Annotated in this window: 47 protein-coding genes and 3 pseudogenes (1 of these 50 running past the window's edge); 21 read left to right on the top strand and 29 right to left on the bottom strand. The window is 57.6% G+C overall.

Annotated features, from left to right (window positions below; translation table 11 throughout):
• From cysC to cysG, 4 genes are all read right to left on the bottom strand, one after another.
• On the bottom strand, positions 1-504 hold a 504-nt coding region (gene cysC, locus ACQZAB_RS00220), incomplete at its 3' end, for an adenylyl-sulfate kinase (protein WP_428386176.1).
• Entirely contained in the window at positions 504-1,931 is a 1,428-nt protein-coding gene (gene cysN, locus ACQZAB_RS00225; protein ID WP_004181094.1) for a sulfate adenylyltransferase subunit CysN, read from the bottom strand. The genes cysC and cysN, both read right to left, overlap by 1 nt.
• A gap of 9 nt (positions 1,932-1,940) precedes the next feature.
• Positions 1,941-2,849: a sulfate adenylyltransferase subunit CysD gene (cysD, locus tag ACQZAB_RS00230; protein ID WP_002915160.1), complete on the bottom strand. Its 909-nt coding sequence runs from the start codon at positions 2,847-2,849 to the stop codon at positions 1,941-1,943.
• A 9-nt stretch (positions 2,850-2,858) separates the two neighbouring features.
• A complete protein-coding gene (cysG, locus tag ACQZAB_RS00235; protein ID WP_004217556.1) occupies positions 2,859-4,265 on the bottom strand; it encodes a siroheme synthase CysG in 1,407 nt (468 codons plus the stop codon).
• 246 nt (positions 4,266-4,511) lie between these two features.
• Between cysG and ACQZAB_RS00240 the strand changes: the two genes are divergently transcribed.
• Positions 4,512-5,558, top strand: a complete 1,047-nt coding sequence (locus tag ACQZAB_RS00240) for an aminopeptidase (protein ID WP_004174643.1) — start codon at positions 4,512-4,514, stop codon at positions 5,556-5,558.
• A 72-nt stretch (positions 5,559-5,630) separates the two neighbouring features.
• Here the strand turns inward: ACQZAB_RS00240 and cysH are convergent, their stop codons facing one another.
• From cysH to cysJ, 3 genes are all read right to left on the bottom strand, one after another.
• A complete protein-coding gene (gene cysH, locus ACQZAB_RS00245; RefSeq protein WP_002915177.1) occupies positions 5,631-6,365 on the bottom strand; it encodes a phosphoadenosine phosphosulfate reductase in 735 nt (244 codons plus the stop codon).
• A 98-nt stretch (positions 6,366-6,463) separates the two neighbouring features.
• Positions 6,464-8,176: an assimilatory sulfite reductase (NADPH) hemoprotein subunit gene (cysI, locus tag ACQZAB_RS00250; protein WP_004900203.1), complete on the bottom strand. Its 1,713-nt coding sequence runs from the start codon at positions 8,174-8,176 to the stop codon at positions 6,464-6,466.
• Positions 8,176-9,975: an NADPH-dependent assimilatory sulfite reductase flavoprotein subunit gene (gene cysJ, locus ACQZAB_RS00255; protein ID WP_004151065.1), complete on the bottom strand. Its 1,800-nt coding sequence runs from the start codon at positions 9,973-9,975 to the stop codon at positions 8,176-8,178. Before cysJ ends, cysI begins: the two co-directional genes overlap by 1 nt.
• 316 nt (positions 9,976-10,291) lie before the next feature.
• On the opposite strand from cysJ, the pseudogene ACQZAB_RS00260 reads away from it, so the two are divergent.
• A pseudogene (locus ACQZAB_RS00260) lies at positions 10,292-10,522 on the top strand (6-carboxytetrahydropterin synthase); the annotation flags it as partial.
• A gap of 252 nt (positions 10,523-10,774) precedes the next feature.
• On the opposite strand, the gene ACQZAB_RS00265 reads toward ACQZAB_RS00260, so the two are convergent.
• A complete protein-coding gene (locus ACQZAB_RS00265) occupies positions 10,775-11,599 on the bottom strand; it encodes a PEP-CTERM sorting domain-containing protein (RefSeq protein ID WP_428386178.1) in 825 nt (274 codons plus the stop codon).
• A 199-nt stretch (positions 11,600-11,798) separates the two neighbouring features.
• A complete protein-coding gene (locus tag ACQZAB_RS00270; protein ID WP_428386179.1) occupies positions 11,799-14,183 on the bottom strand; it encodes a TIM-barrel domain-containing protein in 2,385 nt (794 codons plus the stop codon).
• Positions 14,184-14,373: 190 nt separating this feature from the next.
• Between ACQZAB_RS00270 and ACQZAB_RS00275 the strand changes: the two genes are divergently transcribed.
• Positions 14,374-16,062 (top strand): ribulokinase, encoded by a 1,689-nt coding sequence (locus ACQZAB_RS00275; protein WP_428386180.1) that lies wholly within the window; start codon positions 14,374-14,376, stop codon positions 16,060-16,062.
• A 77-nt stretch (positions 16,063-16,139) separates the two neighbouring features.
• Positions 16,140-17,828, top strand: a pseudogene (locus tag ACQZAB_RS00280) (fucose isomerase).
• 390 nt (positions 17,829-18,218) lie between these two features.
• Here ACQZAB_RS00280 and ACQZAB_RS00285 read toward each other — a convergent pair.
• Positions 18,219-18,404 (bottom strand): hypothetical protein, encoded by a 186-nt coding sequence (locus ACQZAB_RS00285; protein ID WP_428386181.1) that lies wholly within the window; start codon positions 18,402-18,404, stop codon positions 18,219-18,221.
• Positions 18,405-18,453: 49 nt separating this feature from the next.
• Here ACQZAB_RS00285 and ACQZAB_RS00290 point away from each other — a divergent pair, with 49 nt between their 5' ends.
• The 11 genes from ACQZAB_RS00290 (at position 18,454) to ACQZAB_RS00340 (ending at position 32,017) form a co-directional block, all read left to right on the top strand.
• Positions 18,454-18,720, top strand: a complete 267-nt coding sequence (locus ACQZAB_RS00290; protein ID WP_428386182.1) for a hypothetical protein — start codon at positions 18,454-18,456, stop codon at positions 18,718-18,720.
• Between the two features lie 27 nt (positions 18,721-18,747).
• Positions 18,748-19,773 carry a Gfo/Idh/MocA family protein gene (locus tag ACQZAB_RS00295; protein ID WP_428386183.1) on the top strand — a complete coding sequence of 342 codons (1,026 nt, stop codon included), beginning with the start codon at positions 18,748-18,750 and terminating at the stop codon, positions 19,771-19,773.
• Between the two features lie 16 nt (positions 19,774-19,789).
• On the top strand, positions 19,790-19,927 hold the full coding sequence (locus ACQZAB_RS00300) for a hypothetical protein (RefSeq protein WP_428386184.1): 138 nt from the start codon (positions 19,790-19,792) through the stop codon (positions 19,925-19,927).
• A 491-nt stretch (positions 19,928-20,418) separates the two neighbouring features.
• Positions 20,419-21,225 (top strand): polyphosphate kinase 2 family protein, encoded by an 807-nt coding sequence (locus ACQZAB_RS00305; RefSeq protein WP_428386185.1) that lies wholly within the window; start codon positions 20,419-20,421, stop codon positions 21,223-21,225.
• Between the two features lie 22 nt (positions 21,226-21,247).
• On the top strand, positions 21,248-22,291 hold the full coding sequence (locus ACQZAB_RS00310; protein WP_428386186.1) for a calcium/sodium antiporter: 1,044 nt from the start codon (positions 21,248-21,250) through the stop codon (positions 22,289-22,291).
• A complete protein-coding gene (locus ACQZAB_RS00315; RefSeq protein WP_428386187.1) occupies positions 22,288-22,950 on the top strand; it encodes an exopolysaccharide biosynthesis protein in 663 nt (220 codons plus the stop codon). The genes ACQZAB_RS00310 and ACQZAB_RS00315 overlap by 4 nt, the downstream gene beginning before the upstream one ends.
• Positions 22,951-23,120: 170 nt before the next feature.
• A complete protein-coding gene (locus tag ACQZAB_RS00320; protein ID WP_428386188.1) occupies positions 23,121-23,915 on the top strand; it encodes a DUF432 domain-containing protein in 795 nt (264 codons plus the stop codon).
• Positions 23,912-24,805, top strand: a complete 894-nt coding sequence (locus ACQZAB_RS00325; RefSeq protein ID WP_428386189.1) for a mechanosensitive ion channel family protein — start codon at positions 23,912-23,914, stop codon at positions 24,803-24,805. Before ACQZAB_RS00320 ends, ACQZAB_RS00325 begins: the two co-directional genes overlap by 4 nt.
• Positions 24,806-24,935: 130 nt before the next feature.
• Positions 24,936-28,388, top strand: coding sequence for a DUF2126 domain-containing protein (locus ACQZAB_RS00330; RefSeq protein ID WP_428386190.1), 3,453 nt, complete (start codon positions 24,936-24,938; stop codon positions 28,386-28,388).
• 126 nt (positions 28,389-28,514) lie between these two features.
• Positions 28,515-31,139, top strand: a complete 2,625-nt coding sequence (locus tag ACQZAB_RS00335; protein WP_428386191.1) for a circularly permuted type 2 ATP-grasp protein — start codon at positions 28,515-28,517, stop codon at positions 31,137-31,139.
• On the top strand, positions 31,136-32,017 hold the full coding sequence (locus tag ACQZAB_RS00340) for a transglutaminase family protein (protein ID WP_428386192.1): 882 nt from the start codon (positions 31,136-31,138) through the stop codon (positions 32,015-32,017). Before ACQZAB_RS00335 ends, ACQZAB_RS00340 begins: the two co-directional genes overlap by 4 nt.
• A 1,097-nt stretch (positions 32,018-33,114) precedes the next feature.
• Here the strand turns inward: ACQZAB_RS00340 and ACQZAB_RS00345 are convergent.
• The 13 genes and pseudogenes from ACQZAB_RS00345 to ACQZAB_RS00405 form a co-directional block, all read right to left on the bottom strand.
• Complete coding sequence (locus ACQZAB_RS00345; RefSeq protein ID WP_428386193.1) at positions 33,115-35,718, bottom strand: hypothetical protein; 2,604 nt, start codon at positions 35,716-35,718, stop codon at positions 33,115-33,117.
• Positions 35,719-35,828: 110 nt separating this feature from the next.
• Positions 35,829-36,455 (bottom strand): annotated as a pseudogene (locus tag ACQZAB_RS00350) (integrase core domain-containing protein); the annotation flags it as partial.
• A 180-nt stretch (positions 36,456-36,635) separates the two neighbouring features.
• The gene (locus tag ACQZAB_RS00355; protein WP_428386194.1) at positions 36,636-37,934 is read right to left on the bottom strand and encodes a glucuronate isomerase; all 1,299 of its coding nucleotides are present in this window, start codon (positions 37,932-37,934) and stop codon (positions 36,636-36,638) included.
• Between the two features lie 377 nt (positions 37,935-38,311).
• A complete protein-coding gene (locus tag ACQZAB_RS00360; protein ID WP_428386195.1) occupies positions 38,312-41,437 on the bottom strand; it encodes a glycoside hydrolase family 2 protein in 3,126 nt (1,041 codons plus the stop codon).
• A 125-nt stretch (positions 41,438-41,562) separates the two neighbouring features.
• Positions 41,563-43,611 carry an alpha-xylosidase gene (locus ACQZAB_RS00365; RefSeq protein WP_428386196.1) on the bottom strand — a complete coding sequence of 683 codons (2,049 nt, stop codon included), beginning with the start codon at positions 43,609-43,611 and terminating at the stop codon, positions 41,563-41,565.
• A 326-nt stretch (positions 43,612-43,937) separates the two neighbouring features.
• Positions 43,938-44,912: a GRP family sugar transporter gene (locus tag ACQZAB_RS00370; RefSeq protein WP_428386197.1), complete on the bottom strand. Its 975-nt coding sequence runs from the start codon at positions 44,910-44,912 to the stop codon at positions 43,938-43,940.
• Between the two features lie 217 nt (positions 44,913-45,129).
• Positions 45,130-46,359, bottom strand: a complete 1,230-nt coding sequence (locus ACQZAB_RS00375; RefSeq protein ID WP_428386198.1) for a glycosyl hydrolase family 28-related protein — start codon at positions 46,357-46,359, stop codon at positions 45,130-45,132.
• Positions 46,360-46,396: 37 nt separating this feature from the next.
• Positions 46,397-48,700: an FAD-dependent oxidoreductase gene (locus tag ACQZAB_RS00380; protein WP_428386199.1), complete on the bottom strand. Its 2,304-nt coding sequence runs from the start codon at positions 48,698-48,700 to the stop codon at positions 46,397-46,399.
• Positions 48,701-48,958: 258 nt separating this feature from the next.
• Positions 48,959-50,308 carry a sulfatase family protein gene (locus tag ACQZAB_RS00385; RefSeq protein ID WP_428386200.1) on the bottom strand — a complete coding sequence of 450 codons (1,350 nt, stop codon included), beginning with the start codon at positions 50,306-50,308 and terminating at the stop codon, positions 48,959-48,961.
• Positions 50,305-52,989: a glycosyl hydrolase family 28-related protein gene (locus ACQZAB_RS00390; RefSeq protein WP_428386201.1), complete on the bottom strand. Its 2,685-nt coding sequence runs from the start codon at positions 52,987-52,989 to the stop codon at positions 50,305-50,307. The genes ACQZAB_RS00385 and ACQZAB_RS00390 overlap by 4 nt, the downstream gene beginning before the upstream one ends.
• Positions 52,990-53,061: 72 nt before the next feature.
• On the bottom strand, positions 53,062-55,680 hold the full coding sequence (locus ACQZAB_RS00395) for a hypothetical protein (protein WP_428386202.1): 2,619 nt from the start codon (positions 55,678-55,680) through the stop codon (positions 53,062-53,064).
• A 171-nt stretch (positions 55,681-55,851) separates the two neighbouring features.
• Positions 55,852-56,844, bottom strand: coding sequence for a hypothetical protein (locus ACQZAB_RS00400; RefSeq protein ID WP_428386203.1), 993 nt, complete (start codon positions 56,842-56,844; stop codon positions 55,852-55,854).
• A gap of 60 nt (positions 56,845-56,904) precedes the next feature.
• A complete protein-coding gene (locus tag ACQZAB_RS00405; RefSeq protein ID WP_428386204.1) occupies positions 56,905-57,729 on the bottom strand; it encodes a substrate-binding domain-containing protein in 825 nt (274 codons plus the stop codon).
• Positions 57,730-60,500: 2,771 nt separating this feature from the next.
• On the opposite strand from ACQZAB_RS00405, the gene ACQZAB_RS00410 reads away from it, so the two are divergent.
• Positions 60,501-61,196 carry a hypothetical protein gene (locus ACQZAB_RS00410; protein ID WP_428386206.1) on the top strand — a complete coding sequence of 232 codons (696 nt, stop codon included), beginning with the start codon at positions 60,501-60,503 and terminating at the stop codon, positions 61,194-61,196.
• A gap of 173 nt (positions 61,197-61,369) precedes the next feature.
• Here the strand turns inward: ACQZAB_RS00410 and ACQZAB_RS00415 are convergent, their stop codons facing one another.
• From ACQZAB_RS00415 to ACQZAB_RS00430, 4 genes are all read right to left on the bottom strand, one after another.
• Positions 61,370-62,377: a zinc-dependent alcohol dehydrogenase gene (locus ACQZAB_RS00415; RefSeq protein WP_428386207.1), complete on the bottom strand. Its 1,008-nt coding sequence runs from the start codon at positions 62,375-62,377 to the stop codon at positions 61,370-61,372.
• Positions 62,378-62,539: 162 nt separating this feature from the next.
• Complete coding sequence (locus ACQZAB_RS00420; protein ID WP_428386208.1) at positions 62,540-63,502, bottom strand: Gfo/Idh/MocA family protein; 963 nt, start codon at positions 63,500-63,502, stop codon at positions 62,540-62,542.
• A 434-nt stretch (positions 63,503-63,936) separates the two neighbouring features.
• On the bottom strand, positions 63,937-65,853 hold the full coding sequence (locus ACQZAB_RS00425; protein WP_428386209.1) for a glycosyl hydrolase family 28-related protein: 1,917 nt from the start codon (positions 65,851-65,853) through the stop codon (positions 63,937-63,939).
• Between the two features lie 1,004 nt (positions 65,854-66,857).
• Entirely contained in the window at positions 66,858-68,282 is a 1,425-nt protein-coding gene (locus ACQZAB_RS00430; protein WP_428386210.1) for a pectate lyase, read from the bottom strand.
• Positions 68,283-68,942: 660 nt separating this feature from the next.
• Between ACQZAB_RS00430 and ACQZAB_RS00435 the strand changes: the two genes are divergently transcribed.
• Complete coding sequence (locus ACQZAB_RS00435) at positions 68,943-72,200, top strand: glycoside hydrolase family 2 TIM barrel-domain containing protein (protein ID WP_428386211.1); 3,258 nt, start codon at positions 68,943-68,945, stop codon at positions 72,198-72,200.
• On the opposite strand, the gene ACQZAB_RS00440 is transcribed toward ACQZAB_RS00435, so the two are convergent.
• Entirely contained in the window at positions 72,131-72,577 is a 447-nt protein-coding gene (locus ACQZAB_RS00440; protein WP_428386212.1) for a serine hydrolase domain-containing protein, read from the bottom strand. The genes ACQZAB_RS00435 and ACQZAB_RS00440 overlap by 70 nt on opposite strands.
• Positions 72,578-73,344: 767 nt before the next feature.
• Between ACQZAB_RS00440 and ACQZAB_RS00445 the strand changes: the two genes are divergently transcribed.
• The 3 genes from ACQZAB_RS00445 (at position 73,345) to ACQZAB_RS00455 (ending at position 76,534) form a co-directional block, all read left to right on the top strand.
• Positions 73,345-74,037: a hypothetical protein gene (locus tag ACQZAB_RS00445; RefSeq protein WP_428386213.1), complete on the top strand. Its 693-nt coding sequence runs from the start codon at positions 73,345-73,347 to the stop codon at positions 74,035-74,037.
• Between the two features lie 132 nt (positions 74,038-74,169).
• Positions 74,170-75,216 carry a 2-hydroxyacid dehydrogenase gene (locus ACQZAB_RS00450; RefSeq protein ID WP_428386214.1) on the top strand — a complete coding sequence of 349 codons (1,047 nt, stop codon included), beginning with the start codon at positions 74,170-74,172 and terminating at the stop codon, positions 75,214-75,216.
• Between the two features lie 187 nt (positions 75,217-75,403).
• Positions 75,404-76,534: a hypothetical protein gene (locus tag ACQZAB_RS00455; RefSeq protein WP_428386215.1), complete on the top strand. Its 1,131-nt coding sequence runs from the start codon at positions 75,404-75,406 to the stop codon at positions 76,532-76,534.
• A 53-nt stretch (positions 76,535-76,587) separates the two neighbouring features.
• On the opposite strand, the gene ACQZAB_RS00460 is transcribed toward ACQZAB_RS00455, so the two are convergent.
• Positions 76,588-77,505, bottom strand: a complete 918-nt coding sequence (locus ACQZAB_RS00460; protein WP_428386216.1) for an EamA family transporter — start codon at positions 77,503-77,505, stop codon at positions 76,588-76,590.
• Between the two features lie 1,276 nt (positions 77,506-78,781).
• On the opposite strand from ACQZAB_RS00460, the gene ACQZAB_RS00465 reads away from it, so the two are divergent.
• Positions 78,782-115,343 carry the 5' portion of a PKD domain-containing protein gene (locus ACQZAB_RS00465; protein ID WP_428386217.1) on the top strand. 6,506 nt of this gene lie beyond the right edge of the window, so only the first 36,562 of its 43,068 coding nucleotides appear in the window; its start codon is at positions 78,782-78,784; its stop codon lies beyond the right edge, outside the window.

Genomic DNA, 115,343 nt, shown 5'->3' on the forward strand with positions numbered 1-115,343 from the left:
TGCCTCATAGACCGAGTCTATACCGGTGAAATTGCGTAATTCCCCTGCCCGCGCTTTCTTATACAATCCTTTCGGATCCCGCGCCTCGCAGATGGCCAGCGGGGTATCGACGAACACTTCGATAAAGCGTCCTTCCCCGAGGCGCTCGCGCACCATCTGCCGTTCCGCACGGTGCGGAGATATAAATGCCGTCAATACCACCAGCCCGGCATCGACCATCAGCCTGGCCACTTCGCCGACGCGGCGAATGTTCTCTTTGCGATCCTCATCGCTGAATCCCAGGTCGCTGCACAGGCCATGGCGCACGTTGTCACCGTCCAGCAGATAGGTGCTGACGCCGCGCTCATGCAGGGCCTCCTCCAGCGCCCCGGCGACGGTGGATTTACCCGACCCCGAAAGGCCGGTAAACCACAGCACCACGCCGCGATGGCCGTGATGCTGTTCCCGCTGCTGTTGGGTCACAGGGTGGGCATGCCAGACGACGTTTTCGTCATGCTGGGCCATTATTTGCCTCCCAGCAGGTCGCGGGCGTCCCAGTGCGGGAAATGTTTACGGATCAGCTGGTTCAGCTCCAGCTCGAAGGCGCTGTACTGTGATGCCGAAGTCGATGCCTGCAGGTGCGGCTCGTTGACCATCCCGGCGCCGACGGTGACGTTGGTCAGGCGATCGATAAAGATAAGCCCGCCGGTCACCGGGTTTTGCTGATACGGATCCAGCACTAAAGGTTCGTCAAAGGTCAGCTCCACCAGGCCGATGCCGTTCAGCGGCAGAGACTCGACTTCACGCTGGGTCAGGTTGTTAATATCGACCTGGTAGCGGATAGCGTCGACGCGAGCGCGGGTCTTCTTGCCGGCGATTTTGATGTCGTAGCTCTGGCCCGGGGTCAGCGGCTGTTCGGCCATCCACACCACGTCGATGCTGGCGCTCTGTACCGCCGGCAGCGAGGCTTGCGCGTCAACCAGCAGGTCGCCGCGACTGATGTCGATTTCATCTTTCAGCACAAGGGTAATGGCTTCGCCGGCGGCGGCTTCCTGCAGGTCGCCGTCGAAGGTGACGATACGCGCCACGCTCGATTCGACGCCCGACGGCAGCACCTTCAGACGCTGGCCAACCTGCACGGTACCGGAGGCGACTGTGCCGGAGAAGCCGCGGAAATCAAGGTTCGGACGGTTAACATACTGCACCGGGAAGCGCAGCGGCTGGCTCTCGACCACCCGCTGGATCTCCACGGTTTCGAGGACCTCCAGCAGCGTCGGGCCACTGTACCACGGCATATTCGCGCTCTGGCTGGCGACATTATCGCCTTCCAGCGCCGACAACGGCACAAAGCGGATATCAAGGTTGCCCGGCAGCTGCTCGGCAAAGGTCAGATAATCTTCCCGGATCTCGTTGAAGCGCGCTTCGCTAAACTCGACGAGATCCATTTTGTTGACCGCCACTACCAGGTGTTTAATGCCCAGCAGCGTCGAGATGAAGCTGTGACGGCGGGTCTGGTCGAGCACCCCCTTGCGCGCATCGATCAGCAGGATCGCCAGGTCGCAGGTGGACGCCCCAGTGGCCATATTACGCGTGTACTGCTCGTGCCCCGGGGTGTCGGCGATGATAAATTTGCGCTTTTCGGTCGAGAAGTAGCGATAGGCCACGTCGATGGTGATGCCCTGCTCGCGCTCAGCCTGCAGGCCGTCCACCAACAGCGCCAGGTCCAGTTTTTCGCCCTGGGTGCCGTGACGCTTGCTGTCGTTGTGCAGCGAAGAGAGCTGGTCTTCATAGATCTGGCGCGTATCGTGCAGCAGGCGGCCAATTAAGGTGCTTTTGCCGTCATCGACGCTGCCGCAGGTCAAAAAACGCAGCAGGCTCTTGTGCTGTTGCGCGTGCAGGTAAGCTTCTACGCCGCCTTCGTTGGCAATTTGTTGGGCAATGGTCGTGTTCATGGCGGCTCCTTAGAAATACCCCTGACGTTTCTTCAGCTCCATCGAGCCGGCCTGGTCGCGGTCAATGACGCGCCCCTGACGTTCGCTGGTGGTCGATACCAGCATCTCTTCAATAATTTCGGGTAGCGTCTGCGCTTCAGACTCCACCGCGCCGGTCAGCGGCCAGCAGCCGAGGGTACGGAAACGCACCATCCGTTTTTCAATCACCTCGCCCGGCTGCAGATCGATACGGTCGTCATCGATCATCATCAGCATACCGTCGCGCTCCAGCACCGGGCGCTCAGCGGCCAGATACAGCGGCACGATTTCAATATTTTCCAGATAGATGTACTGCCAGATATCCAGCTCGGTCCAGTTGGAGAGCGGGAAGACGCGGATGCTTTCGCCTTTGTTAATCTGGCCGTTGTAGTTGTGCCACAGCTCCGGACGCTGATTTTTCGGGTCCCAGCGGTGGAAGCGGTCGCGGAAGGAGTAGATGCGCTCTTTCGCGCGGGATTTCTCTTCGTCGCGACGCGCGCCGCCGAACGCGGCGTCAAAGCCGTATTTGTTCAGCGCCTGCTTCAGCCCTTCGGTTTTCATGATATCGGTATGCTTGGCGCTGCCGTGGACAAACGGGTTGATGCCCATCGCCACCCCTTCCGGGTTTTTATGCACCAGCAATTCACAGCCGTAGGCTTTAGCGGTCCGGTCGCGGAACTCATACATCTCACGGAATTTCCAGCCGGTATCGACGTGCAGCAGCGGGAACGGCAGGGTTCCCGGATAAAACGCTTTGCGCGCCAGATGCAGCATTACGCTGGAATCTTTCCCGATGGAGTACATCATTACCGGGTTAGAAAATTCGGCGGCCACCTCACGAATAATATGGATGCTTTCCGCCTCCAGTTGCCGCAGGTGAGTGAGTCGTTTTTGGTCCATAACCGTTCCTTAAGCCAGATTGACCACCGAAGCGTTAAACCCCTCGGCGGATGATGTATGTTGAAACCAGGCGAGCTGCTGATGCAGCTGCACCACTTCGCCTACCACCAGCAGGGCGGGCATCGGGGCGTCTTTCGCCAGGTGTTCGAGTTGTTGCAATGTGCCGGTTATCGTCTGCTGATCGTCACGGGTGCCACGGGAAATCACCGCCACCGGCGTGTCGCTGTCGCGACCGTGGGCGATCAGCTGGGCGCTGATTTCCGCTGCCTTCATGGTGCCCATGTAGATCGCCAGCGTTTGTTGGCTCTTCGCCAGCAGCGACCAGTCGAAGGGGGCGCTGTCCGGCTTATAGTGGCCGGTGACAAAGACGGCGCTTTGCGCATAATCGCGATGGGTCAGCGGAATACCGGCGTAGGCCGTCGCTCCGGCGGCTGCGGTGACGCCCGGCACCACCTGGAACGGGATCCCCGCCTCGGCGGCAGCCTGCAGCTCTTCTGCGCCGCGGCCAAAAATAAACGGATCGCCGCCCTTCAGGCGCACGACGGTTTTCCCCGCCTTCGCCGCCTCCACCAGCAGCTGATTGGTTTCATGCTGCGGCACCGAATGCTCGCCGGCGCGTTTGCCAACGCAGATCAGCTCGGCATCGCGGCGCACCAGCTCGAGAACCGGCTGAGTCACCAGATGATCGTGGAAAACCACGTCCGCCTGCTGGATCGCCTGCAGACCGCGAAGGGTCAGCAGCCCGGCATCGCCCGGCCCGGCGCCGACCAGAATAATTTCTCCCGTCTCACGTTCGGGCTTATCCAGCTCATCCTGCAGCGCCTTTTCCGCCTCCGCAGAGTTGCCCGCCACCATCAGGCTGGCGAAGCGGCCGGTAAAGACGCGCTCCCAGAAGCGGCGACGCGCTTCGGTAGTCGTCAGGCGGGTTTTCAGATGGTTGCGCCAGTAGCTTGCTGATTCCGCCAGCCGACCGAGATTCGTCGGCAGCAGCGCTTCGATTTTTTCACGCAGAATGCGCGACAACACCGGCGCTTTACCGCTGGAGGAGATCGCCACCAGCAGCGGCGAACGGTCGACGATAGAAGGGAAAACAAACGAGCACAGCGCCTGGTTATCCACCACGTTGACCAACCGGTAGCGCGCGTTAGCTGCCGCAAATACCCGCTGGTTAAGCGCCTCATCCTCGGTGGCCGCAATCACCAGAAAGACATCATCCACCAGCGAGTCGCTGAATTCCGTCGCCCGCCAGCTGAGTGCCTGGCGCGCAGCCAGATCGGCCAGCGCCGGTGACAGCGTTTCAGCGACCACCTGCACCTGCGCCTGGGCGCGCAGCAAGAACTTGATCTTACGTTCAGCAATCTCGCCGCCGCCGATCACCAGCACGGGCCTTTGTTTCAGTTCGGCAAAAAGGGGCAAGTAATCCACGGTGCAACAACTCTCTTACATTCAGCGATACTGCGACTATAGGGTGCGCCTTAGAGCAAATGAAATTACGAAATGGAATGAGTTGTGACACAAAGGAATAACGCGGCGGAAATACAAATATCAAAAAGTGCTTAACGCGCTATTTTTCCGCTATTTAAGAGCAATTGAAATTGTTTAACCGCGGTCACAGTTTCATACTGTACGCGTCAAATTGTCTTGTTCGTGTAAGGACCCCTTATGTTTTCCGCGTTGTGCCGCCGTCTGCTTCCGCTGGCGCTCGGCACCGGTTTTGTTTTTGCCGCCGCCCCCGCATTCAGCGCGCTGGGCGACACCGCCAGTAGCCAGGCCCGCCATATCGCCACCGTCTTCCCGGGACGAATGACCGGAACGCCGCCGGAAATGCTCTCAGCTGACTATCTGCGCCAGCAGTTCGCCCTGATGGGGTATCAGAGCGACGTGCGAAGCTTCAATACCCGCTATATCTATACCGACAGCAATCAGCGCAAGAACTGGCATAACGCCACCGGCAGTACGGTGATCGCCGCCCATGAAGGTAAAGTGCGCCAGCAGATTATTATCATGGCACACCTCGACACCTATGCGCCGCAGAGCGATAAAGACGTGGAGAACAACCTCGGCGGCCTGACGCTGCAGGGCATCGACGACAACGCGATGGGACTTGGCGTGTTGCTGGAGCTGGCGGAGCATTTAAAGAACGTCCCTACCCGCTATGGCATCCGCTTTATCGCCACCAGCGGTGAAGAGGAAGGCCGTCTCGGCGCGCAAAACCTGCTGCAGCGGATGAGCGAAGCGGAAAAGAAAAATACCCTGCTGGTGATCAATCTCGATAATCTGGTGGTGGGCGATAAGCTTTACTTCAACAGCGGCCGCAGCACGCCGGCCTCGGTGCGCAAGCTGACCCGCGATCGCGCGCTGGCTATCGCTCGCAGCAAGGGCATCGCCGCCTACACCAACCCGGGACTCAACCCGGCTTATCCGAAAGGCACCAGCTGCTGCAATGACGCCAGCGTCTTCGACAACGCCGGGATCCCGGTGCTGTCGGTCGAGGCGACTAACTGGTCACTCGGCAAAAAAGATGGCTATCAGCAGCGGAGCAAATCGGCCAGTTTCCCGCAGGGAACCAGTTGGCATGACGTCCAGCTGGATAATCAGCAGTATATCGACCACGCGCTGCCGGGGCGCATCGAACACCGCGGACGCGAGGTAGTGAAAGTCATGCTGCCGCTGGTGAAAGAGCTGGCGAAAGTGGAGAAGAAAAGCTAATACGCACAAAAGAACGCGCGGTATCGCCCGCGTGTTCTTTTTGAATTATCACTCAGAGGAAGAGCTAACAGCTTAACCCTCGTGCAATCCGCACTCGCGTTTAAGCCCGAAGAACCGGGTCTCTTCTTCTGCCATGCCCGGCTCCCACTTGCGGGTGGTGTGGGTATCGCCTACCGAGAGATAGCCCTGATCCCACAGCGGGTGGTACTTCAGCCCGTGCTTTTGCAGGTACTGATACACCGTGCGGTTATCCCAGTCGATAATCGGTAGCACCTTGAACACCCCGCGCTGGACCGCCAGCACCGGAAGCGTAGCCCGGCTGCCCGACTGCTCGCGGCGCAGACCGGCAAACCACGTCTGCGCGTTGAGCTCTTTCAGCGCCCGGTTCATCGGCTCAACCTTGTTGATCTCATTGTATTTCTCAATGCCCTCAACGCCCTGCTCCCACAGCTTGCCGTAGCGCGCCTCCTGCCAGGCTGCGCTTTCAGCCGCGCGGTAGACCTTCAGGTTCAGCTTGAGCTTGTCCGTCAGCTCGTCAATAAACTGATAGGTTTCCGGGAACAGGTAGCCGGTATCGGTGAGGATCACCGGAATGTCCGGGCGGATCTGATTCACCAGATGCAAACTTACCGCCGCCTGAATGCCAAAGCTCGACGACAGCACATAGTTTCCCGGCAGATTTTCCAGCGCCCACGCCACACGCCCTTCGGCGTCAAGCTTTTCCAGTTGGGCGTTGGTTTCCGCGAGTGCCAGAATGCGTTCCACTTTCGGCAATGCATTAAGCGCGTTTAGATCGAGTACGGACATATGAACCTCGTTTGCCTGTTTTGCCGGACGACACTGCGTTCGTCCGGCCTACGGGTTTCGCTGGCCCGGATCGCTACGCGCCACCGGGCACCAGGATGTTATTCCCAGAAATCGCGGGCTGGGTCGAGCACCGGGCGAATGATGCCCGCACGCACCGTAAAATCGCCGAAGCCTTCACCCGCTTCGCGCTCTTTCGCCCAGCGCCCTACCAGTTCGTCTAGCGAGTCGAGAATTTCCGACTCGGTAATATTCTCACGGTACATCCGCGGGATGCGGGTGCCGTTGCGGTTACCACCGATGTGCAGGTTATAGCGGCCCGGCGCTTTGCCCACCAGTCCCACTTCCGCCAGCATCGCGCGGCCGCAGCCGTTCGGGCAGCCGGTGACGCGGGTGACGATATGCTCATCGCTCACGCCGTGCTTGCTCATCACCCCTTCCACCTTGTCGATAAACGACGGCAGGAAACGCTCGGCTTCCGCCATCGCCAGCGGGCAGGTCGGGAAGGAGACGCAGGCCATCGAGTTTTCGCGCTGCGGGGTGACGGCATTCATCAGGCCATGATCCCGCGCGAGCTTCTCGATCCGCGCCTTCTGATCTTCCGGTACGCTGGCGACAATCAGGTTTTGGTTAGCGGTGATGCGGAATTCGCCTTGATGGATCTTAGCAATCTCCAGCAGGCCAGTCTTCAGCGGACGCCCCGGATAATCGAGAATGCGGCCGTTTTCAATAAACAGCGTCAGGTGCCACTTATCATCAATCCCCTTCACCCAGCCGATGCGATCGCCGCGGCCGGTAAATTCGTACGGGCGGATCGGCTCAAACTTAATGCCTGCCCGGCGCTCCACTTCCGCTTTGAAGGTTTCGACACCGACGCGCTCAAGGGTGTACTTGGTTTTCGCATTCTTACGGTCGGTACGGTTGCCCCAGTCGCGCTGGGTGGTCACAACCGCTTCCGCCACCGCCAGAGTATGCTCCAGCGGCAGATAACCGAATTCGCTCGCCGTGCGGGCGTAGGTTTTTTTGTTACCATGTTCGATAGAGAGACCGCCGCCCACCAGCAGGTTAAAGCCCACCAGCTTGCCGTTTTCGGCGATCGCCACGAAGTTCATGTCGTTGGCGTGCAGATCGATATCGTTCTGCGGCGGGATCACCACCGTGGTTTTAAACTTACGCGGCAGATAGGTCTGGCCGAGGATCGGCTCTTCGTCGGTAGTGGCGACCTTTTTCTGATCCAGCCAGATCTCGGCATAAGCGCGGGTACGCGGCAGCAGATGCTCGGAGATCTTTTTCGCCCACTCGTAGGCCTCAGCGTGCAGCTGCGACTCGTACGGGTTGGAGGTGCACAGCACGTTACGGTTCATATCGTTGGCGGTGGCCAGCGCGTCCAGCCCCACCGAGTGCAGCATCTGATGCACCGGCTTGACGTTCTTTTTCAGAATGCCGTGGAACTGAAAGGTCTGCCGGTTGGTCAGGCGAATACTGCCGTAAATGGTGTTCTCAGCGGCAAACTTATCGATCGCCTTCCACTGGGTGGTGGTGATCACCCCACCCGGCAGACGGCAGCGGAGCAGCATCGCATGACGCGGCTCCAGCTTCTGGGCGGCGCGCTCCGCGCGGATATCGCGATCGTCCTGCTGGTACATGCCGTGGAAACGGATCAGCAGGAAGTTATCGCCTTTAAAACCGCCGGTCAGACCGTCGTTTAAATCTTCCGCAATGGTGCCGCGCAGGTAGTTGCTCTCAAGCTTCATGCGCTCGGCATCGCTCAGTTTACCTTCGACCACTAAAGGCCCCGGATGTTTTTCGCTCATTAGTAGACATCTCGCTGATAACGGCGCTCAACGCGCAGCTCACTTAAAAATTCGTCCGCCGCTTCGGCGTCCATCGCGCCGTATTCGGCAATCACTTCCAGTAAGGTGTTTTCCACGTCCTTCGCCATACGATTGGCGTCCCCGCAGACATAAATGTGGGCGCCGTCATTGATCCAGCGCCACAGCTCGGCCCCCTGCTCGCGCAGTTTGTCCTGCACATAGATTTTTTGTTGTTGATCGCGGGACCAGGCCAGATCGATACGGGTCAGCAGACCTTCCTTCACATAGCTCTGCCACTCCACCTGATAGAGGAAATCTTCGGTGAAGTGCGGGTTGCCGAAGAACAACCAGTTCTTGCCTTGCGCTCCGTCCGCAGCGCGCTGCTGCATAAAGGCGCGGAACGGCGCAATACCGGTGCCCGGGCCAATCATGATCACCGGGGTCTCCGGGTTGGCTGGCAGACGGAAGTTGTCGTTGTGTTCGATAAAGACACGGACTTCGCCATCCTCTTCCACGCGGTCGGCGAGGAAGCTGGAGGCGCCGCCAGCCCGGGCGCGGCCTTCAATTTCATAGCGCACCACGCCCACGGTGACATGCACCTCGCTCTCCACTTCCGCCTGTGAGGAAGCAATGGAGTACAGGCGCGGCGTCAGCGGACGCAGCAGACCGATTAACGCCTCGGCGTCCAGCTGCGCCGGAGAGAAACGGACCATATCGACGATCGGCGTCGCGGCGGCATACTGCTGCAACTGAGCTTTATCGCCCACCAGCGGCAGCAGCGATTCGCTGCGCGTCAGGGTGGCGTAGTTTTCAACGATAGTCGCGGTGTTAACCGTCAGCTCAAAATGCCACTGCAGGGCTTCCGACAGCGGCAGAGTTTTGCCCTCAACGGTCACCGGCTCGTCGCCTTTCAGCCACAGCAGCTCCACCAGCTCTTTCACCAGCTGAGGATCGTTCTGGTACCAGACGCCCAGGGCGTCGCCCGGCTGATAGCGCAGACCGGAATCACCGAGGTCTATTTCGATATGGCGCACATCTTTTTCTGAATTGCGGCCGGTGATTTTCTGATTGACCGACAGGGTCGCCGTCAGGGGCGCTTCTTTGGTATATGGGCTGGTGTGAATATCGTTCACCGCGCCGCTGGTGGCCAGCTGAGCGGGCGCAGCGACCGGCGCACGGGCCTTCAGCGCCTCAACCACGCGCGCGCGCCATTCAGCGGCCGCGGCCTGATATTCAACGTCGGCATCAACGCGATCGAGCAGACGTTCCGCGCCGAGCTCGGCCAGCTTGTTGTCGAAATCTTTGCCGGACTGACAGAAAAATTCATAAGAGGTATCGCCGAGACCAAAGACGGCGAACGCGGTCCCGTCCAGCTTCGGCGCTTTCTTAGAGAACAGGAACTTATGCAATGCGACCGCTTCTTCCGGCGGCTCTCCTTCCCCCTGGGTGGACGTTACAACCACCAGCAGTTTTTCCGCAGCAATTTGTTTGAATTTATAATCGCCTGCATTCACCAGCTTCACGTTCAGCTTCGCCGCCAGCAGATCGTCACGCAGCGCTTCGGCGACGCGGCGGGCGTTGCCGGTTTGCGAGGCGGAAATCAGCGTGATCGTCGGTACCTCGGCGGCCGGGGCGGGGGCGGCTACCGCCGCGCCGGACTGCTGATTCAGCACGCCCCAGAAATAGCCAGATACCCAGGCGAGCTGAGTGGGCGTGAAGTCAGTGGTGGCCGCCTGAAGGCGCGCCAGTTGCTCCGGGTTGAGCGGTAGCAAGTTGGAAGGTGGGGCCTGTGTCGTCATGCGTCGTTTGTTCCAGTAAGCAAAGCTGTTATTCGCACCCTGTCAGCGCGACAAAAACAGAAGAGAATAGAAGGTTAACGGCGGGCATAGTAACAATTAAAGAAGGGATGGAAATAATAAATAACCAAATGGACTAACCTGTTTTAGTTGTAGTTATTAACAACAAAATCGATTAAATAAGCAATTGAAATATAAGAGATTAACTCAAATAAAGCAGATAAACATGTCCATTTTCTGTTCACGGCCGTTTTAGTTAATGCGAAAAAATGTACTTTCCGGTACCCTACGGCGGTTTTTTTCGTCCTGTTGAGAGTCAATGATGTCCACCACGCTGTTTAAAGATTTCACCTTCGAAGCCGCCCACAACCTGCCGCACGTCCCGGAAGGACACAAATGCGGTCGCCTGCATGGCCACTCCTTTATGGTGCGTCTGGAGATCACCGGTGAAGTCGCTCCCCATACCGGGTGGATCATGGATTTTGCCGAGCTGAAGGCCGCCTTTAAGCCGACATACGATCGCCTCGACCACTATTATCTGAACGATATAGTAGTGGGAAGCGATCTGTCGCTGGCCGTTGGGGAGGATGACGTCGGGATCGCGGGTGTTCATTTCCCAGTGCCAGCCCCATTGTCCGTTGCCGAGGGTTTCGGGCGACTCGAACCAGGGCATGTAGTGCATGTAGAGGCGTGTGGGGTTGGTTTTGGTGGCGAAAGCGGAGGTGGCAGCCAAGAGGCTGATCGCCAGGATCAGTGTGATTGGTGATACACGCATCGGCTGCACTCCGCGGAGGCTTGTGGGTCAGGCTTTTCGGCGTCGCGCGGCGAGGGTCGCGATGCCGAGTCCGAGGAGCGTGGCGGCGGTGGGTTCGGGGACGGGCGCGGTGGCACCGAAGTTGGTGGCGAGGATGGAAAGGTCGATCAGGTCGACGGCGGTGTCGCCATTGAAGTCGCCGTCTGCGAAGGTGGCGGTGCCGGTGGTGCCGAAGTTGGTTGCGAGGATAGAGAGATCGATGAGGTCGACGACCAGGTCGCCATTGGCGTCGCCTGGGAATTCGGTGACGACGCCGCCGACGAGCCGTATTTCGTCGAAGGTAACGCTATAGGGCAGGAAGCTGCCGCCTGAGTCGATCTGGAGATGGAAGAAGCTGAGGTCGGAGAGGTCGAGGCCTGAGGTAGCACCGGGGTTGGAGACAGTGAAGAAGTCGTCGACGCTGACGGAGAGCGTATAGCTTTCGCCGGGGAGGAGGCCGAACCATCCGGTGAATTCACCGGCGGGCTGGCCGTAGTTCTGCTGGGTGATGTCTTCATCGACGAGGATGGCCAGGACGCCTAGTCCGGCGATGGGGTCGGCTGCGTTGATGGTGACATCGAGTTCGAGTGTGGTTTCGCCGGTTGCGTCGATGTTGGGACTGATGTCGAAGAATCCGCCGCCAAATCCTATGGCTTCGACGGTGTAGTCATCGGGTCCGGAGGTGATGTTGGCGCTGGGGAGGAGCCAGGAGGCGTATGTGCCGGTGAGGTTGAAGTCAGTGAAGTCTGAGAGGAGGGTGTCGGCTTTGGCGCTGTGTGCGGTTGCGAGCAAAGCGGCGGTCAGGGCGGTGGATGCTGCGAGGCGGGTGTTCATGTCTGTTCTCCGGTGCTGTGCCTGAGGCGTGTTGGAATCGATGACTCTTGCTGAGAAGAACCTGTGAGACGGTGACGTGGTTGCGGGTGCCACCTCGATAAAGATAGCTTAATTGCTATATTTAATTCGTCAAGCGGTTTCTCGGGAAGAAGTGGCGGGCCATCGGATTCCGGTTGCACCGGCTGGCGGGCGATTACGCCTAAGTTATTGATATGAAGGGGCTTTGCGAAGCCTGCAGTTTGCTGCCGAGCATGTCCCAGCTGGTAGGTTTGAGGTCGATGGTTTGGGTCTGAGTGGTGCTGCCGGCGGTTGAGAGGGTGATCTGGCGGGCTTTTGTGTACCAGATGAAGCGGACCCGGATGGGGCCGAAGCCGGTTGCCTGGGGCGTGGCCTGGATGTGCGAGCGGCCGTTTTTCTGGCGGACGGTGAAGGTCAGTGAGGTTCGTTTGCCGTCGCGGTAGGCATAGCTGAGTCCGTCATCGGCGTGGTAGGTGTAGGTCGCGGACTTGGTGTTTTTCGGGCTGAAGAAGAGATGGAGTTCGATCTCGTTGAGTGGGGTGTGGTTGTCTCTGGGCTGGCCGGGGCGCACGGGGATGATGGCGCCGTCGCGGATATAGAGCGGTGTAGCTTCGGGTTGTGGTTTGGTGGTGAGGCGTCGGTTGCCTTTGAGCCATTTGCCGGTTTGGGCATCGAACCAGTTGCCTGCGGGCAGGACGACCTGGCGGCTGGTTTGGTTTTCGTTGAGCAGGGGTGCCTGCATGATGGTGGGTCCGATGGAGAACTGGTCGTCGATGCGATCGAGTGGGAGGGAGCGTGTGCTTCTGTGGTCGTAGAAGAGGGGTCGGAGGATGGCTTCACCGGTTTGTTCATGCTCGACGAAGAGGTTGTAGAGGTATGGGAGGAGTTTGTAGCGGAGGCGTATGTATCGGCGGATGGTGCGGAGGGTCTTGCCGCCGAATGCCCACGGTTCCTGGTCTTTGGTTCCCTTGACGGTGTGGTTGCGGAGGACGGGGAAGAGGCAACCTGCCTTGTACCAGGCGACGGCGAGTTCGGGTGTGGCGTCGCCGCCGAAGCCGGGGACGTCGGGTCCGTTGAAGGGGAGGCCGGAGAGGGCGAGGTTGAGGCTGGTGGGGATGGCGGTTTTGAGGTGGTGCCAGTTGCTGAAGTTGTCGCCTGTCCATGCTGCGGCGTAGCGGTTGATGGAGGTGAAGCCGCTGCGGGTGAGGATGAAGGGCCGTTGGTCGGGTCGGTTGGCGAGGAAGCCGTCGAAGGTGGCTTTGGCCATGCCGAGGGCGTATTGGTTGTGGTAGGCGGCGTGTTCGATCTTGCCCTGGTTGAAGAGCATCTCGCCGTTTTCGGAGAGTCCGGTGGAGGGGTCGTTCATGTCGATCCAGGCACCTTCGATGCCGAGTCCTGCGGTGGCTTTGTCGACCCAGTTGCTCCACCAGTCGCGGGCTTGCGGGATGGAGTAGTCGGGGAAGACGGTGGTGCCGGGCCAGACGAAGCCGACATATTCGCCGCCTGCCGGGTTGTGGCAGAAGATGTCGTGTTTTTTGCCGGACTGGTAGACGTCGTAGTCGGGATCGCGTTTGACGCCTGGATCGAGGATGGGGACGACGCGTTGGCCGCGGTCGTGGATGTTGCGGATCTGCTTTTCGGCTTTGGGCCAGTGTTTGCTGTTGAAGGTGAAGACGCGGTAGCCGCGCATGTAGTCGATATCGAGCCAGAGTCCGTCGTTGGGGATTTTGTGTTTGCGGAAGTTCTGGTCGAGGTGGTCGAGGTCTTTGTAGCTGGCGTAGCCCCATCGGCACTGGTGGTGGCCGAGTGACCAGAGGGGCGGGGTGGGTGTGGTGCCGACGAGTCGCTGGAGTTTGCGGGTGAGTTCGGGGAGGGTGGGTCCGGTGAGGAAGTAGACTTCTGGGACGCCGTCGGGCGAGCCGATGAAGAAGCGGGTGTCGTCGGCTTCGGCGTCGGCATCGTTCTGGTCAGCGATGCGTACTCTGGGGTTGGTGGACATGAAGACGGCGTAGGGGTTGTTGACGAGGATGCCGGCGTAGTTACCCCCCTGCTGGACGATCATGTAGGGGATGGAGAGGTACATGGGGTCGGGTGAGCCGTGTACGACCTGGGCCATGTTGAAGTCGGCCCAGACGTCGGTGTTCCAGAACTTAGTGTGTTTTTCGGAGAGTTCGAGGCCGAGGGTTTTTTCGCCCATGCCGTAGAAGCGCATGCGTGGATCGAAGCTGAACTGCATGATCCAGGCCTGGCCGGAGACGCCGAAGCTGCGGCCGGGGTAGGAGGCGAGGAGTGGCTTGCCGTTGGGGGCGTTAAGGGTGATTCCGTTTCGGTTGTCGAAGGTGGCTTCGGATGGTTGTGAGCGGTCGAAGGCTTTGGGTTCGAGTTCGGCCTGGCTGTGTTGTGGTGCCCAGCGTCGGTTGGTGATGTCGAGGCGGTGCACGCTTTCGCCGAGGTGCTGCCAGCGGATCCTGAACTGATCCTTGCCGATCTGGAAGCGGTCTTTGGCTGGTTGGCGGCGTTCGGGGAAGGCGAAGTTCTCGGGTTGGTGGCACTTGTTGAAGTACATGCTGGTCTCGTGTGGGTGGTTGTCTTGGGCTTTGTAGGTATAGCATCCCTGCGAGTTTCCGGCAGGCGGGGTGGGCGGATCATGGGATTGATGTGTGGAGGATTCCCGGGGGTGAGCGTGGGAGCCTCTGAGGGGTGTGCGTGTATGGCGTAGATTACGGATTGTTCTTTTCGTTTCACGGAGTCTTGCGTTGACCGAGACGTCTGCTTACAGCCTTGGTGTTGATTACGGGACCAACAGTGTGCGGGCGCTGGTGGTTGATACGGGTACGGGCGAGGAGCTTGCGACGGCGGTGTTCAATTACCCCACGGGTGAGGCGGGGATTCTGTTGGATGCTTCGGATCCGAATCTTGCGCGGCAGCATCCGCAAGATTACATCGACGGTTTTTTTGAGGCTGTGGGTGAGGCGCTTGCGGCTGCGGATTCGATCTCTGGTTTTTCGCGGGACCGGGTGGTTGGGATTGGCGTGGATGCGACGGGTTCGAGTCCGATTCCGGTGGATCGTTCGGGGATGCCTTTGGCGCTGGATGCTGTGTGGCGGGATGATTTGGCGGCTCAGTGCTGGCTCTGGAAGGATCACACGTCGCATGCCGAGGCGGCGGAGATCACGGCGTTGGCGATGGAGCGGGGCGAGCCTTATCTGGCGCTTTGTGGGGGGACGTATTCCTCGGAGTGGTACTGGTCGAAGATTCTTCGCTGCGAGCGGACGTCGCCTGAGGTGGCGGAGGCGGCTTACGGCTGGGTGGAGTTTGCGGATTTTGTGCCGGGGTATCTGACGGGCCGGACGGACCCGGACACGATGGCGCGTGGGATCTGTGCGGCGGGGCACAAGGCGATGTTTCATGAGCGATGGGGCGGGCTGCCGTCGGCGGCGTTTTTGGATGCGCTCTCGCCTGGCTTGTCGCGGTACCGTGAGCGGTATGGGGCGACGCCGAGGCCATCGAGTGAGGTGGCGGGTGGTTTGAAGGCGTCGTTTGCGGAGCGTTTGAGGCTGCGGGCTGAGTTGCCGGTGGCGATCGGTGCGCTGGATGCGCATCACGGCGCGGTGGGTTCGGGTGTGAAGGCGGGGACGATGGTGAAGATCATCGGGACGAGCACGTGCGACATCATGACGGCTTCGATGTCGGAAGCGCTTGCGGATATTCCTGGGGTTTGCGGGATTGTGCCGGAGTCGGTGCTGCCTGGGGCTTACGGGATTGAGGCGGGTCAGTCGGCGGTTGGGGATTTGTTCAACTGGTTCGTGAAGCATCTGGGGCCGGGGGGCTCGGATGCTCATGAGCGGTTGACGGCAGCGTCGGAGGGTTTGCTGCCTGGCGAGTCCGGTCTGCTGGCGCTGGATTGGAACAACGGGAATCGGACGGTGCTGGTTGATCCTCTGCTGTCGGGTCTGATGGTGGGTCAGACGTTGCACACGACGGCGGCTGAGATGTACCGGGCGTTGATTGAGGCGACGGCTTTCGGGTCGCTGGCGATCATCGAGCGGATTGAGGCTCATGGTGTTGCGGTGGAGGCCGTGGTGATGTGTGGCGGGATCGCGGAGAAGAATGCGATGGCGATGCAGATCTATGCGGATGTGCTGAATCGTCCGATTCGGATTGCGCGGTCGGGTCAGGCCTGTGCGTTGGGGGCGGCGGTTTTTGGAGCGGTGGTGGGTGGGGCGCACGCTGATACTGACGCGGCGGTGGCTGCGATGACGGGTACGAAGGATGTGGTTTACGAGCCGGATTCTGAGCGTGTGGCTGCGTATCGCGCGTTGTATGGCCTGTACCTGAGGCTGCACGATGCGTTTGGCGGCGTCAGCGAGAAGGCTGAGTTGGGGTCGGTGATGAAATCGTTGATTTCGATTCGTGATCGGGCGAGGCGTTCGTGGGGGTCGTGACTGTTTGTCTTCAAGCTAATTGAGTTGTCTTACTGGGATTTTTTGAGCGTGGCTTCTTTTGGTCGCTGCAGAAGAACATGACTGATTACCGTGTACCGAGGCCGGCGTCGTTGGCGGCTGTTCCGCCCAAGACGGTGGTGATGATCGCTAGTGGCGACCTGCGTGACTCTGCGAACGTGACGTGCTGGCCGGCGCAGCAGGCGCTGGAGGCGGAGGCGAGGGCTGCTTTTGAAGCGCTGGGTTGGCGGGTTGAGCGTGCTCATGGCGAGGTGTCAACGGCTGAGGGTGTGCACGGGTTCATCAGCAGTCAGAAGCATGGGCGGGAGGTGTTTGCGGGGATTCATCCGGATGCGCCGCTGGTGGTCGCGGAGGCGGTTTGGCAGTACAGCCATCATGTGCTGGTGGGTTTGCTGCGGCATCGCGGGCAGGTTCTGATTCTTGCGAACTGGTCGGGGACGTGGCCTGGTCTGGTGGGTGCGTTGAATCTTCGGGGCTCGTTGACGAAGGCGGGTCGTGAGGCGTCGCTGCTCTGGGGTGCGGACTTCGGTGAGGCTGGGTTCCGGGAGAAGCTGAGGGCGTGGTGTGAGACCGGTCGGATTGTTCATGACCTGAGTCACGTAGCGCGGCTGGATGCTGAGGCTTTGCCGAAGAAGGAGTTGGAGCTTGGGCGTGCGCTTGCGGGTGAGCTTCGGGCGTATCCGGCGATTATGGGTGTGTTTGATGAGGGGTGTATGGGGATGTAGAATGCGATCGTCCTGGATCATCTGCTTAACCCGACGGGGGTTTACAAGGAGCGGCTATCGCAATCGGCTCTTTACTATGCGATGACGCGGGTGGCAGATGATGAGGCTCAGGCGGTGCGGGACTGGTATGACCGTCAGGGCATGGTTTTTGAGACGGGTACCGATGAGGCGACCGAGCTGACGGAGGGGCAGATTCTGGATCAGTGCCGGATGTATGTGGCGGCTGTGCGACTGGCTGAGGCTTTCGGTTGCGATGCGATCGGGATTCAGTATCAGCAGGGTTTGAAGGATCTGGCTCCGGCGAGCGATCTGGTTGAGGGGACGCTGAACTGTTCGATTCGGCCGCCTGTGACAGGTCGGGATGGGAAGCCGATTCGCGAGGGGCAGCCGATCACTCACTTCAACGAAGTGGATGAGTGCGCGGGCCTGGACGGGCTGATTACGCAGCGTGTGTGGTCGGCGATGGGTATGTTGCCAGACAATACGCTGCACGATCTGAGGTGGGGTGATGCGGATCGTAGTGGCACCACGGATGAGTACGTGTGGGTGTTTGAGATCTCCGGCAGTGTTCCGCCGACGCATTTTGAGGAGGGCTGGGCGGGAGCGACGAGTGAGAGGCAGCCGCCTATGTACTTCCGTTTAGGCGGCGGGAGTATCAAAGGGGTGTCGAAGGCAGGTGAGTGTGTGTGGTCGCGGGTTTATGTGCAGGATGATGCGTTGCACATGGACCTAGGGCGGTGCAAGGCGATTGATCTTCCTGAGGCGGAGACGCAGCGCCGGTGGGAGAATACGACGAGCCAGTGGCCGATCATGCACGCGGTAACTTACGGCGTGAGTCGTGACCAGATGATGGCCAGGCATCAGAGCAACCACATTCAGCTTGTTTACGCGGATGATGCTGCCTCGGCCGATCGAGCTGCAGCGGCTAAGGCGGCGATGGCTGAGGCGATGGGGATCCGTGTGCAGCTGTGTGGCACGGATGGTGAGGGGCGAGCGTTGGGTGAGGCATTGGCGGCTTTGTGAGGGCGGGGAGGCTGTCCTGATCGGCGTCATTCGCGGCTGGGGCGGAGTTGTACGTCGCTGAGGCGTGTGCCTTGTGCCTGTTCCTGCAGATTTTGTGTGATCTGAACCATCAGGCCGAGGTCGTGCCAGCCGGCGTCTTTATTCAAGAGGCCATCGTTGACTAGGCGGATGGCGTAGACGGGGCGGTTGCATAGTGTGGGTGCGGCCTCGTTTTGCCTGAACGTATCTCCCTTCAGGACAGCGCCCGCTCCTTGAAAGGGACGCGGGCTGCCTTTCGCCAAGCCAACATGAGGGCCTTTAGATGTTGACGACGCGATCTACTGGATCGAGTCATTGCTCGGGAGCAGGATTAGGTATGCGGATCTTGATCGGTCAATCGATCTGATTGATCTATTGATTCTCGCCTCGAGTTTCTTTGAGCTTGGCGTTTACACGGATGGAGACTTCAACCTGAGCGGGGTCGTCAATCTCGTTGATCTCTCGCTGCTTGCGACCAACTTCGGGTTTACGGCCGAGAGCGTTACTGAGCCAGCCGTAGTTGCCGGACTGGGCCTGCTCGTGGTGGCCTTCAGACATCGACAGAACAACTCGTTAGATTGAGCATCTCTTATCTTGGGAGTATTTCTTGATCCACGGCATCAGCTATTGGTCCCTCGAGCACGGGCTCGCGAACACGCGTCCTGTCGATGCGGCCATTGCAGAGGCAGAGCGTGCTGGCTTTGACGCTCTTGAGCTGCGTGTTAGTCCAGAAAGCGTGATTTGCCCTGATCTGAATGATGATGAATGTCTGACCGTCCGCGAGCAGATCGCAGCCACGCCGCTGGTGATCGAGACGCTCGCGAGGGGCATGAGCTGGGCGTACAACCCGACGTCGATCTCTCATTCGTTTTAGTGATTTTACTCACCACGGAGTTGAAGCATGATTAAGGTAGGCGTTTGCGGCCTCGGCATGATGGGCAACACTCATCTTGATGCGTATACGCGTCTTGAAGGCGTTGAGGTAGCGGCTGTGGCCGATGCCAATCCTGATCGGTTATCCGGGTCGGAGAAGGCGGGCGGGAACATCGAGGGGCAGGCGCAGGGTGGTTTTGACCTGCAGAAGGTCAAGCGCTACACGGATGCGAAAGAGCTGATTGATGACCCTGATATCGACGTTGTGGATATCTGCCTGCCTACGCCTGCGCATCTGCGTTTCGCGATCCAGGCCCTTGATGCCGGCAAGCATGTTTTGATCGAGAAGCCATTGGCGCGTACGTCTGACCAGGCGCGTCAACTCGTTGAGGCCGCGGACCGTGCCGCCGGCCTGTCGATGGTCGCGATGTGTATGCGTTTCTGGCCGGGCTGGTCCTGGCTCAAAGAGACAATCGACGACAAGACTTACGGTCGTGTTCAGGCTGCGACGTTCCGTCGGGTTGCGTCGCACCCTGGTGGGGCCTTCTATCTTGATGGCGATGCGTGTGGCGGAGCAGCGCTTGATCTGCACATTCATGACACCGACTTTGTTCAGTACTGCTTTGGCATGCCGCGTGCTGTTAGCAGTCGGGGCTATTCGTCGTTGACGCATAAGATCGACCATATCACCACGCAGTATCACTATGACGGCATCCCGCTTGTTGTCGCTGAAGGTGGTTGGGCCATGGCGAAGTCGTTTCCATTCACGATGCAGTACGCCGTGAACTTCGAGAGGGCCACTGCGGTCTTCGACCTTGCTGCTGAGGAGCCGCTGACCATTTATTATGGGGACGGCGGCAGCGAGGCTATCTCTCTCGATCCCGGCATGGGTTACGAGCATGAGCTCGCCTACTTCATCAGGTGCATCAAGGAGGGTTCAGAGCCTACAGCGGTCACGCTGCGTGATGCGTCGCTGGCCCTGCGGATTGTTGAAGCTGAAGTTGAGAGTGCACGCAGCGGTCAGGTGGTTGAGGTTGCGTCTGCGGCTGTCTAGTTATGCTTCCAGTATCGTGATTCAGGAGCATCCGGTGGCCGAGGTGGCTGAATCGATGCCTCGGCGGCTGTTGTCACTTGATGTTTATCGCGGGCTGACCATGCTGCTTCTGATGGCCGAGGGGCGGGAGTGTCTGCGGCCATCATTCGTTTGAGCATCCTGCTATTCAGGCGCTTGCCTTCCACTGGCTGCGTCCTCGTGTCGGTTTTTTTACGGAAGGCTTTCTCGGACCGGTCGGTCTAGCTGGTCCGTTGCTGATGCTTGCCACGGCCCTTCTGACGTGGTTCGTCCTCTGGTATCTCTGCTTCTGGCTGTATCGTCATCGGATCTATATCCGAGTCTGACTGAACCTTGTGACCACACATGTTGTGATTTGGCTTCGATGGTCTGATTCGAGGTCGGATTGTTTCTGCTTTGGGTCTGGCGCGAGGTTGCTAACGGTTCCATTCAATCCGTGACGAGGCTCATCGGTTGTGCACATTTGCGGCTGTGGGTGGCATTTACAGGGGCTCGAATCATGCACTTGTGCCATGCGGTGGCAGCGAGCCATTCTTACGGGTCCTGCCCGACGTCGAAGCGTGTAGCGATTAATGACAGATCTTGTGGATCATAGAGATAGATAAGTTCATCAGTTACCCTACTTTTATGCATACGGATTCATACCGTGTCACACCGGGCAGGAAGTTCAGCCTCAGCGGTTTTCCGACCGCTGATGATGGTGGCTTTGACAAGGACGTGGCCCGTGATCGCTTCGCGGGGTTGCGGCAGCGGCTGATCGAGCAACAGGAGCTGCTGTATGCGGATGGGCGGTTTGGGGTGCTGGTTGTGTTCCAGGCCATGGATGCCGGGGGCAAGGGCAGCACGATCCGTAAGGTGATCGGCCCGCTTAACCCGGCGGGGGTTCGTGTTACGAGCTTCAAGGCTCCAAGCGACGAGGAGCTGCGGCATGACTTTCTCTGGCGGGTCCATGCCCGAGCACCCAGACGGGGCGACATCGCCGTCTTTAACCGGTCTCACTACGAGGACGTCTTGATCGCTCGGGTCAAGGGGCTGGTGCCTGCAGAGGTCTGTCAGCAGCGGTATGAGCACATCAACGCTTTCGAGCGGCTGCTCCACGACGAGGGCACCCGTGTCGTGAAGTTCTATCTCCATATCTCGAAGGGCTATCAGAAGCAGCGGCTTCAGCTGAGGCTTGATGATCCGAACAAGCACTGGAAGTTTGAGCCGGCTGATCTTCAAGAGCGTGCCCGATGGTCCGACTACCAGATGGCTTTTGAGGAAGCGATCTCGCGTTGCTCAACGGATCAGGCGCCGTGGTACGTTGTGCCGGCTGAGCGGCGGTGGTTTCGCAACCTGCTTGTAGCGCAGGTCCTGGTCGATACGCTCGATGCTTTGGATCTGAGAACGCCTAAGCCGGCTTTTGACCCCAAGACTATAGATATCCCAGATTAAGCTGCATGGATAGGGTCTCGAGTTGAACATCCTCCTCATCCTGCTGGGGCTTGTCCTGCTGACTGCTGGCGGTGAGACCCTCATCCGCGGGGCTTCCCGGCTGGCTGCGGCGGCCGGTATCCCGCCGCTGCTGGTCGGACTCACGGTCGTGGCCTTCGGCACCAGTGCGCCTGAACTCGCCGTGTCCATCAAGGCCGCACTCACCGGGGAGGCCGACCTCGCCCTGGGTAATGTGGTGGGCAGCAATACGTTCAACATCCTGCTGATCCTCGGTCTGTCGGCCCTGATTCTGCCGCTGAGTGCTTCGATGCAGCTTATCCGGCTGGATGTTCCCGTCATGGTCGGCGTTTCGGTCGTCGCTTGGTTCCTCGCTGGCAACGGGCTGATCTCGCGTTTTGAGGGGGTGCTCCTGGCTATAGGTCTGGTTGCCTATACGGCGTTTCAGATACGCTTGGGTCTGCGTCTGCCGGCAGCTGATGGCGCCCCCTCTACGTCAACCAGGCTTTGGCCCGCCTTGCTGGGCATCGCGGTGGGACTCACCCTTTTGGTCCTTGGTTCGCGAGCCCTGGTCGATGGCGCGACAGCGATTGCTCAGTCCTTTGGCGTTTCCGAGCTTATGATCGGCCTCACGGTCATCGCCTCGGGTACCTCGCTGCCTGAGGTGGCCACCTCGGTGATCGCCGCGGTGCGTGGCCAGCGAGACCTGGCCATCGGTAACGTTGTCGGCAGCAACATCTTCAACATCCTCGGCGTGCTCGGGATCGCGGCTGCTCTATCACCTGCTGGTATCGCGGTGGCCCCTGCTGCCTTGCGCTTTGACATCCCCATCATGGTGGCTGTTGCCTTTGCCTGCCTGCCCATCTTCATCACGGCGGGCCGGATTGACCGCTGGGAGGGTGGGCTCTTTCTGTTTTTCTATGCTGCCTACCTCGTCTTTCTCGTTCTGGCTGCGACCACTCACCCCGGTCTCAACGCTTTCACGTCTGCCATGGCTGGCTTTGTCATCCCTCTCGTCGTGGTCACCCTTGCCCTCAGTCTGATCTACACGAGGGCCCCACGATCGTGACCAGCCAGCATCAGGTCGAAGACTCGCCCGAAGCGACGCGGAGCAATCATTCCCCGGTGGTCCCGCTTCATTCAGTCTTCGACGACTTAGATCAGTTCGTGACCTCGCGGGACGGGCAGGACGTTACGTTGGCTGACGTAGAGAACGCACTTCGTGGGCGCGGAGCCGCCGTCCTGATCCTTGTGCTGTCGATGCCATTTATATTTCCGATACCCATCCCTCTGCTTGCCACCGTCTGCGGGCTTCCGATGTTCGCTATTGGGCTGCGGCTTCTGTTTGCCCGGGAACCGCGGCTGCCGGCTTTTGCCCAACGGCACCGATTTAGCCACAACACACTGTCACGCATCGCCTCGGGGCTCCGGCGCTCGCTAATGCCTCTGGCGTGGCTCTACATGCCTCGACTCGCCCCGCTCTTCTGGCCCGTCGCCTGGCGAATGACTGGTCTGTCCATCGCCCTGGCGGCCCTGATGCTGAGTCTTCCATTGCCTATCCCGTTCGCGAACATGATCCCCGCCCTTGCCCTGATCCAGTTCGCCGCAGGGCTGCTCCAGCGGGACGGGCTCGCGATACTGCTCGGCCATTTGCTGACTGTCTCTGGCTACGCTTACCTATACTGGATCTCCGAAACGGTGCTTCAACTTCTGAAGTCATTCTTCTGAAAACGTATGGATACTGCCGCTGGTGTTGCGTGCAAGCAACCGACGCGATCAATCGTTTTGTCGACTCTACAAGTTACCCTGCGTGGGGGTTGAGGCCTATCAAAAACCATGTTCGGAACTCAGAAGAAATCGCTCCATGGTTGCACGTATATCATTCTAAGATGGGGCTTATGAATCAATCTCAGAGACTCGAGAATCTGAAGCTGTATCGTGCGGTGGTGGGCCCGCTGACGATCTGGCTGCGGCGGGAAGGCGAGGAGTTGTTCGTTGCCACGGAGCGCGATGCCGACGAGTCGCTCAGGCATCGTGACGAGCCGCTGGCTATGGCTGACTCGGAGCCACCGACGGACTCAGCAGCTTTGGCCTGGGATCGGTACATCCTGGCGTCGAATTCGCAGGAGATCGGTCTGCGGTACCTTTTGCCGGACCGCCCGCTTGTCGCGCGTCCCGAATCGGTGCTGGTCTTGCCGCCCGGGAGACATGCGACGTTCTACTTTGGTATTCCGCTTCGGATTGCGGTTGTCGAGGCGGCGCTGCCACCCGTGACCCTGACGGAGTTGCCGACGATCGTCCTGTCGAACATATGGTTCGGTGATCCAATGCAGGGGGAGTTGTGCTACTCGCTTATGACCCGAGCCAAGCGTGATGTCGATCTTGCCGAGCGGCGACCGTATCGGGCGATCTGCACGTTGGAGATCCGCAACGAGTCCGATGAGCCGATCAAGGTCCAGCGGCTACGAGTGAGTGGGCCGAATCTCGACCTCTTTGAGGGCGAGGGTCAGGTCTGGACCAATCGTGTTGTCGCCAGATTCAGGAGCCAGGAGCAGGGCAGCGAGGTGGAGGTTGTTACATCGGCACCGACATCGGGCTTGCGTAAGATCGTGCCGGCTCGTGAACCGGTGGTAGGGAGTGTGGTGTCGCGGGTTCTGGGGATGTTCCGACGAGAGGAGTCCATCGACGCATGATGCTTGCTGCCTTCATTGAATGGTCGATGCTCAGAGAGTACGCGGTTCAGAATCTCGAAACGATTATTCGCGTTCTGATACTGGTCTTTATTGGGTTGCCTGCTGTGTGGTTCGTTTCCAGAACCATCGGTCGGGCCCTTGAGCGGCGAACGACCGCACAAGCCGGGATGGTTGTCCGCAAAGTCATCCTGTACGTGGGTGTGTTGATCATCGGTCTATCCGTAGCCAGGCAGTGTGGGATCCCGCTGACCCCCCTTCTTGGTGCGGCGGGCATTGTTGGTATCGCCGTAGGTTTTGCGTCACAAACCTCAGTCTCGAATGTCATCTCGGGCTTGTTCCTGATCGCTGAGAAGCCGTTCTCTGTGGGGGACGTGGTGAAGATCGGGCAGACCACGGGGCTTGTGCTTTCTATCGACCTTCTGTCGCTCAAGATCCGGACGTTCGACAATCAGTATGTCCGGATTCCGAACGAGACGTTGATGAAGACCGAGGTGGTCAACATCACGCGCTTCCCGATACGTCGTGTCGACTTCACCATCTCGGTCGCCTATCGCGAAGACCTCGATCGTATCAAGAGCATCCTGCTCGACCTCGCGAAGCAACATCCACAGGTCCTGGATGAACCCGATCCGCTGGTGCTTCTGACGAACTACAACAACTCCGGCATCGACTTCCTGTTTGCCGTGTGGTGTGTCAAGTCGGATTTTTTTGAGATCCGGAAGACGCTGATCCCCTCCATCAAGAAGCGGTTCGATGAAGAAGGGGTTGAGATTCCGTTCCCCCATATCAGTCTTTACGCCGGGTCTGGGACCGACGCCTTGCCTATACGGCTCGTCAATGAAGAGCCGGCCCTGGATGCTTCGGTGCCTGATGACTCATCCAAAACCTGAGTTCTGGCTGGCCATTGATTCGGGAGGCCCGGCCGGTCCGCGACTGACGCCAGACTCAGCCTCCTTTGCTCCCAGGCACTAAGATCATCTCTGACTGCTTCGGGCATGGATGTGACGGACGAGGTGACGGATGGCGATACGTATCGGGCTGCATCACTGGACGCGATACCGGTATGACCGGTTGGTTGAGCTGGGTCCGCAGGTAGTTCGGTTGCGGCCGGCGGCGCACTGCCGGACGGGTGTGCTGTCCTATGGGATGCGTGTGGAAGTGGGGGAAGGTGAAGCGGAACCCTTTATCAACTGGCAACAGGACCCGCAGGGGAACTACCTGGCACGGCTGGTGTTTCCGAAGCCGGTGACGGCGTTTGGTGTGGCGGTGGACGTGGTGGCGGATATGATGGTGATCAATCCGTTTGACTTCTTCCTAGAAAAGACTGCGGAGCATTATCCGTTTAACTATGAGCCGGGGCTGGCTCGGGAGCTGCGCCCTTACTTGGAGACGCTGGGGCCGGAGGAGGGGTGCGGGCGGCTGTTCGAGGAGATGCTGGCTGGGGTGGATCTGAGTGAACAGGCGACGGTGGATTTTCTGGTGGACGTGAACCGGATGGTGGAGGAGCGGCTGGACTACTCGCTGCGGTTCGATCCTGGGATTCAGTCGCCTGAGGAGACGCTGGAGCGGGGGGTGGGCTCCTGCCGTGATTATGCGTGGCTTCTCGTTCAGTTGCTGCGGCGGTGTGGGCTGGCGGCTAGGTTTGTATCGGGGTATTCGATTCAGCTGGTGGCGGATATGAAGCCGATTGATGAGGGGGCTCCGGCGGGTGTCGCGGAGGATGTGGCGGATCTGCATGCCTGGGTGGAGGTGTATCTGCCAGGCGCTGGTTGGGTGGGTCTGGATGCGACGAGTGGGATGCTGTGTGGTGAGGGGCATTTGCCACTGGCGTGCTCGCCTGATCCCGGGAGCGCGGCGCCGATCTCGGGGACGCTGGGCGATTGCGAGGTGAGTTTCGAGTATGGGCTGGATGTGACGCGGGTTCATGAGGACCCGCGGGTGACGAAGCCGTATACGGAGGAAACGTGGGCCGCGATCGACAGGGTGGGGCACGAAGTGGATCGGCGGTTGGAGGCGGGTGACGTGCGGCTGACGATGGGTGGCGAGCCGACGTTTGTTTCGATTGACGACCAGGCGGGGGCGACCTGGAACACGGATGCGGTAGGCGGCGGCAAGCGCAGGTTTGCAGAGCGTCTGGTTCGGGGGCTTCGGGAGCGGTTTGCGCCGGGGAGTCTGCTGCATGTGGGCCAGGGCAAGTGGTATCCGGGAGAGCCGCTGCCAAGGTGGGAGCTGGGGGTGTATTGGCGTCGGGACGGCAAGCCTGTGTGGGGCCGAGAGGATCTACTGGCCGATGAGTCGCGGAATGATGGGTTTGGGCATAGCGATGCCCGGCGTTTTCTGGAGCGGCTGTCGCGGCGGCTGCGGGTGGCGGATGGGTATATCCGGGCGGTCTATGAGGATGCCGATCATTACCGTCGGGTTCGTGAGCGGTTGCCGGTCAATGTGACGGCGGATGACAACAAGCTCGAGAACGCGGAGGACAGAGAACGGCTGCGGCGTGTGTTCGAGCGTGGATTGACTACGCCTGTTGGTTATGTGCTGCCTTTGGCGAAGGTGATGCGTGGTGAGGGTTCGCGTTGGCAGAGCGGGATGTGGATGGTCCAGGCTGATAGCGGGGGTCGGGGAGAGACTCAGCCACGGGGTTCGCGCAAGCGGGGTGGGTGGTTGCGGTTGATCCCGGGTGATTCGCCGATTGGTCTGCGGTTGCCACTGGAATCGCTGCCCTGGGTGGAGGAGCAGGACTATCCGTATGTGGTGGAGGCTGATCCGACGGCGAGTGCTGAGGTGCCTTTGCCGGATGACTGGACGCACGGCGGGCAGCGTCGGGCGGTTCGGACAGAGGAGCGTACGGGGCTGACGCAGCGGGTGCACGAGCAGGTGGCGATCGGTGGCGGGAATCCAGCGGATGCCGTGCCGGGTGTGGGCCAGTCGGCGAAGTGGGTGATCCGGGCAGCGATGTGCGTGGAGCCTCGGGATGGTCGGCTGTATGTATTCATGCCGCCGACGCGTCGGCTGGAGGACTACCTGGAGCTGCTATCGGCGGTTGAGTCGGTGGCGGCGGAGTTGGGGACGCCGGTGGTGATCGAGGGCTATACCCCGCCGACCGATGCGCGGCTGTTGCAGATGAAGGTAACGCCCGATCCGGGTGTGATCGAGGTGAACATTCATCCGAGTTCGTCTTGGGGTGATTTGTCCGAGGTGACGTCGTCGCTTTACGAGATAGCTCGTTCGTGTCGTTTGGGGACAGAGAAGTTTCAATTGGATGGTCGGCATACGGGGACGGGTGGGGGCAATCACGTGGTGGTAGGTGCGGCGAGGCCGCTGGACTCGCCGTTTCTGCGTCGGCCCGACTTGCTGCGCAGTTTGCTGGGTCATTGGCACAATCATCCATCGCTGAGTTATCTGTTCAGCGGGATGTTCATCGGGCCAACGAGTCAGGCACCGCGGGTGGATGAGGGCCGTTCGGATGCGACGTACGAGTTGGAGATCGCGTTTGGTCAGATTCCGGGTGCGGGTGAGGGTGATGTGCCGGCGTGGCTGGTTGATCGTGTGTTTCGTCATTTGTTGACGGACCTGACGGGAAACACACACCGGGCCGAGTTTTGTATCGATAAGCTCTATTCGCCTGACTCGGCGACGGGTCGGCTGGGGCTGGTGGAGTTTCGCGGTTTTGAGATGCCGCCTCATCCGCGTATGGCACTCACACAGGCCTTACTGCTGCGGGCGCTGATTGCGCGGTTCTGGGAGGTTCCGGGTAAGCACCACCTGATTCGCTGGGGGACGATGCTGCATGACCGCTTTCTGCTGCCGCACTTTGTAGAGGAGGACTTCCGTGATGTGCTAGAGGACCTGCGCGAGCATGGTTTTGGGCTTGAGGCGGCCTGGTATGAATCGTTTTTTGAGTTTCGTTTTCCGCGGCACGGGACGTATACCTGTGATGGCGTGACGATCGAACTGCGTCAGGCGATCGAGCCCTGGCTGACTTTGGGTGAGGAGGCAACGGCGGTCGGGACGGCTCGGTATGTGGATTCTTCGGTCGAGCGGATGCAGGTGAAGGTCACGGGGTTGGTGGGGACCATGGCTGGCAGGCGACATGCGGTGGCGGTCAACGGGGTGGAGCTGCCCCTGACGGCGACGGGTCGTCAGGGTGAGTTTGTCGCGGGCTTGAGGTACCGGGCCTGGCAGCCCCCCAGTTGTCTGCACCCAACGATACCGGTGCACGCGCCGCTGGTGTTTGATCTGGTGGATACCTGGGCGGGTCGTTCGATTGGGGGCTGCACCTATCACGTGACGCACCCGGGTGGTCGGAACTACGAGGTCTTCCCTGTGAATGCCCTGGAGGCTGAGGCACGTCGGGCGAACCGGTTTTTTGCACACGGGCATACGCCCGGTTCGTTTGCGATGCGGCCGACGGAGCGGAGTGAGGAGATGCCGGTGACGCTTGATTTGCGTCGGGTGCGTTGGGAGCGTTAGGAGACTGGCGGTTCGGGCGAGAGTGGCCGATAGATCGATGCAAGGGAGGGGCGAAGTGTGTTCGTGGTGGGTGTTGCTTATGCCGGCACCGTTGTGGGTTAGAATCAGGGGATGGGTGTGACGCCGATGAGTGATGCAGGTCCCGTGTCGTTGGTGGGAAGCTATGGCGTCGACGAGGGGGTGTTTGATGAGATGAAAGATGGGGAGGGTCGCGTGCGGGCGGGATGGGGCTACTTTTCGGATCAGCTGGAGCGGTTGGGTGTGGAGGAGGTCGAACGTCGTTGGCGGGTGGGTCAGCGGATGCTGGCAGACAACGGCGTGACGTATCACGTTTATGAGGACCCGCGTGGCATGGATCGGCCATGGGCGCTGGATCCGATTCCGATGATTGTGTCCGCCGAAGAGTGGGCGGGTATCGAGTCGGGGCTTATTCAGCGGGCGAGGTTGCTCAACGCTGTTTGTGGGGACCTGTATGGGGAGCAGAAGCTGCTGAAGGATGGATCGATTCCTGCGGAGCTCATCCTCGGGCACCCTAACTTTCTGAGACCTTGTCATGGACTGCGTGTGCCCCGGGATCAGCACCTGATGTTCTACGCGGCGGATTTGGCACGGTCGCCTGATGGTCGGTGGTGGGTGCTGAATGACCGGACGCAGGCGCCTTCGGGCGCGGGATACGCGGTGGAGAATCGCCTGGTGGTGTCGCGAACGATGTCGGGCGTGTTTGGTGCGAGTCGTGTGACACGACTGGCCCGATTCTTCGCGCGATTCCGCGAGTCGTTGCGAGCCATGTCGCCTCGGGTGGGCGAGAACCCGAGGGTGGTGTTGCTGACGCCGGGCCCCTTCAACGAGACTTTTTTCGAGCATGCGTATTTTGCGAGGTATTTGGGCTTCACACTCGCTCAGGGCGATGACCTGACTGTCCGGGACGACAAGGTGTTTCTCAAGACGCTGGGAGGGCTGCGTCGGGTGGATGTGGTGCTGCGGCGGCTGGATGACAGCTACTGCGATCCGCTGGAATTGCGAGGCGATTCGGCGATCGGCGTCCCGGGGCTTGTCCAGGCGGCGTGGTCGGGGAACGTGGTGGTGGCGAACGCTCTGGGCTCGGGTGTGCTGGAGACGGCTGGGTTGATGCCGTTCACGGAAGGTTTGTGTCGCTCGGTGCTTGGTGAGGAGCAGAAACTATCGAGTGTGGCAACGTGGTGGTGTGGGCAGCCAAAGGAACTAGCGTATGTGGAAGAGCATTTGCGTCGTCTGGTGATCAAGCCCTCTTTCCCTGGTGCTCCGGCCCCGGGTCTTGGCGGGGTAGCGATTGATGCGGTCTTCGGTGATGCACTGGACGCGGCGGGTCGTGAGGAGATGATCGGCCGTATTCGTGAGCGGCCGGAGGCCTATGTTGCGCAGGAGAGCGTCAACATCTCGACCTGCCCGGTGTGGGCGCAGGGCGGTCTATCGCCCCGGCACGTGATGCTGCGAGCCTATGTGGCGGCCACGGACGATGGCTACATCGTGATGCCCGGCGGTTTGACGCGGGTATCGTCGACGCACGACTCACGGGTGACATCCATGCAGCGTGGTGGGGGAAGCAAGGACACGTGGGTGCTGTCGGAAGGACCGGTGTCGTCCTTCAGCCTGGTGCGTTCTGAGGGCGGGGGCCGGGTAACGATGCTGGCGAACGATAGTTTCGATCTGCCAAGCCGGATCGCTGACAATCTTTATTGGTTAGGGCGTTATCTGGAGCGGAGCGAGGGCTTGGTCCGTTTGTTGCGGGCGATTGTCACTCGTATCACGGACGAGGCGGTGGAGGATGAGGGTCCGGAGGTATCGCGTCTGGTCATGGCGCTGGACGTGTTGACGGGGCAGGAGGAGGCGAGTGAAGAACCTGCCAAGCGGGTGCTGGAGGTGTTGCAGGACGCTGAGGCGTCCTGGGGTTTGTCGGATGCTCTGCTACGGGTGCGTCGGTTGGCCTCGTTGGCGCGAGACAGGGTGTCGGTGGATGCCTGGCGGGTGCTGAGCCAGCTGGTCCGGGAGTACGAAGAGGCGATCGCGTCTGGCGTGGGTACCTCGGGTGACTGGGCGGAGGTGATGGATCTCCTGAATCGCTTGCTGGTAACACTCGCGGCATTCACAGGGGTGGGGACGGAGTCGATGCTGCGGAATCAGGGCTGGCGTTTCCTGGACATGGGCCGTCGGTTGGAGCGGGCAGTGAGCGTGGTTTCGCTGCTGCGTCTGCTGACGGTGAATCCGGAGGAGAACGAGGGTCCTGTCTTCGATGCGTTGCTTGAGGTGATGGCCAGCGCCATGAGTTACCGGCAGCGCTACCTGGCAGTACCGACGGCTTTACCGACGATCGAGATGCTGCTGCTTGACGAGACAAATCCGCGTTCGTGTGCTTACCAGTTGGTGGAACTGGCTGAGCACCTTGATCAGCTGCCCAGGGCGACGGATGCGCAAAACCGGCGGGGCGAGGACCAGTTGCTGGTGTTGAGGATGCTGACAAACCTGCGCCTGGCAGACCCTGTGCGGCTGGCGGGGTTTGATAATGAGGATGCCCGGGATGCACTGGCGTTCGAGTTGATGGGCCTGAGTGCACAGCTGCCAGAGCTATCGGATGCGATTACTCGTCAGTTCCTGAGCCATAATCTGGTCTCGCGTCGGTTGGGTCAGCGTGAAGCATTGGCGATACGGAGCGGCGATGTCGGAGAGCCGGAGCGTCTGGGAGCTCTTCGGGAGCGACGTGGGGAGCGTGGATGATGCGTTACCGCGTGCGTCATGAGACGTTGTACGAGTATGCCTCGACGGTCAACCTTGGTCATAACCAGGTCTTTTTGTGTCCGAGAGATCTGGCCGGTCAGCGTTGTCTGTCGAACGCGATAAGGATCGACCCGGAGCCAGAGGTTCGTCACCAACGGGTGGATTACTTCGGTAACACGATGGTGGTGTTCGTGGTCGAGGATCCCCATGAGCGGATGGCGATTATCGCGGAAAGCGATGTGGAGGTGGAGGCACTGAACCGTGAGCGTGAGCCGGATCTGCCTTGGGAAGAAGTAAGGGGCAGATTGCGGGTGGATCGAGAACGAGCCGGGTTGAGTGCACTGGAGTTCACCTTTGATTCGCCGCTGGTGCAGATTCATCAGGATGCAACGGCCTACGCGGCGAAGTCTTTTAAGCCGGGCCGGCGTGTCATCGAGTCGGTGCGTGAGTTGACGAGTCGGATTCACCAGGATTTTCGTTACGACCCAACGACGACGACGGTGACAACAGCGGTGGACGAGGTATTCGAGCAGCGTTCGGGGGTGTGCCAGGACTTTGCCCATCTTCAGATCGCGATGCTGCGGGGTTTGGGGCTGCCCGCTCGTTACGTATCTGGGTATCTGCGGACGTTTCGAGAGGACGAGCCGGATGATCCGGGTTTGGTGGGTGCGGATGCGTCGCACGCATGGGTGTCGGTGTACGCGGGTGATGGACGTTGGATCGATCTTGATCCGACGAACGATCAACTCGTGGGCGAGCATCATGTGACACTGGCCTGGGGTCGGGATTATGGGGATGTCGCGCCGGTCAAGGGCGTCATCGTGGGCGGGGGCGAGCAGACGATTGATGTGGCAGTGTCGGTTCAGCCAGTTCGCTGAACTTTGCTGATGATGGCACTGACCAGCGTTATCGATGTGTGTGCAGCGGTGTGCGATCGTCCCGGTATCCTTATCCGTTTGCGACGCTCGTGATTGACGAAGATGGTCGATGATCCTCATCTGTGCCCTTGAGAGTCAGTGACATCAGGGGCTATCGAAACGTCAGCCCTCCGACGAATAAATCATTCTTGTAAAGCTGGCACACCTTCCAGATCTACGAGATTTCTGCGCGAAGCCCGCTGCTCACTGATTAATGCTTGTCAATTGATTTTTCGATAGGAAGTCAAGTACGGTGCAAGGCATCAACATCTTGATGCAGATTTAACATGGGCGAGGAATCATCCCCTCGTGCAGGAAACGCTAACAGGAGCATAGAGGTGTCGAACATAGTCCTGATTTCTAGTTCTGCCCGCTGAGGGCCAGTGGCTTCGAGACGCCAGCGCAACACCGGCCAACCGGTCAAGGGTTATCCTTGCAAATCTGTCACGATGATCCAGATTTACATGGTTGTTGAGTTGCGCTTCTGTCAATAAAAACCGACCTCTGAGACCCATGACCAACAGCTGGAGCGGCATACGCTCGACCTACGTGCACACAATATGTAAGCCCATTCAGGCTATGGCATTACGCCCAGCAGACGACATAGAGGCCACTATCAGCCAGCCAAACATTCAATCACTAGCCCCATCCCTATCTGATCATAAGTCTCAGTGCTACAAGCAATAGCGGGTGACCGGACTCGAACCGGCGACATTCAGCTTGGGAAGAAGAAATCCTTAGTTGCCGCAGAGCTTTGCAAGCCTTGGCCTCTGATGAAGATAGCGCGATTCGCACTCTTCGCACGTTTCGTGTGGCTTCGCACCAGTTCGCTTCTTTCGTAGTATTTGCAAGCTTCACCAGCAGCCTAGAACCTGTGGATCGACAGTCCCGATTAGATTATTCGTAAACTCTTATCCAACGCAGGTTTGTTCGCAAACGCTGACGCGTCTGTAGTGAATCAATCCGTGCTTTCGCTGTCGCAGCTGGTCGCAGCCTGCCAATTACTGACACTAAAACAGCAATCGACGCTCTGTAGTTACCTGCTCAGAGTCCTTTCATCAAAATCTGATTCGATAAAGGCAGACTGATCCGAACAGAATGAGTGCTGACATGGGCTCCGGCACGGAAGTCGCCCAGCCGAAGTTGGATGCGAGCATGGATAGATCGATGAGATCAACAGCCTGATCGCCATTGAGGTCGCCGTCAAGATAGCCTGCGGAAACCCCGCCAAAGTTCCGGACCAGCGTGCCCAAGTCCCCTAGCCCGATGGCCTGGTCAAGGTTGAGGTCACCTAGACGCGTGCCAGCTATAGTCTCAAGCCATAAGGTCAGGTCGCTCTGATCGTTCAGGCCGTCGTGGTTGACGTCGTAGTAGAGGTCGATGTCACGGGGCTGATCGAGCATCAGCAGGTCGGCAAGGTCGATTCGCCCATCCTGATCGAAGTCGCCCTGAACCAGAGGCAGATACACGATTCGAATGTCTTCGACTTGTCCGTAATCTATTGATCTAACTCTATAATCCGTAGTGCTTGAGTCAGCCCACACAATGTCCAGTTGAGCGTGCGCTTCGCTGATTCTGATGGCCTTGCCTGTGAAATCGCGATCCAGAACTATGGGTCCATATTCAGAACTGGTGAGTTTAAAGTCATGGCCATACAGAATCACTATGCCATGATTCTTTGTTATGCCAAAGTTGCCTCCACTGATGTGGGCGACTGCACCCTCGCTAAGATCGTGGATATAAGTGGAACCACCCGTCATGACCAGGCGGCTGTCCGAATCAAAGTCCGCACCGGTCCATTCATCCTCATGTCGCGTTCTTCCCAGTTCTGTGGCCAGTAAGCCATCTCTCACCAGCACATGAGTCGATCCAAACGCGTCGAAGTGTGGGCCCACACGGCCGCCTTCGATCAGGATCTCGGCATTGAACATCTCAAGATTGGATCCGATCGATCCACCGCTGAGCACCTCAATCCTGCTGCCCTCGCCTGCATTAAAGTTCGAAGGCAAAGAGCCGCCATCCGAGACGCGCAAGATTTGTGTCGCGCGAAGTTTATGGTCTGAGTGCGGCTCAGACACCTCAAGCAGACCGGGTGTTGCCGGCTCAGGTGATGCCTGTCGAAAGATGATCGATTCTCCAAGATGGTCACCCTCCCACTCTTCGTAATAGCTCGTGAACCGCTCATGTCCATCCCTGAGTGAGAAGGCGAAGGGTGTGCCATCCTTGAACACCCCCGTGAGAAGAGCATTGGTCGATGATGCAAAAGGCCGTCTAAACAGACGATAGTGTGTCCCTTCAGGATTAGTCAGTGCTACAGGCTCTCCGTTGATTCGAAAATCATCACCCTCGAAGATCATCTCTCTTGCATTTAGTGGCATCTCATCCCAGTAGGTGCCGCCCGACAGCTTCCAACTCGAGCCTTCGTGCCCGTAAGTTGACCATCTGGCATCGAGTTCACCGCCGGTTACATTAAGGTTGGCTGAGACCGCGCTACGTAGAGTGAGCATCCCTTCATGAAGATTGATGACAGATGATTCAGAACTGGGATGCGATATCAAGTTGCGTATACTCCCCTGTGTGATATCGACAGTTGCTGCTTCATAGACCTCAAGCGTTCCAATATTGGCCCCGGCGACCCTGACACTACCAGCGTAGCTCCGGATTAGATCCAGATCGCTCCCCTCTAGAGCAATGACGAGCGACTCGGGGGCGGCATCGAGCAAGCCCCGATAGGGTTCTGAAGAATCGAGCACCAGGGTCTGGTGCTCTCGAACTCCCTGACGAGGAATACCATCGATACTGGCAACCAGAACCTTCTGAAGGACTGGCGGTGGATTATGCTGATGCAGCACCAGAGACTCGCCATTTAAACGATGCATGAAAACAGAGCCATCAGAGAGGGTAGCGTATAGGTTCCCTGTAACCGCTGAGCCCGAGAGAGTCTGGCCGTATAACGAGGGATTCACAGGCTGATGACCGATCCTAAACTCACTACCGTAGACCTCAAGGCGATCACTCAGGAGCAGATCGCGTACCGAACCGCCGCGGACCACAGCCTGCTCATTCGACTCGTTGCCATGAGTACTTCCACTGGTATTTATGCCCCAGTATGTGCCGCCGTGAATTTCAATCGAGCCTTTGAGGTGTCGTAAATAGCTGATCGTCCCATCCATCATTGTCACCCGATGAGATGACGCTTGGCGACCGCCAAGACGACCGCCAAGGAGTTCAATATGACCGCCCTGGATGACCACATTCGAGTTTGTGCCTACCAGACCATCGACCACGCCTCCTGGGTAGACATGGACGATGGCCTCGTCAGGAATGAAGTAGCCAAAAGTGGTGCGACTGCCGTCATTCCTGTTACGGTTACCAAGTAGCGCCCCGTCATAAAGATTGATCAAGGAGCCTTTGAAATCAACAACAGCCGTATGGTTCCCCGTTGGCCCAAAGATCTCGAACGAGTTCCCGACGACCCCTCCAGCTAGAACATCAATGACGAGATCAGGCCCGAGCGTGAAGCTCTGGCCCTCGAAGACGCCTGCAGCAAGCTCGATCTCGGTAATGACTTGGCCTTCGCCAACCACAATGCGCTCTGCAGCACTTGTACTTGCGAAGCAGAGTGTTAGGACGAGCATCCCTGGAAGCCACCGGTAGCGCATGGAGAAACCCCTTTCCCTGCCGTTATCGGGCAAAGGTGTCAAACAAGCCCACAATACAGGGTCTGCAGTTCACAACACAGGGAACCGCCAGATTAGTCTGAAGTTGGTTCTCACTGGGATCTGACTCGCCACCACAAGTGGTACCAGATGCTATCTCGGATCGAGGTGGGTGTGAATCGTGGCCGCCCGGCGTAGGGCCGCAGCCCCGGAGCCAGACGGCCACGGGCAGATCGCTTCGGTGCTGGCGGGTGGTAGTTCAGGGCCGAGTGAGGCCGAATCGTGTTGTATGTGACCCGCCATCGTTCGATCAGCACCCTGGCTTCGAGCAGGGTGTCGAAGATCTCAAGGTTCAGCAGTTCATCTCTGAGCTTGCCGTTAAAGCTCTCGACGTAACCGTTCTTCCAAGGGCTCCCCGGCACGATGAAGAGGGTATTCACACCCACCTTCGCCAGCTACTCACGGACCGCTTTGGCCGCAAACTCGCTGCCATTGTCAATGCGGATGTGATCCGGCACGCCTCGCGTGCTCATCAGCCAGGCAAGACGCTCGAGCACGTCCTAGTGGCTGAGCCGACGGGCCACATCAAACGACAGATACTCGCGGGTCAACTCGTCGACAATCACCACCAGGCGAAGTACCCGGCCATCATGAGTCCGGGTCTGGACGAAGTCGTACGCCCAGACGTGGTCCTTGTGTGTCGGTCGAAGCCGGATGCACGACCCGTCATTGAGCCACATAACCTGCCCCCGTGTTTCATACCACCACTTGGTTGTACCACGAAGCGAGCCAGGTCATTAAGTCATGTATTGGGTTCATTGTGTCTATGGCAGTTTAGAAACAAGCAGAGTGTCAGTGATTAGCATTATCAAGAATGAGTATCAAGAGTAGGTAGGGATAGATGAGAGGCTCACGGTTTCTCAGTATCCGAGTATACGGAGGTAGTTGCCGCTGAGGAGGCGCCGGGCGTCGGCGCGGATGTGCTCGTCGGTGAGAACGTAGCCGGTGTCGGCGGTCCGCTGGTACATGTCAGCAAGTACACTCGCAATAAGGGTTCTGGAGTGGGACCACTTGTAGAGGAGTTGATCGAGGACCCGGGCGTCGGAGTGCTGGGGGACGAAGGTGCTGCCGAGGAGCTCGAAGCGTTCGGTAGTGATCTCAGTGATGATGGAGGGGTTGTTGAGGAACCACCAGCACCCGAAGATCATGAGGTTGCTGAACTTGCGCGCAGCGACGCAGAGCTCGTGCTGGGATTCGCGGCTTAGCATGGTGACGAGGAAGCGGTTGTCGGGGAAGGCGGCGCAGAGGCGGGCGACGGAGGCGGCGTCGGCTTTGGCGAGCATGTCGCCGGCGGAGCGGAGGGCGGGGTTTACCTGGCGGAGGGTGCCGATCATCATGGCGAAGGGGAGGTCGTGGTCGCGGCAGACGGGGAGGACGACCTGCTCCAACATGTTGGTGGTCAAGGGATTGGCGTCGGGGCTGGCGTAGCGGAAGGTGGGTGGGAGGCTGACGGCAGTGTAGACCGGTCTCATGCGCGCGATCCAGTCGGTCAGGAATCGGCGGGCTTCGGTAAGGCTTTGTTCATCAGGGGTTTGCAAAACCTTGTAGCCGAGGGAGGCGAGGACTTCCGCGGCGGCGGGCCAGTCGGTCAGCAGTTCATCGAAGCGGAGGACGGGGGCGAAGCGGGGGTCGGATCCGACGTTACGGTCGGCGAGCCATCTTGTGCGCTCATTCTCGTCAAAGACGTTGTTGGTCATGGTGATTCGGGTGACGCCTGAGCGTTGCATGACCGTGTCGATGTAGTTGTCTAAATCCTGCTCTGCGAACCACTTGCGGTGCTGGTTGAGGTCGCGTTCGTTGGGGTCGAGGCCGAGGTGGGCGAGGGTGGTGAGGACGCCGCGCGTGGCCTCGCTGAGGGGGGCGCGGTCGAGGAAGAGGTGCTGCCAGATGTGGTCGGCCTGGCGGGGCTTGGGCCAGGACCAGAAGGTGTCGTACGGGAGTTCGGATGCGGGGACGACGCGGAAGACCTCGGCTATTAGGTAATGGTAGGTAAGGAGTTCATCGATTCCCCAGAGTGCGAGGCCGTGGGGGTCGGGGGTGGTGGAGGAGGTGGGGACGGGGCTGCCGAAGGCGGGCGGGTAGAGGTGGGTGTGCATGTCGACTACAGGTTCGTCGGCGATGATGGCGGCGACGCGGTCGTGGAGAGAGGGTGGGGTCATGGGTTGTCCTAAAGGAAAGTTAATGGTTCCAGAGCCGCACTCCTCTTTGCTACGGGCTGCTGTGGAATCTCAGGAGTTCAGCCAGAGGTCAGCGTGACGGCTAACACAAGCACCGTGAGTGCTTCGCGTTAGGGTCGACCAAGGCTAGGATGATTTCGTTGACGGTATCAGCCCAAGCAAAGGTATCGAGAATTCCCGGGTCTACTCGGACTACTAGCTGAGCTGCTTGATGAGACTGTCTCGTCATCTCTTCTACCTTCGCCTATAGAGGGGGCTGATTTCTCATTCGTCTACCACGGCGAGTGCTCTGCACACTGATAAAATGCTTCCGTATCGTCCTGCTCTACAGGTCATGACACTAACACCAATACTTTGAGTTAAAGCAGGTGACTAAATACCGACGCCGCAAGCCAAGCAGCACGTGGCTCCCCTCCGCTGAACTCAAGCATATTAGTCTGATCAAAACAGCATAGCGGGCCCCGAGCGGGTTTCCTGGTAGCAACAACCGGTACGCGGACCTTGGTGTGATCGCTGTCCCACCCAGTTGCGTTAACACTTACAAGTGGCATAAGCTCCTGTCCAACTAGATAGGTCGCTGTCGTGTGATCAATACGGCCGCGATGCTCACACCACCAGCGTGTACAGAGTGTACCCGCGGCCTCCAAAGCGGGTCCGAGGAGGGTGAGATTCGACTCTGGCACAGCGTGATACACGCCTGAGAATGTCTCGATATTGATCGAATCGCTATGGAGGAACCTAAAGCTGCCTACGGGTTGAGGTACGACGTACAATGAAGGGCCGTCACTAGAAGTGAATGCCGTGAATAGTGTTAACTGCTCGTCACTATGAGCGGGATCGATAAAGATTAGGTCTATATCAGGCTGATGTGTATATAGGTCTATTACATTCATGCCGAGAGCTTCACCAAGACAACGAATACGCTCAGCAATAGTCTGTTCTCGTATTGGTAGCACCCCCATAGTCTTGCCACGTAGATGCTCAAGTGAGTCATGCTCCATCAGACGGGGCCAGATATCGTACTCGACCTGATGTGTATGGGCTGCTCGGGCTTCTTCATCAACCAGTGAACAGCGCACCTCTAGGCTGTTACGTTTACTCGTTGTATCAGAAGAAGGCACTTGGATCCTGCCTACAGGATGAGCCTGCATTGCCTTGGGTTTTACGGGGTTCCGTCCAACATGATACTGCTGGTTAGCAGAGCAAACTTCCCAATGAAGAAACCAGCTAGTGTCTGATTGGCGTTCTCTGCTGCATCGCTCATCAAAGATCCAGACATCGAGATCAAGTGGTGCTCCAGCCCAGATAGCTGTTGTCTGCTGATGAAGGTTTACTGCAAGCGGGGCAAGAGCGTCGGCAAGCTCAAACCAAGCGGGCTTAGGGTCACGACGCCATGACATGAGTGATTTCATCCAGCCTGCGGGCCAAGCGTCGATTAGAAGGTGTACGGCTGTTGAGTTGATACGGTCTAAACGACGTCGTAGTGCATCGGTCATCGTCCGAACAGCCCACGCCTGATGGGTCTGGCTCGCTTCAATCCATTGGGAAAACGTTTCAGGCGGCGTGTACCATCTGCAGCGCTGGGGCCAACTCTGGTTGCGAACGATTCGTTCAGGTGTCCAGGTTGTGTCGGTAGGCCCAAGTGGTCGCCAATCACTAGGGTAGTCGTTCATTACGATGTCAAGACAGTCAAGTCCTTCAGCGCCATATTCTCCGCACCCACCACGCCAACCCGGTCGGACATCAAACAGTTCACCGGAGATGAGACGACCTAGATGTATCTCATGGTCGGTATACCAGGCTGCATAGCAATGGCTATCGGGCTTACTATCACTAGGAGCAATATCCATATAGTCGCCATCGCATGCCTTGACTATACGATCGGGATTATGTGTCTTGACATAGCTGGCTACAGATCTGAGTAACTCGTGGAGATCGTCACGTCTGAGTGAACGTGGAATACTCCATGGCTTCCAATCAAGCGGCATTGGCTCATTAATTAGACTTACGAGAATATTCGAAGGATGCTGGCGGACTAGTCGCTCCATCTCACCCGCTTGACGGAAGACTTCTGACTCAACACCGTTTCTAACGTAACCAAAGAGAGGAAGATCGGTTTGAAGCATAAAACCAAGTTCGTCTGCTATGTCATAAATCTCGGGCTGAACAGGCCTTTGCGTCAGGCGGTAGAAGTTCAGATTGGCTGCTCTTGCAATTAGCATATCATTTGCGACCTGCTCTAAGTCATTGTCGAAGACCGAGCACTGCATATGCCCCATTGTATTCGCACCACGCAATACAATTTCTTCATGGTTAAGATAGAAAGTACCTGCTTGTCCATTACTCTGCTGGTGGGTATCCATTGAGAATGTACGCACACCAAATCGTGTATCAACTACATCAATAGGTTTGTTGGCTTCAGATGAGTACAAACTAGTCCTAGCTACATAAAGCCAAGGGGCGTTGGTTGACCACCGTCGTAGGCGTGGCATCTTTAGCCGATAGCGGAAAGTACTCATTTCGGGGAGTAATCTTCCCACGTCGAGTGTCAGTGGTCCGAACGATTCGCCCTCAAAGTTCGAGGGGATGATCTCTAGGCTCACGTGGAGTGACTCTGATTCAGTTCGAGTGTTCCAGACCTCGAGTGTAACCTCAACCTCGTCGGAATCCGGTAGCGGTCGTACAAATACATCACTTACGAAGACCTGAGGTCGTTGCTCGATCGTTACCGGTTGCCAGAGCCCAGCGCCAGGCGGACAGTGATGCCAGCCAACACCAGGCTCGTTCCACCCTAGACCTGTACAGCCATAGATTTTGTCACCATCAGTCGGACTATCGACATCCAGGTGACTCCATGACGCAAGCCCGACTGTAGGCGGCTCGTTCTCAATGCAAACGGCAAGGAGATTATCTCCACGATTCTTAAGCCATGGGGTAACATCGAACTCAAATGGAGCGAACAGTCCTGTGTGTGAACCGACAAAGCGCCCATTGATAAATACATGAGCAGTATAATCAGCTGCACAAAAGCGAATCCAGATACTAGAATCTTCAGCAATTAACCTGGTGACATCTACTTTCTCACGGTACCACCCTCTCCAGCGACCAGCAGGTCCTGTGTAATGCGGAATTCGTACACGCATCCATCTATGAGAATCATCCAGTTCTTTACCAGGGTGTTCGTCTGTCTCTTCAATGCGAAAGTCCATCGTCTCAAGATTTAGAAACTTGCGTGTTGATGGGCATTCTGGCTCAAGGCGTCGCCGGAACTTCTTATAATATAGTCCAAGCTCTTTCACCTTTAATTGCAAGTCTTTGGCTGTCCGCAGGCGCGGCGCGACTGGCACGGGACCTGCATTATCGCTAGATGCATTCAAGATCTGAGTGGGCCTTGGCAGTGCAGGAAGAGTATGAGCTTGCTTCGAACTCGTTGCAGCATTATCTGCAATACCTGCGAATACATCGCTTTGGGTGGGCTTTGTCATATGTATAGTCTTACTATGTCAGATTAGTAATAGTTCTATCAGGATGCTCTACATAACTCGTAGAAATATTGGGTGGGCGAATATGATATCTGTCGGCCCTAGGTGAGTCAGTATGCTAAATGATGTCAAGATAGCATTGTTAACTCACCCAGTATGCTGCGTGAGAACGATATGTAGCTTTCATCAAAACACAACTGAATGCATTTATTGAGGTTCATATCATTGGTTGAACTAACGTGATGTGGGTATACTAGGATCTTAGTGCCGGACCTCACGTAGACGGGAATCTGATGTAAGGGTACATACTTGTTCCTTACCCAGCATTCCCCCGTGATCAATTCGCCGCTCCAGAGGTCTATCCAATCACCTGTAGGTAGGTAGATGTCGCGAATGTTGTCCTCATTCATAATTGGTGCGACTATGAACGTACGGCCACAAAAGAACTGATCATCCAGCATCCAGCAAACAGGGTCAGATGGAGCATGCAAACACATTGGTGCGAAGATAGACGAGCCTGTTTCAATACAGTTATCTGCTTCATCAAGGAGGTAAGGGATCAGTGCATAACGCAATTTGAGATAGCCGCGCACATGCTCAAGAACATTCGGGTACTCATATGGTTCCCTTGGGCTTGTACCGTGATATCGCATGTGGCTGCAGAAAACAGCAAGCTGCGTCCATCGCAAGTAGAGTTCATCTGTTGGCCATGAGTTCATAAAATCCGGAACACCGTGAAACCCAGGGATGTCATGTGCCCAGTACGCAAAGCCTGACATAGCCAGATGCAGCCCACCTCTGACTGCTGCAGCCATCCCATCCCACGTTGAAGCCGTATCACCAGCCCAGTGAACGGGATAGCGTTGGCAGCCGGCCCATCCGGCGCGTGACCAGGTCAGGCCGCAACCGTTGATCTGCTCTGTAATGTCGTAAGCGGCCTTCTGGTACAGAACTGGATAACAGTTCCGTAGGCGTGAGGCAGTCATCCCAGAGTAATCAGCATCCATATTAATATCTTCACCAAAATCAGTCTTGATACATGCGATGCCTAATTGTAACAGTGGTGCTAGTAGCTCATTCTGGTACCAGTCCAGTGCGCCTGGGTACGTAAAATCAATCTGTTCGTTGTTTGCGATGAGATCGAAATCAGAGCCCATGAGCTTCGACGAGTGTGTTGACGGTGGTAGAAATCTATTCTCTTTTGCGTGGCGGTAAATATCTGCTTTCTTGCTGATAGTTGGTGTTTGCCAGAGAGTGACCCGATACCCTATATCTAAGAGTTGTTGAACGAAGTATGCAGGATCAGGAAACCGCTCTTCGCTGAACTTCCATTCGCATATCCAGTCGTTTTTAAACCAGCCAGTATCAATATGCATTACATCGGAAGGCAGGTCTAAGTCTCGCAGCTGCTCAGCAATATCTATAATCTCATCGGCTGAGAAGTACGTCATACGAGACATCCATACGCCGTAACTCCAAACGGGTACCTTGGGTGGGTGGCCAGTAATCATACGATAGTTGTACAGAATCTGAGTTGGCGTCTCACCGCCGATGATAAAGAGATCAATCTGGCTATGCTCGATGCAGCCCTGTACGGCACGACCTGATATATCAGTGAAGGAAAGAGAAGTAGCTGAACTGGTATTAATGTACATTCCATAAGGTAAGGAAGACATATAAAACGGGACATTTTTATATGTACGCCTACTATTGTTGCCTAAACCGTCCGTGTTAACCAGCTGGATGGTCCTTCCCGCGAGGTCCAACTTCGCAAAACGTTCACCCGTGCCGACGAATCGTTCGTTCGGGCTCGCGCAGAAGGAAAATAGGCAGGAATAGTTCGTGTCGTTGCCTGCTGGCACTGAAACGAAGCCGAGCCCTACCGATTCGATACGTGACGGAAAGAACTGGTCATACGCTACTAAAGTGACTTGCTGCTCTCTCTTGGGGAAGACCGCTAGTTTAAGGAGTCTTTCTGATCCCGGGATAAGGTCTGACCAGGATCTGATCTCTGATTCTGTTCTATCTATGAGTACACGCGTACCACCTTCGTCATCAAGTATCTCAAGCTCTGACTCGCTCTCTCTCACGTGAAGTTGATCGATTGTGAGCTTTGCATCGAAGTAGAGTGATGGCGACGAATCATCGAACTCACACTCTTCGTGTTGGCTATCCATGAATAAGCGTACGCAGCTGTGAGCATAGGATCTTACAAGTACGTTGCGAAATAGAGTGGGGCAATTCTCTTGCTCAAAGGGAGAAAACGCTATGCGCAGAGATACATCGGTGCCGCGTACCTCGTGACTGACTACTTGACTCGCTCGATAAATAACGGTCGAGGAACTGTCATTAGTCGACCCATCCATAAAGTTATCAAGAAATGAATCTGTGGAACCTAATCTCATAGATATCTCGTATCGTGACTAGACAAGAACAAGTAAGTGACAGCACAGTAATACGGGCGACGTACACACGCTATATTGAGTTAGTGATCTATTCATCATTAGACTTGAGAGCCCAGCCAACCCATCATCGCAGTACCGGCCGAAGTCGCGATGACACCGGCTAGCACTAAGAATGCGGAAGGGGAAGGCCATGGTGGTCGGCTAAAGACGATCATCCCTAGTAGTGCGTTTACGACTAAGCAGGTCTGGGCAACCGCGAATCCCTGGCCAGTACCCAAGTGAGTCATTAGGTTTAGCGAGCCGTAATTCCCTGCTGCCCATAGAACTCCTGCGAGTACGGTCGCTGCTAAGACAGCACTCAAGCTCTTCGAGTCACTCGGCGATATAGTTTGTTTACGAAATCGGCCTGACTGCCACGGCAGTCCGCCTAGCCAAAGTAAGGATGCGCCCAGTAGCATGCCGACCGAGAGAGGCCACGACATGACCCATAGTGAAGCGTCAGCGAAACGTAGAGGAACGAAGTAGCTACCCCACCCTACACCAGCTAGTATGACAGCTAGCCACCCATAAGTCTGTGTATTGGATGATGAACTATGACTAAAGTAATCTCTTAAGCTGAATCTACGTTTATATGTAGGCCGTATATCTGAACCTCTAACGATTAGGACAATACCCAATGAGATTACCAGAAAAGCGAGTAATACTAAGCATATGTCGGTAATACTATAACTGTCAAGCTCAGAAAAGAATAGACCGCCCCATGCTAGTGATGTCAAGATATTCAGAGGTGCCCAGACACCCATAGCGACGGCGATACCAAGACGATCCGTGGCGATCACAGCAAAGTAGCCGCTTAGTGACCAGACGACGCCGCCGAGTATGGCCGCCAGCATTGATGAGGAGCTAAGTCCAGTCAAGCCTACCGATACTGCGACGGCTAGCGCAACTGCGGCATTACCGATTGTAATCATGAGCGTCTTGAATCTAGAATCGACTCGTCCAACCCATTCGAGTGGTGTGAGCCACACTCCCCAACTGATCACAGTGATGACCGCCCAGAACCAGACCTCCATTAGCTGTATCTTTCTACAAAATCAGTGACAGAGAGATTGTGATGCCACCTAGAGCGCATAATTATAAAACTTATCATGCAAGAGAAAGCATATAGTCTAATAGACATATGCAGCACTAGATGGTCGATATGAGCGAATAGTGGGTGTGTGGAATGTAGTCCATGGAAGACTTCGTCATATTACTCTAACCGTTTGCTTTAGCACCTATCATAAATGCCTAAGTAGTCGCAATTACTGGGGTAAAGTTATGCATTGACAGGCGTCTGAAGCCACCTCCTAACAGCCGGAGACTCTTTGCCCGCGTGAGTGTCATCTCGACCACTCGTGAGGCCATGTGTTCATCGAGAGCATGATCACCCAGCAGCTCTTTCCAGGCCAGGGGATCATCACTGCCTGCGAGATAGATGTGGGTATCTGGTAAATTCATCAGCTCTAATGTTGCAGCGTGTTGATTCACGTCAGAAGACTCTGTTCTGCGAAAATGGTTTATGAATAGATTAGATACGCGTTGTTGTATATTCAGTAGGGGTCTGTTGTTCTCACAACTTGTTTTGAATACTTCTATGTCATCGACGTGGATATCACGGCAATCTCCTACCCCATCGATGAATCGAGAATCGTTAGGATCGAACAGTGGTACCAGACAGCCCCGGGCCCCGTCCATGTTAATGACTGATTCGGCACATCCCCCACGAATTTTCGTAATCATGATGTCTCGAATCGCATGACTAATACTGAGAAGCCGTACAAAGCTATGGCATGATGGAGCATTGAGGTCGCTGATCTTTATGGACTCGATTGGACCCACATCAATGCCCTGGCACTCGATACGCTCTATAGCGTCATCGGCGTTGAGAGCGACCATGTCGTCGTTGGGTGCGTGGAGGCCTAGCCCGCGAAGCCGTTCGATCGATCCATCCCGGCAGTAACCACCGAGATGGATGCCATCGTTATTCGGGCGCGGCTTAGTCGTGTCGAAGCGTATATCCCCGAAATAAAAGCCTATGATTTTCGAAGCCCTAACAAAGTAAGACTCCGCATCGCATAGCGTCAAGTTCTGAATACTGAGATCTTGCACATTTCGGAAATTAATCGTGACACCCGTATAGCTGCCTTGATCGATCACGGCTCCCGGAGTTCGTGGATTCGCCTTGTTATTACCGTCCCAGATGCCACCATAGATAGAGATGTTCCGATCACCTTGATCATGATGGGCGTTGGTCAGGAGAAAGCTATCGACACCAACGCCAGCTCCATCAGCGAATTGAAGATGAGCATTCTGATCTAAGGTTAGTGAGGTGTTACTAGAGATTCGTAGTGTCTGGCCGATACGGTACCGGCCTGGTCCGATGTAGAGATGCCCACCAGTGTCAAGTGCCCGCTGGATATCTGGTGCGGCATTGCTCAGGCCAGTCTTGTCTGCTTGGATGTTCATGGCCTTGGTCATACTGCTTCAGCTCTTATTTGATCAGGATAAGAAACTCTCACGGCGAATAGCACATTATCTCAAAAACAGCAGCCGGGCAGGGGCCGTTGACGGCCTCTACGACCAGCGTGAGTGCTTCACTGGTAATCGGTGCGTCGAGCTTGAACTCGACGCGTGCCTGATGATTGGCTTGCAAGTGTGCGACAACGTTACCGCTTGCATCTACTAAGCGCGCATCTTGGACGGTATAAGGGACGATTCGCTCAGCATGCTCTATAAGGACGGTTTCCATGGAGTGGTCCCAGTCCGCGTCGAAGAGGATCACGACCCTACCGATCTCCTGTGGACGATCCCAAGTCAGGGTGATTGAAGGATCTGCATCCTGAGGATCAGCGACCCAAGCATTGACTGTTGCTGTAGGGCGGCCAAGTCCGTTAGTGACCTGCTCAGCCGTATACGGCTTGAGAGGCGGGTCGAACGCAATAGCTAGATTGCGCCCATGCCACTTACGGTCGGGACACCACATCTCGATCTCATGGAACCCGAGTTCCTCAGCGGTGACCTGTCGTCCGGAGAAGAAGGTATCGGCCTGCGTACGACGATGATCGACCGCGACGAGGCCGGTGATTCGATCATCAGAAAGGTGTATCGATACGTTATCGTTGGCGTCGAGTGAGACTAAATGGTATCCCTTACGCCCAATCATAGCTCTAAAATCAAACCGCACAGTCTTAGCCATACCTGGCGTCAGCTGAATCGTAACTTCATCGATTGACTCGCCCGGCGTGAAACTTTGTGGCTTGACAGGCTTGCGTACGCGACAGGTCAGTAAGGTTTCCCGGTGCACATCCGCTACCCACTCGATAGAGGGGATAGGACCTTGATCAAGAGGTACCCATTGCCCGCGTGCACGATCAAGAACGAGTGACTCCATGTTACTATCGAGTCGTGCCAAGGTGTATTCTGTACTAGCGGAGACACAAGCATTCTGAGCGAGGTCCACAGGGTCTTGCCGTGTGTAGCCGGGTATGTGCTGGCCAGATCTTGCAAGTCGCAGCCTAAGTTGCTCTATTCCGGGTCTTGAGGCTATGTCACGAGGCTGGCAATTGTGCTCATGGCAGATCGCTGCGGCGAGTCCAGCAGCCTGAGCGTTATATGCCGAAGTACCCATGACCCGTGTGGAGCCGAAGGCTACATGGGTCGCGGAGATTGTCCTCCCAGCTAAGAACAGATTAGGTACCGTGTGACTGTACAGGCATCGGTATGGGATTGAGTATACACCACGCGTATGCCACTGATCACATCCTCTGCCTTCATGACCGAACACACCGTCACTGGGATGAAGGTCGATCGACCAGCCACCAAACGACACTGCGTCGTCAAATATGCACTGCTCGACAATGTCGTTTTGGGTGAGTATGTAGTCACCCACAAATCTGCGGCTCTCTCGCTTACCGGGAACTGTACCGACCCATTCAAGAGTTAGATTTTCAGCTTCGGGGTAGTCTCCTGAGTTCTTGACATGGTTCCATATTCCGTAAACAACCTCCCAGAGCTCCCACTTGATCTGCTCGGTGTCGTGGACAGTGTCACAACGACCTCCATGCTCAATCCACCAGAGCTGGCAGCCGTTGAGTGAGGTTGAGAAGCGCTTGAAGCGTCCCAATGTCTTGTGTGGTTTAGACATCGCGTACTTGGGTGCCTTGAAATCAACGGGCCGGCCGACGTCTTTGGTGTAGAAGTAGATCGAGTGCCCGAGCAGCTCTCCGTACGTCTGGCCTGGCGCAAATCTCTCGTCGAACTCACTAGAGTCTTCTGCTCCCATACGGAATGCGGCTCCACTCAAAAAACCAACGATACCGTCGCCGCTGGCATCACAGAATAACGGAGCGCGGACGATGTACCGAGTACTGTTCTGGCTGTTGAAGCCTAATACAGCCTCAATTGATGGGTTGTCGTCATTTCGCCGCTTGATCTCGTAGACAGCAGTATTCAATAGCAGGGTTATATTGGGCTCTTGTCGAATTGCATCGAGCAAGACCGTGTCTACGATAACCGGGTTGCCTTCCGGGTTGCGATACAGATTCTCCAGAAGCAGCTCGTTGATGACACCACCTTCACGAGCCCAGCGATTATTGTTCTCCATATGAGCTGTCGCGCCGAGTACCCAGAGCCGTACCTCACTGGAGGCGTTGCCTCCCAGCACGGGGCGGTCTTGCATTAGCGTGACGCGAAGACCCCCACGCGCTGCTGTGATGGCTGCACATACCCCGGATAGTCCGCCGCCGACAACAACGAGATCGCAGTCAATCTTCTCTTCACGCAGCGAACGTGAGAGGCCGTCGTGGTTAGATATCAGCATGACGCGAGTTCCGAACGGGACATAGTGGGGTATCTGACCAGCGGCCACAAGGGCTCGTGATGTAGCTTGCCCTGGCGTCTGTGTACGCGTGGGCCAGTCCTGCAGGTGCATTCATCGCAGCCGCATTGCCAATGGCTAGAAAGCCGGCTCTGGCACGGGCTGCGGCAACTACGGTGGTGGCACCACCAAAGATGACAACATACTTGTGCTCAACGATTGGTGTCTCACGCGAAACTTCTGAGATTAATAGATGCGGGTTCATGCCGTCTCTTGAGCCTTTATCGATGATGCTCGGAGGGCCTGGAGGCTGCGTTCATGGCATGGGGGCATGGGCACTCCAGTTAATAGCGGGTCATCTGTCTGCAGCATCCAGTCATGCAGCTGCTGTGTGAGTCTGGCCCGAATAGTTTCACATGCTGGCTCATCAGCCAGATCGAGCATGCAGTGTTGATCTGCTACAACATCATATAACTCGACAGGCGGTACCGCGCCGTAAGGTACGACATGGCTCCAGCGAGATTCGAGTTCGGGGATCACGCAGACACCACGGTGCCAGTTTCCAATGGGAAGTGGGGGATCATTCGTGAAGTTGCATAGTAGCCGATGAGTTTCTGTGCGGATTGAGCGGCGAGGTTGATACATTGGGGCGTTGAAGTACGTGATTTCACCAAATACCTCATGACTATGACGACTGGCCTCTCCTTCGTCTAGATAACGAACGTAGCTATGTCCCTGCACCCGATCAGGGATACTCATGCCTGTGATCTCCAAGAGGGTCGGTAAGTGATCAATATGAGATACCAGGTTGGATACTACTCGGCCTCCAGTCCAACCTCGTTGCGGCCAGCGAACCAGCAGGGCGACTTCCAGTCCATTGTCGTAGAGTGTGCCCTTGGCGTGCGGGTAGGGGATGCCGTGGTCTGCGGTAAAGATGACTATCGTGTTCTCGGCCTCACCGGATGTATCCAGGGCAGTGAGAACGCATCCAACTGCCTCATCAAGTTGACGGATTGCGCCCTGAAACTCACTGAACGAGCGCTTGGCATCCTCGCTCGATGCGATGTATTGTGGCACGGTCACACCACGAGAGGCATCAGGCAGAGCGCCCCCCCAGTCAAACGGCGTATGGGGCTCGAAGAAGCCGATGTGTGCGTACCAAGGACTGTTAGTTTGACTCCACGTGTCGATTTGGGCGGCGAACAGTCTTGCAGAGGCATTCGCTGACATCTCCGGATTATGCCCGGCAACGTAGCCGAGTTCAGTGGCTGAACGGTTACACTCATGAAGTACACCAAAATGCTCGCAGATGTATCCTGCTTGTGTGAGGTAAGCGGCTAAATGTGTCTCGTCATCATTCATCCGAAAACCAAAGCTGCCATGCGTTAACCCCATCACACCGGTGCTATGTGGGCATCGACCGGTAAATATCGATGCACGGCTGGGACTACAGAGTGGTGCGGTGGCGAAGGCATTATCGAAGCGAACGCCTTCCTCAGCGATACGGTCGATGTGGTCCGTGGCCACTGTACTGACGCCGTAGCATCCGAGGTGCCGGCCTATATCATGAGAAGTAATCAGAAGAATGTTTGGACGTGGCGTTCGATTCAATATGCCGCCTCTTTACTTCCTTCTTTGAATGAGGTGCGTCGCCTACTCATTAGGGTTGGAATAACTAAGAGTACTATAGTGGAAGGCTCGGGAATCACTCTTGATAGTTCGAAGATCTGAGCATCATCAAGGGCTACACCCCATATACGTAGCTCATCGATCGCTCCGTCGAAGCCACCAAATAGATCAGTTGCGATCGCATTCGAGTCAAGTGTGCTACCGAGGGATGATCGGTCGTCCATACGCCATGGAATAGTGGTGAATGTAGCCGTTTGGGAATCCGCTAGAACCCCGTTTACATACAGACGCAACTGACCGTGCTCGAAGATCAGAGCGATATGCGACCACATATCAGATACAGGCGCAACGGCTGTTACGACTGTTATGCTATCACCGTTGGTCCCTCCGGCAACAAGGATTCCGCTGCTGATCGTGATCGCGAGGCCAGCATCCGCACCCCCTTCATCATAGATCGTGTATAGCCCAGTGGTGTCATCAGGTTTGATCCACAGTGAAATTGTACGCTCGGATAATGGTTGCTGAAGTACACCGGTAGTCAGATCGATCGCTGTACTACCATCAAAGTAGAAGGCTTCCTCTGTTGAAGCTCCGGCAATCCCTTCGGTGTAGCTAAGCGTAGGATCAGGCTGAGTGACATGGCCGAAGCCCGAGCTGTCAAGAGCATCGCCATCGGCAGATAGATGCAGTTCTGGCTTGTCGATGCTCTCGGTAAAAGCGAACGCCGTATAGAGATTCGGGAAAGGTCCGGGTCTTGAAGGGTTAATAATACGGGTCACCCCATTACGCGTTTCTCGTGCAAAGACGTCGAAACGTCCCGAGCCACCAGCCTGATCGACCCAGACGGCAGCACTGAAAGAGCTATCAATTGTCTCAAACCGCGGGTCGGTTTGTGTGCTGCCGGAACCAGCATGGAAATGACCCAGTAGCTCGGTCTCTCCACCATTGATTGTGAGCACCACGGTGCCGTCCTGCTCAGTTTTAACGCCGTTCAGCCAGACACGACCACCATCATTAATGATGCGTGCAGGCTGTGAGGGTTCAGGCTCACCGGGGTCTTGCTCGGTCTCCTTCTCGACATTAAGCTGACGAGCCCACACTGTCTGATCGCGTAAGACACCCAGTTCACCTACGTAGTCGTTGATGAATAGCTCACCAGGCTCAGAAACCGTAGGATTGGTGCGGTAGGTGAAGTTCTGCAGGCTGTTGAGAATTAGGGTTCGGTTGGTGTTTTGCTGCAGCTCTACGCTGCTGTTCCTGAGTCCTGACTCCATGCGTTCGATGACGATGGCTTCACTTTCACCATCTTGGACAAGGATCAGACCTTGTCCGTTTGAAGACACCAGCCTTGCTTCTGTACCGAGGAATCGCTCGACATTACCGCGCAGATGGAGCGTACCGTTAAGGGTCCACTTTCCATTAGGTAGATAGACCGTGGTCGCTCCTGAGTCGATCGCTGCCTGTAGAGCTGCCGTATCGTCAATATTATCATCGGCATTTCCACCAAAGTCCTGAGGCCCAGCCCACTTAGACTGATCCTGTTCCCAGGGAACATCCGGAGCATCTTTGACCAATAGCCGTAAAGAGCGGTTCGGCGACGGGAAAGCCGTCAGTGCCGGACCGCTTTTGTTTGGCCCACCTTCACCGATGGCAAAATACTCTTCAACATAATCAGTCACTAGATCCTTATTGCCTCGGCTCCCACTAATATTATTATCGATCGCTTTGGCATAGCCATCGATCGCGACATCGGCCACGAACAGATTACGCTGTGTCTGTATTGCCGGATTCCCTGAATTCCCACCAGAAGCGCGTAGTATCGCATCAGTGATGACCATCGCTTCAGTACTGTTACTCAGATTTGCAGCAGCGATAACACTGTTGCTCTGTTGCTCGCTGGTGAAGCCATGAATGAAGACGGCTTGGTTGTTGCGGTTACGAAAGCCATATAGATTCTGATTACGGACCGTAAGATTCTCGAAAGTCTGACTGGCGGTCTGCCAACGGGTATCAACACCAACGTCAAACCCCTCAATCGTCACGTCCTCAATCAATAATGGTCCGATCGCGTCGTCCCAGGCCATGTCAAGACCTGCGACTCCAAGACCATCCTCACTCTTAATCCTCACGTTCTTGACAGTGCCTTGGTTGGATGCAAAGAACTGTAGCCCGCTGGCATGTGAGTTGTTGCTACCGATGTTAAACGTCATGTCCCTTACGGCATTTCGGAATCGGTCAGCAGTTCCACTGCCTGTACGAAGAATCGCCTTGCTATCTTGGGATGACCAGCCAAGGCCATCGAATAAGCGTAGCTCAACGCCATCTCGACTCTGTCCCTGTAAAATGAGTCTCTTCTGCTGGCCTGGATAGACCAGCATATCAGCTAGATCATAGCGGCCGTCTGGAAAGTATATGATGTGATTATTACTTCCACTAGCATTGGCTACTCCACGACTATTGAAACTGACGGAGTCCATAGCGGCCTGAATTGCGGCCCAGTCGTCAATGCCATCGTTAGGGATTGCTCCGAAGTCTCGGACATCAATGACTCCAGCATCGTCGGGAAAGGTAATGCCTTGCCCGTGAAGCGCACTTGTCAAGAGGCAGATCGGAAGCGTAATAGCTAGTGCCGAATGACTGATCTGATTAGCGATCTTGAACATCTAAATACTCCACAATCACGAGTCGGCCTTAGCCGTATAGCTACATCCTTAAATCAGTACTGGGTTTTGACGTTACTGTGAACCTTGCCTTCGACGCAGGGCAAGTCCAGTAAGTGCCAATAGCGTGACTGCCCCCGGCTCTGGCACAGCGGCTTCTTGCCCGAAGTTCGTCGCGAGCAGCGAGAGGTCGATCAGGTTGACCTGGGTGTCGATGTTGAAGTTGCCGTCGGCCCAGCCGGCCGTACTATCGAAGCTCGTGGCTAGAGCTGAGAGATCGATGAGATTGACCGTCTTATCGAGATTGGCGTCGCCGGGGAGAGTGCCGATGACGGTATCAATCATGACCGTGAAATCATTGGCGTCGACCGCATTCTCGCCGTCCAGGTCGAACTGCGGATCCGACGAAGCACCCAGAATCGCCGCGACGAGCAGATCGATGTCTTGGGCATCGATCTCTCCATCGCCGTTGAAGTCGCCGAGGATGCCCCCGCCGCTGCCAATGGAGACGATGCCATCGCTGATGAGCAGGCTCGTGTCCCATTGCAGATCGGTCGGGAGTGCTGGAAGATCAAGAGTGTCAAACTGCCCGCTCGCAGAACCAAAGTCGAGCACGTCGAAGCTATCGTCCAGAGATGGCGTGAAGCCGTCGATGAGTTCGATCTGGAAAGTACCTGCAGCAACCAGCGGATCGTTGCCGAGGCTTAGGACATCGTGATCGGAAACGCTCGTGCCCGCGATCTCGATGATGAGGCTCGAGGCTGTATCCAGGCTCAGTTCGCCGTTGATTGTGAGCGCACCAACACTCGTCCCGGGCGTGACCGTACCGCCGAAAGATGCGACGGGGGCGTTGATCGTGCCTGTCCCGCCAAGGGTGCCGAGCAGTTCAATCGAGAGCTCGTCGTTATCAATCGAGTTAAGATCGGAGAGGCTGCCGTTGACCTGAAGCGTCACACCGGTTCCGACAGTGACCTGATTATCTACCTGGGCGGCACCCTCCAGAACGATCTGGCCGGAGGTGCCGTCCGAGAGGAGTTCGAGATCATCGGCTACATCGAATGCACCGGTGAAGGTTACCAAGGCGCTATCGTGGAGCTTGATGACTCCGTCTCCACCGGGAGAGGCAAAGACGGCCTCGAACCCGGCCTCGACATCTGCGTTCACCGTGAGCGTACCCTCGGCCCCGCTGATCCCGAGTCCGCCATCAACCTCGTTAGGCAGGGCGCTGAAGAAGACGCCTTCATCCACGCCCAGGGTCGCACTGCCAACAGGCGAGAGCTTCCCATCACGGCTCATGCCGCGTACCGATCCGCCGGTGAACACACCCGCTGCAGCGATACGGATGTTGCCGCCCTGGCCGATCTGATACTGAGCACCAGCGTGGGACTGAGCTGCAGCCAGTGTAACCGAGCCCGTCCCGTCACCCTCGACGCGGAAGCGTCCGGAATCTAGATCCTGCGTGATTACTGTACCGGCGATGGTCAGGCTACCGCCGTTGATCACTTCTAGCGTGGGAACCCCTCCTGCGACTGCAGGAGCAAATGTGCCGAAGGTGCCTGTGACCGTCAGCTCGCCATCAAGGGTTGCGGATCCGTCCCCTGCGGGGAAGAGCTGGACTTCGTTGGACAAGGTGCGTGGACCGATCGGTCTGATCGTCGTGTTCACGCTGCCGTCAAAGCGGATCTTGGCGTTGGTCCCCAGGAAGTTGTCGTCGTCGAACTCGACCACCGCGTTCCTCAGGCCGACAAGCGACAGCCCTGTCGTTCTCGACCCCTGGAAGACGAGGGTGCCGTCGCCCTGGAAGTTGAACTGAGGCACTGGCACCACATCCACAAAGTCACCCGACCAGGTGTAGGTGGCGCCAGACTCTACAGAGATATTACGATCGTTGGCCGTGATAGCGATATCGCCGGTGTGAGTGAGATTGCCTCCGCCTGCGGATGCTATGCGTAGATCTGTCCCGGCATTGGCTGCAATCTGAAACTCGTTGGCAATTGTCCGGTCACCAATCGGGGCAATGCGGCCAGCATTACCGGGTGTCGAAATTCGGCCTGAACCAAAGGCGTCGTCGTTGTCAAAGATAACCAAAGCTCCGCCGTTAATGTCTGTCCCACCGGTGTGTGTGTTGGCACCTTGGAGGCGGAGGACTGTTTTATCACCCACCCCCGGCGCCACGACGAGTCGTGTCGCGTTGATGCCGCCGTTGGCATCCTGGATGACGCCCCCGTTGACACCGTCTACGACGTACTCGCTACCCGTTCCGTAACCGGTGAACTCCAGCACGGCCTCGAAGCCGGGGATCGGGATGGCGGCAATCCCCTCAAGACCCGTTTGCAAGGTAATGACGCTCGGCCCAACCGGTACGTCGAGACCACGAATACTGCGTGCCTGAAGCGTTCCGTTGGTGAGGGTGTATCCCGCGTTGGTTGCACCACCGTCGAACTCCGTGACGAGATGGACAAACGTCCCGCCGTCAAGGTCGACCACGCCGGGAGCCAGACCACCGAAGCGTACCGTGTCTCCTGAAGCACCGGATATGGGCACGCTGCCAGAATCCCAGTTGGCTGCGTCGGTCCACAGCGATGTGCCCGCCCCGCCATTCCATTCGACCACCTGGGCGTCTGATGAAGCCGCCAGAGAGACAGCGAGCAAGGCCGCCGTCGTCAGCATGTACTTGCGGTGAGTGGTAAGCATCGATCCTTCTCCTACTAAGGCCAGGTCTCTGTAAGCCATGACTGGTTTATGTCTCATCGCTAGTCGTGATGGCTGTGCCATACTCGGCACACGAGAACGTGCTGGAAGTGATCGCCAGGCCGTTAAGCCGGGCGACCAGGATGGTCTATGCAGAGCGCGTCGTCGTACGAGTTACGCGCGTCTTCGCATCAGGCCCGCACCCAGACCAAGCAGTCCGATTGCCGCGGTCGAAGGCGTGGGGATGGGGGTCTCAACCGAGAATCCGCGGACCAGCACACGTGCCAGGCCCGAGTTGCCGGCACGTCGATCAGAGCCGATGTAGAAGCCGATGGCCTGCACATCGTTGAACTCACCCGTGAAGGGCGTGCCAGTACCGACCATCGCATCGCTGAAGTAGATGCCCGCGTAGGGATCGAACTCCTCGAACTCAAACTCGTCGAAGGACGCGGCGGTGTTGCCTCCTCCAGCAGAGGAGATCGTCATCGTGCCAACGTTCGTGGGCGGGACAATGCTGAAGTTCGGAGCCGTGCCGATGTAGAACGTGTCATCCTGCTTGACGACCAAGCGGAAACGTCGGTCCTGAGCATTGTTGTTGCCGCCCGCAATGATCCTGATGATGGAGTCATTGTTCAGGACGACGTTGTCGGCGGGGTCTGAGCCGATCAGAAACTCTGTCTTTGGAATCAGTCCGATCAGACCCAGGCCATTGAACTCGTTGTTGAAAGGACCGATGTCAGGAAGAGCAGCCAGGCCCGCGCGATCGGGGGTCTGAATCCCAACGCGGATGAAGTCGCCGCCTCCGCTATCCCCAATCGACGCGAATTCGAGGACGCGGTTGCCTGCGCCAACCGTCTCAAAGCCGCCATAAAGATTCTGATTGGTCCCGGGCTCACCCACCCAGCCTTCCGGGGATGGCGTCATCGACTCAGCCTCACTGAACGAAAGGCTTGTCTGGAGAAAACCGGGGAGATTGGTGGGCGTACCCACATTAAAAACAGGGTCACCCGAGGGGGCAATGTTGGGCAGACGGTTCAGTCGCTGACTCTCCGTGACATTCCCGGTCCCGCCCCAGTCAATCACCGTGACATTCGCGGCCAGGGCCGGTGTCGCCGCCATGAACGTCATGGCGAGGATCGGCATTGCTTTGCTAACTTGCTGTGACATAGAGATTCTCCTCCTTAAGGGGTGTAAAAGACACTAGAAACAAACATATTGACACACGAGTCATGGACGAAGGGTGGCGATCGAGCCACCGGGGTCGAAGTAAAATGGAACGGCCACGCTTGGCTGGTCACTGTCGGGTTGATCGATCTTGGCGGAGACGGCTGATACAGCTTCCCGGCCCATCTGCTCATAAGGAAGAATCATGGTGGCCAGCATGACGCCAAGGCTGCCAGTGCTCTTCTCGCCAAAACCGGCCAGTGAAAGATCTTCAGGAACCGTAATGCCAACGGTTGCCGCAGCTACGGCGATGGGAGTGGTGGTGGTTTCGCCATAACCAATGATGGCAGTCGGCCTGTCGGGTGATGCAATGAACTGACGGTAGTAAGGGATCCGCTCTTCCGGCTGTAGATAGTTCCCGGGGCGAATCACTTCAGGGGTCAACCCCGCCGCCGCCATGGCACTCCGATAGCCAGCTTCACGATCCATGCTAGAGTGATGAGGTTCAGATTGATCCTGTGGGTGACTGTTGTCAGCGTAGGTAATTTTCCGGTGCCCACGCTCGATCAGAGTATCCGTTAAGCGATGGCCTGCATCGATGTCATCGGGGTAAACAGAATCAATCTCGCGTTTAACATTCATCCAGACAGATGGAGGCTTACATCTCTCGATCTCCTCCAACATGGATGCGGGTATACGATGCGTGTAGTTGATGAGGAAGCCATCACAAGAGAACTCTCGTAAGACTCGCGGCACAAAGCCGTCAACAGCGAGTTGCTGGTCGGGCAGCGACGCATGGATCAGGTGCATGTCATCTACTGCGAGTGCATCATTGATCGACTGAAGAAATCGCCAAGGTAACTGGCTGACTTCGTTCGAGCGACTCATCAGCAAAGCTACAGATCCAAATTTGCCTGTCGCAATTGCTTTGGCACCCGCGTTGGGACGGTAACCAAGCTCTTTTGCTCTACCACGTATCCGAAGAGATCTTTTAACGATCGAAGGCCGCTTGTCCTTAAGCTCACCGTTCAAGACACGGTAAACAGTACGCTGAGACACACCGAGTTCTCTACTGATCTGCTCTAAGAGGTGAGTGCTTGTGGACGCCATGACTGTGGCCGTATGGAGTGCGTGGTGAGTGATAACTGAAACGAGCGAAACGAAGACTGACCAACGCTGGCATTATTGCCAAATGTCAGTGTTGCCAGAATCATACAGCGTGATCGCCGATTGTAAACAATCCAATAGAGATAATTGTGCATTTTTTTTGAAATAGCTGGCTATGCCAAACACTCATCTCGACCTTTTCTGGCTGGTAAGTCATTTTTTTTACTGGTCTTATGCACTTCCTGTAAAGCAGATCCAGTTCAGAGAGTTGACTTGTGTCAGAAGCTGATGACTGAGCCAAAGCACTGTTTTGGCTCTGAGCCAATGTCCCGACGTTCTTCCTGAACTCGGTCCGCGAGATGCGGAAGACTGGCTAAAGCGCGGACGTCAGCAACAACAAAAGATCAATGAGTAGGAGGCGCGTCTCGGCTGAAGCGATCGCTCTGTAGCTGAACTAGGTCGGCGGCGAGCTTAGCAACTTCCAGTTCCAGACACCGGAAGGTCAGCTGGAGAAAACCGCAGACTACGGGTAGAAGTACCTTATGGGCAATACGACAATAGAGCTTGTAGACGGTACGTTTAGAATTAACCAGCGAAGTACCTATACAGCCGAAGCCGGTTTCCCTAATGCACATCCGCTGCTTTCAGGGAAGCTTCTCATGCTGAAGACTGCAAACTGTTTGTTTGATGATCAGAACTACCCATACTGCGGGAGTCGCCAGCATCCATACTGGGGAGAAGTCTCATGGGACTATCCAGATGGTCCATGGGATGCTGCACGCCATACTCGTGAGTTTATCGATTCGCTAGCTCTGTATGCTCGTTGCGGCTTTAATATGGTAAGTGCTACTCTTATGCAGAACGTTCCAACGGGCAGACCACACGACTATCCATGGGATTGCTGTGCTTATGACAGGGATGGCAGTCTTAAGTCTAGCTTTTCCTCTCGGCTGGATTCTGTCTTGCAGGCTACGGATCGACTGGGTCTCATAGTCTTTCTAGTTCTCTTTTGCCCTCGGGGTGATCATCATCTTCCAGTGCTAGGCTCCGAAGACGCAGATGATGAACTCGTTCGCACTTGCGTGGGGAGTGTCATTAGGCATCTCATAGATGGCAATCACACAAATGTTATTCTTGAAGTCGTGCATGAACCAGATAATGTTTACTCCCATCGCCTTTGTACTGGCGATTACGTACACGAGTTTATTCATTATGCGAGGGCTATCTCGGATGGACGTTTCTTGTTAACGGCGGGATATTGGAATCCAAGTGCACCATCAGCAAGAGTGCTTGCTTCTGTCGATTTCTTGTCGCATGGCGAGCAGAACGCGTCCCCATCTATCGTGAGGCGTGACTCAGAGAGCTTTCGACACACAATAGAGAGATTTGGTCTCAAGACGCTTCTTTTCTGTCAGGAAGTGAGCGGCGCGGCTTGTATTGAACCGGCACTCGAAACGAACACTGGGGTAGCTCTCTATAATCAGGGTGTGAACGATTATAATGAAGGCTATCAGTCAGTCCCGGTTAACTGGCGTCCGACAACACCTGCAAAGTGGAATCTTTGCCGACAGGTCGCTCACCTCACGGGTTCTTTGCCGCCGGGTCCATGCCCACCTCATACGAGTAAGGTTCCGGCATGTGTAGTGACAGGGCTTCCGGTGGGTGCCGCAGTTTATGACTGGTCAGTTATTGATCTGCGTGTACACGCCCCTTACTACCACCCATTATCAGAGGAGTATCGCCTAAATAGAGTTGAGTATCTTATAGATGATATACTTGCTGCAAGCTGTGGCTATGTTGACACAGACGACACCATAGATGATTCTATATTACAACTTAATGGTTCTGCTTTTTATTGAGGCCCTATGGGTTTTGATGTAAGAAGTTTAAAACAAGGGCTGCATAGTCTTCGGGTAATAACCAACTACCGCAGAGCATTTGTTAGCGAGCTTACTGGCGGCATAGCTACACTTGATTTTTTCATAGATTGAATCTTGTAAGCTGCAGATGGTTTTTGGGACTTACAGTTTGTGTGTTGAGAACTGTTGATAACCCTCACTCGCACCCTAAGCAAGCACCGGCTAGGCACAAGATCACGATTGCAGCTTAGCCATTACTATTTGCCCCGTATATGTAGTACCAATAGACCATCGCGATAGTTCATATTGCAATATAATTCGTAATTCGATATGCTAATTTCATTAAAGTGTCTCGCCATATAATCCTTGGAAGTACACGTAATCATGGATCTTGATTGTATCGAACTATTCAATGTCGCTGAAGCAGTTACGGTGCCGGGATCACCCGGCGCCGTACATCTCTCCCGTTTCCCACTACACCTTGAAACAAAGTACCTGATACCGAGGGGGAAGATAGCCGCGCGAATGTCTAACGGGTGCGAGGTGCGCCTGAGTACGGACGCGGACCCGATACTCTTCCGTATATCTTCCCCCGACGGCGCTCAGGTTGAGACGTACCAAGGCGACTTTTGGCTGCAGAGCACGACCCTCGAGCCTGGCCGCCATTATGAGTTAAAGCTTTTTCGAGCGGAGATGCTCAAGGATTTCCCAAGAAATGTCCAGGCGCAGTGTACCTACGGGCTCGACGTAATTCGACTCGTGGTCGATAACGGGGTGCTTTACCTTCATGACATCGATACCTACGGGCAGCCGTATCGCAAGCCCAGTCCGGAGTCTCTGCCGAGAACGCGTTGGCTGGCTTACGGCTCGTCGATCACAGAGGCCAGTTCACACGGCTACATCCATGAGGCCGCACGGCTCCTCAAGATAGATGTCTTGAACAAGGGCATGAGCGGGAGCTGCGGCTTGGAGGAAAGCACGGCACGCTATCTGGTAGATGACTGCGACTGGGACTTCACCACGCTCGAGTGGGGAGTCAACCTGCGCGGGCGCATCGAGCCTGACGAGTTTGAGCGTCGCGTCAATACCGCGCTCGATCTGTTCGTCAACACGGGTCGACCGGTATTTGTCATCACTGTACTGCCGAATCATGCTCATCTGAGGCTTGGCGATCCGGCAGTAATCGCGCGCCAGAACAGGTTTGATGAAGTTCTGCGGGACGCCTGCACCAGCCGAGCGCAAGCTCATCCAAATCTCTCGCTGATCGAGGGGCCCGACGTGCTGCACGAGTACTCCTGGCTGACTGCCGATCTGATTCACCCCACACGCGACGGACACGCGCGGATGGGTCGATGCTTAGCTGACCTACTATGCAAGAGGCTCGATTAGACACCCTTGTGGCTATGCCGACAATCTGCGTCTATCACCCACTTTATATGCACGCTACCCAAGAGCCATAGTGATCACTGATTAATCGCAAGTGCATAGTTGCATACACGCTGATTTTGCAGGCAGGCTATGACTCTCGTTGTAGACGATGTTGACTACATTGCAAGCCCAATTCAGTGATGCCAATCAAAAATGGTCCCCAGCATAGACCCTGGAGCGACTAGTAGCTGCTTATAAGCCTCTTGCATTCGCGAGACTGGCGTAACCGACGATATCAGTGGAGCAACTGTAATGACACCCTGTTGCATAAGTCCGACCATCTGTATCAAGTCATCACGTGTGAAGTGTGTCGCATGCAGTATATGAATCGCCTGAGATTGAGCAGCAAGACAGTCATAGGTGACAAGATGTCGTCCACCTGAAAGGAAGAGCCTGCCACCATAACGAAGAACACCAGGATCCCCTCGGCCGCGACCAAGTAAGGGCTGGAGAATTTCTGCACCGCTGGTTTCGATGCAGACATCGAAGCCAGCGCCCTGCAACTGCTGCCAGCTATCGTTATCAGGAATTTCAAGCGTTGTACTTATACCACATTGCTGAGCAACTGAGAGTCGATGAATACTGCGACTTGCAAGCGTGACCTCTGTCCCCATGGAACGTGCTGCTTGTGCGGCAAACTGCCCAATCAATCCTGCCCCGATTACTAGAACTCTCTGACCTTCACGGAGATCGCACAACTTAACATCTCTTAATGATACAGAGGCGACACCCAGCATACACGCGTGCTCGGAGCACAAGTCTTCTGGCAGCTCGACCGTAAGGTTGTCTGAGTCATCGCACTGAAGCCTATTGACCACGACATGTGAGGCATGGCGACCGAAATGACCGCAGAACACGCGCTTTCCAATCAACCGATGATCCATCGATTCACCAACTGTTCGTACTATTCCAACAAGCTGATAGCCGCACTGACATGGCCACTTCGAGCCTCCATATGGTCCACCGACCATGAAGCTGCGTTCGGTGCCGTTGGACATGCCCGAGTGCGTCACCTCGATAAGAACCTGTGATGCTTCGCAAGACGGTAGCTCATCAATACGCCAGCCGACATTATCACGCAGCGGAAACTCGATTGATCGAATGGAGTCTTGAAGGATACGCGAGGGCATGTCACTGCTCATATCATAGTCTAGGTTCATAGTATAGTTGAGTGCCGAATGATACTTCGTACCTATCGATGACGGATGCGTACTGATATCATATAGTCAGTTGGCGGTCATGACAGATTAAGTATGAATTATGCCATCTGTAGTTGCATATAGTTACTCATCGTATTATGATAGTCATGTATACGCTGAGCTATCTAATTTACTGAGCGCTCTAATATTTGCCAATGAATCGTCAATTGTGACTCTAGGCGGCAGATCGTGTATGACGCTGTCACAGAAGGACTCAATCATAGTACAGAATCTGTCACGGGTCTGTAGCTGAATCTCCTCCGGGTCACCATTTGTTGGTACGACGCGGAGAGTCTTTCCATCGAATAGATCACATACCTCAATGCGCCCCTCTGTGCCTATGATGTCAGCCACCGCCCGAAACTTGGTCTCCATAGAGGTACACAAATACGCGATACGACTCTTTGGAAAACTCATTAATCCAGCGTACGACGTCTGAAGAAGTCCGTCTTCTCGATGCACTGCCATGCCTTTGTACTCATCTGGCTCATCTGCCATCCAGTCGCGGATGCTTTTCATGCAATAACATCCTGCTTCATAAAGAACTCGACCGCCGAGCTCCGTCTTGGCACGCGTATCGTTATCCCAGTCATAGGTTGGGTAGAGTACTTCTGCACGAATGATACGTATATCGCCTATTCGGCGGCTAGCTAGCAACTTCGGTATGACGGTCATTTGGTCGGTGAAGAGGTGACTGAATGCCTCCATAGCCACTTTGCCGTTCCTTCGACAGGCTTGCCTGATATTGATGGCCTCGCCTTCGCTTAGAACCATGGGCTTCTCGCATAGCACGTGCTTACCTGCTTCAAGTGAACGAATAATCCACTCACAATGCAGGCTCATTGGCAGTGTACATAGTATGGCATCGATATGAGGATCGGCCAGCATACCTTCGTAGGTGTATGGCTTGCCAAGCGCAAGAGTCTCGGCATACGTTGCAGCCTTATCCTGACTGCGGCTAGCTACACCTATAACTTCCGCGTTTCGCGCCTGAGCCAGAGCAGAAGCGTGGCGATTCTTGACGATTTGCGACGCTCCCAGAAGACCAATTCTTACGACTTCTGACATAGTGGATGCCTCAAGACATAAACTTGAACTGCAGCTGCCACCATGAAACAACTAGTCAACATGTGAATGTATGTACCTGTGAATTTCTTCGCACCATAGCTAGCATGATGCATCTGATAGACGTTCATCCGTTACGAGCTTTCACTTCGAGCGCATTGTCTTGTTATATGTGCATACCTTAGCTTACTAAGCTGGCTTGCCCTGTTTGGCATAGAACATTCATATGTTGCATTATTATTCTGATTATACAAGTTTATCTTTTACCATATTCCTGCTGTATAATGTGTCTCGTACATCGATTGATTACACCGACTGCATACACTATCTATTAAGATCTCACAGAGTCACATGGATGAGATACTTAACAACTCCTTATTCGATACATGAACCCGTCATTTCTTAGCTACCGCACCATATCTTCGAGCGTAAACTATTCAGGTAGAGACTTCTTCGACGGAGCCACGCGACACGCATGCACGCGATACATTCATAATATCATGGACTGCTACTTTGGCACATCGCATACTCTTACCTGATTGCTTTCGCGACCGAACTACAACAGAAGCACCTATCCCAAGTACGCAGAGTGTTGAAGGCTCGGGGACGTAGCCGACATACAGTGGTATCAGACTGCCATTGCCATACCCGACGTAAGCATCTGATGCATACAGTCTCTTCGTAACGCCATCTCTTGTCTCTTCTACTAAGATGTTGTAGTTGCGTGGAGGGCTATGGAAGTTTGCTTCACCGATGGATACCGACAGACTCGACTCATTGTTAATAAACATCGGCTCGACTTTCGGCGCGCCTGTAGCATAGACTAGAGCACCAAGTATCTCAGTTGATCCGCCATTAACTGTCTCCACAACCGTGCCGCCCCTCTCGGTCTTAAGCCCCAGTATCCAGAGATTTCCCCCGTCATTGATTATCTTAGATCCTTGATTCTCTACATTAAACTGTCGTGCCCATACATTGATATCTTTAAAAACCCACTCGCCACCAACAACGTCTTCGAGATATAAATCACCACCCCCCCTGTTCGAGTAGCCGCCCTCTGTATGTCGGGAGTAGTTACGGATAACAAGGTCTCGGTTAGCGCGATGATCTATTTTGATGTTCGTACCATATGCTTCGGTGATTCGCTCAATGACGACAGTATCGGATGTACCCTCACTGATTCGTATTGTACCATTACCACGAATGCGGGTCTCTGTGCCAATGATGCGTTCCACTGTGCCGCGCAGCTGCAATGTGCCGTTAATGGTCCATTGGCCATTAGGCAGGTAGACAGTGGTTTTCCCTTCCGCCGCAGCAGCATCAATTGCCCTTTGAATCGCTGCGGTATCATCGCCTCGATCTCCAGAGTCCCCATTGCCCCCGAACTCTATGGGGCTGATCCAGTTGTCTAAAGAAGGCAGCGGTAGCTCTGGTGTTGGCCTAACCTCAAGACCCAGTGAACGCTTGGGTGAATCAAATAGTTGCAGGACCTGATGGCTGACGAAATGATCGATATATCCGCTCGGCACAACCTTGGAACTACTCTGGATACTCTTCGAATAGCCAACAGTATACACATCGCGAGCAACAAGCGCTGCTTGGCTACTTAGATTGATCGCACTATGTGGACTACTCCCAGTTGGCACATCGAAGCACGCACCATCGAGTGTGACCATCCCATTAGATACAATGTTAATAGCCGGAACAATATTATTACTTCTAATATTACGCATGGCAACAAACTGACCACTGTGGTAGATGCCGGCTGTTCTCTGGTTCTGAAGCGTAATATTCTCATATGTTGTACTATTAACTGTATAGCCGATCTTGATGCCGACGTCGAAGCCATCCACATGGATGTCGCGTATCATTGCAGGGCCAATCTCATCCGTGAAGGATAGGTCAAGCCCTACTGCTCCAGCTCCGTCGCCACTCTTAATCTTGACGTCCTTCACTGTTCCCTGGTTATTGGCTATAAACTGGATACCGGCTGCCCCGCTATTACCTGAGCCTGTATTCACAGTAAGGTTGTGTATTGCGTTGCGGAATCTCTGTGCGGGCGCTGCTCCTGTATTAATCACACCCTTACGATTAGTTACATCATTAAAGCCCGGCGCGTCATCGGCAAGTTTGATAATCGATAGATCAGAACCTGCCCCCTGCAGGATTGTCCGTTTTGATCGATTTCCACCGCTGGAGCCGAGTGGCCAATGCAGCGTGTTAGATACGTTATAAGTACCTTCAGGAAGGTAGATAATCGTATTGGCATTTGCGTGGTCATCCAGAGCTCTTTGAATGGCTGCTGTATCATCCCTGCCATCGTCTGCATTGGCGTTGTAGGGTGCGGCACTCACATCGACGACACGTGAGTCACTTGGGAATACGATCCCGGCGAAGGATGGTCGCACACAATGCAGAATCATCAGGGGGCACAAGAGCACAAAATGAATGCGAGTTAGCCACCTGTAGCTATCAGTGGTCCTGCACGAATAACTGCTTGAGCTGTAATACGCACGCCTGATCATCCGTCATTCTCCTTCTGTAAGTGCGATAAAGCCATACGCAGATTGCATTTATAATTCGCATGCGAATGGTGTCTAAGTTGAAATCTGCTTAACTACCGCGAGCGTCCTAGCGGTCATCTGTTCATGATTTAAGAAGATTTTAATGTCTGCTTATGTTTTGTCAACAATTAACTTTCTCGATCTGCTGTCGCAGATCACTTCTCCCTCTGAGACCAGTAGTCTGCTGGTCAGCGTCGCCAACGGTAGAAGCGCCGTAGAAATCCCCAAGGTTTTCCCTTGCCGTGACTTTCAGCTCTGCCCACTGCGGGTCAGTGACTTCAAGAGGCCAGCGCAACACCAGCCATCCGACCAAGAGTGATCCTTGCAAATCTGACACGATGAACCAGAATTGCAAAGTTGTTTAGCTGCGCCTCTGTCGATGAAAGACCGTCCTCTGAGACCTATGACCAACAGCTAGGGCGGCTGACGGTCAACCTGCGAGCCCAAGACGAATCCAAGCCCATTGGAGAACGCCGCTTGCCCAAGTCGAGGCATTTGAATAGGCCGTGAGACTTGCCCCCAAACAACCATTGCCTCTAAGTGCGTGCGGTTATATGCACTGTCCACAAAAGCAATAGCGGGTGACCGGACTTGAACTGGCGACATTCAGCTTGGGAATGCCCCAGGCTGCAGATCCGAAACGCGTAAGCGACGCTATCGCCGAGGGTTCTGGATTGCAAGCAATGCGGGTCTTGCGGCGGATCCGGCCGATCTGCGGCCGTCGCGCGGTGTAGAGGGGGTCTACATCGCGCACTGTGTGCCGGAACATCTGACCGCCCTCACCGGGCATGGCATCAGTCTTCTCGCTCGGCGATGAACCTGCTCAGGAGGGACACGTTCTCGCTGAACCTTTGGCTGCACAGATACCTGTCGCCAGGCTCAAAGATCGGCTGGCCTACCAGACGCCCGCCGTCGTAGATACTGACCCAGCGGCCCTGATCGTCCAGTTCCCGGAGCACCCGTCGGACATCGCTCACCGGTACACGAGGCCGCGGTTCAGCGATGCCCCGCTGTACCCGGCGGAGTCGCTGTCTCAGTTCGTCAATGCGGGATTCGACCTTCCAAGCGTAGTTCCCGGGCAGATTCTCGTCGCTGAATGTCGGCTCGTAGTCACGTCCGCGACGACGCATGTACAGCGGCCGGTTGGTCTCCAACTCGTAGTAGCGCGCAAGTCGTCCATCTTCGAGCGTGGAACGCTGAAGATAACGGAGCGCCGCAGGCAGGGGCTCTAGATACTTGTCATCGCCGGTGACCGACGCGATAGTGAGCAGCGTCGCGATCGCCTCCTGCGTCTCGTCACTCGCGATCGCGGGCGGCTCGAACCGACGCGCCCAGATCGGGTGCATCGCCTCGTCGTATTGCTGGGCCCACCCGCGCTGAGGCTCTGGCAACTGAGCCAAGACGAGGAAGTCGCCCAGTTTCCTTAATGCCGCAAGGTACCGAGGATCGTCGTAGGTCTCGTGGGCGAGCACAAGCACCTGCGCGACGTACCCGCAGACGTTGTCGTTGAGCGTGTACATGTCCCAGTAGTTCTTGATGCGCTTTGCATGTTGCCAATCACCGTCGGGAAAACGTGCTGGAATCACGGGCCGTTCACCGACCGGCCCCCTCCAGATCTGCGGGAATCCGCCGTTTGGAAACTGCGCGGCAAGCAGCGCATCAAGCCCGATGCGAGCGATCTCGCTGATCTGTTCGTGACGGAACTCATGCGCACGGTCCGCGCGGATCATGAGCATGAGTGCGGATTGTGACTGCCCATCATCGAGCGATGAAACGTTGCGGCCCCGCCCCTTCCCGTTGCGGTAGTCGGACACCCGTTGCCCGTCGGGGTCGAAATCGATGCTGTTTGTCCACCCGCCGGACTTCAGCTGTCCGTAGGCCAGTGCCAGCGCTGCGTCCGTGGCGGCATCCAGATAGAACCTTTCGCCGGTGGCTCCGTACGCGTCGAGATATGCCATGCCCACCGTCGGCGTCCCGGGCGGCTGAACCCAGATCTGATCTACGGTCGCCTCGCCCTCACCCCATCTCGTTCCGTCATCGAGGTCGTAGTGGTAGACGTAGCCGCCGTGGGTCGCAACGTGCTCGACGTAGTACGACGCGGCTGTGCGCAGTGCTTCGACGGCCCTAGCCCGCAACGGATCTCCCGCCGCTCTCGAGGCAGGACCGGCAAAGACTAATACGACCAGGATGAGAGCGGCTCGGATCGACGACGTCAGCATGAGGGCCTCCCTCACCATTGTACCGATGCGTGAAAGCGGGTGACCGGACTCGAACCGGCGACATTCAGCTTGGGAAGAAGAAATCCAAGGTCGCCGAAAAGCCCCTATAAGCCTGGGTATTGGATGAAGATAGCGCGATTCGCACTCTTTGCAAGTTTCGCTTGAACTCGTACTGGTTCGCATCGTTTGTAGTATTTGCGAGGTTTACTTATCAGCCTGCAACCTCCGGATGGGCAGTCCTAAATGGATCTTCCGCGACTAACTCGAAGAACTAGATTTACAGGTAGGTGCTGGCACGTTTGTAGTGAATCAGTCAGTGCCTTCGCTGTCGCAGCTGGTCACGATCTGGCATCGGCTGACGCATCAACAAAAATGCATGGTGCACCGGGTCATGGAAGTCATGGCCAACTAAGCATTGGCCGACTAGGAAAAAATAGCTCGAGGGTCGTGTCGAACCCAGACCAGTCATTTCAACCGTGATTCTCTTCTCTTGTAGCGGCTTGTTGTCCTCGGTCTGATGCGAAGCAAACGCGATCTGCACCTCAGTGAACAGTGACTTCTTGATTCAAACGACCTCGTTAAAACAACATCGAATCATGTGCAAAAACCAGCATTCCGGATAGATCAGCGTGCTGGGAGAGACGCAGTTAGGATCTGTGCATGAATACCAGCTCAAACAAGTCGGTAACGGCTTTCATACATGGACAAGACGCCAGCCATACTTATCTCGCTCGCCTCCTGTTAGTCCTGCTGCTGATCCTCGCACCTTCAGAACTCAGCGCCCAACACGCTAGTCCCGCTACTCTCCCCGACGTCGAACAACTCGACTTCAACAACCCGGTCGATCAGACATCCACCGCCAACCAGCGTGCGGAAACAGCCGCCAGTCGAATGGGGCCAAACACCGTCGAAGCCCTGCCGTACATCCGTCTCACGCCCCGTACACTAGATATACCCGGGATCGCCAACAACCGGCTCAGCCTCAACGGCACCTGGGACTTCATCCATGAAGTGCCCGCTACTTTCGATGGCTCGGGAGATTCAGCCAGCGACTGGCAGAAAGTAAATATACCCGGGCACTTCGCCTTCCAGGGTCACCCCAGAATGCACGCCGAGTTTGGCGTGCCCGTCGCCTATCGAAAGTCGTTCGATGTGCCCGCCGGCTGGCAGGACCAAACCGTCATCCTCAGATTCGAAAGCGTCGACGGCTTGACCCGAGTCTGGGTCAACGGCCAGCCCGTCGGTGAAAACGACATCGCCACACTCCCAAGCGAGTTCGACATCACCCCCTGGATCAAGCCCGGCCAGCCAAATGAGATCACACTGACGGTGGAAACCTCCCTCGTCACCTACTGGTCACGCCGAGAGCTAGGCGGCATCAACCGCAACGTCTACCTACAGGCACTACCCCAGACCCACCTCTCACGCCTGCAGGTCGATGCCGACGTCGAAGACGGGAAACCCGCCACCCTTAACGTCCACCTCGCGATCACCAATGACGCCGATGAACCCGCCACACAACGCCGCCTCGGCTTCACCGTCACGGACGACACCGCTTCCAAGAATCCCGTGAGACTCCTCGACGCCTCTGAGATCATGCTCCCACCCATCGCGCCCCGCCAGACGATGCACCTCACTGTGCCGCTCAAGGCCGAGAACGTCAGGCAGTGGACAGCCGAAACCCCGCACCTCTACCACATCACCGCCATGCTCAGCCAGAACAACAACGGCTCCGACACACCAACCAGAATCATGTCCGCCAGCCAGCGATTCGGCTTCAGAACCATCGAGGTCGTCGGATACGAACTCAGACTCAACGACCGACCCGTCAAACTCCGGGGCACGAACTACCACATCACTTACCCCGAGCTAGGCGAAGCCGTCCCCAAGGAAATCATCCGCAAAGACCTCGAGCTGTTCCAGTACGTCAACTTCAACGCCCTTCGATCCCGACCCACACCAGACATCGCCTACGTCGACCTCTGCGACGAAATGGGCATCTACACCACCGTCGAAGCCATGGTCACCCTCATGATCTACGCCCGCGGCATCACCCGCGATCACGGCGCCAACCCCGACATCGCACCCGGCTACCGCAACCACGTCGCCACCATGATCGAAAACTACTACTCCAACCCCTCGGTCATCGCCTGGGGACTCGCCAACGAATGCCCCTACTACGACTGGTTCCGCACCGCCGCCCCGGGCATGAAACACCGCGACCGCACGCGTCCACTCTTCTTCGGATCCGATCGACGCGAAGGCGTCAGCATCCCCCATATGGACCTCAACGACGACCACTACCCCCGCGACGAGCAAAACCCCGAGGGGCCTCACTACGGCATCGGCGATACCGAAGACCCAACGACCATTCGCGGTCTCGCCTGGGACTACCCCGACGACCGCCCGAACATCTTTACCGAATGGATGGGAATCCCCGGCGAGCCCACCAAAGAAACCGAGTTCGACCCCGGCATCTACGACTTCTGGGCTCACATCGCCGACACCCACATCGAAGCGCTCTATCGGTTCCCCCACTTCGCAGGCGGTTTCCACTTCAAAGGCGCTCCCTACATCGGCGCCAAAGAAGTCTCCTGGGGCGGGGTCTTCGACGCTCACCGCAACCTCAATGACCTCTCCTGGCACGTCAGGAAAACCCACGCACCTGTCCGGATCTTCAACACCCGAGGCGTGCGCGACGAGACCTCCCAACACGCCAGATTCGAGGTCGCCAACCGCTACGACTTCCTAGATCTCAACCAACTCACCTTCCGCTGGCGTCACGTTGACGACCAGAAAGGGGAGGCTCACGTCGAGGCCCCGGCCCGAACAACCGGCCACCTCTTCATCCCCATGACTTCCAGCCAGATGCACCGGGTCAACATGCAGATCATCGATCCGACCGGCCGAACCATCGACGAACTCAACCTGACCATCCCGGCTTCTGACGAGGTCCGCAGAGAACAGCGCCGCGAGCAGCAACGTGCCGCCCGAAAGAAAGCCGAGGCCAGCATCGAGCCCCCACCCACCTACGCCGAACGATACGGCCACTGGATCATCCAAGCCGGTCAAACCGAAATCCACATCGATCAGACAACCGGACTTCTCACATCCGCCTCAATAGAGGTGAACCAAGAGAATGCAACCATCCTCGACGGCTCACCAACGCTCTTGGTGCTCCCGTCTCTCCGTCGCAACTTCCGCAATCAGGGAGAGGCGGCTCTGACCAACCAGGCCACTGACTGGCAGGCACGCCACGTCACCCTGCTAGAACAACCCGACCGGATCGCGGTCATCGCGCAAGGCGGGTACACCAGCGCGCAGGGAACTTTCATCACCAGCCTGCACCACGACGGCCGCATTGAGATCAACTACGCCTTCGTCTGGACCAGCCTCGCCAACCTGGAGCTCTTCTCCGCGGGCCTGGGCCTGCAAGCCGGCCCGAGCTTCAACAGCCTGCACTGGGACCGCCGAGCACGCTGGACCGATTACCCCGAGCACCACATCGGCAGAGCCGCCGGCGTTGCCTCGGCCGCCGGCCACCCACGCTGGAATGAGGCTCAGATAATCGCTGCGCAGACGCCGAAGGACCAACCGATGCCCGATATCCCCTGGTCGCAGATCCTCGCGGCCGATGGGGTCACCAGAGACTTCCGCAGCACCAAGTTCAACATCTACACCGCCGGTCTCTTCGACGAAGCAGGCCACGGCGTCCGAATCATCGGCGACGGCCACGGCCTGCATGCCCAGGCCCTGCCCAGTACAGATGGCGACGGCTACACGCTCCACGTGCTGAACTTCCACCGCGGCGGTTCCAGCCCTCACATCACCAAATCAATCAGGTTCGATCAGAAAGAGCTGAGACCCGGCGAAAGTTTCAGCGGCAAGGTCGTCCTCGAACTCGCGCGCCCCGAGTAAGCGATAACCTTCAGGCAGCATGACGGCGATACAACACGCTCGGAAGCATGATAGAAACAGGCTTTGGGATCGGGTTCATCTTCATGTGCGGAGGTCTGGGAGATTGTTACGCTCCGCCCAGAGCCACAGCCTGGCTGCAGGCTCAGGTTGGGATTGGAGAGGATCAGCGAGGAGGCGTCTAGGCCGGGGAGGCCGGAGGTGTGGCTGAGGGCCTGGCGGATGGTGATGTCGCGTTTGTCGGGTGTGTTGTACTCGGGTATGAAATCATTGATACGGCTGTCGAGTGAAAAGGGCAGAACACTCGACTCGGCCACCGACATCATCAGAGCGCCACTCATGGTCTTGATGGAGGTGTCGGCGGCGGCGATATCGCCCATGTGCCAGGCTCCAAGCGCCCCTAATAGAGGGCCTGGCCGTCCTGCAGAACCTAGATCTCAAAGCCCGGGATGGCTTCGTTAACGTTGAGACCCATAGGGCACCCTCGGTGAGGTTGGTTAGGGTCGGCAAGGTCTCGGCCTGTGCCAGGCAATGGTACAGTGATAGGGTGAGGAGCCTGACGAGTAGGTGCCGGTGGCGAGGCATCGGGTAGATCTTGGTCCGGTGTATTATCTTCCGTGCACGCTGATGGCAGGGCTAACGCGGGTGCGCGTCGCGTATTGCGGTCAGGTTTCTCAAAAATACCCCGGCCTGCCGAGGTTTGTACAGGTGACATTTCCGATATTGGGTAGCCGCAAGTGACCCGCCCCCAGTCACTAGGTACAACCGGATCTCGGATGATGATGGGGCTGCGCGTCCCCCTATCTTGATGCCAGTCTCGATGCTCGCCTCGAGCATCAATGACCCGCAGCTAGTTCCAGATCCAAGCAAGGCGAAAACATCTAGGCTTCTTCATGGCTAAGGCTCCTTCGAAAACCCCTGACCAGAGTCGTCCCGGATTTTTAACATCGCCTGGATCAAGTTCTAGATTATGAGTCACAGTTCCCTTAGGCAGGACTGTATTCTAAGATAACTTATGAGAACAGGATTGAACGACGACGTGTAGCAGGTAGCTTGTTAGTCAAAATCAACTACCTTAGAGGCTTGTGGCAGTTTCATGTCTGTTTCAGGGCGCATTGCTTTTCGATAACTGGGAGGCAACTTGGTCATGTCGAACCGTCTACTTGGAAGTTCTTGCTTCGGTGTGTTCTTGTTGCTGGGGCTATCCGCACCAGCTGACGCGCAGGTGCCTGCAGGTGGGGTTTTCCTCTCCTACCAAACAACGGCACCCAGCGCCCTTCTAAATGTGACTTTTGTCATTGGCGACGAGGAACCGATCCGGTTTGACGGGATCACACCGGGACCGCCGGTCGATCTGCTTGCTCTGGGCACGACTCTGCATGGGAGCCTCGATCGGGTCGCCGTGGAACCTTCGACCGTCTATTACGAGGATCCTGTGATTATGGCTACGGTCTGCGAGGATGCGGGGCAGGCGGCCGAGTCGCCCAGCTTCATGTTTGCGCCCACCGTCGGAACGGAACCACTGATCTTTTTCGCCATCGATGGGTCGCTTGGGAGTGAACCGGAGACGGGCCTCGATAATATCTTCACTGTCGTGGACGGTCTACTGACTACTGCAGAACGGCGATTCGCAGTGCGGAAGCTAGGCACGAACACCCTCGACGATATCTTCTCGGGTGCCGTCACGCAGGCTGATCTTGCCCCTTATTCAGGTGAGGTGGTCGCGTATCAGTTCGTCACCTTCACGGTGCCAACCCCTGCTTCACTCTCATTGCTCGGCCTCGGCGGGCTATTGGCGATGATGCGACGCAGAGCCGACTCGGCGAGAAATGCCGCCTAGATTCCCGTACACCTGATGGGCCTCGTGAAACCCAAGAGTAAATAGCGTGGGCGCAGCTGATCAATCCAAAAAAGCTGAGCCCATCATGTTAATCGCGTAACTTGACGCATTCCCGTATCTGCAGAGAACAGCATGAAAACCGCCGTCTTCTCAGCAAGACCCTACGACCGCAGATCGCTGAATGGTGCCAACGAACGAGCGGGGCGTCCGCACAGCCTTGACTTTCTCGATGATCTCGACTCGGGGAGCCTGACCGGTCCAAGACTGACGCCGCGTTCAGCGGGTCTAGCCTCCGGATACGAGGCGGCTTGCGTCTTCACCAATGACGACCTGAGTCGTGAGACACTCAGTGCGCTTGCCGAGGGTGGTTGCCAGACGGTCGTCTTGCGCTGCGCTGGCTACAACAATCTGGATATTGATTCGGCCAAAGAGCTCGGCTTTCGCGTCGCACGAGTTCCCGCTTACTCTCCGCACGCGGTGGCCGAGCACACCGTTGGCCTGTTGCTTTCGATCAACCGAAAGATCCACCGTGCTCATCAGCGTGTCCGCGAACAGAACTTTTCACTCGACGGCTTGCTGGGCTCCGACCTTCACGGCAAGACCGCTACGGTTGTCGGTGCGGGTGCCATCGGCGCAGTACTCCTCCGCATCCTCCAGGGATTCGGATGCAAAGTCATCGCCGTGGATCCAAATCAATCTCAAGAGTTGCTGGCTGCTGGCGTTGAGTACCGATCCCTTGAGAGGGCTCTGCCGTCTTCAACCATTGTTTGTCTAACCTGCCCACTCAACGACCATACACACCGATTGATCAATCAGAAAACCATTTCTCTGATGCCAAAGGGAACCCTTTTGGTGAACACAGCGCGTGGAGAGGTCGTCGATACGCATGCACTCATCCAAGCGCTCAAGGACGATCATTTCAGTGGTGTGGCGTTGGACGTGTACGAAGAAGAGCAAGGTCTGTTCTTCGAGGATCGTTCGTCTTCGATTCTCCAGGATGACACCTTCGCACGCCTGCTTACCTTCTCGAATGTCCTGGTCACCTCACACCAGGCCTTCTTTACGCGAGAGGCGCTGGACGCCATTGCGGCAACAACTATCGAGAATCTCTCCAGCATCAGTAAAGACGGCACACCTCCAAACCGTAATAGGATTCCCGGCATGCCTCAGCCCAGTTGAGCCAAGCGGCATTTTCCGACCAACGCTCGAAGCGAAAGAAACAGCGAAGGACTGGAAACAGACGACATCATGCACGGACTGTGTATCTACAATGAAGAACCTCTGGTCGCTGCTAAAACCCATCAATTTGCTTTGATTACCCCTACCGCTGATCCCGCCTACGTTCCTTCACTATGCGATCCACAGCATGCGTTTAAGCCAAGATACAGCTGCAACTGCCCCGGTGGATAACGGCTATGGCCGAGCACGGCTCTGGCTCGGTATCAGTGGCGTTGGCCTCATGGTGCTCCTTGCCGCCACCGGGCTACTCCTCCTCTATGTGTCCAAACCTGTGCTCGAGTCACAGCCTGATGCCTATGTGCTCGCATCATTCGTTGGCCTATACGCCTTCATCCACACGCCCCTGGATTGGCTGGGCGGCTATCTTCTCCCGCACCGGTACAACCGGCCACATCCAACGTTTTGGAGGTATCTGGCTAACTGGTCCCGAGGCGTGGCGGTCCACTCGATCTGTCTCTTCGCCTGTGCCATGGGTCTGCTCTTTGCGTCCAGTCAACTCGGCGCTGGCGGCGCGGTGATCTGGACCATGACGCTGTCCGTGATTCTGCTGTGGCTGCGTCGTCCGTACGCTCGACTGCTGGCAAGACTGACTCCGGCCGTTAAAGATGGGGTCTCCTTGATGGCGTCCGAAGATCAGGGCTTCACCGGCGGGCTCGACGGGATGACCTACCCTCGGCAGGATGTTCAGCCTCAACTCTGGCATGAGAGCTTCCCGAAGAGCCAAATCGAGGCCATCAGCCAACGGAGAGCCGAAGCCGGTCGGTCAGGACTCTTCGCGCGTGGAAGACTGTTTGCCCTGGTCTTCATCATGACCGGCTCATCGATCAGCGCTTCAGCCGTGGGTTCCGAAGGACTTGCGACAGCGGTCGGAGTGATCCAGTACGCCTGCGCTTTCACCCTGTGGTCTTTTCTCGGGTTGCTTGTTCTGCCAACGCTCAGCCGCAACGCAGCCACAACCATCGATCACCGCTTGACTGCGTCCGGCACACTTGATGAATCATCGATCAATGATGCCCTGAACAGCATCAATACACTCCAGGATGCTGAGCAGCGACGCCCTGCGATGGTGGAGACCGTCTTCCATCCCATCCGAAGCCCATCGCGACGGCAGGGAGGACACGGCTCATCGATGCTCGCCGCATGGGATGTGGCTCGCATCACCGTCTACATGAGTCTGGCGGGTTTGTCGCTGCTGGGTCGCGCAGTCCACTGCAATGTGGGCAGACCCGCTCTGTGGGCTTATCTCCCAAGCGAATGACTGACACGCATATTGCCCGCTGTCTAGTAAAGCAGCTTCCGCAACCACCAAATCTAGAGAAGAAGCACCACGATCGCGGCAGAGATGACCAGCGAACCCGAAAGTCGCAGCACAAAAGCGCGGCGTGACCCAAAGCGTTCGACCGACGGTGTAAGCGTGGCAAGCACCCCAACGAGTAGAACACTCCAGACGCCCCGGGTCCCGTAGACAACATTGATGCCCGTGGGATCGCCAAACACTCCGAGCGACCAGATTAGAATCAAAGCCTGTGCCGCAAAGAGCAAGGACCCGAGCACAAGCCACGACCGACCCGATGGGGGCCAGACAAAGACAGGCTCACCCGTGACCTTCGGCAGCGTCAGGCAGAGGCCGACAGCCACCACCATGGCAAGAGGTACGGTCTGACCAAAACCGTGGACAAGAGACCAATGCTTGACGCCGACATCAAAGGCCGAGAACGACAGGGCTGCAACAAAGGACACCGAGAGACCAATCCAGACGGCGTCGCGAGATAATCCCTGTTCGTGCCCGCCTTGTTCGCCGTGGTTGCCGGAGCAGGCCAGGATAATCACGCCCACCATAGATAGAACCGCAGCAATCCAATCCTGGCTCGACACGAGACCACCCGCACCAAACGCGTCGAGCACAGCCACGAGGACGACTTTGGTTCCCAGCATCGGTGTTGCAAGCGACACCGCCCCTCGATCGAGAGCGACGACCGTTGCAGCGAGTCCCAAATAGAACATCACGGCCAGCGCAACAATCGGTCCCCAAGCCACCGCTTCACGCCAGGGCTGATCCAGCCATGGATAATGCACAGCCATGAAGCTGACCGCTGTCGCAGCCATCGCCCAGAGAGTCACCTGTGCCGAGTTGAGCCCACAACGCTGAGACGCCTTCATGAACCAAGCACTCAGCGCATACAAAATGGCTGCGATCAGTGGATAGACCAGATAGAAGGACGACGACATCGAGGCCGATCATAGGGGGCTGACATACGCTGACCTGCGGCTCCATCTTGATGGGGCCCGGCTTTTTGCAGGGCGTGGCCTCAGCGGGCTGCTCTGCCGCTTATCTGACTTGGCGGGCGTAGGTCGATGCGCTCTGCCTTGGCGGAACCAAGTTAGGGATGCTCAACAGCGAAGCCATGGACTTCTTCAACCGGCAGGAAACCCGAGACTTCGATCGCAGATGCAAGCAGGCGGGGCAGCTGGCGAGCTAGATGCGCTGTGTCGCAGCGCCATGGATCGGCATGCCCGAAAATGGAGCCTGGCATAAGCACGCGAGGCACGCGAACGACTGTGCCAAGAGACTGGCAAGCGGTATCGAAATGATCGCACCTGGCTCTGTGGTCCACCCGATCGAGGCCAACGCGGTCTTTCTTCAGTGGTCCGAAGCAGTCGCCAAACAACTTCGCGAACTCGACTGGGTCTTCTATCGTTTCATCCGCGAGGGCCATCATCGGCTCATGGGCAACCCAGGATGCCGAGATCCAGAAGTTCTTGGATGACCTCACTAAGGGCATGGAGAAACAAGATTAGCGCTCATCTTCGGGCCAAATTTAGATGCCAAGAGTGATTGTTGGTGCTCGATTGCATGAACAAGACTCAGCAAGTACTTGGGTGGTGCCTTTCAAGAATTAAGACATCTGTTAGCCGTGGCGAACCACAAAATCCCATGCAACTCCCTGCCAAGCACAGCTTTGTGTGCAACAGCCATATCAATCTGAGGCAAAAAAACAGCTTGGCAGCCACAGAGAATGGGTTATGCTTACATCCTTGAGGCGTGCGAGTTGTGTGAATCTGGAGAATGTTGATCACGCGTTTTAGACAGTCCTTTCATTGAGCGTGAGTGACTACGTTTGGTTTTGAATTGATTGCTGGAGAGGTGGATTGTCATATCTCGTGTGGGAAGGGACCCCACACATTCATGGACCCCGCGTGGTGAACCTCCACAGGCACGGCCTGCCGTGGACCAAACGGGTAGCACGGAGAAGAGGCTGTGTTCAGATCAAGCTGGCGTTTTGGTGGTCGGTTCAGAAAAAGAGTTCTGCGATCGATCAGGAGGATGCTCGGTCTTAAGCCCAACCGGCCCGGGATTGCGCAGCGAATCACGCAGCTCCAGAGCGGTGCGCGCCTACGGCTGAGACACTACCTCGATGCCTCCCTGCGACGCTGGGGAAGCCAACGAAACGACGCGACAGACAGGCAGCTGATCAGCTCGCCCACGACCTCTATCGGCGGGATCGTGCCCGGTTCTCGATTTGAGAGTCTGGAACCAAGACTCCTGCTGTCCGGCGACACGCCTAGCTGGTCGCTGCTAACCGAAGAGGCCGACGCCAGCACAACGATTACGGTCGGGCAGGCGGCCACCCTCCAGTCCGGACTCGACGACCTGACACAGACGTTCAACCTGCTCGAAGCCGCTGGTGAATTAGGAACCACCATCCCGCTCATCGAAACCTCGATGGGTGAACTAGCGGACTTTGGCGGCGCCATCGCTGAGATCGAAACGGGATTGGATGGCTTGCTGAGCACAGCAGGTAGTCTGGCCATTGAGCAAGGTGACATCGCCAGCGAGTTGCTCACCTTCGATGGCGTTACGGTTGGTGGATTCGACTTCGGCCTAAGCGTCGTAGCGAGCTATACGAACGGCTTCTTCTTCGACGTATCCCTCACAGCATCCAGAACCGATGCCGTCGCACTCGATGTGGCCGACGAGGCACTGCTCGGCTTTGATTTCGCACCGGGTGCTCAGGCCGATATCACCGGGACGCTAGCGCTTGACTTCGTCTTCGGTCTGGCGGCCAACAACAGCTTTTTCGTTGAGATCGATGATTTCACGGTTGAAGCCTCTGCCGATCTGACCGGCCTTAATTTCGGCACCACCTTCACCGGCGGGCTGGATAGCGTGCCCATCACCAATGGAAGCCTGCAGGCCTTGGCATCTGTCGATGCCAGCGTTGACCGGACCATCTTGACCGGTGGCCGAATCAACGAAAACACCCTCGACACCATCGCAAATGGGGTCATCCCGATCCATGCGGCCTTCAACCTCACTCCAGATGACGGCTTCGTCACGATGGCGTTGCCCGGTACGGGTAGTCTGAGCCAGCCTGATTTCTCGGCACAAATCGATGCTGGTTCATCCATCTTGGTTTCGGCCACCGACCTCTTCGGTACGGCCCCGGTCGAAGTCGAGATTCACACCACGGGTGACCTCACTGCCCTAGGCGAAACACTAACCGGTGATTTTGTTTTCCGCTCGGTAGAGGTTGATGGCGAAGACGTAGCCGAGGTCATCGCCACCCGTCTTACAAGCTCGGTGGGTGAAGCATCAACGCTTGTCAGTCTGGCTTCCACCTCTGGGGCGCTGATCTTTACTGATACCGGTATCGAGACGCCCTTCGATAGCAATGCGGTTACCAACCGCATGGCCGATTCGCTCGCAAATCTTGCCGCTGAGGCTCAACGGCTAGAAAACGACCTGCTCACCAGCATGCCGGAGCTTAGCGGCCAGAAGCTTGCTGGCACTGATGTCTCGCTCGATGAGCTGTTCGATCTCACGGCCTATCTCAGCATCGGCGACTACATCGACGCCTACTTGCACCCCTTCCTCAATCCGGCCACCGATCTGCCCTCAGATAACCCCAGCCCTGTCGGTATCGATCAGACACCGACGATTCAAGGACTACTCACCCATCTCGAAGATCACTGGTTCCCGAGGCTGCTCGGTGGACAGGCAGCCGGCATCCCACTCAATCTCGCGTTTGCAACCGAAGATGGACAGGTCACTGGTGTCACTCTGACGATTGATGCCAGCGCCGGCGTGACCTACCAGAAGAGCCTGCCATTAGGTGTCAGCGAAACCCCTCAGGGCGTCGGCCCTGCCTTTGTTGATATCCCCGTCGACATCACGACACGTTTTGAACTCCAGCTGACGTTCAATTTCTCAGAAAACGACACGTCCTTCAGCTACAGCCTCAACCAGCTCGAGTTCGATGCGGTGGCCTCGAGCACCGAGGTCGTTATTCCCTTCAAAGTCGGTGCCCTCGAAGTGTCTGCCGGTCATCCTCGCTTTGATCGAGGTTCGATCGACCTGGGCATCTATGTGGACGTCGAGCAAGGCACAGATTTTTCGGTGGTTTACGATCCGGCTCGCTCACCATTGAGCACCCTGAGCCTCGATCTGCCGCTCTATGCCTGGCTGGCCGGGAGTGACGTCACACAAGGTCTCGACAGCAGGATCACTGCAGGCGGCAACTACTTCACCATCGTCGGACAACGCAATCCAGCCATCTCATTCACTGCTCAGAACACCAACGACCTGCTCGCGTTCAACGATCTGACGGTTAACGATCTCCGCGATCAGCTCGAAGCCCTTCGTGATGACTGGCTCGGAGCACTCAAGCAGTCCGAAGCCTTCAACGTCGAAGTGCCCTTTATCGACGCCACTCTTGCTGAGGTAGTTGACCTCGGCCCGGCGTTTGACGCCGCGATCCTGAAGAAGATCGACTGGAGCCGAATCCAGTCGCTGCAAGACTTCGCTGCCGAACTCGCGCGCGTCGGAGCACTGGCTGAAGGCGAGCAGGTCAGCTTCGATCCGGCCTCAAGACAATTGACGATCCCGGTCGACTTCAGCGTTGACCTACACACCCTCGATCTAGCAGATCTGAGCACGCTCGGCCTGATCAACATCGATCGCATGATCCAGGAAGGCCTCATCCAGGTCGGTGATTTCGTTGATCCTGATGACCTCCTAGATAACGGCTACATCGATGTCGCAGGCATGGTCGGTCTGGGGCTGCTTGATCCCGAAGATGTCGCCGACTGGGGACTCATCGATCAGCAGGTCATCATCGATGCCGGACTGATCGGCGCCGCCGGACTGGCAGCGAACAACCTCGTGGATGGCTCGGATCAGGTTGACCTCGATGCCCTGATCGATAGCGGGCTCGTCACGCTTGCCGACCTGGTTGAGGCCGACCTCGTTACCTACGGCTCGATCGCCGGCAATCTCGGCTTTATCCAGGAGATCAATCTTCTCGCCACCAACATCGCCGATTTCGGGCTGGACCTCTCGTCGCTGATTCAGAGCATCGACCTCGTAGATCTAACAGCCGCCTTTGCCGCAGATGCCCAGGCCTTCACAGACCTCATCGCTGCCGAGCTCATTGGCGTCGCGGACCTGGCGATCGATTCACTCGCCCTCGATCAGCTTCTTAGCAGCGGCGTCGTCACGCTTCAACAACTCGTAGATCAGGGATTACTCACAGCCAACGACGTCACCGACAACGTCCGGATCACCCTCACCGACCTGCTCGATCAGACCACCGCCAGCCTGACCGATCTGCTCGATGCTGGCATCATCGATCTCGATGACTTCCAGACCGATGCGGCCGTCGCAGTCTCAGACATACTGACCAGCACCAGCATCTCTCTCAGACAGCTCATCGATACCGGCTTAATCGCGCTTGATGATTTTGATGAACTCAGAACCATTCCCGAAGCCGATCTGATCAATGCTGGGCTGCTGACGGCGTTCCAGATCGATTTCAATGAGCTCGCCGATGCGGGCTCGGTCGCACTCCGGGATCTGGTTGCAGGTGATTTCGTTGATCTTCTCGACCTGCTGGATGCCGGCCTCATCAACACCGGCGACGTCACCACCACCCTGCTCGACGTCCGTGACCTACTAAACGCAGGCTTGATCGATCTCAGGGGCCTGGTAGATGACGCGATCCTGGACGCATCAGCCCTAGTCGATGGACTCTGGGCCAGTGCCGATCAGGTTCTCTCTAACGGGATCGCAGACCTCTCCTCGCTCGTCTCCGCGGCCTTGCTCGATGCCGAGAACATCCTCCGCGATGCACTAGATATCAAGGATCTTCTCGATAGCGGGCTCACTGACCTGCTCGCGCTCGCCAACAACAACGTCATCCTGCCCGCACAGGTTGCTCTCGATGTGATCCGCTCATCCGATCTGGCAACCGAAGCGACCGTTCTGTTCAACCGCATCAGTTCCACAGGCGGCATCATCGGTCCCGGCTCCATCATCGATCTCGATGACCTGCTGACAACCTTCCCCGTCGAGCTCAGCGACCTGGTCTACTTCCAGATGGTCACCCAAGACATCCTCCCGCCTCTCGGGACCATTGACCGAACCGCCCTGCTCGACAGCCGGGTCATTGACGAGAGTGTGCTAAGGCGACGAGGGCTGCCCACGACGATCAATCAAGACCTGCTAACCATGCAGCAGGTCAACGATCTTGGCCTGCTCGATCGGGCGAATCTCAACGATCTCACGCCCATCGATATCGATGGATTCGCTTTCACGGATCAAGTCGTTCAACAGATCACCGACGACGGCTTCATCGTGGCAGGCAGCAGCGCAACCATCGAGGGCCTGCTCGATCGCGCTGATGTCAGTCTCAAGAAACTGGTCGATCTAGGTCTAGTCTCCGTCAATGACCTTGCTGACCTGGGCCCGGTTCTCCTGGATGATCTGTTTCTTCTCGGCGAAGTCGATCGGATCCAACTACTAAACAGCAAGGTCATCGAGACGCAGCTACTGGAAGGCCTTATCGACAGCCAAGGCCTGGTCACAATCACATCATTGACGACCGGTGGGCTGGCCGATCTCACCGACCTGGTCCGTGAAGGACTTCTATCTGTCACCGACTTCAACCTCGCGGGCCATCAGGTTTCGGAGAACGACCTGCTTGCCTCTGGCCTCGTTGCACCCTCGGCGTTGGACGACCACAGTCTCCTACAGGACGGTCTGAGCCCCGAAGAACGGCATGTCGAAACCCTGCACCTGCTTGAGCTCAGCCTTGTCTCACTCGCGGACATGCTCGCCGCTGGACTTGTCACCGATAGCCAGCTCACCACCACCACGCTAACGGCAGAGGCGCTCCAGAGCGTTAGCATCCTCGCTAACAACGCGCTGGCCGCTGCGGGTCAAATTGCGGGCAACAACGTCGATATCGAACCGCTCCTGGCCGCCAACTTCGTGACGATCGATGCGCTCGTCAACGCACAGCTCATCGGCCTCAACGATCTCTACGACGACAGCATCGTCCGACTGCGAAACCTGGTCGATGCCGGTTTGGTCACAGCAGCCGATCTTGCCCCAGACCAGACTATAGCGCTCGATTTCCTGATGGCGTCGAACGTCGTCGGGCTCAAATACCTCAATGATCAGGGCCTGATCACCGACGAGCGTGGCGTCTCCGAACGCGTCTTGATCTCAGACATGCTGGCCGACCCGAATCTCAGCCTGGCCAGCCTGGTCGAAACGGGTGTGCTCTCCGTCCGCGACTTCATCAACAAGAGTTTCGAACAGACCGCTCTAGAAGCCACCATGCTCCTAGGCGAGCGACTCTTCGAAGACGGAGAGTTCAACGACATCGTCCGGCTCGGCACGACCGCACTGGATGGCCTGCTCGGCTCGATCCTCTTCGACAAAACGCTCGACGAGTACGTCACCGCAGAGTTCGTAGATCGCTTCGACTTTAATGACATCAGTCTCGATGCCGCCACCATCGAAGCCACCTACGCCGTCGATGTACCTGACGATCGCGGACCGACCATCGGGCTCTACGACCTCCTGGAGACGCTGCCTTCGGTTTCGCTGGCCTCGCTGATCCAGAACAGCCTGCTCTCGGATGCCGACCTCATCGATCCAGCGATGCAGCTGGATATCGTTGATCTCGAGCACTCCGACCTGTTCCAGGAAGGCGACCTGCTCAACTTTGTCAGCCAACGGTCTGTCTTCCTGCACGAGGTTGCTGAGGTCTTCAGTCTCGTGCCGCTAGTGCAGGCCGGCTTGGTCACCGCCGCAGACCTGATCATCAATAACTTCGGCAGCCTCGCCGATCTTGTCGGCCAGGGACTGATCGGCCAGGAGAACTTCCAGGACGTCAGCATCCCGGTCGCCACCATCACGTCCAACACCGCACTCACCAGCATCGACCTCGATAACCGCAGTCTGGTTGATGCCGGGGCCGTTTCACTCCTGGCCCTTGTCGATGCCGGCATCGTCGCGCTCGAGGCCCTGGTCACCGACGGTGTGATCTCAAGCGCTGACCTCAACGCCGAGGTGACCTCACGAGACGTCGATGATTTCCTCGATAAGAACGCACTCGACCGCGCCTTGCTGGAAGCAGCAGGCGTCATCACCGGAGCCGAAGACGATCTGGTACGTCTCAATGGCCTTAACAGCATCCTCAGCGAAGACCTCGCCGGCCTGCTGGAACTCGCCATCGCAGGTGTCGCAACACCCGATCATCTGGATGCACTTGCATCGGTTGATAAAGACGACCTCGTCACGAACGGTCTCGTCACCGCGAATGACCTGATCGACGCCGATCTGATTCTCGCCTCCGAGCTCACACCCACAACCATCGCGCTCAAGGCACTTGGCGAGACAGGCGCTTTACCGCTAACCCAGCTCGACACACTCGATGAATATCTCGATCTGGGCATCGTTACCGCTGAGCAGCTCGACGGCATCGGCATACTGCCCAAGTCCGATCTGATCGCTTCGGGTCTGACCACCGAATCAGAGCTTCTCGCCGCAGGATTACTCGGCGAGACCATCCAGCTCGATGCACTGCTTGTATCCGGATTGGTCACGATCGATCAGCTATTAACCCAGAGCATCGACCACCGCAGCGGGAGAGTCGCGAGCCAGGACCTCGTAGACAACGGCCTTGTTACCGTTTCGCAGCTTGAATCCGAGGGTCTCACCAAGACTGATATCGATCTCGACGCTCTTCTCCGGTCAGAGATCATCACCCTCCTCGAACTCGTCGATGACAGCATCTTTGTCGATGACCTCGTCAATGCAGTCCTCCCCGGAGGCGCGCCGACCGAACAGCAGCTCATCGACAACGGTCTTTTCGATCACGAAGTCGACCTCGCTGATCTTGTCACGGCCAGCCTCGTAACGGTTCAGAACCTGATCGATGGCGGGGTCCTGCCCTCGACCATCGATCCCGAACAACTGCTCAAGCTCAACCTGGTCACAGACACCCAGCTGGTTGCTGCCGGCCTTGTCTCTCAATCCGCGGTCGATATCAACAGCTTCACCAACATCGGTTTGACATCACTACTCGCAGCCCTGCAGAACCCAGGCGACACAGGCTCCAGCCTGATCACGCTTGCAGACCTGCTCAAACAAGGCTTTGCAACCGCAGACATCCCGCGTGCCGACCTGATCGCAACAGGCCTGGTAACAGACCCGCAGCTCACCACAGCCGGGTTTACGGACCCAACCGTTAACGCGCAGGCAGCCGTCATCGCGGACCTGATCAGCTTCGAAGACCTTGACATCCAAGGCCTGCTGACAACCGCCGTCGATTACCGAACACTCCTCAGCCCAGGCTTTGCCGCTGCAGCCGGGGTGGTGCTGACCCAGAGTCAGCTGATTAATAACGGCCTGCTGTGGAAAAGCGTGGATCCCACAGCGGTCGATGCATTAGCCCTCGCCGACCTCATCGAAATGAATGCCGCCGGGCTGATCACCGATCCGCTAATCGACCGCAACCAACTAGATGACCTCCGAGCCGTCGATTACGACATTCTCGAACTCTCCCCGCTAGACCTGGCTCGTCTGCTTGCCTCGGATCTTGTCGACGACCAAGGCGAGGTTGATCTCGACGCCCTGCTCGACACTCCGGTCTTAGGCGGAGATGGAGGCGTCCTCGTCGATGTTGCTGACCTCGCAAGACTCGGACTCATCGACTGGACCGACGTCAACGGACACGACGTCAACTACTTCAATCTCAACGACCGGGAGATTGAACTTTCCGGCGACTTCGGCCTCGAGCTCGTCGGAATGGCCACACGAGCCGTCGCCGACCTGCAGGCCATCGCATCAGCCGGCTTCGACATCGTCATCGATCTGGATGGACTCGACGGCACCAGCGGTGTCGTCTGGCTACTCGATGACGCCAGCGCTTCAGCGCAGCTTGTTTTCGATGTCATTGATCTTGATGTCGCTGCACGCCTTGGCTTCATCGGCGTGACCCTGGCAGACGTCTCCGGTCTTGATAGCCGCATCAGCGTTGATATTACACGCACCGTCGTCGCCGACAATGACGGCAACGCCGCGACCACCGATGACCGTCTTGTTTCGCTCGACAATCTGACAAGCGCTGATATCGATGCCTATCTGGTTGGTGATACCAACGGCTCAGCGGAGGCCGCATTAAGAGGCATCAAGGTCAACACCGGCATCGGCGGGATACCCGTCGGCCACGGTGCTTCGGTCATCCTGACCGTCTCCGATCTGGATGCAGCCAAGGGCGAGGGTTACTACACCCTCGCCCTCAACGACATCCCGGGCATCTTCCGCTTCCACGAACTGCTGCGCATCGAAGACCTCATGTCGATGCTCCTGCGTGCTCGGGACTACGTCAGTGAAGGACTTTCGCAACTGCCCTTCTGGGCCACCGACCCGAAGTCCCCGCTCTTCGAAGCCACCAAAGACCTCAAGATTCCGGTCATCAACAAGTCGCCGGGCGAACTGCTCGAACTCATCAACGACATCGATGACGCCGTCACCGACGTCCAACGCGAACTCTACAACCCCGAAAACGATGTGCAGAAGCTCGTCGGTCTGGTCATGGAGGCTCTGGGACTCGACATCGAAGCCGATAGCGACGTCTTCAGCGTCTTCATGGAAGGTAACGTACTTCGTCTTCGCCTGAATCTCATCGAAGACTTCAGCCAGAATCTGCCCTTTGATTTCGACCTCTCAGCCCTCTCATCGGTCTTCTCGGGTGTGACCACGGAACTCGGCGGGATCGATCAACTCCTGGCACTCGAGGGCAGCGGCGATATCACGCTCTCCGGCTTCGCCGAGCTCCAGGTCGATGCCGGCGTGGACCTCGGCCCACGCGCGATCGACCAGCCCGTCGATGTCTTCCTTTACGATTGGGATAACGGCCTAGAGCAAGGCACGCGCCTGGAAGCCGGCTTCAAAGTCTTAGGCGAAGACCTCAATCTCAACTTCGGCGTCCTCGACTCCGTAGGTGTCTCGACCGTCAACGCCGACATCACACTCGACGCCGATGGCGACGTCACCACCAACCCGGAACTGCTCGACGCGAACGACCGCTCTGACTTTGTCACCGTCGTCTTCGAGCTCGATCAGCAACCCGGCACGGGCGTGATCGACGACGGCCTCTACCGCTTCGACGAAACCTTGATTGGCGACAACGTCCTGGTCGCGGTGAATGGCGGGTTCGAAATCCTGATGCCACTAGAGATCGACATCTTCGGCGCAGTGGTTGACTTCCCCGGCGAACCGCTCCACATCAGAACCAACCCGCTCTACAAGACTACCGGCCTTGGCGGGGAGCTCATCAGCAACGACGGCCTCCGCCAGATCGTTCTGCACATCGCCAACCTTGCAGACCCAGCGCCAGGACCACATGCACCAATCCTGGTTGACGCTCCGGATATCGCTGGCGCTCTTGGCGACCTGGCCAACAGCCAGATCAGGACACTGCTCGAGCAACTCGCGACACTCATCGCCGGCCTCAAGCAAGAACTGCTCGACGCAGATCTCTTCACGCAGAGCATCCCAGGCACCAACCAGACCATCGACGACCTCTTCGGCGCGGGCAACGACAACGGTCTCGCCGGCGTCACCACCAAACAAGGTGTCGAAGCCTTCCTCGACATCGATACCTACGTCCTCGAATACCTCAAGACCGTCACCTGGATCGGTTCAGGCTCCGTCGCCGATGGCAGCATCTCGGCAAACGACGTCTTCAATGGCCTCGCCACCTACCTGACCAATCACTGGGTCCCAACCCTACCGGGCATCGCTGCTTCGCTCGGCGGTGGCTTCATCACCGTCACGAGCTCAGGCGATCAACTCGGCCTCGAAGTCAACGCACCCTACACCTTCAACAAGGACCTCATGTGGGATCTCGCCACGGAGCTGGGTAACACCGGCCTGGCACTCACGGGCGATCTTGACTTCAATGCAGCCTTCAACGCGTTGCTCGATCTCGATTTCGGCGTCAACCTCAACACCGGCGACGTCGACTTCAACTTCAATGAGTTCACCTTCGATGGCTCATTCGATACGTCGAGCTTCAGCGCTTCCCTTGACTACAATGGCCTAAGCACCGTCGCCGTGAACAACGGCACCGTTGATATCGATCTCGGCGGGCGTGTCTTTACCGACGGCTCTGGCAATTTCCAGTTCGATCCAACCGAACGTGGTGACGGCAGCCCGCTGACCAACAGCGCTTCTATCAACCTGCCGCTCACCCTGCTGGGCACCTCGGTCGGTTTCGTCAACTTCTCCGACTCCGACTTCTATGACAACCAACTCGATCCCGGCTTCACCTTCGATCTAAGCGGCCTCACCGGTGTCCTGAACAACCTCGCTTACATCGCCTTCGATGAACTCGGTGACGGCATCAACACTCTGCGGGACGAACTCATTGTCCAGTACGACGCGCAAGGCCAACCTGTACCGGGAACAGGGAGCTTCCTCGACGAATCCATCGCCGGCACCGATACCTCGATCGCCCGTGTCCTGGGACTCGACAACCTGCTCAACCTCGGGCAGTACATCAAGCACTACCTCCGCCCCGAGTTAGACGGCACCGGCACCTTCGACCGCGATCCGACCATCCCGCTCGGCTACGTCCCCGGCGGGACCTCCGATCCGAGAACCAACTGGTACGGCGAGGATGCCGGCACCCCGCAACCCACCATCGGCGGCCTGCTCCAGTACCTTCAGGATAACTGGCTGCCAACGCTTGGCGGCAGCGGCGGCGGCTTCAGCTGGCAACTCATCGGCACCGATGCCGTTGAGATCACCTTCGCCGCGGATGCCCCCTTTACCCGCACAGTCGGTCTCGATCTAGGAGCCGAAGCCGAGAACCTCGGACTTGAGTTTGAAGCAGAAGCCGATCTCGAACTCAACATCTTCCAGGACCTCCTCGCCACCCTCACCATCGACTGGAGCACGCCAGGCAGCCCGGATGCCAGCTTCGTACTCGATCACTACGACTTCACCATCGATGCCGATGCCAACGATATCTTCGCCGGCGCGACCTTCGGGCCTCTCGACCTCACCGTCGGCCAGGAAGGCCCCGTGGGCGAAAAGGGCTCGGCAAGCCTCGACCTTGCCGGCCGGTTGTCATTCAACAATATGGCCGAGCTCGCACGTACCGACCTGCTCTTCGAAGCAGGCGACCTCGCCTTCCGCCTCACGCCCGAACTCGACGCCAAGAACAATCTGCAGATCGATCTGCCACTCTTTGCCCAGCTAGCCGGCGTTGATCTCGGATCGACCTCGAACAACGACATCCCGCGCGTTGGCCTTTCGGGTGCCATCTTCCCGACGGCCGCAGGCGCCGACCCGCTGCGTTTCACCTCTGAAAACCTGGACAAGATCGTCGACTTCAGCGATTTCAGCATCGGCCACCTGATCGCGATGATCCAGGGAACGATCAACTGGCTCGAGGAATTCAGCAATGCCGATTTCCTCTCCACCGAAATCCCCTTTACCGACAAGACGCTCGGTGATGTGCTCGACTTCGCTTCCGTCTTCGCTGATCAGGTCCTCTCCAAGATCGACTTCGAGCGCATCAGTACCGTCCAGGACTTCATCGAAGAGTTCACTAAGGCCGGCATCCTCCCGGAAGACGCAAACATCGAATTCGATCCGGTCACCAAGACCCTCCGGCTGCCATCGCTCTTCGATTTCAATCTCGCTGACTTCGGCCTCCGCGACCTGCAACAACAAGGCGAGGCCTCCTTCGCCAACCTGTTGGACATCGGTGCGCTCGACCCCGCCACCGTGATCGACAAGGGCGTCCTGCTCGACAACATGCTGTCGCTGACGCTCATCGGTTTCCGCGAGCTCGTCCGCTGGGAACTCGTCCCCGGCCATGCCTTCGACGGCACCGATATCACCGTCGCCGATCTCGAAACACTCAACCTCATCGAAGCCGGCGCCCTCACAGGATCGGGGCTGGTGACAGCCGGACAGATCGCAGTTGAGGACCTGATTGCCACAGACGTTGTCCGTGTTTCTCTACTCGATCTCATCGACGCCGACCTGCTCGTCCCGTCCGATCTGACGCTGCCGCTCATCGAGCGCCGCGTCTCTTACATCGATCTCGTTGATTCACGCCAGCTCAACATCAACGAGCTCCAAACGCTTGGCGTCACGCTCTACGACCGCAACGGCGATATCACCGCCATCGCTTCCGATGCAGAAACCGTCGATCTCCAAGACCTCATCGATCTCACGCGTTTCTCGCTCACCGAGCTTCTCGAAATGGGCTTCGTCGGACGCAGCGAGTTCAACGATGCCACGAGCATCACCGTCGCTGCGCTCGAAGCAGCTGAACTCATCGCAGAGAACGCACTCGATGGCGAGCCCATCGTCATTGCCGGTGAAGTCACACTCGGCGACCTGCTCGCCGCCGACTCGCCCGTCTCCATCGCCCTCGCCGATCTCATCAGCGAAGGGCTTGTTGGCCGCGGCGATATGACCCTGGGCTCACTAAGCATCGGTGATATCTCGATGGAGGGCTTCGACCTCCACGATCTCATCGATCTCGGCCTGATCGATCAGACCACCGTCTCGACCTTCGTCTACGACCGTTTCGGCCTCGAAGGCATCCCGCTAGACCTCGGGATCGACCTAGGCGGGGTCCTCGAACTCAGCACGACCGCCACCGCCGACCTGCTCGCAGAGATCGAAGCCGGTATCGACTGGGTCATCGACCTCGATGGACTCACCGGGACCGAAGGCCTGACGATCCTCGTCGAGAACGCCCACGTTGCCGGCCGCGCCTGGTTCGACGTTGAAGACCTCGAGATGGCCGCCAAGCTCGGCTTCCTCGGCCTGACCGCTGGCGGAGCCGGCAGCGGAAGCGGGATCCATCTCTTCGCAGAAGCCAGCGCAACCCTCGACCAGGACGGCAACCTCGAAACCACCGATGACCGCACCTTCGAACTCGCGGACCTGCTCACGGGTTCACTGTTCGACAACCTGGTACTCAACTTCGACGGCTACGCCGAAGCAGCCCTCAAGAGCTTCGCGGTCGATGGCGCGATCCCAGGCCTCAACGAGGCCGCCCTCGCGGGCCAGGAAATCTCGATCAGCATCCCCAGCCTCGTTAATCAGACCGGCACCGAAGTCTTCAAGGCCGGAGAAAAGACCGCGGCCGAGCTAACCGCCCTCAAGGACCTCGACCGTGTCGTCATCGTCCTGCCAGACCTCGGCGACGCCTTTAACTTCACCGATCTCGACTTTGCCAGCATCCTCCAGATGATCCGACAAGGCATCGACCTCGTCGATCAGGCACTGACCGATGTGCCCTTCTACCGCCAGCCTATCCCCGTTGTAAACCGCTCGCTCGAAGACGGTCTCGACTTCATCTCCGACATCACCGAACGACTCGAAGAGGCCGCCAACAACCCGGCCGGCGTTCTACAGGACGTTGAATCACTCCTCGAAGAAGCACTCGGTATCCCCGACAACGCCCTCGATCTCTTCCTCGATGGCGAAACCCTCCGGATCGACCTGGCTTGGCAGCCGCTTGCCTACGAAGAAATGCTGCCCTTCGCCTTCGATCTTGGAGGGTTCAAAGATCTATCCGGCACCTCCGGAGCATCGGAACTAGAAGGGATCAACAGCCTCGTCGATGCCAATGGCCAGGTCATGCTGCAAGCCGGCGTCGACGCGGTGCTGCAGTTCGGTATTGATTTCAGCGAAGTCGATACCCAAGGCCTCAACGGCCTCGAATTCTTCCTCGTCGACTACGACGACAACGGCACCGCAGGCAACACCGCCGACGACACCGGCACACGCCTGTCGTTCAACACCAAGCTACTCGCCGATGACCTCGACCTAACCATCAACCCGTTCGATATCGGGGTTGCAGACGGCTTCGCGGTCCTCGATGGCGACGGTGATCCTCTCACCGATGATGAAGCCTCATTTAGCGTCTTCATCGACCAAACTGGTGGCGCTGCCATCGATGACGGACGCTTCGTCATCGGTGATGAAAACCTCGGCGACAACCTCGATTACAACATCGTCGGCGGCTTCGCCGTCGAACTACCCCTCGAAGTCTTCGGACTCTCGCTCGGTCAGCCGCTTTCCGTCGCCACCAATCCGTTCTACGGCAGCGACGGTCTCGAACAGCTCTTCCTCCACCTCACAGGCGATAGCGCCGCCGGTGCTCAAGACCCGGTCGTTCTCACGTTCCCCGATCTCCGCAACGCCCTCGGCGGCGACTTCGGACTGCTCGGCATCCTCAACGATCCGACGTACATCCTAGATGGCGTCGATCTCGCGCTCGGCGGTGTTCAGGAAATACTCGGCTCAGGCTTCTCGCAAGACCTGCCCCTCATCGGCGATGAACTCGGCGAAGCCGCCACCTTCATCCGTGACATACGCACCGGCCTTCTCCAGGACCTGCGTGATCGACTCAACGGTCCCGGCCAGGCCATCGACTTCATCCGTGAAGCAATGTGGGATGCCTTCGGGCCATCCGGGCTCAACATCCTCCTCGACAACAACAACGACGGCTCCGTCGCTATCGAAGACATCGCCGTCGGCTGGTACGACATCGATGGCAACCTCGTCAAGGACTGGATCCTCGGCGAGCCCGTACCCGAATCCGGATTCGTCTACGACAGCTCCGGCAACTTCCTGGGCGACGGCGTCGCCGTTCCACCCGGCGGATTCACCATCGGTGTCGATACCGACGCTATCCAATTCGACATGGCCCTAGGCGGAACCGTCTTCGGCACCGGCGTCGATATCCCGCTCCAGATCGATCTCCCAGGCTTCGGACTCGACGTCGATGGCGGCTTCGCTGTCGGCATGGACTGGAGCTTCGACTTCGGCATGGGCCTCAGCCTCAATGACGGCTTCTACCTCAGCACCAACGACAAGAACGCCGCTGGCGACCCCGAGCTCGAAGTCGAAATCGGTGCCTTCCTCGACGGCAAACCACTCGACAACACCACGGTCACACCATTCAGCGCCGCCGGCACGCTGCTCTTCTTCAAGGTCACCGCCACCGATACCGATCGCGACCCAGCCAAACAAGGGTTCCAGCCAAGCGGCGTCTTCGGATTCCTCGCCATCGATGCCATGGGCGACAGCAACACCGGCCGGCTCACCCTCAATCACCTCCTCTCCTCACCCATCGATCAGGTCTTCGAACTCGACATGGGTGTTGAAGCCGAACTTAACCTTGAACTCGGCCTCGAACTCGATGGCGTTGAAGGCCTGCCAAGACTCGTCGCCGACTTCGTGCTCGACTGGAGCTGGACACTCTCCGAAGGCACTTCAGATCCTGAGATCGGCCTCTACAACTTCGGCATAGAGATCGGCTCGTTCGTCAGCGACGTCCTCAAACCGATCACACAGAACATCGCCGACGTCCTCAATCCCTTCGAACCCGTCGTCGATGTGCTCCTCGAACCGATCCCCGGTCTCGATCTCTTCATCGATGACCCCAACCTGCTCGGCCTGATCAACTTCGTCGCCGATCTGACCGGCAACCCCGAGATCCCCGCAGAATTCTTCTACGCCGTCGATGCCATGCTCGACGTCGTCTCGCAGGTCAACGCCCTGCTCGGCACCGATGGCCGGATCCTACTCGGCGATATCACCGGCCTCGGCACCACACGCGTCGAATCGAGACAAGCGGAATCCGCCATACCAGCGGGGCTCCAATCGCTGCTCGACAGCATCGCCCTTGGCGGCGCCGGCGGCACACCCGCCAACAGCGGCTTCAGCTCCGGCAGCACGGTCACCGATCGCAGCGGCTTCCAGGTCATCGAGTACATCACCGACATCGGCAACTGGGCTTCGCTGCTCACCGGCGGCGACGCCATCCTCTTCACCTACGAGCTGCCATATCTTGCGTGGGGCATGCGTTTCAGCCAGCAGATCGCTCAGATCCCACTCGGCCCGATCCAGATCGTCGTCTCCGCCGTCGGCTCCTTTGAGGTCTTCGCCGATCTCGGCTTCGGCTACGACACCTTCGGCATCAAACGAGCTATCGAAACCGGCAACCCGTGGCAGGCTTTCGACGGCTTCTTCGTTGCCGACTACGCACTCAGCGGCCCCAACCAGGGACAGGAGAAGGATGAATTCGGCTTCAGCGCCGAAATCGGCATCGAGGCCGCCCTCTGGCTGCTGCTGGTCGAAGCAGGCATCGGCGGTGTCATCGGCTTCGAAGCAGGTCTCGACCTGCAGGATGTCGTCGATGACGGCCGAATCCGATTCTCCGAATTCGCGACCATGTGGGAGTACACCGGCAACGGTGCGCCCGGCGGCTTCGCCAACCTCGTCAATCTCTCGGCCCGAGCCTTCTTCGAGGCCTACGCCTTCGTCGATGTCGGCATCTCCATCCCCTTCGTCGGCAAGATCATGTCGCGAGTCGTCGACTGGACCATCGCAGACATCACGCTCTTCGAACTCGAATACAACGCACCCAAGGTCGAGCCCATCCTGGCCGCCATCTCTGGCGACACCCTCATCCTCAACACCGGCAAACGCGCCGCCGACCGCCTCTACCTGGACACTGAAGACGGCGGCGAGAACTTTACCGTCACCGGCAACAGCTCCACCATCACCGTTACCTTCAACGACTGGACACAGACCTACGACGGCAGCTTCAGCAAGATCATCGCGGATGGCGGTGCCGGTAACGACGTCTTCGATGCGAGCGGGCTCTCCGGCGTCGATGTCGAGTTCCACGGCGGCGACGGCGATGACCGACTGACTGCTGCCAACGCCGCCGCCATCATGACCGGCGGTGACGGCGATGACCGACTTATCGCCTCCAACGCCACCGGCAACGTCGAACTCACAGGCGGGGCCGGCGATGACACCCTGACCGGCGGGTCCGGGGTCAACACACTCATTGGCAACGATGGCGACGACCGACTCACTGGCGGACCACTCGATGACCTGATCAATGGCGGCAACGGCGTCGACACGCTCTCAGGCGGCGACGGTTCCGAAACTTACATCTTCGAAACCGGCTTCGGCGAAGACCGATTCCAGGATGGCGACGGCCCGAGCATCCTCGACTTCTCCGGCGTCTCCGACGACATGATCGTCCGCGTCACACAGAACCTGATCCGCTTCACCACCGAGACCGAAGAACTACGCATCAACCGCCCGAACGTCAGCCACATCATCCTCGGCACGGGGAACGACACCGTTCAGCTAAGCGATCTCGCCGTCGGGACGCTCACCATCGAAGATACGGGCGGTGCCAACAGCTACATCTTCGAGATGGAGTCGCAGGCCTCCAACCGTGGCGATGCCATCATCGAGATCCTCGATACCGATGACGACTTCGATCAGATCACCCTCGACAACCTCATCGGCATCAACCCCAACGCTGCCGGCGACGACGTCATCCTTCTCAACAATCAGGAAATCGAAAGCGGGCGACAATTCATCCGCTTCGGTGATCAACTCGAACTAATCACCATGAACGTCATCGAATCCACCATCGATGACACCGCGGAAACCGAGAAACTCGCCGCCGATCTGACGATCGATTCCAGCAGCGTCAACGGCACCTTCACCGGCCTGACCGATCTCTATGTCAACGCCAAGAACCTCACCGTTCTCTCAGATCTCGACGGCGACGGCTTTGTCTTCGACGTCGAAGAAGACTTCATCCTCGAAGGCACGGTACACGCACTCGGCGACTTCGATGTGAATGCCGATACCGTCGGCACGCTCAGCACAGTTGGTGACGTCGCCTACGACATCGACGCCAATGACATGGACTGGCATATCAGAGTCAGCGACGTCAACGCACTCGCCAGACTCAACGCCATCAACAACGGTCGCATCAGCATCCTCGTCGACAGCCCCGACACCGGCTCGGGCAACGAGGCCAACATCACCATCCATCAAGATGTCACCTCGGGCTCCGGAGACAACGCGGACGGGCTCGGCGGCGGCGAGATGAGCTTTATCGCCTCCGGTGATTTCATCCTCCGTAACCAGCCAGAGTTCCGCGGGGCCGGCTCACACCTGATCATCGCCGCAGACAACATCTTCAATGTCGATGCCTCAGCGAACGAGCTCGTTACTACGGTCGCCGGCATCACGGTCTACACCCGTGACGAAGGCCAGGTCAGCGGCAGCGAAATCATCGTCCGTGAAACCGACAGCCTCACGGTCATCGGCCTCAACCTCGCCGATTCCGGCCCGCTCAACCCGATCGGCCTCTCTTCTGCCTATGGCGTGATCGATGTCGAACTCGCAGGTATCGACGCAAGACTGACGCTCGACTCTGGGAGCATCATCACCCGCTCCGCCAGCCAGAACATCTCGCTCTCCGCCGACGACTTTGACTTCCTTCCAGCACCCGATGAACGTTCCGACGAACCCGATCGCGCTATCGGTGGCATCATCGGCACAGGCAACCTCATCATCCGAGCAACCAATGCCTCACGCTTCGTCCTAGGCACGGCCGCAGAGCACCCCGATGGCAACGACTGGACGTTAATCGCGGCCGAGTTCCCCGACTTCACCAACTACCCAGACCACGTGGGCGGCAACTTCACCGGCGAAGGTCTCGAAGCGACCTACGACGAAGATGGCTCGCTCTTCACCGATACCGTCCACCTCTCAACACGTGATCTCTCCGCCATCGCCGATGGCTTCTCTCTCATCACCATCGGCGACAACATCGGCGAGGCCAACCCGACCTTCGAGATGATCTTCGGTGACGCCATGGACGCCTCTGTCGTCAAGTCCACTGGGCTCGACCGTGTCCGCGATTCGTCCTTCCGTGATGACGTGGTCCTCAATGCCAACCGGATCTTCATCGAGGGTGAAGTCGAAGCGATCGCCCCCCTAGGCCAGCCCCCAATCCTCTTCACGGTCAACACCGACCGGCTCCACATCAAGAGCAAGAACATCAACAATCAGCTCGGCGGCACCGACTCGGGTATCACCGGTGACCTGCTCGATCTCTTCGGCGTACGCAACCGGATGATCGTGGACGGGTGGGTACGCACGGATGGTGACATCATGGTCGACATCCAAGGCGACGGCGAAGACTACGCATCGCCCATGATGAGTGATGTCGCCTTCAACGACCCCAAACGACTCAATAACTTCATCCAAGGCGTCGCAGGAACCCTCGAAACCAACGCCGATGGCGGGGTCATCGAGGTCATCACGCGAAACTCGGTCGTGCTCGAAGGCCGCAGCTTCGTCAATGGCGAAGGCTCACGCATCACCATCAACCCGGGTACCTTCTTCGAGCTAGTACAGATCGCCGGCTCCATCCAGGCTCCCGATGCCAACGCGCTCGTCGAGATCAGCGCTCCCGAAGCCGTCTACATCAACGGCGAGATCCTCGCCGGTGCCGCATTCGATGGCGGCGTGAAGCGTCTGACCGGTGTTGGCGCCGATGTCATCATCGAAACCCCGCACGAATTGAGAATCTTCGGCGCGATCACATCTAGCGATGTTCTCGAACTCACCGCAGGCACCGATCAGGATTACAACGAACGCGATCCCGAAAACGCCTCCATCCACCTCACAGGCCAACTTACCTTCCTAGGCGATGACAGCCTCCTACGCCTCGAAGGCCCGGATGACATCCTGATCGAGGGCAGCATCTTTGGCCGTGGAGCAAACTCCGGCCTCCTCATCGACTCTCAGCAGCGCGTGAAGTTCGCCACGTCCTTCGTCGAAGTCCAGGACGGTATCGATATCTTTGGTCGAGGACAGACCGTCGATCTCGAAACCGGCGAAGCCAGCAGCGTCTACATTGCGCCCACCGCCGTGATCACCTCCTTCGATGCCGGCAGCAATGTCAACATCACCGGAGCCAATGACGTCGACGTACTCGGCACCGTCGTCGCAGGCGGGGCGATAGGCCTCACCGGTGTCCGCTGGTCAGGCCCCGACTCGCACGCCACCATCACCGCGGGCGAGCAGGTCTACATCGACAGCGGCGTCCTTGCCAGCGACACCGTCACCATCATCGGCGGCGAAGCTGGACTCGACGACGCCAGTCTTGATCCGGACAACAACGGACTCGCCGACGTCGACAAACGCAAGGTCAGCGTCGTCGTGACAACCGCTGGCGGAATGACCGCTGCCGGACGAACCTCGGACGGAACCCCAGGCGAAATCAACATCTACGGCCAGAGCGGCGTAGAGATGATGGGCCGACTCTTCGCCGGAGCCAATCGCTCCCTCTTCTTCGACACCCAAGGCAACCTGGTCCGTGAAGACGTCGACTGGGATAGCGCCGTCGGCGGCATCGTCAACATCGAATCGCCAGCCGAAGTGATCGTCGGTGGCTACGCCGAGAACCTCAACAGCCAGGTCCGCCTCGACAGCGATGTCACGATCCGTATCGACACCAACGACGATGGCACGCCCGATGGCGTCTTCACCGTCGCTGCCGCTGATACCGACACCAACACCTCCATCTCCGACCTCCGCGACGATGTGGCCGCCGCCCTCTTCGCCGAATTCGGCAGTGCGATCGAAGTCACCGTCCGAGACAACAAACTCATCTTCACCAGTGCCACACCCTTCTCTGTGCTAGGCACATCGGTCAATGCTTCACAACTCGGCCTCGGTGCTGGCAATCTGAACGCATCCGAAATCATCGCCATCGCGGAAATCACCGCTGACGCAGCCCCGCCAGCCTTCGACTTCTCAGCAGGCAGCGATGTCACTCTGAGATTCAACGACGGCACCGGCGACGCCCTCGGCGAAGTCACCATCGAAGCCTCCGCTTCAGCCGGCCTGACCACGCTCTCAGAGTTTGCCACACTCGTCCGCGAAACCATCCGCGACGTCGAAGACCTCAGAGACATCCAGGTCAGCAACGACGGCACCGCTCTCCGCTTCACCAGCTTCTACGACTTCGAGATTGATCTGAGCTCCGAAAACGCAGACCAACTCGGCCTGGCAACCGTAAACGCCGGAGCAACCGTCGCCTCACAACGCGATGCCAGCACCTACGAGGTCGCCGCCGCCGACGCTCTCTTCGGCGACGTCATCCCGACCGGTGGCTTCATCGCCGCAAAGACAGGCGTCAACCTCGCCAACATCGATACGCCCGAGCATCCCTACGCCGGTGGAGACACAGGTGTCTGGGTCCAGGCAGCCAGCGAGATCAGCACCCACGACGACTTCAGCCTGATCGACATTGAGGCCAAGCGCAACGCACTTGTCGAAGGCCATCTCCTGGCTGGCGGCATCTTCGAAAACATCCGCGACGCGCAAACAGGACAGTTCATCGGCACCCGTCTCATCGACTTCGGCACCGACGCCCAGAACACCGAAATCCAGATCACCGCCGAAGAGCAAGTCCGAATCGGCACCGTCATCCGAGCAGGCGGCCTGATCGAGATCGAAGGCGGCGACCCCGGCATCGACGATCCGGACGACCTCTTCGACTTCGGAAGCAGCAGCATCCTCATCTTCGGCTCCGCTGAGCTCGAAACCTGGGGCGAAAACAGCACCGTCCTCCTCCGCGCAGCCAAGGACATCAGCGTCCTCACGCCCACACACTTCCACCAGATCGAACCCGACACCTGGACCAAGGGCCCCATCGCCACCATCGTCTCCGACGGCGAAGTGCGAAACCAAGGCGTTCTCAGCTCCGATGTCGTCCTAGAAATGCGTCGCGGCAAGGGACTCAGCGCCATCACGGAAACCGTGACCATCCCCGCCGTCGATCTCGGCAGCGACATACTACTGTTCGGCCATATCCAAGCCGCCTTCAACGCCAGCACAAACTTCACCGAAGTCGACGTCAACTGGATCGGCCGCAGTCTCATCTTCGAAGCACCCTACGACTTCGAAATCCTGAACACCTCAACCAACCTCGACCTGCTCGGTCTCGAATCGGCACGCCCCTCTATCGTCGTCTACGCACCCGCCGAGGTCGAAGGCACCACCGATCTGCCAACGACCGGACAGCTCGTCTCAGACATCAACCTCGACCTTGTCCTCGAAGACGGACTAGGCGGAACCATCACCGGCAGCGTTGTCCTCCTCGCCGCCGACACCACCAACAATCTCTCCATCGCAGATCTGGTGACAGACCTTAACAACGCCCTCGATGCCAGTGCCTTCGCAGCCATCAACGCCATCGAGCGCGATGGCCGTATCGTCTTCCAGACCAACGACCTCGACTTCGAAATCACCGACGCCTCCACTAACGTCAATCAGCTCGGGCTACGCGGCAACTGGCAAACCACCGAACTCCGCGAAGTCGCTTCCCTAACCGCATCACAGCCGCTACCCACCACCGGGCTCTTGCCCCGTGACCTCGTGCTGGTCATACGCATCGATGCCGGCGATATCGACGACACACTCCTCGGCGCAGTGCTCTTTGGCCCCGCAGATACGTCAGGCAACACCACCCAGCAAGACCTCGTCGATGACCTCAACGCCAAATTCGGGGCCACCGATATCCCACGCTACGAAGGCAGCCTGACCTTTGGCGACTACCTCACCGCCGCACTCGAAGACGGCCGCATCGTCATCACAGGCACCGAATCCTTTACCCTTCGCACCGCCTCGCAAGACGAGACCATGCTGGGCTTCGAGGCCATCGAAGACCAACAGGCCACCGAGATCTTCTTCGATGCCGTACTCACCGCAGACACCACACCCGCCAGCCCGGTCCTCGCAGCAACCGTCGAATTACAGATGGAGATCAACCGCCTCGGCGAGTTCAGCTTCGAAACCATCTCCATCGCCCCGGACGCCACCAACGTCAGCACCCAAGACCTCGTTGACGACATCAACACCCAGCTGACCCTGTTCGGCATCAACGACCTCTTCGCCCGCGACAACGCCGGCACCATCGAGTTCGTTAGCCAATACGACTTCAGCATCAGCCAGAATTCGACCAACGCCGGCCTACTCGGCCTCACCACCGTCGCAGCCGGTTCCGATGTAGACGCAACACGAGCCGACAGCATCCACCAACTCACAGCCACCTACGACCTCTGGTCCACAGGTGTCCTGCCGGAAGACGTCACTCTCAATATCTCCGCAATCGATAGCGACGACATCACTAACCAGGTCAGTGTCACGGTGCCCCGCTCCGCCACCGACGGCAGCGATGGCACAACAAGAAACACCACACTCGACGATCTTGCAGCCGACGTCACCGCCGCTCTGATCGCAGCCGGTATCGATGTCCAGGCCCAGGTCGAAGCAGGCGTCCTCACCCTCGTCAGCGAGACCCTCGACATCACGCTCCTCGGCACAAGCACCAGCGTCGACCTCGTCGGTTACGCCACCGCTTCAGCAGGCACCGATGTCACATCAACAAGACCACCCTCCGTCTTCGAAATCGTCCCGGAAACCGCCGCAACCACAGGTGTCCTCTCCGACAACGTAACCCTAGATATCGTCATCGCCCTCGAAAATCCCAATCAGGCAACCATCGAGTCGCTCGACAACAACGACGGCTGGGAAATCCTCACAGGACAGATCAACCCCGACCTACCGATCATCGCCGAGCGCACCATCGACAACGTCGCCACCGCCAGCGTCACCATCTTCCGCGACGACACACTCACAAACACCTCCCTCGCCGGCCTTGCAGAGGACATCAATCAAGCCCTCATCCAGTTCGAGCTCCGTGACATAACCGCCGAAGTCCGAGGCGATCGCATCGTGCTCACATCCGGCAAGGCCTTCGCCCTCCAGAACACTTCCGAGAACGCCAACCTTCTCGGCCTCACCACCATCGGCGACCCGGAAACCGAAGCAGTCCGTGACGATCCCAGCCATCAGGTCGAAGTCCGAGACAGCATGGTCAATGGCCGCCTAACAGACGACCTGACCCTCCGTCTCACCGTGAACGACGGCTTCGGCACATGGTCAGGCACGGTCACCGTCCTTGCCGTCGCCACCAACGGCCAGATCGCCGGCACCTCCGCCAACAACGGGCCCAGCGACCTCGTCATCGATATCAACAACGCCCTCGCGGCCACCGTGATTGCCGGTCACCCAAGCGGTCTCAACTTCGCCGACCTGATCAGCGCCACCGCCCTATCCGGCGACCTCGGCTCAAGCACCGAAACCCCGCCACCCCCAAGCATCACCTTCGTTTCCAACGGCCTCTTTACCATCGACAGCCAGGCCGGTGATGATCTTGATCAGATCGGCCTCGCCATTGGCCTACTCGGTTCCTCGCTCGACACACCCGGCTACAAGGTCACCGCAGACAGCCTGCTCCCAGCTTCTAACCAGGTGCCATCTGACGTCACCCTCAAGCTGCTCATCGATGGTGGGCTTGAAGCCACGCTCAACATCACCGCTTCGGACACCAACACCAACGCGAGCCCCACCGAGCTCCTCGCTGATATCCGAGCCGCCCTGCTGCAAGCCGAAGTCTTCGAAACAACAGGAGCCACACCCACTGCCTCCTCGGCCAGCCAATTCATCATCGCCACCATCGTCGACGGCCGACTCATCCTCTCTAGCGACGAAACCTTCACCATCGATGCCTCCGAATCAACTGGCGCCCAGTTCCTCGGCCTCACCTCCGTTGCTATCGGCACCGATGCCGTAGCCACCATCACACCTCCCACCCAGCACCTGGTCGCCGACCCACTACCAGCCAGCCGAGGCATAACCGCCGACGTCACGCTGCAACTGTTCATCGCAGACACCGAAACCACCGAGACCGCCTACACCGTCTCACTCGCCGCTGCCGCCACCACCGGCAACACCGATATCAACGATCTCATCGCCGATCTCAACGCAGCGCTACTCGCCGCCGTAGGCGACACCACCGTGCAAGCCACCCTTGCCGAAGACGGACGCATCACCTTCGTCGGCGAACGCCCGTTCCGCATCAACTACGCCTCCGAGAACGAATCGCTCCTCGGCTTCGCGCCTATGCCCAACGAAGGCATCGTCGCCAATCGATCCACAGACACCGGCATCCTCCCCGAGGACGTCACGCTCACTGTCTGGGTCAACCTCGGCACCCAGAAGATCGTCGGCGAAGTCACCATCCCCGCCGAAATCACCCTCGAAAACAACAACAACGAAGGCATCGGCGATCTCGTCAACGATATCCAGGATGCCCTCAACGGCGCTGTCACCTTTGACCCAGGCGACGGCCTACGTAATGCGCTCCGTGGCGGCACCTATTTCGACGCACAAACCGGAGCACCCTTCGACCCCGCCAACTTCGCCGATGACCCGGTCACCACCGGCGGCAAAGCCGACCCGATCATCCAGGTCAAGCTCCTTCGCGGCAAACTGCTCTTCACCAGCCAGTACGAGTTCCAGATCCTCCCGACCTGGAACACCCCACCCTTCGACGCCGATCCCCTGGTGTCACAAAACATCGAACTACTCGGACTCGACACCGTCGCAGAAGGCAATGTCGCCGAGACCCAGAGGCCCTACAACATCACCGCCACCGCAGCCGGTTCACAAGTCATTTTCGAGACCGAATCGAACGCCGGTGAACTCTACATCGCAGGTGGCGTCCGATCCGACAGCCAGATCGTGATGCGAGGCGTATCAGGCGGAGACTTCACCTCCTTCGACTTCGACTGGTCCGGAATCATGGAGACCACCAACGGCTCCATCATTCTCGATCTCGGCGAAAACGGTCACCTACGCGGAGATCTCATCGCCGGTGACAACAACCCGTTCGATGCGAACTACGGCGACGTCATCATCACCGCCGACGACACACTCGAGATCAGTGGGATCATCGTCGCCGACCGCAACATCGATATCGGTGCCGGCTTCGTTGCGATGGGCGCCGGCCACGACCAAAGCGTCATCCTCAACAAGACCGCATGGCTCAGAACCCACGGCGATCCCGCCAACGCCCAGTCCATCACCATCGATGGCTACAACGAAGTCCTGCTCGACGGCCCGATCGGTGCTCTCCAGACCGACGACCCACGGACTACCGCCGATGTCTTCATCACATCTGCCACATCCGACGTAACCCTCACCGAAGAAAGCGGCTGGATCGAAACCGATGGACGCATCGTCCTCACCGGCCAAACCCTCAACATCTTCGGCATCATCAAGAACGCCGGCGATCTCGATAATTCCACGCCCGACCCGGCCAATCCAGATACCTACGAAGTCGTCTTTAACGCTGCCATCAACACCATCATCACGGGCGACGTCGATGCCTTCGGCTCGGTCTTGATCGATAACCCGATCGCCTTCGAGCTCCTCGGTTCCATCTCCGCCGGTGAAGTCGAAACCTTCGTCTTCCCAACCGAACAGCGCGGGCTGCTCACCAATCCCAATGAAGAAATCCGGGTCAACGCCCCAGGCATCACCGTTGCCTCGCAGTTGATCACAGTCGGCTCCGAAGGCTTCGATGTCACAGGCGATGAAATCCCCGATCTCACCGCCGGGGAGACCTACCTCCAGGGTTCACAACTCTCCGCAAGCGGCGCCGTGGTCCTCGATGCCGGAACGGATGACATCACCCTCGACTTCGCCAGCGAGATCCTCGCGTTTGGCACCGATAGCGTCGTCGAACTGACCGCCGACAACGTCAACATCCTCGGAGCGATCTACGCAGGTGCGGCCAGAGAACGAAACACCGACAATCCCGAGCTCCTCTGGATCGGCGAGAACGCCGGTGTCACCATCACCGCCGAATCCTCTGTCATCCTCGGCGGAAGCGACACAGCCAACAGCCTCGATGTCTTTAACGGCAACGCCACCTCAGCAGGTGACCCCATCGAGCGCTCAGGCCAGATCCAGGCTACCGGGCTCGTTGATATCGATGTCCTCAACGCCTCCGGTACCTTCGAAATCCGTGAGACCAGCTTCGTCCGAGGCGACGCCAACGCCGTAACCGCACCCTCGCCAGGCGCTCTCAGCGAGCTCACGCTCAACACCGATGGCGACATCACCATCACCGGTGTAATCGAACTCGCCGACGACGCCTCAACAGCCTCGCTCACCACCACCAACGGCCTCTTGCTCGTCTCTGGCAGCGTCGAAGCCGGAGCCGAAGTCGCCCTCGAAAGCACAACCACCGACCCGGTCAGTGTCCTGATTACAAAGCTCAGCTTCGACACCGTGACACAGGTCTTCCCAACCGACAATGGCGGATCAGCCGCATACACCATCGACCTCGGGGCACGGCCGATCGATGCCGATGGATTCCTCCTTCGCCTAAACGGCCTTGGCGAAGTCGAGCTCCAAGGCGACGACGTCACGCCCGAACTACGCATCGACAGCAACGGCAACCCCATCCTCGGACGCGGTGCAGTCTTCCTCACCACGGACGACGACAACAACACCGTCACCGTCGATCGTGATGGCCGCCTGCTCGAGCTCCAGGTCAATGGCGAATACTTCCTCGTCGATGACATCGGCCAGACACTCGACGACCAGGGCTTCGTCGTCGATCTCGATGGCGTCCGTCTCGATGCCAACGGCGATCGCATCAACGTCTTCGGCTACCGCGTCGATGCCGACGGCAACTACCTCAACCTCGCCGACCAGGCCGTAAATCTCTTCGGCCAGCGTGTCGACGCCAACGGCAACCTGCTGGAAGACGACGGCTCCGGCAATCCCTCCGGTAACCTCATCAATAGCGCAGGATTCCGTGTCAACAGCGACGGCCTATTAATCAACGGCTCAGGCACCCTGCTCAATGGCGTCGGCGCGATCCGTGGCAGCATCGACATCGATGGCACCGACTACCTCACCGATCAGTACGGCAACCTCATCGATGATCAGGGCAACCTGATCGATACCGACGGCTTCCTCATCAACGAGCGCGGCCAGCAGATCAACGAGGACGGCACCCCCCTCTCGCCGATCGATACGCCCGTCCTTGGTGGAGCTCGCGTCACCGTCAATCCAGCCACACTCGAATCGCCCGTCACAGGCGGCAGCCCCATCGATACCGGAGCACCCGTCACCGGCGCAACCCCACAAGCCACAACCGGCCCGATCATGGTCAACCTGCCTGTCCGACAAAGCGGCGGCGTGATCAACACCACCGCCGACGGCAGCCAGATCCTTATCACCGGCAACTCCGACGTCGAAATCCACGGCATGGTCGGACGTGTCTACATGACCGATACCGGCGAAGCCGCCGTAGATACCGGCTCAATCAACATCACCTCGCTCGCCGGCGACATCTACGCACGCACCGATGCACTGATCAACGCACAGAACAACATCACCATCACAGGCACAAACGTCTGGGCCCTCGATGAGAGCGTGATCATCGCCCGCGACCCCGCCAGCTCCGTCGACCTCAGCGCGACAGGTTCCGGCACCGATGGCAACCTCTTCATCGCTCGCAGCCAGATCTACTTCTTCCGTGCTCTCGTCTCAGCCATGGGCCAGGTCAACCTGACAGGCCAGGACATCAACGTCTGGGGTACCGTCACCGTCGACGACGACCACAGCGATCTCGCCGAGACCATCCGCTCGAGCGCAACACTTAATGCCGATCGCCACATCCTGGTCCGTGGCGAAATCCTCTCTGCCGGCCACGCAGACCTCAACGCCGGCCTCACCGATATCACCGGCTCCATCGTCGTCGCAGCCGAAGGCAAGGTCGCGGCCGGATTCGAGTCACCACTCCCAGGCGATGCCACGCTCGATGCGCCCGGCGAAGTCGCCCTCCAGGCCTACGACGACGACGCCAACGACGATCTGCAATTCGCCGAACCGTTCATTAGCTACGAGCCCGTCTTCGTCGACGAGGTCACCGGATTCCAACGCGTCGAAGACGGCTTCATCCTCCGCCCCGTCTACTACTGGATCCCGACCATCACGACCGAACAGATCGGCTTCGACAAGGTCAAGATCGGCAGCGAATTCGCCTCCATGGAGATCAGACTCCTCCAGGACGGCTACGTCTACATCGACAGCAACGGCAACGAAGTCTTTCGCGAGAAATTCATCGAAGGTGTCGACTTCAACGTCTCCGACCTCTCCTGGGACGGCAAAGCCGGCAGCTTCGGGCCCAGCGACCTGCTCGTCCAGACAGAACTCGGCGTATTCACGCCCATCAACGAGATCGATGGCCTCTACGACAACATCGTGCTGGTCGAAGAACTCGTTGCCCAGGACATCAACGAGATCCTGACCATCGCCGAAGGCGCTTCGCCATCCACCTACCTCGCCGCGCTCCAAAGCACACCACTAGACCTTCTCACAGGACAGCCGCTAAGCCTCCCCACAGCCTTCTCCTTAGCCAACTCCGAAGCCGACCTCGTCGGTATCTCACTCACCGTCGCCCAAACCCTCGACATCATCCGCAACGACCTCTTCTTCCTCGCAGACGACGTCGTTCAGCCCGTCGAAGGCAAGGCCTGGTCCGATCTCACCGACACCGAACGCCTCAACGCCATCCTCGATTATTACGACGGCTTCAACGCACAAGAAAACTCCGCACGCCGCGTCTTCGACGTCGCGATGCTCTCCGGCTTCAAACGCACCGTCACATCCACACGCCCGAACCTCTTCTTCACCGATGTCTTTGACGGCACATCACGATTCGACCTGCTCGCATCCCCCGCGACCTTCCAGATCGCAGACAACGCCTCCTTCCAGTTCACCGTCGCAGGCAACCTGGATGCCGACACCGTCAACCTGATGAATACTGCGATGGCCACTAGCGCCTTCGCACCAACCCTCGACGGCATCCTGATCGAACAGTCCGGCACAACCAATTTCATCGCCGGAACCTTCGTCGACGACATCTTCACCGCCACCCCGCTGCCCTTTGATCCCTCCTTCCTCGGGATGGAAGTCACCACCTACGAAGTCACCAAGACCTACTTCGACTTCTGGCTCGACCCCACCTATTCACCAAGCGTTGGCGGGACCACCAGCCAGTACCTCGAACAGTTCACCCCGCCCGAAGAAATCCTGATCCAGTACGGCTACGACCCCAACAATCAAGCCACCCTGCAGCCCGCCCTCGAAGCATTGCAGGCAGACACCTTCATCGCCGGTGTCGACTACGACGCAAGCTACGGCGACGTCAACAGCCCCAACTACATCGCCAGCCTCTTCGGCCGTATGGATCAGATCCTGCTCGATACCGGCTACGAAAAACAGTACAGCACCAACAAGGGCTTCGGCCAGATCAACCGCAACCTCGAAGGAACACCCACCGTCGCCCTCTGGCAGGTCGATACCACCGGCCAGACCCGAGACTTCCGCTACGAAACCCTCGACGACGGCACACCCATCGCACTCAGAGCCCCCATCGAATGGTGGGACACCTACACTGTCAGTGCCTTCGGAAACACCGACCCAAGCCCCGACGACAAGACCCTTCAATACGTCGGCAACGTCGAAACCTACGACGAAGTCGTCGGTCAGGTCCGAAACGTCGCTCAGATCGAATACACCCAGCAATGGTCCGCCTACCAGACCGGACAGCCCTCGAACCCGCAGGACGGCGACCGCTGGTACACCAACATACTCCGAGACGCCAACACCAGCCTCGAGGGCAGCATCCCAGGCGGCTGGGTCGTCGACTACCTCGACACCCCCTCCGCCAACTGGGACGAGCCGCTGACCGCCTTCCAGCAGTTCAGCATCAACGACGGCCGCGAACACAACGCCATCGAACTACCCTTCGTCCAGGACATCTACCGGGGCTTCTACGAAATCAACAACGCCCTGCTCCTAGGCGATGCAGACACCATCGAACTCCTCGGAACCGTACAGCTCTACGACAACTTCTTCAGCAACGACATCGTCGCCAACCCGCTTGCCCTCAACACCGTCGATCGATCTGTCAAAGCACCCTGGGACGTCGAATGGGACTTCAACGACCCAGGCAGCGTAAATGCCTCCGGAAATACCTCCGGCTTCGTCGGTAACTGGCAGTTCGGCGTCGATGTCAACGGCCGACTCGTTTACGGCCAACGCAACGTCGGCAACAACCTCCTGCCCGTCGAACACGGCGTCAATCTTGAGGAAATCTCAAGCACACCAAGAAATCAGAATTCTACCGCCGAAGGCCGCATCTTCGAAGGCCGTGACTACTACGTCTCCAACGGCTCCTACACCTGGTTCGAAGCCCGAGACCTGCCCAGCCAGATCTCCTGGCTCAACGACTACCACCTCGTCACCATCAACGACGCCCAGGAAAACGCACTCGTCGACAGCCTGATCAACTTCTCGGTCTGGCTAGGCGGCTACAACGTCCTCGGCACCTCGCACAACGCCTGGACACTCGACTGGATCGCCGGCGGAAGCGCCAGCGCCTGGAGCGGATACTCCAACTTCGCACCCAACGAGCCCAACGACCTCAACGACGAGGACTACCTCAACATGTGGGATGGCGGGCTCTGGAACGACCTCGACGCCTCCGTCGAGCTCAGAGCCGTCTACGAACGTGAACCCGCCTGGGGCAACGTCCAGACCTTCAACGAAACATTCCGCGACGCCATCTACAAGATGACCACCGACTGGAAGGACGTCGAAGACATCCGCTCCGACATCACCTACCGCGTCTTCACCCAGGCACAAGACATCGAAGGCAGACGCCCACGCTACGCCACCGTCGAAAGCACCGTCCCCGTCATCAAACTCGAGCAGATCACCAACTGGAGCTACGAACCGGTCATCCAGCAGACTCTGCAATGGTCCAGCGAAACTGTCACACCAGACGGCCCCGTCGATCTCGCCATCTTCGATCTCGACATGATCACCGCCTCGGGTAACGTCGTCATCAACGCCGGCGGCGACGCCCTCATCGATGGCAGCATCACAGCCGCCCAAGACGACGGCGAAATCCGTATCACCAGCACGTCAGGCGATCTAACAGTCGGCAAAGACACACCGGTCAACCCACAACTCCGTGACGTCGTAACACTCACCGCAGCATCCGACGTGATCCTCACCGCAGACCTCGGCACCGTCACGCTTGGCGAAACCGCCACGATCATCGCTACAGGCACCGAGGCAGATTCACCGACAACCACCGGCAACGTCATCATCACCAGCGGCACAACGCTCAACATCGATGCAGCCCTCGACGCCGAAGGAACCATCCAAGCCCTAGCCGGCACCGACCTGCTCATCACCTCACTACTCACCGCCGGCGAAGCCATCGAAGCCCGCGCAGGCCAAGGCGCCTCACAAACAGGCGACATCAACCTCTTGCCCGCCGATGCCGAACCCGGAACACCCTCCATCGGCTCACTCCTCGAAGTCGCAGACAGCGAAGGCACCATCACACTCGAAGCAGGCAGCACCGCTGGCGACATCGTCCTCTTCGATAGCACCCTGCAAGCCGCAAACATCGACCTCCTCGCCATCAGCGGGCAAATCACCCAGGACGGCGCAGACGTCGACGCGCCAGGCGACGACCCCACTGCTCCGGTCCCAACCTCTGCCGGACGCATCGTCGCCAACACCCTCTTCGCACGCTCTGCCGCCGGCCTCGATCTCAACAACACAGCCATCGCCCGCATCGACGCCCGCGTGACAAGCACAGGCGATATCTTCCTCCAGGACTTCGAACTCACCGACCTGCTCGCCCCATTCAACACCACAGACCTCGAAGTCATCCGCCTCGAAACCGCCAACGGAAACATCGACCTGATCGCAGCCAGCGACACCTCGCTCGACAATATCGAGGCTGGCAATGCCGGAACCATCAACATCACTATCGCATCGGCAGACGGCGGACCGACCACAACCCTACTCGGCGATATCGGCTCCTCCTCCACCGGCGATATCGTCATCACCACGCAAGGCGGTCTCACAAACGCCGGTCAACTCATCGCCGACAGCCTCACGCTCAGTGCGCTCGGCTCGGTCGAACTCAACACCAGCCTCAACGCGCTCACACTCGGTATCAACGCACCCGGCAACCTGATCATCAACAACGATTCCGCCATCCTGACGCTGACCGACATCACGGTGCTCAACGGCGATATCGATATCACCAACACCGGCGACATCACCGCCCAAAGCATCACCCTCATCACCGACTGGTACGTCGGTCCCGATCCCCAGAACCCAACCGAAACCCTATCCAAGCCCAACAGCATTGCACTCACCAGCACCGCTGGCGATATCAACGTGATCGCTATCAATGGCGGGGCCTACGCCAGCACCGACGCCGAAGCCAACGTCGTCCGACTCGACATGCTCAACGCCGTTCTTCGACAGATCGATACCACAGGCATCCCCGAAACGTTCATCACCGAAGAAACACTCCAAGGCGCACCCGAGCCCACCCGCTTCATCGAGCTCACACTGCCCGAAGCCGAAGAACTCGCCGCGATCGTCCTTAGCGGATTCACCACCGATGGCGCAGCCGATGACATGACCGCCGCCGTCGCCCAGACGCTCTACAACCGTGTCCTCACAATCATCGATACCGTCTACACCGGTGACGCCGCCGGACAGGCCGATCTCCCCGAGGGAATCGGTCTACCCATCAACGAAACCGATGCTGAGACCGACACCACACAAGAAGCCATCGACGAAACCGTCGCGCTCTTCACGCTCAGCAAGCCGATCACATCCTTCACTGCCGTCCAGCTCATCGCCGACGGCCAAGTCACCGGCCAAGGCAACGCAGACCCCGATATCCGTGGCGGCTCACTCACCATCGAAGCCGGCGGAAGCATTCTAAACCTAAGCACCGCCGTCGATACCCTGCTCGACGTCTTCTCCGCACGAGGCACCATGGTCGATATCAGTGATATCGACGGCATCGGCGCCGCAACCCCCGGACTCGTGGCACAAAACATCCACGCGCCACTCGCAACCACCTTTATCGATAGTGTTGGCGGGCTCGTTGTCGGCACAGCAACCGCCGCCAATCTCGACTTCGCCGTCAATGCTGGCGACATCTTTATCACCAACAATGGCCAGCACAACGCCCTCGTAGCCACAGGAGATATCAACGTCGCCGGCCGCAACGTCACCCTAAGCGGCAACGTCGACGCAGCCGGACTGATCGAAATCAACGCCGAACAGGGCATCAACACCTTCGGTCAAGCCGTTAGCATCGTCGCCGATCAACTCCGCATCTCGGCCGCCTTCGCCATCAACCTCGGCGGCGACCTGGCCGCCCTATCCGATATCAGCCTCGACAGCCTCGACGACGTCAACATCCTCGACAGCAGCACCGACCGTACGGGTATCAACGTCGTACCAAGGCTAAACAGCCTTCGCGCCCAACTCCTGCAAGACCTCGAAGCCAACACACGTCAACAGTCCGAACTCCGCGACCAGATCAGCCGGCTCACCAGCCAACTAGACCTCCGCCAGACCGGACAGCAAGACGCTCTCGATATCTTCGATCAACAAGCACTCCAGAGCCTGCTCGCCACACCGCTCGCCCTCCAGCAACTGCAACTCACCGAGCAACTCGCCTCCTTCGATACCCTCTTCACGCAACAGGCCACGATCCCAACCAGCCTGATCCAGCTGCCCGAGTACATCACCCTGCTCGCCGAACGAGATGGCCTGCTCCAGACCATCCGCGACGCCGAAAACGCCATCGCAAGCAACACCGACCGCATTCTCACCCTCGAAGGCAACATCGATCAGCTAAACGCTGACCTCGCCAACGTCATCAGCGACATCCAGACGCAGCAGACGCTCCGCACCGACCTCAGCAACATCCTCAACAACGTCGCAGAAGAAATCGCCAACCGCAGCAACTTCGACGAGCCCACGGGTGCCGGCGAAGGCACGTTCGCACTCGATATCGCCGCCCTCCTAGCACTCGATCTAACCACCCTCACCAATCCCCAGCTGGCCTCCCTACGCGACGAACTCTCCACCCAGCGATCCAACGCCGACCAGCAGATCGAAACCCTTGGCGTCCAGCAAGCCGCCATTCAGCGTCAACTCGATCTGCCCAACGGCGAGATCGGCATCCTCCAGGCACAAATCGATACCCTCCAGATCACCATCGACACGCTACCCGCGCAAATCGCCCAACTGGATGTCGATATCGCATCCAACTCAGCCCTGGTCACAGAAATCGACGCCGTACTCGCACTCCGTGAAGCCACGACCGACCAGCTCGAAACCGCTCTGCTGGGCCTTGGCGACAACCTAAGCCAACTCACCGCCAGCGAATTCACCCCCATCTTCAAAGACCTCTTCCCCGTCGATTGGGTCAGCCTCCTCGGCCAGATCGATCAGCTGCAAACCCAGATCACAGAAACCCAGACCACACGCAACCTCGTCGCGTCCATCTTCAACACCCCGTTCGATCAGATCGGCGGCGTCCTCAACAACCTCCTCGATGTCAGCGACAACCTCAGCTCAGAGTTCCAGGACCTCCTCGTCGAGTTCAAGAACATAGACGCACGGCCTATCGACGAGATCCAGCAAGACCTCGACGCAGTCAACGCAAGCATCCAGTTGGTCTCGGAGGCCCTCACAGCCGTCAAGGTTGTCGATCAAGCCAGCACCATCACACAGCTCGATGACAGCTTCCGAGCTCTCGCACCGTTCACACAAGTCCTCACCTCCGAACTCGCTCAGTTCGTCAACCGCCTGCCGAACACCACAGTGTCGCAGCTCACGACACAGCTGCAAGACCTCAACACACTGCTAGACCAGACCACCAGCGCCTACGAGGCACTGCTCCCGCTGCCCGATATCACCAACGCTTCTGAACTCCAGGCCGCCCTCCTACAACTCGATCTCGAGTCCGGCATCTACTCCAAGAAGTTCACCGACTTCATCGTCAACGTGGAGCCAGGCGGCGACCCCGAACTCCTCCAGCAGATCAATGAGCTCACCAACCTACGCAATCTCTCGATCGCCGCATTCAATGACATCAACAAAGCTCGAGGTGCCAACTCCCCGGAGCAGCTCGATCTCGACCTCCGCAACATCCGCGACCAATACACCGAAGTCATCAGCCGCGACTTCGCCAACTACCTCGCCGAACTCGGCCCGAACTCGCTGATTGATCTCAACATCCAACTCGCCGACATCGAACGACGCATCGCCGAAGGCGGCGGCAACCCGGTCGGCGGCGGAACCAACCCCGTCCTGATCTTCCAGCGAAACCTGCTTATCTCGCAGATCTCGCAACTGGAAAACCTCCTTATTCAGGCCCCCGAACGCCTTCCACAGGAAGCACAATTCGTCTTCAACAACGCCCCAACGCTGGAAGAGATCCAGCAGCTGCAGGACGAGTACGACAACAGCAGCTCGGGTTACGTCGAGCAGGCACAGCAGCTCATCAAGGACGAAACCCAACGCCTCGACGCCGAAATAGGCAACCTGACAACTACAAGAGACCAGGTCAGCGCTCAGCGCAACGCCCAGATCAACGACCTCCAAACAGCACGCGAAATACTCATCAGCGACGAGCTCAACGCACTCAACCAGCAGCTCAACAACCTGAACAGCCAGCAAGCCAACCTCGACGAAGAACTCTCCCAGTACGTCGTCATCTTTGAGAACGCCCAGACACTCGGCGACCAGGAACTCAACCTGCTCGATAACGCCATCTCCGGCTTGCAAGGCCAACTCGCCGATCTCCAAGGCACACAGTCCCAGCGTGAAGCCACCTACCAGACACTGCTGGATCAACTCGAACTCAACGAACGTCCAAACCTCATCGCCATCAACGCCGATCTCATCGGTACGCGATCAGGCCTCCAGACCCAACTCGAAACCGCGCAAGACCAGATACTGGTCCAAACCGGACTACGCGATGCGCTCTTCACCGAACGCAACACCCTCGATGGCCAAAACACCAACCTCTTCACAACCATCGACCAGTCCAACAACGACCTGCTCT

The organism is Mucisphaera sp. (genome assembly GCF_965279675.1).
GTDB lineage: Bacteria > Planctomycetota > Phycisphaerae > Phycisphaerales > Phycisphaeraceae > Mucisphaera.

Excerpts from the sequence above, each read along its gene's own strand:
- cysH (WP_002915177.1), bottom strand. The coding sequence starts at position 6,365 with ATGTCCGTACTCGATCTAAACGCGCTTAATGCATTGCCGAAAGTGGAA.
- cysN (WP_004181094.1), bottom strand. The coding sequence starts at position 1,931 with ATGAACACGACCATTGCCCAACAAATTGCCAACGAAGGCGGCGTAGAA.
- ACQZAB_RS00395 (WP_428386202.1), bottom strand. The coding sequence starts at position 55,680 with ATGCTTACCACTCACCGCAAGTACATGCTGACGACGGCGGCCTTGCTC.
- ACQZAB_RS00345 (WP_428386193.1), bottom strand. The coding sequence starts at position 35,718 with ATGCGCTACCGGTGGCTTCCAGGGATGCTCGTCCTAACACTCTGCTTC.
- ACQZAB_RS00450 (WP_428386214.1), top strand. The coding sequence starts at position 74,170 with ATGAAAACCGCCGTCTTCTCAGCAAGACCCTACGACCGCAGATCGCTG.
- ACQZAB_RS00455 (WP_428386215.1), top strand. The coding sequence starts at position 75,404 with ATGCGTTTAAGCCAAGATACAGCTGCAACTGCCCCGGTGGATAACGGC.
- ACQZAB_RS00330 (WP_428386190.1), top strand. The coding sequence starts at position 24,936 with ATGGCGATACGTATCGGGCTGCATCACTGGACGCGATACCGGTATGAC.
- ACQZAB_RS00445 (WP_428386213.1), top strand. The coding sequence starts at position 73,345 with ATGTCGAACCGTCTACTTGGAAGTTCTTGCTTCGGTGTGTTCTTGTTG.
- ACQZAB_RS00340 (WP_428386192.1), top strand. The coding sequence starts at position 31,136 with ATGATGCGTTACCGCGTGCGTCATGAGACGTTGTACGAGTATGCCTCG.
- ACQZAB_RS00380 (WP_428386199.1), bottom strand. The coding sequence starts at position 48,700 with ATGCTGATATCTAACCACGACGGCCTCTCACGTTCGCTGCGTGAAGAG.
- ACQZAB_RS00410 (WP_428386206.1), top strand. The coding sequence starts at position 60,501 with ATGCTCAAGGATTTCCCAAGAAATGTCCAGGCGCAGTGTACCTACGGG.
- ACQZAB_RS00285 (WP_428386181.1), bottom strand. The coding sequence starts at position 18,404 with ATGTCTGAAGGCCACCACGAGCAGGCCCAGTCCGGCAACTACGGCTGG.
- ACQZAB_RS00295 (WP_428386183.1), top strand. The coding sequence starts at position 18,748 with ATGATTAAGGTAGGCGTTTGCGGCCTCGGCATGATGGGCAACACTCAT.
- ACQZAB_RS00460 (WP_428386216.1), bottom strand. The coding sequence starts at position 77,505 with ATGTCGTCGTCCTTCTATCTGGTCTATCCACTGATCGCAGCCATTTTG.
- ACQZAB_RS00360 (WP_428386195.1), bottom strand. The coding sequence starts at position 41,437 with ATGACAAAGCCCACCCAAAGCGATGTATTCGCAGGTATTGCAGATAAT.
- cysI (WP_004900203.1), bottom strand. The coding sequence starts at position 8,176 with ATGAGCGAAAAACATCCGGGGCCTTTAGTGGTCGAAGGTAAACTGAGC.
- cysJ (WP_004151065.1), bottom strand. The coding sequence starts at position 9,975 with ATGACGACACAGGCCCCACCTTCCAACTTGCTACCGCTCAACCCGGAG.
- ACQZAB_RS00305 (WP_428386185.1), top strand. The coding sequence starts at position 20,419 with ATGCATACGGATTCATACCGTGTCACACCGGGCAGGAAGTTCAGCCTC.
- ACQZAB_RS00400 (WP_428386203.1), bottom strand. The coding sequence starts at position 56,844 with ATGTCACAGCAAGTTAGCAAAGCAATGCCGATCCTCGCCATGACGTTC.
- ACQZAB_RS00435 (WP_428386211.1), top strand. The coding sequence starts at position 68,943 with ATGAATACCAGCTCAAACAAGTCGGTAACGGCTTTCATACATGGACAA.
- ACQZAB_RS00390 (WP_428386201.1), bottom strand. The coding sequence starts at position 52,989 with ATGTTCAAGATCGCTAATCAGATCAGTCATTCGGCACTAGCTATTACG.
- ACQZAB_RS00265 (WP_428386178.1), bottom strand. The coding sequence starts at position 11,599 with ATGAACACCCGCCTCGCAGCATCCACCGCCCTGACCGCCGCTTTGCTC.
- cysD (WP_002915160.1), bottom strand. The coding sequence starts at position 2,849 with ATGGACCAAAAACGACTCACTCACCTGCGGCAACTGGAGGCGGAAAGC.
- ACQZAB_RS00430 (WP_428386210.1), bottom strand. The coding sequence starts at position 68,282 with ATGCTGACGTCGTCGATCCGAGCCGCTCTCATCCTGGTCGTATTAGTC.
- ACQZAB_RS00270 (WP_428386179.1), bottom strand. The coding sequence starts at position 14,183 with ATGTACTTCAACAAGTGCCACCAACCCGAGAACTTCGCCTTCCCCGAA.
- ACQZAB_RS00335 (WP_428386191.1), top strand. The coding sequence starts at position 28,515 with ATGAGTGATGCAGGTCCCGTGTCGTTGGTGGGAAGCTATGGCGTCGAC.
- ACQZAB_RS00365 (WP_428386196.1), bottom strand. The coding sequence starts at position 43,611 with ATGGATAGCCAACACGAAGAGTGTGAGTTCGATGATTCGTCGCCATCA.
- ACQZAB_RS00355 (WP_428386194.1), bottom strand. The coding sequence starts at position 37,934 with ATGACCCCACCCTCTCTCCACGACCGCGTCGCCGCCATCATCGCCGAC.
- ACQZAB_RS00405 (WP_428386204.1), bottom strand. The coding sequence starts at position 57,729 with ATGAGTCGCTCGAACGAAGTCAGCCAGTTACCTTGGCGATTTCTTCAG.
- ACQZAB_RS00325 (WP_428386189.1), top strand. The coding sequence starts at position 23,912 with ATGATGCTTGCTGCCTTCATTGAATGGTCGATGCTCAGAGAGTACGCG.
- ACQZAB_RS00320 (WP_428386188.1), top strand. The coding sequence starts at position 23,121 with ATGAATCAATCTCAGAGACTCGAGAATCTGAAGCTGTATCGTGCGGTG.
- ACQZAB_RS00240 (WP_004174643.1), top strand. The coding sequence starts at position 4,512 with ATGTTTTCCGCGTTGTGCCGCCGTCTGCTTCCGCTGGCGCTCGGCACC.
- ACQZAB_RS00440 (WP_428386212.1), bottom strand. The coding sequence starts at position 72,577 with ATGGGCGATATCGCCGCCGCCGACACCTCCATCAAGACCATGAGTGGC.
- ACQZAB_RS00375 (WP_428386198.1), bottom strand. The coding sequence starts at position 46,359 with ATGACCAAGGCCATGAACATCCAAGCAGACAAGACTGGCCTGAGCAAT.
- ACQZAB_RS00420 (WP_428386208.1), bottom strand. The coding sequence starts at position 63,502 with ATGTCAGAAGTCGTAAGAATTGGTCTTCTGGGAGCGTCGCAAATCGTC.
- ACQZAB_RS00370 (WP_428386197.1), bottom strand. The coding sequence starts at position 44,912 with ATGGAGGTCTGGTTCTGGGCGGTCATCACTGTGATCAGTTGGGGAGTG.
- ACQZAB_RS00415 (WP_428386207.1), bottom strand. The coding sequence starts at position 62,377 with ATGAGCAGTGACATGCCCTCGCGTATCCTTCAAGACTCCATTCGATCA.